Source organism: Stenotrophomonas sp. YJH_SMC_27 (assembly GCF_059369815.1).
Map to the genome: position 1 here is coordinate 54,299 of NZ_JCAFTA010000009.1, position 111,239 is coordinate 165,537.

Here is a 111,239-nt window from a genome sequence, read left to right on the forward strand (position 1 = left end):
AGATACGGCGCCTGCGATCGAGTTTGAACAGCGCATGGTCGGGCAGCGAAGTCCTGGTGGCCCGTTCCTGGTGGAAACACCGGTGGGCGTGGATCCCGGTTTCGGCTATGCCCCCGGCCGCAGTCTGGACGGTTGGCCGATCCGCAGGGGCGGGCCACAGACGCCTCCTGCACTTGGCAGCGGTATCGAGGAAGCGCTACAGGCTGCGCTGCGCCGAAATGTGCGCCTGCCGGCCGCGCCAGCAGCGCGTACCGCTGCTCAGGTGCTGGAGCGCCCCCGTGCGCTGGACGCGCTGCAGGCCGGCCTAAGCGAATGGCGCGCGGCTGCAGCAGCTGGTCGCGCGCATTCGAGCCAGTATCTCGTTGGCGCGCTCCATGTCAGTGCGGTCGATGCTCTGTCGAGCAAGGCGGCCGCACTGGGGGCGGCCGCGATCGCCGTTGAGGCCGCCGAGGTATTGGACCGGGTGCCGGCGGCATACCTTCCATCGCTGGCGAACGCGCTGCGATCGCCATTCGCTCTTCTGTATGACGCCGCGAGCAGCATCGTGCGCTTCGTGCTTCAAGGTGATCGGCGGCAGCGCCTAGTCGTTGACGTTCGGGTCCAAGGAAGCGCCGCCATGCCCAACCTGATCCAGGATGCCAGCGTGGTTTCGTCGGTGGATCTTCGTCGCCTGGTCGACCGTGGAAGCTGGCAGCTGATCCAGGGCGAGATTCCCTAATGGCCGCGCGCGTCGAGATCACCAAGGACACGGCAGGTCCTGCGCTTCGCAGCGCGGCCAAGGGCCTGCGCAACGATGCACTGCAGCCGATGCTTGAGGACATCGGCGAGTACCTCCTGCGTTCAACGCGGGACCGAGCAGCACGCCAGGTGTCACCGGACGGCGCGCCTTGGGCGCCGCTCTCCCCAGGCTATCGACGCCAGAAGGAGCGCAAGCGTCCTGGCGTTCCGATGCTCCGCTTTGATTTCCATATGCTCGGCGACCAGCTCGCGCATCAGGTGGTAGGCGACACGCTGCTGGTCGGCACCAACGCGCCCTACGGGGCTGTTCACCAGTTCGGCGCGACGATCAATCGCCCTGCGCGATCCACGCAGGTGTACTTCCGGCAGGGCCGCGACGGCGAAGTCGGTACGCAGTTCGTGAAGCGCCGACAATCCAACTTCGCTCAGTGGGTCACCCTGCCTGCGTACACCATCGGTATTCCCGCACGCCCCTGGCTCGGCCTGTCCAACGAGGACGAGCAAGAGGTCGTCCTCATTGCCTCCGATCACGTGGCAGGGTTGTTTTCCGAGTAAGCGCGACAGCGCGCCGCTGCGCCCGATGGTGCGCTGAGTGGCACGGTGGTGCATCGCTCAGGTGCCGCAAGTGTCAGACACCGCTTTCTGCGCGATCCTTTCCACATCGAACGCACCTCTGCCAGCGTGCGTATCGAAGCTGCCAAAACTCGCACGCGCGCGACGCTCGAAAAGCTGTGAACCCGTGCAAATGACCTGACGCGATCGCGACAGGAACATGGCGGCATGAACCAGCCCGCCGCAGCTCTCGAAATCTTCAAGGCAGGAACGCACGTCGCCGAGGACGGTCGCTCCTTTACGTTCAGCGAAGCCGACGTTCAGCAGATCGCGCAGACCTATAGCGTCGACCTGCATGAGGCACCGATCGTTGTCGGCCATCCCAAGGCGGATCTGCCGGCATACGGTTGGGGTAAATCCCTGGAGTGTCGCGACGGCGTGCTGTTCGCAGAGCCGCACCAGGTCGACCCCGATTTCGCCGGCATGGTCAACAAGGGTCGTTTCAAGAAGATCAGCGCATCGATCTTCCTTCCCGACACGCCTGGCAATCCGACGCCCGGCAAGTTCTACCTGCGGCACATCGGCTTCCTGGGCGCACAGCCGCCGGCAGTGAAGGGGCTGAAGTCCGCGTCCTTCTCCGAAGGCGAAGAGGCGGTCTGCTTCTCGCAGCCGCTCGCCCGCTTGGGCTGGACCCTGAGCAGCTTGCTGCAGTCGATGCGCGATTACCTCATCGACCGAGACGGGCTGGAAACAGCCGACAAGCTCATCCCGCAATGGCAGATCCGCGAGGTCACGGAAAGCACGCGTGATCCGGATGAGCGTGTGGGAGCACCCTCGACCGCTTTCGCGGAACCCACCGATGAACGAACAACGGAGATTCAAATGTCCCAGCAGAACCAGGAACAGATCGCCCAGCGCCAGCAGGAACTGGACAACCAGACTGCCGCCCTGGATGCACGTGAGAAGGCACTGGCCGCCCGTGAGGCGGTTGCGCGTCGCGAAGACGCCACCAACTTTGCCGAGGGCCTGGTCAACGACGGCAAGCTGTTGCCGCGACAGAAGGCCGGTGTCGTTGAGCTGCTGTTGGCCCTCCCTGTGGGCGGCCAGCCGCTGAATTTTGCCGAGGGCGAAACCCAGGTTTCCAAGCCCGCCGAAGCGGTCCTGCGCGAGCTGCTTTCCAGCCTACCCAAGACGATGGACTTCAGCGAGAAATCCGGCGGCGGTTTGCCCGACACGTCGGCGCCCGCCGATTTCGCCACGCCGGGTGGTGGCCTGCAGGTCGATGCCGCCGGCATGGAGCTGCACCGCAAGGCAGTCGCCTACCAGCAGACCAACCCAGGCGTGAAGTACCTGGACGCGGTGAAGGCCGTCGGCGGTCGTTGATCGCCAACGACAACCAGTCACCACCCAGACCATTCGCAGCTACAGGCGCCAGGAGCGCACGACCATGACCCAGAAGATTGCTCTGCTTTCCCTCTCCATCGCCGCCACGGCCGCACTGGCTGCCGAGCGCTTCGTCGGCGCGGGCGGCGCCTATGCCACCGCCGGCGGCAACACTTTCGGCGTGACGGCCACCGAAGCCAAGGTCGGCGAGCTGGTCAACACCGACGTGCTGGGCACGGCGGTCGCCACCGCCGGCGGTGTGATCGCGAAGAACGCCTACGTCCAGGTCGGCAGTGACGGCAAGGCGGTTACCCGTACCACTGGCGTCGCCGTCGCACAGGCGCTGCAGGGTGCCGCTGCGGATGGCGATCGCATTGAGGTGCTGCTGATCCAGAACGCCCCCAGCGCGGCCCCGGCCGGCTAAGCGGCACGCCGCAGCGCGAAGCCCATCCCTCGTCGAATTCAAGAGACCCTGTCATGACCCAGCAAACCACTGCCCAGTCCCGCGTCATCGATCCCATTCTCACCACCCATGCGCAGGGCTACCTGCGGCCGGGCAACGTGGGCCGCTTCCTGTTCCCGATCGCCACGGTGCGCTCCTACGGCGGCCAGATTCTGGAGTTCGGCAAGGAGAGCTTCCGCCGCTACAACACCAAGCGTGCCCCCGGCTCGGCGACCAAGCGCATCACCTTCGGCTACGCCGGCAAGCCCTATGCCATCACACCGGCTGGCCTGGAGGCGCTGGTGCCGGACGAAAACCAGAACGACGCTGCCCAGGTACCAGGTCTGGACTTGGCCAGTGACGCGGTCGACGTCGTCCTCGACACCCACGAACTGGCCCACGAGTACGAATGCGCCGAGCTGGCCCGCGACGCCACCAAGTACGACAACGACCACAAGATCACGCTGGTCGGCGCGGATGCCTGGACGGGCGATGGCAGTGATCCGACCCAGGATATCGGCAAGGCCAAGAACGCCGTGCGTGGCTCGATCGGCGTGCGCCCGAATACCGTCCTGCTGTCGGCGTCGTCCTTCGCCGCTCTGGAATCCAACAAGTCGATCATCGACCGGCTGAAGTACACCGGTCGCGACTCGGTCACGGCGGAGCTGCTGGCCAAGCTGTGGAACGTGCAGAACGTGTACGTGGGCGAGGCAGTGGGTGCGAGCGGCCAGGACGATGATCTCAGCGACGTCTGGGGCAATGACGTGATCGTGGCCTACGTGGCTCCGCCGACCGGTGGCAACAGTCGCAGCAACGCGCGCCCGAGCTATGGCTACACCTACTCGATCACCGGCATGCCGTTGGTCCGCAAGCCGTATCGCGACGAGAACGCCCGCTCCTGGGTGTACCCGGTGGACGCTGATCGCGTGCCGGTGATGAGCGGCATGCTCGCCGGCTACCTGATCCAGGGTGCTGGCGCCTAAAGCACAACCGGCCGCTGGCGACAGGAACGTCGCCAGCGCTGCCTACGCCACACCAAGAGCGGCGGCGGCACCAGGCGAACGCGGGCCTGGCAGTGCGGAGCACAGCGAACCATGCGTGACAGCCGGAGAGCACGGCACCACACCTATTCGGAGACCCCGTCGTGGCCAAGCCCCGCACCGCGCCGTCCAGCGCACCCAAGACCGACCAGGACAGCAAGCCGGCCGCCGCGCCGGCCGTCACTGAAGAGAAGCCCGCAGAGACCGCCACGACGCAGCTGGATACTCCAGCCAATGCCGATTCCGGTGTCGATGGCGACGCTGCCGCAGCGTCGAGCTTGGGCGCCGGTCCGGCGCTGGAGCCGGCCGAGAACGATCAGGCTCTTCACGCCGGCGGCGATGCCTCCGCATCTGCGCCGCCAGCCACCCCTGAAGCCAGTGGCGTGGTCGATGCCGCTTCTGGTCCTGGCGCCGACGTGAATTCGCACGACGACGATGCGCCGGCGCGCGTCTGTTTCGAGGTGCTGGCTCCATTCAAGTTCCGGGGCAGCGTCCTGAAGCCGCCAGCCTGGATCGAAATCTCCGAGGACGACGCGGCGATCTACCAGGCCGCCGGCGTGCTCGGCACCGATCCGGCCGAACCCTTCGACCACGTCTGAAGGCCGCCATGTCCTACTGCACGCTGCCCCTGCTGTCCGCCGCAAAACTCGCCAGGGAACTGGCCGAGGTGGCCACCCCGGAGCGCTTCCGCATCGTCGATGAGGCGCTGATGGACGCCACGCTTCTTGGTGGCGACCGCAGTGCCTACGATCCTGCAGACATTGCGATCGCCGACCAGGCAGCAGTGCACGTGCAGCGCGCCCTGGACGACGCCGACGGCGTAATCAATGGCTACCTGGCCGTGCGCAAGCCGGTACCCTACACCGTACCGCTCAACCCGGTGCCGACGATCGTCCCGACCTGGGCACGCTGGATCGCCCGCTACCTGCTGCACAAGGATCGGGTCAACACCGAGGACCGGACGGACCCGGTGGTACGCGACTACAAGGAAGCGTTGCGCTTTCTGGAGCTGACCAGGGACGGCAAGTTCTCGCTCGGCGTTGATGATCCGCTTCCGCCTCCCAGCAGCGGCTCGCCTGAGTGGTGCGCGCCGGCGCGACAGTTCACCCACGCCACGCTGGAGGACTACGGCAAGTGAGCGCCGCGCCCTTCGACGTCGAGCTGGTCCGCGAGCGGCTGGTGGCGGCCAAGCTGCTGGAGAACCAAACGCTGCGGTCTATCAAAGGCGCGGCGGACTACCACGCCGTGCAGTCGCTCCAGGACTTCCCGGTGCCGTGCGCCTACCTGGTGTTGGCCCGAGAAAAGGCGGTCTCGCAACAGCAGGGCGTCGCTCCTCCGGGTCAGCAGGTACCGAGCAGCCAAATTGCCTACGCCAGCTTTGCCGTCGTGGTCGCAGCCCGGAACTACCGCGATCAGCGCGGCGAGCAGGTCACCCAGGATCTGCAGGCAGTGCTCGCCGCCATTCGGGGAGCGTTGATTGGCTGGGTTCCGGAACTGCCGGGCGCGCGTGCCTGCCAGTTCGTCCAGGGCGACATGCAGGACTACAACGCCAGCATCGCGCTGTGGGCCGACATCTATCAAACGCAGCACATCATCAAAGGAGCAGCGCGGTGAACGAAGCACCCGTCCAGAAGCTGGTCGAGGTCACCCTCGACAAGCCCCATACCCATGCCGGCGTGCAGTACGACGCCAAGGCCAAGATCAAGGTGTCCGAAGCCGATCGCGAGTGGTTGATCGCGAATCGCGTGGTCGCCGATACGAAGGAGAAGTGACGATGTCCGGTACCGGTTCCCTTTTCTCGCTGCAGGGCTACATCCGCAGCGCCGACGTCCAGCCCGATGGCAAGATCGGCAAGCTGCGCTGGCTCGGCAACGTTCCCGAAGCCACCCTGGAACTGTCGACCAACAGCACCGACAAGACCGACTCGTTCTCCGGCAAGCGCCTGCAGCTCGGCCGGCTGGATACCGGCACGACTGCCGCGCTGAACCTGACGCTGGACTACTGGTCGTCTGCCAACCTCGCACTCGGGTTCCAGGCGACGGTTGCGGATATCGCCGCAGCCACTGTAACCGGTGAAGTGTTCCCGACAGGCTTGGTCGTCGGTGACCAGGTCCGCCTGGATCATCCGTTCGCCTCCAACCTGGTCATCACCGACAGCGCGGCCACCCCGGTCACGGTTCCTGCCGCGAACTATGAGCTGGTTGGCCACAGCAAGGGCGTGGTCGAGATCAAGACCCTCGGCAGCTTCCAGCAGCCGTTCAAGGCGGCCTATGGCTATGAAGGCGTGGAGAACACGGTCCTGTTCTCCGCACCAGGCAAGGTGCAGTTCCTGCAGTTCGACGGTATCAACACCGAGACCGGCGATGCCGTGGTCATCGAACTGTGGCGCTCGCGTTTCGCGCCGGTGCAATCGCTGGGCTTGATCAACCAGGAGTACGGCAACCTGGCATTGTCGGCCGCCATCCTGTTCGACCCGGCGCGGGCCACTGACCCGTTGCTGGGTGGTTTCGGTCGCCTGCTGCAGAAGAAGGCTGCCTGATGGCCAAGAAGGTCGAGGCCCCGGATAAGAAGGGAGCGCCCAAGACGGGCGCTCCCGACGACCTGGCCATCCTGCACCCGGAGAGCATGGCGGTGATCGGTGGGCGCGAGATCACCGTCCGTGAGTACGGCTTCGTCGAGGCCGCACGTCTGGATCGCCACATCCGTCCGCTGGTCGAGGGGCTGCACCGCGTCTTCGGCGACGCGTCCGTCATCCCGAGCATGGAAGCGGTGGCCGAGGTTTTGGCCAGCAACATCGATGACGTGCTGGTGCTGATCGCCGCAGCGACGGACCAGGACAAGGACTGGATCAGCGGCCTCAGCTACCGCGACGGCGAGCAGCTGCAGCTGCTGTGGTGGCAGGTGAATGGCCATTTTTTCATCGAACGCCTGATGCGAAAGGCAGCGGCCGAGCGGCTGGCAAGGTCATTGGCTGGGCCCGGCTCTACTCAACCCTCATCCGCGCGGGGTACGGACGAACCCCCGCCGACATCGGGCGATACACCCAGCGGCAGCTGATGCTCTTCCTGCGGGAAGAGGACAGGCGCAGCCGCAGGGAGCGCCGCGCCAGGCTGCACGACATCAACGCCGCATTCGCTGGCGGCGCCGTAGCCAAGGATCTATCCAAGCAACTGGAGTAATCACGTGAACCGCAACGCCGGCAACATGGAACTGGCCCTCAAGATCCGAGCGGACCTCGGCCAGGCCGGCAGCGCGGTCCAGGCCCTGGACAAGGATCTGGAGAAAATCGGTGGCTCGGCGCAGAAGGCGGCCGATGGCCTGGCCAAGGTCGGCAACGCCAAAGGCGTCGCCGAAACCGGCAAGGCGGCAGAGACCGCCGCCGCTGGCCTGCAGCGCCAGGGTGAAACCGCCGAGCAGGCGGCCAAGCGCATCCAGGACATGGTGCAGGCATCGCTGGACTACAAACGGGCGCTGGACGCCCAGGTGCAGTCGAGTCAGTCCAATAGCGAAGCGGCCTCCCGGCATGCCGCCGCTACCGCCGCGCAGGCACAGGCTTCCCGCGAGGCGGTTCAGGCCGCCTATGCCTCGCAGGCCACCACCACACAGCAGATCCAGTCCATCTCCGAGCTGCAGCAGCGGGTCGAGCGTGGTGCCCGTTCGTTCGAAGACCTGGCCGAAACCGAGCAGCTGCTTGATCGGGTGATGCGGTCCAATCTGATCTCCGTGGAGGAGCAGTCCGAGATCTTCGGCAAGCTGGACAAGCAGGAGAAGCAACTGCTGACCAGCAAGGAGCAGGCCGCCGCCGCCCGCGCCAAGGAAGAGCGCCAGATGCAGCAGCTGCTGCGCGTGTACGACCCGGCCCACGCTGCCCTGATTCGTCTCGATGCCGATGAAGCCAAGCTCAAGCGATCGGTCGACGCCGGCACGATCTCGCGCGAAGCCTACAACCGCGCGATGGTGGGCATCGCCAGCCAACGTGCCCACTGGCAGCAGCTGAGCGACGGTGTCGACCTTGCCGATCGGCGCATGCGCAATCTCAGCCTGTCGGCTCGCGAGGTCCGCACCAGCCTGGCCGGCGTCGGCGCCAACCTGCTGCAGGGCAATGTCTCTGGCGCCGGAAGCATGCTGCTCAACCTGGGCAGTCGCAGCGCGGCCGGCTTTGGCGCCCTCGGGGTAGCCGTCGGCGGTGCCGTGGCCACGCTGGGTCTATTCGCTGCAGCTGCGTACAGGGGCTATCAGGAGAACCGCGCCCTGGAGCTGTCCCTGATTGCCACCGGCAACGCTGCAGGCACGACGGCCGGGCACCTGGCCGAGCTGCGCAACCAGGTGGGCGGCGCCACCGGCGAGTATGGGAAAGCCCAGCAGGCCTTAAAGGGATTGGCCGGTTCCGGCCAGGTCGCCAGCGATTCGCTGGCGGAGGCAGCCCAAGCCGCTGTGGACTTGTCCACGCTCACCGGGAACAGCATTGAGGCGACGACAGCCAAGGTCATCGAGCTGGCCAAGGCCCCGTCGGCAACGCTGGCCGAACTGAACCAGCAGTACAACTTCCTGACGCTGGAGGTGTACGACCACGTTCGCGCCCTGGAGGATCAGGGGCGCCAAACCGACGCCGCACGTCTGGCCATCAGTGCCTTCGCGGAAGTCCACAAGCAGCGTGTGGAGGAGGCCCGCCAGTCGGCCGGCTTCCTGGAGCAGGCATGGGAAGGCGTCAAGGGCGCGGTGCTGCGCACCTGGCAGGCGATGAAGGACGTCGGCCGGACTGACGTGGAGGCGCGCCTCAGCTCGCTGCGTGAGGATCTGGCGTTCTTCCAGGCCTTGCGCAACAGCCCGATTCCGGGTGACGCCACCCGAGGTGCGGCGGGCGAACAGCAGACTAAGGCCCGCATCGCTGCGCTGGAATCGGAGAAGGTGGCGCTGGAGCAGCGGGCGGCGGCCGACAAGGCCAACCAGGAGGTGCAGAGCAAGGCCGTGGCTGCATCAAAGGCCATCCAGGACCAGCTCGACAGCGGCGCGCCGAAGGCGGAGAAGCTGGCAAAGGCCGTCGACGAGCTGGGCAAGAAGTTCCGCGCATTGCGTGACGGTGCGGCAGCGGGGAACACCGATCCTGGACTGCTGCGCGACGTCGTCTTCGGCGCTGATGGCAGCATCAAGGGCGGTGCCTATGACAAGGCGCTCAAACAGCTGCAGGAGCAGTACAAGGACCGCAGCCGCACGCGTAAGCCGGGCAAGACCGAGGGCGAGAAGGCCGAAACCGCTGCCCAGCGCGAGCTGGACAACTTGGCCAAGCAGGTGTCCATGCTGGGCGACCTGCAGGAAGGCGAAACCAAGGCCGGCGAAGCCGCGCGTATCCGCTATGAGATCGAGGAAGGTGCCTACAAGAACGCCAGCGAGGGCCTGAAGTCCCAGCTGGTCGACCAGGCGCAGCTGCTCGACAGTGAACGCCAACGCGTGGAGATGGCAAAGAAGATGGTTGACGTGCGCCTGCAGCTCGCCCAGCTGCAGGGCTCGGGCACCGATGCCGAGGCGGCCAAGACGGTGAAGGAGCTGGGCCGCCTGCAGCAGCAGCTGGACAACGTTGGCAAGAGTGCCGAAGCGGCCGACGTAGCCAAGCTGATGAAGCTCACCGAGGCCAGTGCCCAGCTCAAGAGCCTGCAGGAAACCTACAACCGCACGATGGGCCAGGTCGCACTGGAGCAGCAGCGGATCCAGGTCGAGCTGCAGGCCGGGCTCATCACCGAGGCTGATGCGCAGCAGCGCATCGTCAACCTGTACCAGGCAAAGCTGGTCACCCTGCGGGAACTCGTTCCGAAAATGCGGGAAGCCGCCACTGCGCTGGGCAACCCCGAGGCGCTGGCGGCGGTCGAACAGATCGAACTGAAGCTGCGGGAGATGGCGCAGACCACCGACCTGCTGCAGCAGAATGTCCGCACCACCTTCCAGAGCGCCTTCAAGGAGGCGTTCATGTCGCTGGCCAGCGGCAGCGCCTCCTTGGGTGACATGGTGCGGAGCTTCTTCGTGACGGTGTCCACTGGCCTGGCTGAGTTCGTCGCAGATCAGTGGTCGCAGGCCTTGGCCAGCAAGATTACGTCGATGGTGTTCGACAAGGGCGTGGACGTCGGCGCCGATGCAGCAGCTGCAGCCGCCACCCAGGCGTCGGCGGCGGCCCTTTCGAGTGCTGCTGCAGGCGTTACCGCCGGCGCTACTGCGGTGGCCACCAGTGCAACCGCGCTTGGCACGTCAGGTGCCGGCCTGATCAGCGGCGCGGCAGCGGTGACCGCTGCGGCCATCCAGATGCAGTCAGCAGCGGCGGCGATGGCTGCTGCAAACGCGATCGGGGCCGCAGCAAGCTACGCGGTCGGTGGCTACACCGGTCCTGGCGGCAAGTACCAGCCGGCCGGCATCGTTCACGCTGGCGAGTTCGTACATCGCCAAGAGGTTGTTCGCCAGCCGGGCGCGCTGGCCTTCCTGTCGGCCTTCAACCAGGTCGGCATGGCGGCCATTGATCGCTGGCGCGGCTATGCCGAGGGCGGTGCGGTCACGCCGATGATCGCAAGCACCCCCATCTTCACCGCCGCGTCGCCTACGCCAATGGCCGCTGCCACGCAGCTGGGCTTGCGCGTCATCAACCAGGTATCGCCGGACCTGTTCGACCAATACCTGGACGATCCGGGTAGCGACACCACTGTCATCAACAAGATCAACCGCAACTCTGCGGCGATCCGCCAAGTACTGGGACTCTGAACATGGCCTGGGCAACCGACACCGCAGCCAATATCACCGACCTCATGGCCCGCCTCCGGGATTTCCTGACCACCAACGCGGCCCTGGTGGCAGCGAACCAGCAGTGGCAGGTGGTGGGCGGCGTGGCCAGCGGCCCGATCGCGGCCAACGATTTCGTGTCACTGAAGGGCCGTGGGCTCTCCGGAGAGGATGAGATCTACGTGTCACTGCAGGCGTGGGTAGTGCCGGCCAGCAACTACTACAACATGCGCATGCGCGGCCACACGGCGTACAACCCGGATCTCCCAGGCATCCTCACGCAGCCCGGTGCGAACTCGAACTACGTGTCGATCCTGGGCGTCAATTCACCGATCAAATACTGGTTTATTGCCAACGGCCGCTGCTTCAAGGTGATCACCCGCATCAACGGGCGCTATGACGCTCTGTATGCTGGGTTCATCCTGCCGGAGCACCTGCCGGGCGACTGGAGCTACCCGCTTTTCATCGGTGGCTCTTTCTTGGGCAGTAACGGTGTAGCGTCGCTGGATACCTACGGCCACTCCAATTTCTGGAATGCGATCGCGGACGGACAGAGCAACGACTCGTTGAGTCAAGGCTATCTCTTCACGCCGATGCAGGCGTGGCTGCCCGTTCGTAATGGGTACACCACCACGTACATGGCCACGGGCCGCATCACCATGCCCTGGAACCCATATGTGGGTAACCAGAACCTCCGCAGCTGCCTGGATGGTCAGCGCTGGCTACAGCGCGGTCAGCTTATGGCGGTGGGCTGGACCTCGGGCAGCGTTGATCGCGGGTCGCGCGTCAGCGAGGTCCCGGAGGGCGGTCAGTTCTACGGCAGCTTTGATGGCGTCTTCTACACACCGGCCTTCGGTGCCACAGCTGAGCAGATCGCTACGGTCAACGGGGTTGACCATCTGCTGGTCCCCAATGTCTATCGAACAGGCGACGGGCAGTACGCCGCATTTGCTCTGGAGTAAGAGATGGCCTACGCCGAATTCACCAATGTTCCCAACGTACAGACCCTGATCGACCTGGTGGTGCAGTTCGCGCAGGCCAATGGCTGGACCGTCGAGCGCAACAACCTGGTCGGTGCCAATCGCACCGCCACGCTCCGCATTCCTGGCGTCTCCGACTACGTTCATCTTTTCAACACCGACCAGCTGAGCCTGAGGTCTCGCATCTCGATTGGCTATGACGGAAACGGAGCACCGTCCGTACAGCCGTTGGTGTCCCCGCGCGACATCTCGACATACGAACTGGCTGGCCCATTCCCCCGTTTGAAGCTGTTCGCCAACGGCAATGCGATCCACGTCGCCATCGCCCAGGCCGTTGCCGGCGAGTACCGCCATCACACCTTCGGCGTTCTTGAGAAGGCTGGCGCATACACGGGCGGCACGTACGTCGACGGGACCTATTGGGCGCGCACGGGAAGCTATAGCGGGATGGTCAGCCAGAACGGCAACAACGTCGTCTTGTTCGGCCACAACACCAGCACCACGGGGTGTGGGCATGTGCGTGCGGATTCGGCTGAAGATGGCCGCGCGAACAATTACAGCCGGATCTGCAACTACTACGGCAGCACGCTGGATGCCGAAGGTCAGGCAGGATCCGGTGTCGGATCTATCTACCAGTCGAGCACTTCCTCCAGCCTGGACAGTATGTGGTTGGGTTATGCCCTCGCAGGTGGCGACGAGAACACTTTCTCTGGCCGCAGCGTGCTTCATCCGATTCAGTTGAGCATTCGCCGCCCCGGTACCGGTGTGTACCTCTCACCGATCGGGCGAGTGCCCGGACTTCGTGCCTGCTACCTGGAAAAGCTCGAGCCCGAGCAGGAGATCACCATCGGCGAAGACACATGGATGGTGTTTCCTTGGCTGCGCAAGCTGGCCATGAGCAGCGTGACCAACGCGCCTCCGGCCAGCGGCAACTATGGCTGGGCTGTGAAGAAGTCCTGATGGCCATCATTCTCACCACGCAGAGCAGCACAGGGCCCAACTGGCGCAGTGGCAATCTGGCGATACCGCGCACCCGCATTCCTCTCCAGTTTCGCGGCGCAGCTGCACGGCTGGGTTTCTTCACCGGGTCGACCAAAGAATCGACCATCGAGGAGCCCGAACAGCGATCCAGCGGCCCCCAGCAGCGCACATCGTTCGATGACTGGTACTACCGCATCCACGTGCTGCCACTGCGCATCGACCTGGGCAATCTGGTCACCAACCAGGTGCGCTACGTCCAGGTTTGGAACTCCTACCTCCAGCAGCAGACCCTGACCTCTGCAACCCTTGAGAACGGCGAGGGCGTTCAGATGGTGGGTCCCGGAGCGCCGCCGCTGCCGTTTGCGCCCCTGCAGCTGCGCCGTTGGCAGCTGTCGGTCACGACCGAAGGCCCGCCGGTGATCGCGGCTACGCTGTCTTACGACTTCGTGGCTCTCGGGCGTCGCACCGTCACGATTACCGGCAACCGCATGTCGGCCTGGATGCTGCCGCCGGATTGGTCCCGCCCGGTGTCGGAAACCCTGGCCTGGGCGACGGACGTGCAGCAGTCGGTCGGTGGCGGCGAAGCGCGATTTCCGCTGCGTGGCTCGCCGAGGCGCTCTTGGGAGTTCAGCGTGCTGGCCGACCGGCGCGAGCGGCAGGTGCTTGAACACGCTCTGTTCGACTGGTCGGCGCGTACCTGGGCGCTGCCGGTCTGGAACGACGTATCGTGGCTGCGGTCGGGCCTTGCGCTGGGCGTGCAATCCGTTCCGGTGCAGGCCGCCACCCAGCGCGACTACCGCCCTGGCGGCCTGGCCATGCTCTGGAAGGACGTCACCACCTACGAGCTGGTCGAGGTGTCGGGTATCAACGCCGATGGCCTGCAGCTGGCGCGCCCCACGGCCAATGCCTGGGCACCTGGCACCCGTGTGCTGCCTTGCCGGACGGCTCGTATTGCCGAGACCCCCAGCCTGGAACGCGTGACCGACCAGGTCATGCGATCGACCGTCCGCCTGGCTGCGGTGGAGATCTGCGACTGGCCAGCAGTGGCACCGTCGGCGGTCTATCGCGGTCGGCCTGTGCTGGAGCAGCGCCCCGACCTCGACCAGGCGCAGACGGCCGAGTTCGGTCGACAGCTGGTGGTGATCGACGGTGATATCGGTCCGGTGGCGATCGACGACATCACCGGCAAGGCGTGGCCCCTGCAGTCCCACGCATGGCAGACCTGGGGACGCACGGAGCAGGCCAGCCTGCGCAGCTTGCTGTACTGGTTGCAAGGCAGGGCGGCCGCTCTGTGGGTGCCGTCCTGGGCCGACGACCTGGAGCTGGTCGAGCCAGCCCTGACCACCTCCAGCGGCATCGTGGTCGCCTGGGCGGGTGTGGCCCGCTTCGGGCGTGCTCAGTCCGGCCGGCGCCACCTGCGCATCGAGCTGTTTAGTGGCCAGGTGCTGTACCGGCAGCTGATAGAGGCCACAGAGCTGGATCCACAGCGGGAGTTCCTGCAGTTGGACGCGCCGCACGGCATCGCCCTGCAGCCGAGTGCCATCCGCTTGATCAGCTGGATGGTGCTGGCCCGCCTCAGTTCCGACACCGTGGAGCTGTCCCATGAAACCGATGGTGAGGGCGTCGCGCGTTGCCGCGTGTCCTTCGCCGGCATTGGCGCTGAGGAGAGCGAACCGTGAGCCTGTTCTCCCGCCATGTCGAGCTGTATGAATTTGGGCGCGGTTCCCAGCGCTGGCGCTACACGTCCAGCGATCGGATCGAGATCTACGATGCGCAGCCGTTCAGCCCCGAGGCGATCAAACGCGGTCGCCTTGGCCAGTCGGCACAGGAGGCCAGGTCCAATCTGGAGGTGACCGTACCGCTGTCCATCTCTTTGGCGTCAGTCCTGCGGCCATATCCGCCGACCGATCGCATCGTCGTTCGCTGGCGGCGGATCCGGAAGAGCGACGGCACGATCCGCGGCACCTGGAACGGCGTGCTGAGCGACTTCAGCGAGCGGCAGAATGATCTGCTCCTGACCTGTCAGAGCAATGCCGGCGCCGCTGCGACGAACGGCCTCCGCCGGTGCTGGCAGGCGCAGTGTCCGTTCGCGCTATTCGACGCCGACTGCGGTCTGAATCCGGAGCTGTTCCGGGTCGATGGCGTGTTGTCAGCCGCATCCGCTCAGACGATCACGTCCACTGCCTTCGCGGCGAAGCCGGACGGTTGGTTCGTCGGTGGATTCATCAAGTGGGTCCAGGGCACGGCCGTCGAGTACCGCTTCGTGGTGGGCCATGTTGGGCCGACCCTCACCTTGCTGACCGCAGCGCCGCTCGCAGCGGGCGCGTTGGTATCCGCCTACCCCGGCTGTGGCCACGCCCTGCAGATCTGCCACGAGAAGTTCAACAACGCACCGAACTACGGCGGCCAGCACACCATTCCGCCGAAGAACCCCTTCGGACCCGATCCCATCTTCTAAAGGAGCCTCCTATGTGGGTTCAAATCGTCGTAATGATCGTGGCGCTGATCGTCAGCTACGTGATGCGCCCGAAGCCTACGGTTCCGAAGCCGGCCGCCCTGGAGGACTTCAATGTCCCCACCGCCGAGGACGGTCGCGAATGCAGCATGATCTTCGGCACGAACTGGATCGATGATCCCAACGTGCTGTTCTACGGCGATCTGCGCACCACACCGATCAAGGTCAAGGGAGGCAAGAAGTGAGTCTCCATATCAAGCCCGTCCTCCGGCGCTACTGGTTCGGGCACCCGATCTACTTCGAGTGTCACCGTCATGGCTACGGCTATCGTCGCCGCCTGCTGTGGGTCGAATTGGTGGTGGACTACATCTATCTGGTAGATGGCAATCAGGTTTCGCTGTGGTGATGGTGACCGTCGAACATGCCCGTGCGGCCAAGTTGGGCGAGCACAGCGGCGTGCTGTGCGCTGCTGGCATCCGCACGTGGATGGACCGGCACGGACTGAATCTTCGCCAGTTCCTGGACGAAGGCCTGCCGGTGGAACAGTTCGAAGCGCTGGACGACGCCTTCGCACGGCGCCTGGCGGCGATCGCCCGCGAGGAGGCTGGCCGTGGGTAGTGGCAAGAAACAGACCGTAGGCTATCGCTACTACATGGCCCTCTATATGGGCGAATGCCTCGGCCCGGTGGACGCGCTGCGGGAGATCCGCGTAGGCGACCGCAAGGTCTGGGACGGTAGCGCGCAAACGGCGTGGACCAAGGTGCTCGGGATGAACATCCCCAGGACGGTGCCTGCCACCGGCCCGATTACAGCGTCTCGATCGATCACCATCCTGGCGCCGGAGATCTTCGGCGGCGACAAGGGCGAAGGTGGCATCGTCGGCACGCTGGAGGTGCGCATGGGCGAGCCCGCCCAGATGCCAAGCACCTATCTGCAATCGCTGGTGCCCGGCCCGTGGCCAGCCGCCCGTGGCCTGTTCACGACGGTTTTCAATGGCCAGGTGTCGGCCATGAACCCGTACATCAAGAATTGGACGAAGAAGGTCTCGCGCTGGCGCCAAGGCTGGAAGAAGGGGCTTTGGCAGGGCGACCTGGTGCAGATCGATGAAGGGATGAACCCGGCGCACATCATCTACCAGGTGCGCACAGAGGGCATGGGCCACCCGATCGACGTGATCAACGACGAAAGCTTCCGCAAGGCGGCACAGACGTTGAAGAACGAAGGGTTCGGCCTGTGCCTGAAGTGGTCCCGATCAGTTCCTGCAGGCGAGTTCATGGACATGGTGTGCGACCACATTGGTGGCATGCGCATCGAGGATCCGGTGACGGGGCTGACCGAGCTGGTGCTGGTGCGGCCGGACTATGACCCAGCCACCCTGGAAGAGATCGGCCCGGCGAACATCATCGAGCTGCTGGAGTGGCAACAGCCGATGCTGGAAGGCAGCGTCAATGAGATCACGGTCGTCTACCGGGATATCGCCACCAACAAGGACGCAGCTGTCACCTACCAGAACCTGGCCAGCGTTCAGGCGCAGGGCCGGGTCGTCAGCAGTCGCAAGAACTATCCCGGCCTGTGGAACGCAGCACTCGCGGGGCGGGTTGCGGCGCGCGAAGTAGCTGCAGTGAGCAGTTTGCCCTGCAGGGTGAAGATCCGGGTGCGTCAGGATGCCGGCCCCTTCAAGCGCGGGCAGGTGCGTGCCCTGTCGTGGCCACGGCGCGGCGTTGCCCGCATGCCCGTGCGCATCCTGGACGTCGACGACGGCACACAGACCGAGACGGCCGTGGTGTTGACCGTCGTCCAGGACGTCGCCGGCATGGCCGCTGCCAGCTACATCCAGCCTTCCGAGAATGCCTGGGTGGAGCCGGACACCAAGCCCAAGCCGGTCACCGTGCAGCGCCTGCAGGAGGCCAGCTACCGCGACCTGGCCACGACTCTCGGGGCGTCGGAGCTGTCTGCTGTGTCGCCTGACGTCGGCTACCTGACGTCGATCGGTGTACGGCCGACCTCGGTGGCGTTCGGCTACACGTTGCAGACCCGGCTGGGAAGCGCGCCGTTCGCCGAGGCGGGCGCAGCCGACTTCGCTCCCACTGGCCTGCTGATCACCGCAATGACGGCCACCACAACGGCGATCGCGCTGTCCGCCGGCGTCAGCCTGGACATGATCGAGGTCGGCACCGAGGCGCTGATCGATGACGAGCTGGTCCGGGTGGTCTCGATCGACCCGGTGGCGGCGACGCTGGCCGTGGCCCGTGGCTGCGTGGACACTGTGCCGATGCCGCATGCCGTGGGTACGCGGGTGTGGTTCACCGACGAATATGTCGGCTTCGATGGCCGTGAGTACATGGCCAACGAATCGCCCCAGGCGAAGCTGATCACCCGCACCAGCCAGGGCGAGCTGAACCCGGATCTGGCCACGACGATCGGGTTGACGCTGCAACGTCGCCAGATCCGGCCTTATCCGCCCGGCCGCTTGCGCATTCAGGGCGAGGCCTACCCGCCGGAATTGTGGACCTTCGGCACCGAACTGACGGTGCAGTGGGCGCACCGCGATCGCCTCCTGCAGGCCGACCAGCTGGTCGACACCACGCAGGGCAACATCGGCCCGGAGCCTGGCACTACCTACACCGTTCGCTGGTTCCTCGCCGGGTCACTGGTGCGGACGCAGGCCGGCATCACCGGTACGACTGACACCTACACGCCGCCCGATGGGAGCGGTGGAAAGCAGATCCGTGTCGAGGTGGAGTCCATCCGTGACGGCTATCGCAGCTGGCAGATCCTGCAGCACACCTTCCTGTACCGCGCGCAGCTGGTGACCGAGGCAGGTGATCGCCTGGTCACCGAAGCGGGCGACCCCCTGATTCTGGAGTAACGAAAATGGTCGACGTAAAGATCTCTGGCCTGCCGGCTGCCGCCGCGCTCACCGGCAATGAGGCGATTCCAGCTGTCCAAGGGGGCGGCAGCGTGAAGCTCCTGGTCAGTGCGATTCGGGCTGGTCTGGCAGCTGATGGCAACGTGGTGCATACCTCTGGTACGGAGAGTATCGGCGGGACCAAGACTTTCCAGGTCTACACCTATTTTTCGGGAGGTTTGGCTTCTGATGGAACCATCACGATTCGGGGCGATGGCACCGGAGCCGCTCGACTGATGCGAATCGGCGGTACCCGAACCGCAGACGGTCCGGCTTACTTCGACCTTGTGGCAGAGGCAAACCGCTCTGACTACAACACTCGCTTCTATCGCAGCGGTGGCGTAGATGGAGACACCAACATCAATCATCGTGGCGCCGGCGTGCTGGCATTGAACGCTGAGAACGCTGGTTCCATCGACTTGCGCATTTCCGGCACCAGCGCGATGCGCGTCAATTCCGATCGGTCAGTCACCTTCGGTGGCAATGCTGCTGCGATGGCGGCTACCCGCGTCAGCCTGGGCGCGGTTGGTCTAGTGGGAGCCGAGCAGGTGTCCGGGGTGAAGACGTTCTCGTCTGAAGTCCGAATCCAGAACGTGGCTCCCGGCTTCTGGCTTGATGAGTCGGACGGCGCAAACGGATTCTTCGCCGTTGTAGATTCAGGCGTCTATCAGCTTCAAGTAAGAGGCCCCAATTTCGGGGGGTATGTCCGGCAAATGCTGCAGGTCAGCGCATCTGGCGGCACCTTCGCAATGGGCGGGGACCTGGTTCGACCGCTGGCGGACAACGCTCAGGCCCTGGGAGCGTCCAACTACCGATTCACATCTCTATGGTCTGTGAACGGTGCGGTCCAGACTTCTGATGCTCGTCTGAAAACACCATTGGAGTGCATGACGGATGTGGAGGAGGCGGCGTTCCTGGAAATCAGCGCGCTCCCGGCGAAATGGAAGTGGAGGGCTCGCGTGGAGGAAGAGGGCGACGAAGCTCGCTGGCACGCAGGCCCTTCGGTGCAAGCCGCGATCGCTGTAATGGAGAAGCATGGCCTCAGTGCGTTTGCTTACAGCGCGTTCTGCTACGACTCGTGGCCGGCTGAGGACGAGGTATGGCGGGAGTGGCCCGCACAAGAAGCCGAAGTTGTTGAGTGGCCGGCCGTGCCGGAGACGTGGGCCGAAATTCCGGCGGAAGTTGATGAGGCCGGCGAGATTGTCATTCCTGCCCGGCGTGAGTTGGTCCACGAGGCCATGCCGGCAGGGCGCGTGGTGCTGAAGGAACCTGTCGAGGCTGGTCGCGAGCTTGTCCGGCCTGCGGTTCAGGCGGGCGACCGCTACAGCTTCCGAGTATCCGAGCTGCAGGCTTGGATTCTGGCAGCAATGGCTCGCCGTGAACGCCGCGAGCGCGAGGCGGTCGAGCAGCGCCTGGTCAGCATCGAGCAGCGCCTGGCTGTCCTTGAGACCGGGAAGTAGTTCAAGAACTGGGCGCCGGCCGATCAGCGGGAACTGATCGGCCGACGCCGCAACACACGCGACAGCCCGCGTGCAATTGGCCAAGGCCCAGCCCCCTCGCGCGGGGAGGCTCAGTCTGGCCGGGATCCATCGCAGAGGCTGAGAATGAAGACCACAACGCTGTTCCCCTGGCCGGGCGGGAAGACCCGCCTACTGCCGCACCTGCTGCCCCTGGTGGCCGAGAACCCCCACCGCACCTATGTCGAGGCGTTCGCTGGTGGCGCGGCTCTACTGTTCGCCAGGGAGCCGGCCAAGGCTGAAGTCCTGAACGACTGCCACGGCGAGCTGGTGCGGCTGTATCGGGTGGTGGCCAACCATCTGGAAGAGTTCGTTCGCCAGTTCAAATGGGCCCTGACGAGCCGCGAGATGTTCCGCTGGTGCCAGCTACAGCACCCGGACACCCTGACCGATATCCAGCGTGCCGCACGCTTCTATTACCTGCAGCGGCTGGCATGGGGTGGCAAGGCGACTGGCCAAACCCCCGGTTTCGGCCGGGGCGGCAAGGGCCTCAACCTGCTGCGCATTGAGGAGGATCTGAGCGCCGCACACCTCCGGCTTCACAAGGTCACCGTCGAGCACCTGCCCTGGCAGCAGTGCCTGGCCAAGTACGATGGAACGGACACCCTGTTCTTCCTCGATCCGCCGTACTGGGAGACCGAGGGGTACGGCGCTCCCTTTGGCATGGACCAGTACCAGGAGCTGGCCCGTCAGATGGCAGGGCTGCGTGGCGTGGCGATCCTGACGATCAATGACCACCCGGCCATGCGGGAGGTCTTCAGTCAGTTCAGAGACCGGGTGGTGCCAATCCGCTACACCATCGGCCGCCAGGCTGTTCAGCGGCGGGAGCTGATCTACACGACTTGGTAGGGGAGCCAGGGCACGGGGCGGTTTCCGCCCCGTGCAATTTCATTCCGCTGGGCGCAACATTGGCGGCCCACCGTTTATCTCACCAGCGGCTGGCGATTTATCGCGCGCCGTTACACATGAGCCCGAAATGCTAGCAGACCCAACCCCCTCCCCGCTGGCCCAGCACTGGCGGCAACGCGATCTGCAGGTGCTCTGGCACCCGTGCACGCAGATGCGCGAGCACCCGCATACCCTGCCGCTGGTGCCGATCGCCCGTGGTGAAGGCGCATGGTTGATCGACCACGACGGCAATCGCTACCTGGACGCCGTCAGCAGTTGGTGGACCAACCTGTTCGGCCATGCCGAACCGCGCATCGGTGGTGCCATTGCCGCCCAGGCCAGGCAACTGGAACAGGTGATGCTTGCCGGCTTCGGCCATGAGCCAGCCATCAGCCTGGCCGAACGCCTGCTCGCACTGGCCCCACGCCAGCCTGGCCGCGAACCACTGGCCAAGGTGTTCTTCGCCGACAACGGGTCCGCCGGCGTGGAAGTGGCGCTGAAGATGGCCTTCCAGTATTTCCAGAACCGAGGGGAACCGCAGCGCACGCGTTTCATCGCATTGGAGAACGGCTACCACGGCGAGACCCTCGGCGCGCTGGCGCTGGGAGACATTCCGCTGTATCGCCGCGTCTATGCGCCGCTGCTGGCCGAAGCGCTGTTCGCGCCCTCGCCGGATGCTTTCCTGGCTGAGCCCGGTCAGAGCCCGGCTGAGCGTGCACGGCAGGCCGCCGATGGCCTTGCCACGCTGTTCGACCAGCACCCGGGCGAGATCTGTGCGGTGATCCTGGAACCGCGCCTGCAGTGCGCCGGCGGCATGCGCATGCATGACCCGGTCTACCTGCAGCGCGTGCGCGAACTATGCGACGCCCATGGCGCGTTCATGATCGCCGACGAGATCGCCACCGGCTTCGGCCGCACCGGCACCCTGTTCGCCTGCGAGCAGGCCGGGGTGATGCCGGACCTGATGTGCCTGTCCAAGGGCCTGACCGGCGGCTTCCTGCCGCTGGCCACCGTGCTGGCCACGCAGGCGCTGTACGACGCGTTCCTCGACGACTCACGCGAGCGCGCCTTCCTGCATTCGCACAGCTATACCGGCAACCCGCTGGCCTGCGCGGCGGCATTGGCCACGCTGGACATCTTCCGCGACGACGATGTGATCGCCCGCAACCGTGGCATCGCCTCGGTGATGGGCACGCTGGCCGCACCGTTCAGCGACCATCCGCACGTGGCCGACGTGCGCCAAGCCGGCATGGTAGTTGCCTTCGAGCTGTCGCGCGACGGCAACAAGCGCACGCCCTTCGACCCGGCCATGCGGCTGGGCCTGCATGCCTACAAGGCCGCGCTGAAACGTGGCGTGGTGCTGCGTCCGCTGGGCGACGTGCTGTACTGGATGCCACCCTACTGCGTGGACGACGAACAACTGGAGCTGCTGGCACATACCACGCTGGCGGCGATTGACGAGGCGATTGCATGCGCGTGACCCGCTGCCCCATCGACCTGGCGCTGCACAGCGGCCAGACCGTGACCCTGCCGGAAGAGACGGCCAACCATCTGGTGCGGGTGATGCGCCTGCGCGAGGGTGATACCTGCGTGCTGTTCAACGGCGATGGCCACGACTACAGCGCCACGCTGACTGCCGCCGGCAAGCGCGAGGTGCAGGTGCGCATCGATGCGGTGCAGGCGGTGGACAACGAATCGCCGCTGGCGATCACCCTGCTGCAGGGCCTTGCCCGAGGCGAAAAGATGGACCTGATCCTGCAGAAGGCCACCGAACTGGGCGTGGCGGCGATCATTCCGGTGAATGCCGAGCGTACCGAGGTGAAGCTGGATGCGGCTCGGGCGGAGAAGCGCGTGTCGCACTGGAACAATGTGGTGACCTCGGCCTGCGGCCAGTCCGGGCGCGCGCGCATTCCGCAGGTGGGCCCGCCGCTGTCGCTGGCACAGGCGGCGGCGGCACTGCCGCCCGATACGCTGCGGCTCACCCTGGACCCGCTGGGTGCCCATCGCCTGTCGACGCTGGACGCGGCGCCGGCGGGCGGCATCGTGATCGCGATCGGTCCGGAAGGCGGCTGGTCGCCGCGCGACCGGGATCAGTTGGCAGCTGCAGGATTCCAGGGCCTGCAGCTGGGGCCACGCATCCTGCGTACCGAGACCGCCGGGCTGGCCGCGATTGCCGCATTGCAGGCGCGGCTGGGCGATCTGGGGTGAGGCTGATTCGTTGTAGTGCCGGCCAGCGCGTCCAGAGCGGCAGCCGAGCGTAGGCTCGGCTCTACAGGCCCGCGCAAGATTGCAGTTTCCTTTTAGAGCCGAGCCATGCTCGGCTCGGTGCCGGTCGGCAGCCGGCACTACCAGCCTGGTGGATCAAGCCGCCAGCGAATCCAGGGCGGCTTCCAGTGCGTCCAGGTTCGGCAGCAGCGCGCTCTGCTCACCCAGCAGCACGCGCATGTGCACGATCTGCGGCAGGGTTTCCTCGGAAGCATCGGCCAGCAGGCCATCGCGCGGCACCGAGATCAGCTGCGGGAAATTCTGCGTCAGCAGCGCGTAGTACGGGCGCTGCGCGTTGCCGCTGAGGGCCTTCAGCACCACCACCTTGTTGTGGCCGCCCACGGCCTCCTCGCCCAGGCCGGAAAGGCGCGCGAACGACACCAGCGGCACCTGCCAGCCGTGCCAGCCGATTTCGCCGACCAGCCAGCGCGGGGCATCGGAAACCGGCTGCACCGGCACCCGCGACATCATTTCGGCCACGGTGGCATTGGGCAGCAGCACGCGTTCGTTGCCGGCCTGGATCAGGACGCCTCGGATTTCGTCATTGCTGGCATAGCTCATGGTGCGTCTCCGTTATCGTCTTCCACGCCCCAGCGCGAGGCGATGGCCTGCGCCAGTTCCTGTGGTTCACCGGCCACCATGCCAGCGGCGACCACCGCCGTGGCCGCGGCAGGGTCATAGCAGCCCTCGCCGACCTGCCCGGCCACCCACGCACCGGCGGCGGCCAGATCCAGTGCCGGCCCCACAAGCGCAAGGTCGGCGCCGCTGAGCAGGACCAGCGCGGTGTGCTCAGCCGGCAGCGCGGCAATCGAGATCCCTTGCGCGTCGCTGACGAAATGCAGGCCGTCGCTGGCTGCCTGCACGCCGATGTCATCGGCCAGCACGTGCACTTCACCGGGTGTTGCACGCTGGCCGACTTCGGCCAGCTGCACCGGCAGCGGCGACACGCGCGCCATCTGCTTGACCAGGTTTCCGTAGCGGCCACCGTCCAAGCGCATATGCACCAGCACCGGGACGCTCAGCGATGCAGGCAGCGCGCCCAGCAGGCGACGCAGTGCATCCGGGCCGCCGATGCCGGCCAGCACCAGCAACGATCCGGCGCGTGCGCCCACGGGCGCACCAGCATCCAGATCGACCAGGCTCAGATGGCCGGTATCGAAGGAAGGCAGCGGTGCCTCCGGCGCGGCGTGTTGCGAAGCGGCTGCCGGAACGTCGGCCACGTCATCGACCAGCGACCATGCGGTGTGGTCGAAGGAGGTCGGCGGAATGGGCGGTGCTGCGGGCGCGATCTCCGCCAGCGATGGCGGTTCGGGGGCCTCCAGCGGCTCAGGCACGACCGGCTGCAGCGCCGCCAGCGCCTGTTCCAGCGCAATCGGTTCGTGCAGCTGCGCAGGCGGCGAGTACAGGCTGTCAGCGGGGACCTCGTCGGCCCAGCTCGATGCCTGGTCCAGGTGCGCCTGCAGCGCTTCTTCCTGCGGTGCCGGTGGCGGTGCCGGATGGCCCGGCGCCAGTTGCAGGCTGGGTTCTTCTTCGGCCCCCGGCGGCAACACCTGCTGATGGCCATGCAGCTTCGCGGCCAGATGACGGCCCCAGCGCTGGGCCTCCCAGCCATCACGACGTGCGGCCAGTTCGGCCTCGTCGAAGACCAGGGTCAGGCCCGGTGCGGACAACACCGTTTCCAGGCGCTCCAATGCGTCCTCAATGGCGGTCTCCAGCGCAATCACCACGACCTGAGGTCGGGCGTCGTGCAGCAGTTGCGGCTCAAGGCTGTTCGGGTCGTCTTCCAGCACCAGCTGCACATCCGCATGCGACAGTGCCTCGCGCAGGCGCTCGCGCGCCGCGCCGGGACGGGCCAGCAGGGCAACGACCGGAGCCGCCTGGGTTTCACTCACGGACACGGGCGATCCCCAACAGGTCGTACACGTTACGCATCAGGTCCAGTTCCTGGTACGGCTTGCCCAGATAACGCTGGACACCGATCTCGAAGGCGCGCTGGCGGTGCTTGTCACCGCTGCGCGAAGTGATCATCACGATCGGCACGTCCCTGTAGCGCGGGTCGGCACGCATCGCGGTAGCCAGCTCGTAGCCATCCATGCGCGGCATCTCGATGTCCAGCAGCATCAGGTCCGGTACCCGCTCTTCCAGTCGCTCCAGTGCTTCCACGCCGTCGCGCGCAACGCTGACCTCGAAGTTGTGGCGTTCGAGGATGCGGCCGGTGACCTTGCGCATGGTCAGCGAGTCGTCGACCACCATCACCAGCGGCACCTGGCGCTCCTGGCGCGGCGCGTTGGCCAGTACCGGCAGCGTCGGGTTGGCCAGGAAACGGCGCACCAGCGGCGCCACGTCCAGGATCACCACCACGCGGCCGTCGCCGGTGATGGTGGCGCCGTAGATCCCCGGCACCGACGCGATCTGCAGGCCGACCGGCTTGACCACGATTTCGCGGTTGCCCAGCACCTGGTCGATCGCGACGGCGGCGCGCAGATCACCGGCACGGACCAGCAGCAGTGGCACCTGCTCCTGGCCGTCGGCACGCGCCGGGGCCTGGCCGACCAAGCTGCCAAGGTCGTACAGCGGATAGTCTTCGCCGCTGTAGCGGTAGCTGCTGTCGGCAGCCTCGAAGCGCTCGCGCGACAGGCGGCCGATACCACTGACCGAGGCCACCGGCACTGCGAAGGTGGTTTCGCCGATCTGCACGAACACCGCCTGGGTGACCGCCAGCGTCTGCGGCAGGCGCAGGGTGAAGCGCACGCCCTGCCCACGCACTGACTGGATATCGACCGAGCCACCCAGCTGGCGCACTTCGTTGCGCACCACGTCCATGCCCACGCCACGGCCGGCCAGCTGGCTGACCTGGTCGGCGGTGGTGAAGCCTGACGCGAAGATGAGGTTGTCCAGTTCCTGCTCGTTCGGCTGCGCATCGGCGGCCAGCAGGCCGCGGTCGATTGCGCGGCGGCGGATCGCTTCGCGGTCCAGGCCAGCGCCGTCATCGGCCACTTCCAGGACGATTTCCGAGCCTTCGCGGTGCAGGCGGATGGCGATCTCGCCCTCCTCCGGCTTGCCGGCGGCGCGGCGCTGTTCCGGCGCTTCCAGGCCATGGGCCACCGAGTTGCGCAGCATGTGTTCCAGCGGCGCGACCATGCGATCGAGGACGTTGCGGTCCAGTTCGCCGTGGGTGCCTTCCAGAGTCAGGTGGACCTGCTTGCCGGTATCCATGCCGGCCTGGCGGACCACGCGGCGCAGGCGCGGCACCAGGCCATCGAACGGCACCATGCGCGCGCGCATCAGGCCATCCTGCAGCTCGGAGCTGACGCGCGACTGCTGCTGCAGCAGCGAATCGTACTGGCGCGACAGATCGTCCAGCACGCCCTGCAGGCCGCCAAGGTCGGCGGCGGACTCGTTCAGCGCACGGCTGAGCTGCTGCAGGGTGGAGAAGCGATCCAGTTCCAGCGGATCGAACTTCTGGTCGGCCTGGTCCTGCTCGCGCTGGTAGCGGGCGACGATCTGCGCCTCGGTTTCCAGGTCGAGGCGGCGCAGCTGGTCGCGCAGTCGCGCATTGGTGCGCTCCAGCTCGCCCATCGCGCCGCGGAAGGCGCCGAGCTGCTGTTCCAGCCGCGAGCGGTAGATCGCCACTTCACCGGCATGATTGACCAGGCGGTCGAGCAGGTCGGCGCGCACGCGCACCTGTTCCTGCTGCGGACGTGCCAGGGGGTCTTCATCGACCGTACCCTCGGCCGGCAGCGGTGCCGACAGCGGCGCGTCGACAATCGGCGTCAGCGTGGCCGCAGCCTGCGCCGCCACGGTCTCGGCCTCGCTGGCTGCACGCGCGGCCGTGGCGGCTGCAGCAATATCGGTGGTGGTGCGAACCTCGAAGGCCTCCACCAGATCCAGCGCCGGCTCCACCACGCGGTGGGTGCCGGTACGGGTGAGCAGCTGGTGCAGGCGGTCAAAGCCGCGTTCCAGCAGCTGCACGTCGCGGCGCTCGATTTCGGTACGGCCAGCGGCCACCGCTTCCAGCAGCGATTCGATGCTGTGGCCGAGGTCGCCGATGGCATTGATACCGGCCATGCGAGCGCCCCCTTTGAGGGTGTGCAGGTCACGCTGCAGGCCGGCCAGCACCTCGCGATCCTGCGGTGCATCACGCAGCTCGCTGATCAGGCCATCACAGTGGTCGAGCAGGTCCCTGCCTTCCTCGACAAAGATGTCGACCAGCTCGCGGTCGTACACGCTGAAGTCAAGCGCATCGGCATCGGCACCGTCTTCGGCATCCGCCGCAACAGGCGCCTGCTCAACATCCGGCGCAGGGGGCTCGATGTCGGCCGCTGCGATCTCCGTGCCGTCACCGGTGTTGATCGTGCCCTGGCCCGGCGCCTCTTCCATTTCGAAGAACCGCACCGGAGCACCACTGCCAACGCGTGCCTCTGCGCTGAACGCCTCAATCACCGTCGCCGGGGACGGCTGATCGGCGCTCTCTCCTTCACCGACCGCCGCCTCCCCGCCGACGTCCGCATCCTCGGCAAAGGCATCTGCCTCGCCCGGCGCGAGTTCGCTGGCCTGGAGGCCGATCACGGGCCATTGCCCGTCGTCGTCCAGGGTCCGCTCTTGCTCGATCACGTGCAGGCCGGCCTCGAGCGCGGCTGCCAGCGTGACCGGTTCTGCGAAACCCGGCACAGCCATTTCATCCTGCAGGCTCGACAGCTCGCTGTCGAGTGGCAATGCAGCAGCGTCGTCAATGACGCTGTCATCGCCGCTGCCCGAATCAAAGGACAAGGACGTATTCAGGTCGATCGCGTCAACTTCCGCAGACACCGGCAGCTCTTCCGCGTCGCGGTCGTCGACCGGCAGCGCACTGGCGTCGAGGTACGGCGACAGATCGTCGGCCATGGTCAGATCAGCGTCGTCGACGGTCTCGATCGTGGGCGCGGCAGCTGCGTCGGCCCCTTCGACAACAGGCGCACTCTCCACCGGCTGGATCGATTCAATCGCGCCGGTGTACGCCACTGCGGGTTCATCTTCTCCCTGCACCGACGGCCAGCCGGCATCGAAGTAACGCGAAAGATCGTCGCTGGCGGTCAACTCGCCGACTTCCAGGCCACTGTCGGCGGCGACGTCCGGCGTCCTGAGGTCGGGCGCAGATGGAACCGGTTCCAGCGCATCTTCGGCAAGCGGCTGCGGTTCGGCAATGAGATCGGGAGCCGCATCGGAAGCAACGCGCATGCTGGTTTCGCCCAGCGCGTCCAGGCCGGCCAGCGGCGCTTCGGCTTCGGATGCCTGCTCGACATCTGGCGCCGGTTCGGTGCCCTCTTCATCCTCGTCTTCCGACGCGAACAGCGGCCAGCGCGCTTCCGGCAGCTCGCCAGCCAATGCCTGCAGTCGCTGCACCAGCGCATCCTGCGGCGCAATGCGCGGGTGTTCGGCCTGCAGCGCCTCCATGGTCGCGGTGATCGCCTGCGCAGCTGCATCCAGCGCGGCGACACCCTCGTCGCCAGGTACCACATCGGCGGCCAGAGCCCGCTTGATGTAGGACTCGGCGCCGCCGGTAACGGCGGTGATTTCCGGCACTTCGGTCATCGCGAAGGCGCCGTTCATGGTGTGAACCGCACGCAGCAGTGCGTCGCTGACCGACTGCGGTGCCTGCTGTGCCGAGCGCAGCCACTCCTGCAGGGTCGCCTGGTGGACTTCGACCTCGGCCTCGAGGATCTCGCGCAGCACGCTGTCGATGTTGGCCGGGGTCCCGGCGTCTTCGGCCACCGCCGAGGCATCGGCCTGCGCCGACGCAGCGGCCTCGGCGTCCAGCAGGCGGCTGATTTCGTCTTCGCCTTCGGACTCGGCCAGTGTCGCTGCCGGTGCGGCCGCAGCCGGCAACGGCACGTAGAAGGTCTCCTCGCCGGCGCCGACCCGATCGGCGATGGCCTGCATTGCCTGCAGGTCCACGCTGATGCGCTGGCCATGGCGCAGCGCGGCATTCAACTGCGGCAGTGCGGCGTGCGCATTGTCGACCATTGCCAGCACGGCCGGCGTGGCCGGCCGGCTGCCATCGAGCACGCGGTTGAGCATGCCCTCGATCTTCCAGGCGAACTCCCCCAGGGTGCGCGCGCCGACCAGTCGGCCACTGCCCTTGAGGGTGTGGAAGATGCGGCGGATCGGCCGCAGCCGGTCCATGTTGTCCAGCTGCGTGCGCCATGCCGGCAGCAGCGTGCCAAGGTTGGCCAGTTCGTCGTCGAACTCTTCCAGGAACACCTCGCGGATGTCCTCGTCGATGTTCTCGGCATCGTCGTCGAAGCCGGCCTCGAAGCTGGCCTCGGTCCCAGCCACGACCGGGATGTCCGCAGCGGGCGGAGCCGCCATGGCCTGCGGATTGAAGTCGGCCGCCGCGGCGCTCAGCTCGGCAAAGAACTGTGCGTCGGCTTCGCTGAAATCGATCGGTGCGATGGTGTCGATATCAATCACCGACACCGCCGGTGCCGGTGCATCGGAGGCCGGCGTCAGCACCTCGGCCATCGGCGCGGCCGCGTGCTCCGGCACATCCGCCGCAACGGCGTCGACTTCGGCAACCACGGGGCTTTCGTCCAACGGCTGGGGCGTGGCGTCATCGACGGTCTCCAGCGACGGATGCAGTCCGGCGTCGTCGTCCAGCGACAGCGTCTCCATGGCGTGCAGCGACAGCACGTCGTCGGCGTTATCCAGCGCATCGGCGTCGAAACGGAACACCACGTCGTCACGGGCAGCAACCACATCGTGCTCGGCAGCCACCGGGTCGAACACCGGCGCTGCAAAGCCAGTGGTGTCAAAGGGTACCGACGCGTCGACGTCGTGCTCGACATCCGCCACTGCCACATCAGCCGATACCGGTGGTGTCGCCTCCGACAGCGTCCATTGCGGCACCGATTCCATTCCGGTTTCGGCGCGTTCGAAGCTGACCGGATCGAAACTGGCGAAGGTCGGGCTGCGTTCGTCTTCGGCACTCGCGGCCGGATCGGCGTCCGGATGGAACGGCGCGAGATCCCACTGCGGCACCTCGGGCGCAGGCGCGCTGGAGGCGGCGAAGACCAGCGCCGCCTCGCGGTCGTCATGCAGCGACAGCGGTGTGGATGCAAGGTTCCCCAGCGCACCGAACATCAGGCGGTTGTCCAGCACCTCCGGTGCAGGCGTGGCCGGTGGTGGATCAAAGGTGAAGTCCGGCAAGGGCACCGGCACAGTGCCGGCGGCGGGCGCGGCTGGCTGAAGCGGAATCTCGATGCGCTCCGGCTGCAAAGGCTCGGCCTGCAGCGCGACCGGCTCCCGGTCCACCAGCAGCGATGCGAACGGAACCGGCGCGGCGGCAACCGGTTCCACCGCGTTGCGGTCCGGCAACGGCCAATAGCGCAGCGCTTCAAGGCTGCTGCGGGTGATGTCGAGGATGTCCTCGCGGCCCGGACGGCGGTCGCGCAGGGCTTCCAGGTAGTACTCCAGGCTGGCCATGGCATCGGCCAGGGTGTCCAGCTGGCGGCCACTGGGCACGCGCTGGCGACCGATCAGCTCGGCCTCGATGTACTGCTGTACGCCACGCAGGTAGTCTGCGGCGGTGCCCAGATCGAGCATGCGCAGCGCACCGGATACATCACCCAGCAGGCGCGGCACATCCTGCAGCTCGGCATGGTTCCAGCTGGTTTCGATGAACGCGACGAAATGCTCGCGGGCGGCGGCGAAGTTGGCGATGGCTTCATGCGCCAGCACCTCCACCGTGCGGCGGTTCTCAACCGCGCTCGGATCGTCCTCGCCACTGCCGCCAGCGCCCAGATGGGCGACCTGGTCGTCCAGCGAGGCGTCCACGTAGAGCAGTGCCCCGGCGATATCCAGCAGCAGGTTCTCATCGATCTGCTGGCGCCCTTCCACCACCCCACGCAGTGCGTCACGCTGCTGCACGACCACGCTGCGGGCCACGCCCAGGCCCATCATGCCCAGCGTATCGGCCACCGCCCCGAGCTCGTTGGCCTGGGTCTGCAGCTGTTCCGGAGCACCGCCGGTGCGCAGGTGCAGGTCCAGCGCATCCTTGATGCGCAGCAGTTCTTCCTTCACCGCACTGCCGACCGTGTCCAGCAACTCGCGGTTGCGCCCGCTCAGGCTGCCGCGGGCATGGTCCAGCTCGGCCTCGGTGGCGGTGACGCTGTCCGGTGCGAATGCCAGCAGCACGCTGTCATGCACGCCTTCTTCGCCACGCGCGGCACGGATCTCGTTGAGCAGCGGCATCAGCACGATCGGGATGTCGCGGTGGCCGTTCTGCAGGCGCTCCAGGTAGTCGGGCAGCAGCACGCTGCCACGCATCAGGGTCGCGCAGGCTTCATCACGGTCGGCCACGCCGTCGGCCCCGATGGCATTGGCCAGTTGTTCCAGTTCCTCGGCCACCATCGCCGGTGCATACAGCTCGACCATGCGCAGGGTGCCCTGCACCTGGTGCAGGTAGCCGGCGCAGATGCGCATGCGGCTGGCATCGCTCGGGTCTTCGGCGTAGTACTCGACCTCGTTGCGCACCTGGCGCAGGGTCTCGTCCAGCTCGGGCTTGACCCAGCCCAGCGCTGCGTGGCTCATCGCATCGCGCAGACTGCTCATGGACGCGCTCCGTTCGCCGCCGCGCGGTGGCCGCGCGAGTTCTGGCGTGGGAAATGGAAATGCTTCATCGACTGGTTCCTTGCTCGCCGCCCTGCCCGCGTCACGCCGGCAGCTTGAAGTCGGCGACCGAACGGCGCAGGTCCGCCGCCAGCTGCGCGAGATGGCCGATCGATTCGGCGGTCTGCCCCGCACCCTGCGAGGTCTGGCCGGTGATCTGCCGGATCACGCCCATGGTGCGGGTGATGTCCGAGGCCGCGGCCGACTGCTGCTGGGCGGCGATGGAGATGTTCTTGATGAGGGTGTTCAGTGCATTGGACACGCGCTCGATCTCGGTCAGCGCGGTGCCGGCATCCTCGGCCAGGCGTGCACCGGACACCACTTCGGCGGTGGTCTGTTCCATCGAGGTGACCGCTTCGTTGGTGTCGGCCTGAATGGCCTGCACCAGGTTCTCGATGCGTCGGGTCGCGCCGGAGGTACGTTCTGCCAGGCGCTGCACTTCGTCGGCCACGACCGCGAAACCGCGACCCGCTTCACCGGCCGAGGCCGCCTGGACCGCTGCGTTCAACGCCAGGATGTTGGTCTGTTCGGAAATGTCGTTGATCAGTTCCACGATCGAGCCGATTTCCTGCGACGACTCACCCAGGCGCTTGATGCGCTTGGAGGTTTCCTGGATCTGGTCACGGATCTGGTCCATGCCCTGGATGGTCTCGCGCACCACGCCGGCACCTTCGGCGGCAATCACCACCGAGCGCTGTGCCACGTCGGCCGACTCGGCCGAGTTGCGCGACACCTGTTCGATGCTTGCCGCGATTTCGCCGATGCGGTCCGACGCCGAGGTGATCTGGTTGGCCTGGTGGCCGGCCGCCTCTGCCAGCTGCATGGCGGTGGCCTGGGTCTCCTGGGTGGACAGCGCGACCTTGGCCGAGGTGTCATTGATGGTGGTCACCAGGTGGCGCAGCTCGTCGACGGCGTAGTTGATCGCGTCGGCGATGGCACCGGTCATGTCCTCGGTCACCGAGGCCTTCACCGTCAGGTCGCCCTCACCCAGCGAGGAGATTTCGTCCAGCAGCCGCATGATCGCCTGCTGGTTGCGGCTGTTGAATTCCACCTGGGTCTGGTAGCGCAGTTCCTGCTCGCGCGAGCGGCTGCGCACGTTGGTGGAAACGAAGCCGATGATCGCGATCAGCGACAGCGCACCGGAGACCACACCGATCCAGAAGTTCGGGAACAGGCGGGTGTCAGACACCGAGCCGAACGAGGAGAACGCGTCGAACAGCTTGCGGCTGTCATCCAGCATGTGGGCCGAACCCTGGCCCAGCGCGGTGGCGGCGGACTGCGCCGCGAACAGCTGGCGCGAGCTGGCCAGGATCGCGTCAGCGTCCTGCTTCATCGCTTCCCACTTCTGCTGCGACTGTTCCAGCGCGGCCACGGCAGCGGCACCGCGCACGGCGGTGATGCCCAGTTCCTCGTTGCCATTGCGCAGGCCGTCGAGCACTTGCGAGAACACGGTGATGTCACGCGCCAGCGCATCGCCGGCCGTAGCAGCGCCGCTGCCACCGGCGCGCATTTCGGTTACGCGGCGGGCCATGGAGCCGGCCACCACGACCTGCTGCAGTGCGCTGTACACCTGCGACGAGGGCGCGCCGGCAGCGGACATCGCACGCACCAGCTCGTTCAGCTGGGCCTGCAGCCCCGGCACGGCGCCGGTGAAGTTGTTGGCGTTGCCGGCCAGGGCCAGCACCGCCGGTTCACTGGCCACCAGCTGCCCGGCCTGCTTGCCCAGCGGCGCCCAGGTCTCGCCCAGCGTGGCGATCGCACCGGACACGCCCGGCTCCTTGCCATAGCGGCCCTGCAGGGTCGACACATTCTGTTCGATCGCGTTGCGGGTGGCCTTGAAGGCAGTGAACGCCTGCGCGTTGCCGCCCACCGCGTCACGGCCCTGGTTGGCCAGCTGCTGCGACAGCACCTGCAGGTCGGCCGCCTTGGAACCGGCATCGGCCAGGCGACTGCCCTGCCAGGTAGCGACGCCGGTGTTGACGCCGAACAGGATCATCGATGCCAGCAGCAGGAACAGCCAGAGGTTGCTGCCGCCCAGCCGCAGCTTGCCGGTCTTGGTGGCGTCCGAAGCAGTACTCATCGTTCAACCTCGATCTTCAATGCAGGGGGCGATGCCCGGCCTCAGGCCGCGGCTTGCCGGAATTCAGGGGTGCGCGACAGCAGCGAAAGCGAGAATACGCCCCAGTCGTGGCCGTCGGCATGGAAGGCGCGATCGACGAAATGGCCGTAGCGCCCTTCGGCCAGCGTGCCGGCCTCGATCTGCTGGTCCAGTTCGAAGCTGCGCTGGCCGAACAGTTCATCGATGGTCAGTGCGACGTCGCCACCGGCCTGGCGCATGATCAGCACGCGCTGGCCTTCCTGCTGCACGGTACGCACGCCTTCCAGGAAGTACTTCAGGTCGACCACCGGGAACAGGTTGCCGCGCAGATTGCCCACGCCGAGCAGCCAGGGCTGCGCGCATGGCACCGGGGTCACCGGCGGCATCGGCACGATCTCCACCACTTCGCGGAAATCGGACACCAGCCGGCGCTGGCCGACGCGGTAGCCCACGCCACGCCAGAGGTCCTGGGCGAACTGCCGTTCGGGCAGCTGCACCGCGTGGGCCAGGCTGCGGCGTTCATAGGCTTCGAGGATGTCGAAAGGCGAGCGCATCAGGCCACCAGTTCGTTGATCCGCGCGATCAGTTCATCCTCGCGCGGCGGCTTGACGATGTAATCGGCCGCGCCCTGGCGCAGGCCCCAGGCCTTGTCGGTTTCCATCGCCTTGGTGCTGACGATGATCACCGGGATGTGCTTGATCGCCGCGTCACGGGCCATCGCGCGGGTGGCCTGGAAGCCGCTCATGCCGGGCAGGACCACGTCCATCAGCACCAGCTGCGGCACCTGGTCGCGGACCAGCTGCAGTCCATCCTCGGCGTTGTCCGCTTCCAGCACCTCGTGGCCGGCACGGCGCAGCCACTGGGTGAACACCGCGCGGTCGGTCGGTGAATCCTCGATCAGAACGATACGAGCCATTGTGCCTTTCCCCCCTGGTCAGGCGTTGACGTATGTGCGGATGGCACCCAGCAGTTCTTCACGCGTGAATGGCTTGGTCAGGTATTGCTCCGAGCCGACGATGCGTCCCCGCGCCTTGTCGAACAGGCCATCCTTGGACGAGAGCATGATGACCGGGGTCGCCTTGAACAGCTGGTTGCCCTTGATCAGCGCACAGGTCTGGTACCCGTCCAGGCGCGGCATCATGATGTCGACGAAGATGATCTGCGGTTGCTGGTCTGCGATCTTCGCAAGCGCTTCAAAGCCGTCGGTGGCGGTGACCACCTCGCAGCCTTCCCGCTTGAGCAGTGTTTCCGCAGTCCTGCGGATGGTCTTCGAATCATCGATGACCATCACCCGGAGTCCTGCGAGTTCCCCGCCCGCAGTCGTGTTTTCAGTCATTGCCTATCCCCAAGCGCACGGCCCGATCTCTGGCGGGGGCCGCTACGAAAGCGTATCTATATCGCACTTTCCGCGCCCGCTTCAAGGCCGCCCCATGGCGCGGGGCATGGCAGCCTCCTGAACGTGACGGGTTTCGCAATGAGTGCGCGAGCGCCGGGCGGACGCTGCGTTGCAGTATGGCAGGGAGGCGCGCGACCGGCGTTGCCGCTACCATCAACGCCTTGCCTGACAGGTGCGCCCATGCCGTTGAACGTCATCGTGGTGATGGACCCCATCGCCCACATCAAGATCGCCAAGGACACCACCTTCGCCATGCTGCTGGAAGCCCAGCGCCGCGGCCATGCCCTGCACTATGTGCGCCCGGGCGGCCTGGCCCTGGAGGGTGGCGTGGCAGTGGCCCAGACCGCGCCGCTGCAGGTGCGCGACGACCCGGCTGGCTGGTATGAGCTGGGCGCATTCAGCCGTACCGAATTCGGCCCCGGCCAGATCGTGCTGATGCGCAAGGATCCGCCGGTCGACGCCGAGTACATCTACGACACCCAGGTGCTGGACGTGGCTGCGGCCGCCGGTGCCTGCGTGGTCAACAATCCGCAGGGGCTGCGCGACTACAACGAGAAGCTGGCCGCGCTGCTGTTCCCGCAGTGCTGCCCGCCGACCCTGGTCAGCCGCGACGCCAAGGCCTTGAAGGCCTTCGCGCTGGAGCATGGCCAGGCCGTGCTGAAGCCGCTGGACGGCATGGGCGGCCGCTCGATCTTCCGCAGCGGCCAGGGCGATCCGAACCTGAACGTGATCCTGGAAACCCTGACCGACGGCGGCCGCAAACTGGCACTGGCCCAGAAGTTCATTCCCGACATCACTGCCGGCGACAAGCGCATCCTGCTGGTCGATGGCGAACCGGTCGACTACTGCCTGGCGCGCATCCCGCAGGGCGACGAGTTCCGGGGCAACCTGGCTGCCGGTGGCCGCGGCGAAGGCCGTCCGCTGAGCGAGCGCGACCGCTGGATCGCGGCCCAGGTCGGCCCGGAGATGAAGCGTCGCGGCATGCGCTTCGTCGGCCTGGACGTGATCGGCGATTACCTGACCGAGGTCAACGTGACCAGCCCGACCTGTGTACGCGAACTGGACGCACAGTTCGGCCTGAACATCGCCGGCACCCTGTTCGACGCGCTTGAGGCCGGCCTGCGCTGATGGCAACCGCACCTGCCGTCCTGCCCCCGCCACCACGCGAAGCGCAACGGCTGGGGGCGACCATCGCGCTGTCGGTGCTGGTTCACGCGCTGCTGATCCTGGGCGTGGGCTTCGCCGTCAAAGGCGATGCACCGCTGGTGCCCACGCTGGAAGTGATCTTCAGCCAGACCCGCACCGCGCTGACGCCGAAGCAGGCCGATTTTCTTGCCGCAGCCAACCAGGATGGCGGTGGCGAACACGACCGCGCACAGCGTCCGCGCGACAACCAGGCCGGCATCGTGCCGCAGGCGCAGCCCGGTTTGAGCCCGGTCCCACAGCAGCAGCAATCGGCCGCGCAAGTCCCGCCGCCACAGGCCCGGGTGGTCAGCAGCCGCAATGGCGAAGAGGCGGTCGCGCAGGCCCAGTCCCGCCCCACGCCGGATCAGCCCGAACCGGACGCCCCGCTGAGTGCGCGCGAACAGCGCGATGTGGAAATGGCCCGACTGGCCGCAGAAGTGCATCTGCGCTCGGCGCAGTACGCCAAGCGCCCGAACCGCAAGTTCGTGTCGGCCAGCACGCGCGAGTATGCCTATGCCAATTACCTGCGGGCCTGGGTTGACCGCGCCGAGCGCGTGGGCAACCTGAATTACCCGGACGAGGCCCGGCAGCGCCGGCTGGGCGGCCAGGTGGTGATCAGCGTGGGCGTGCGCCGCGATGGCAGCGTGGAGAGCAGCCGGATCCTGCGGTCGAGCGGAACGCCACTGCTGGATGAGGCGGCACTGCGGGTGGTGAAGCTGGCGCAGCCGTTCCCGCCGTTGCCGAAGACCGAGGATGAGATCGACATCCTGCAGGTCACCCGCACGTGGGTATTCCTGCCGGGTGGCGAACTGCGCGACGACCGGTAGGGTTTGTTGCCCGGGCCTGCGGCCCGGGACCCGCTGAAAGGCTAGAGCAACGGCAACAGCAACAGCGGCGGTTGGTGTACTGAAGCGTGGCGAGGCGGTGTCGGGCGGCGGGGACGCCGCAAGTACGTCCGTGTAGGCTTAGCCGCGGCATCCATGCCGCGGATACCCCGCCGCCCGACACCGCCCCGCCTCTGACAGATCGCGGCGCACCATTGCTTTGGTAGGTGTCGACCTTGGTCGATACACATCCACGCCACGCGTGGATGCAAGCGAAGCGACCCGCTTTTGATTTTGACTTTTCTTTTTTTGATCTTCCGTGGCGGACGTGCACGGAAACTGTCAGAGGCCGGGCGGGTGGGCTGCGCAGGGGCGTGAGCCGCATGGATGCGGCGACCGAGCTTACATGGACGTACTTGCAGCGCCCCCTGCGCAGCCCACCCGCCCGGCCAAACCACGGCTTTTGATCTACGCGACCAACTCCGCCACGAGGGGCTCAGCCGTTGGCCTTCGCCTTCGCCTCGCGCGCGGCCTGCTGCTCGACCAGGGTCAGTGCCACGTTGTCACGCAGGTATGCTGGTTCGACCTTCTCCGGTGCGACGGTTTCGCCGCGGGCGAACGCCGGCACCGCCAGTGCGAGCACGTCCGACGCACGCGGCAATGCCGTGGCGTCGAATCCGCGCAAACCTGTACCGAGCTGCGCGACCAGCGCACCCTCGGCTGCGGCGAACCCGGTACCGACACCGTAGGCCGACAGCCCTTCCGGCAGCGCCACCGCCGCCGGCGCGCAGACGCGCTCGGCATCGCGCGCGACCGGCAGGCCGTCCACGCGCTCGAAGCGGGCGGCGTAGAGTTCGCCCATCCGCGCATCGATCGCCGACAGGATCTGCGTTTCTTCCGCCGGTGCCCGCAGCGCCAGCACCTGCAGCGTCGAGACCGGCAGCAACGGACGATCCAGCGCCAGTGCGATGCCCTGCGCGATGGCGATCGCCAGGCGCACGCCGGTGAAAGCACCAGGACCGCGGCTGAGCGCGATACCGTCCAGCTGGCGGCGGCTGATGCCGGCTTCGGCCAGCAGCGCCTCGGCCCACGGTAGGCTCAGTTCGGCATGCCGGCGCGGGGCGATCTCGAAACGTTCCAGTACCTGTCCATCGACATGCAGGGCAACGGAACAGGCTTCGGTGGCGGTTTCAAAGGCGAGCAGTTTCATCGGATCAGGTCAGAACAGGGGGAACGTGACACCGGGCGCCGGCTCCGGGCCCGCCGCGGCGGCGGCGGTCGGAACGGCATCATCGGCCACGGGCGCCCATTGTGGCGTAAAGAAGGCCTGCACATCGGCCAGGCTACGGGTGCGCCGGAACGGCGGCAGCGACTCAAGAAAGACCCGGCCATAGCCACGGTTGAGCAGGCGCGGATCGCACAGGACCAGCACGCCCCGGTCGCTTTCGCTGCGGATCAGGCGGCCAACGCCCTGCTTCAGGGCGATCACCGCCTGCGGCAACTGTTCGTCGCGGAACGGATTGCCGCCCTGGCTGCGGATCGCCTCCAGGCGTGCCTCGTAGACCGGGTCGTCCGGGGCCGCGAACGGCAGCTTGTCGATCATCACCACGCTCAGCGCTTCGCCGACCACGTCCACGCCCTCGCGGAAGCTGGCCGAGCCCAGCAGCACCCCATTGCCCGATTCGCGGAAGCGCTGCAGCAGCGTCGCACGCGGCGCCTCACCCTGCACGAACAACGGCCATGGCCCATCGCGCAGTGCCTCGGCGGCCTCACGCAGGGCGCGATGCGAAGCGAACAGCAGGAACGCCCTGCCCTGCGAGGCCTGCAGCACCGGCCGCAGGGTCTGGATCAGCGCGGTTCCGAAACCCCGTGCGGCCGGATCGGGCAGGCCTTCAGGCAGGTAACACAGCGCCTGCTCGGGCCAATTGAACGGACTCGGCTGGACCAGCGTCTGCGGGTCGTCCAGCCCGAGGCGGGTGGCGATGTGATCGAAACCACCGCCCACGGTCAGCGTCGCCGAGGTGAAGATCCATGCGGCTCGGCTGCGTTCGCGATGCTCGCGCAATGGACCGGACACGTCCATCGGCGTGCGCTGGCAGCGGAAACCACGCGGGGTGAGCTCATACCAGAGCACATCGGTGGCATTGCCGGTGTCCGCAGGATCAGTATCGAAGTCGAGGGCGGGTTCGTCATCGCCCAGCCAGCGACCGAGCCGCGAAACCGCCTCACGCGCCCGCGCATAGCAGGCATCTAGGCCCGCCGCGGCTTCGCGCAGCGGCTGCAAGGCCTGCTCCAGCGTCACCAGCCCTGCCATCACCGTGTCGAAGCCATCGCGCACCTGCGGCATCGTCAGCGCACGCCACTGCGTGCCGCGCGGCGGCAGCCCCTCCATCGCCGAACGCAACGCCAGCAGCGCCTGCTGCAAGTGGTCGACCGGTTCCTGCAGCGCCGATTGCGCCCCCCCGACGCCGCGCGCTTCGGCCAGGCAGTCGCGGCCCAGCTCCTGCCACGGGCGCATGCCGAAGCCTTCGCCGAAGAACTGCGCGGCCAGTTCAGGCAACTGATGCGCCTCGTCGATGACGAAGGCCTGCGCCCCCGGCAGCAGCTCACCAAAGCCATCCTGCTTCAATGCTAGGTCGGCCAGCAGCAGGTGATGGTTGACCACCACTACGTCTGCCGCCTGCGCACGTTGCCGCGCACGCACCACGAAGCAGTCTTCCCAGAACGGGCAGTCGGTGCCCAGACAGTTGTCGACGGTGGAGGTGACCATCGGCAGCAGCGGCGAATCATCGGCCAAACCGTCCAGTTCGGCGATGTCGCCGAACTCCGAGCGTCCGGACCAGGCCAGGATGCGCTGGAACTGCGCCGCCTGTTCTGGGCTTGAGAAGCGCGGCTCGCCCCGCGCCTGCTGCAGGCGGTAGCGGCACAGGTAATTCGAACGTCCCTTCAGCAGCGCACTGCGCAGGCCGACACCGAGTGCCTGGCGCACACGCGGCAGGTCGCGGTGGTAGAGCTGGTCCTGCAGCGCGCGGGTGCCGGTGGAGATGATGGTGCGCAACCCGGACAGCAGCACCGGCACCAGGTAGGCGAACGTCTTGCCGGTGCCGGTACCGGCCTCGGCCAGCAGCAGGTCACGCTGCTGCAGCGCATCGGCGATGGCTTCGGTCAGGCGCAGCTGGGCCGGGCGCGGGACGAAGGCGTCCAGATGCGAGGCGAGCGCGCCGCCGTCGCTGAGGGCTTCGCGGCTGGCATGGACAAGGTCGGACATCAGAGGGAAAGGATACCCGGCCGGGCGCTGCCCGGCACCCGTTTCAAGCCAGGGCAACAGCAACAGCGGTGTCCATGGCTCTGGGTTTTTACGTGCTGGGCAGGCCGGGAGGGGCAGGCAGGACACGCCGTAAACCCATCCATGGGGGCTCGATGGCGCCATCCATGGCGCCAACGGTCCTGCCTGCCCCGCCCGCCCCACCCTCGACAGTTTCCCAGTGACGGATGCACGCGCGGCGTCGCGTCGAGCTTGCTCGACTGCCCTTTCAGAAGCGGTGGGTGGAACGGAAACAAGAAGGGGTCGGATCCGTTTTCCTGCGGAAAACGGATCCGACCCCACAACGAGTGCGCGCAGCGCGCGACCCGCTTTTGATTTTCTTTTTCTTTTCCGTGGCTGGACGCACACGGAAACTGTCAGAGGTCGGGCGGGGTGGGTTCGCGGGGGTGTCCGCGGCATGGATGCCGCGGCCAAGCCCCCAGGGACGGGTTCACGGCGTCCCCCGCGAACCCACCCCGCCCGGCCAAGCGCGGCTTTTGCTTCTGGCTTCAGCGACCAACCCACAGCCACGAGGGGCTGTGCCGTTGGCTGAAAACTCAGTACCGCTTGATCCCCGGCACCGTGCAACCTTCAATCTGCGCATGCGCCGACACCGCATTCTCCTTCTCGCCACGCGCCAGGCGTGACTGTTCGATCGTCGCCCAGTGCCGGCGGCACAGCGGCCCCGTCTTCGAGCCCAGATCCACCGCCTTGCGCGCGAACGTCTCCGCCTGTTCCCACTGCCCCTGCAGCAGCGCCAGTTCGGCACGCTCCTGCAGCACCGCCGGGTCGCTGGCCACGATTTCCAGCGCATGGTCCAAGCTGCTGGCGGCACCGGCCAGGTCGTTCGCCTGCCGCTGCGCCTGCGCGGTCACCCGCAGGTCTTCCACCTGCGAATCACGCAGCGGCTGCACCGACAGCTCCTTGTCGTCAGGACCTGCGGCCGCATCGACTGCCGCCAGGCGCTGTGCCGGCGTAGTGGTATCGACTGGCTTGACCACCGGCGGCGCGCTGGTCACACAGGCGGCCAGGGCCAGGCTGAGGCCGGTCAGGGCCAGGGGCTGCAGCAGGGATCGCATGTTCATCGGCTTCATCGGCTCGGGGGAGGAGTAGCGGCGGCGGGCGCTGCGGCAGGTTCGGCGGGCGCTTCCGGCTTGCGGTCCAGGCCGAACCAGCTACGCCAGCCACCGCCCTCCCCTTCAGCTTCGCCCGGCTCGCCCGGCGGCACTGCCGGCGCGCACGGCGCATACGCCGGTGCATAGCCCACCACGAACGGGAAGCGGCGTGCGCCCGGGCAGCCTTCATCGGTTGTGTTCAGACCCGTGGCCGCGACCGACTGCCAGTCCAGGCCTTTGTTGCTGACCCGCAATGGCGCACTCGGCAGGCGCTGGAAGATGCCCGACCAGACCCGCATCGCGCCGGTAGCGCCATACAGGCCGGCCTGCTGGTTCTGGTCGTTGCCGATCCAGATCACCGCCAGATGATCGCCGGTGTAGCCGGCATACCAGCTGTCACGGCCATCGTTGGTGGTGCCGGTCTTGCCGGCCGGCTGCAGGCGGCCGAGGCCATCGGCATTGAGCCGCTGCGCGGTACCACTGGAGACCACCTGCTGCAGGCCGACGCTGATCAGGTTGGCGGCAATTGAATCGCCTTCCTGTGCCGGCGCCGGGGTCTTGTCGTAGCGCTTGAGCAGCTTGCCCTGCGGATCGAGCACGCCACGCACCGCGTGCAGCGGCTGGATCTCACCGCCCGAGGCGAGGAACTGGTACAGCTGTGCCATCGCGTACGGGCTCTGGTCGGTCGAGCCAAGGATCACCGCCGGATTGGCCTCGGCCTTGATGCCCGCCAGCACATGGATCAGCTGGGTCACGCGCTCGGGACCGACCTGCATGCCCACGCGCACCGTGGCCTGGTTGTAGGAGTGTGCCAGCGCGTCGATCAGGCGCACCGTGCCGTGGCTGCGGTTGTCCGCATTGCCCGGGCTCCAGTTGCGGCCGCGGCCGAGCTGCACCGTCACCGGTGAATCGTCGACCCAGCTGGCCAGCGAGTAACGGTCCGGCTGCGCCAGCGCGAGCAGGTACACGAATGGCTTGAGCAGCGAACCGACCGGACGCTGCGCCTCGATCGCGCGGTTGAAGCCGACCTCGGACACTTCACGGCTGCCGATCACCGCCAGCACGTCACCGTTGTGCACGTCGGTCAGCACCATGCCGGCCTGCAGTTCGGGCCGGCGCTTGCTTTCCAGCGACTTGATGGTGCGGGTCACCGCGCCTTCGGCATAGGCCTGCGCGGACGGCGACATGCCGGTCATGACGCTCAGGCCAGCGCCCTGCAGGGCAGATTCCGGGTAGTCATGGCCGAGCTGGCGACGGACCAGGTCAACATAGGCGGGGAAGCGGTTGGCCGCCACCAGTCCCGGCGTCTTCGGCACGCCCAGCGGGGCCTTCAGTGCGCGCTGGTACTCGGCGTCGTCGATCAGCGTGGCTTCGTGCAGTTTGCCCAGCACGAAGTTGCGACGGTCCAACGCACGTTCCGGATTGCGCCGCGGGTCGTAGAAGGACGGGCCCTTGACCAGGCCGATCAGCAGCGCGATCTGCTCGGTCTCCAGCGACTGCAGGTCACGGCCGAACCAGAACTCGGCACCGGACGACATGCCATGGATCGCCTGGCTGCCGCGCTGGCCCAGGTACACCTGGTTGAGATAGGCCTCGAAGATGGTGCGCTTGTCATAGCGCGCTTCCATGATCAGGGCGTAGAGCACTTCGTTGAATTTGCGGGTGAGCGTCTGTTCCTTGCCGATGCCGAGCAGGCCGCTGCGGGCCAGCTGCTGGGTCAGCGTGGAAGCGCCCTGACGGCTCTGGCCACCGGAGCGGATGGTCACCCACACCGCGCGCGCGATACCGGACAGGTCGATGCCGTGGTGGCGGTTGAAGTCCTTGTCCTCCACTGCCTGCAGGCCGGTCACCAGCAGGTCCGGCGCCTCGTCCATGCGGATCAGGCGGCGTTCTTCCTGCTTCTGGCCGTACAGGGTGGCGATACGCGCCGGATCCAGCCGCGCCGCCTTCAGGGCCTTGCGGCTGTCGGCATCGCGCAGCGAGGCGACCGCACCATCGGCCAGCGACAACTCGAGCCGACGCGGGGCAACCCGGCCATCGACGTCGTTGTAGCCGCGGCTGGAGATGACAAAGCGCCCGCCATTCACCGCATAGGTGGCCGGCTCCTTGCCCTGGCCATCATCGCGGTAGGCGGAGGCGGCCAGCTCGGTCTTCAGCGTGGACGCATCCATCGCCTTGCCGGGAGTGAGCACCAGCGGCCGCGCATACACCCGCGTCGGGATCTGCCAGCGCAGTTCGCCGAAACGTTGGGTCACCTGCTGGTTCAGGTACAGCGTATAGGGAATGAGGAAACCCAATCCCAACGCGACCGCAGCCATGCTCCAGGTGATCAGCCGGCGCCGCCACAGCGGGCCGTTGTCCTGCTGGTCGTCGTCGTCGAAATCGTCGATGTCGTCGGAATCGTAGCGTCGGGGCACGGGAATGCGAGAATGTAGAGTCTGGCGAGTCTACCCCAGCCGCTGCGGCTGGCGAATTCTCCCGGGTTCCCCTGCTTAAGCTGGAGTTGCAACCGGATGGCGATGTCCCTGGCCGAGATCCGATACCTGATCAACCGCCTGTCGGGCCTGGCCCGCCGGAGCCTGGCCAGCCTGCGTACCCGTGGCTGGCGGGCGACCTGGCAGCGCATCCGCGTGCATGCCCAGCGCGCCGTGCCCGCGCCACGCACGCCGCTGTTCCTGCCGCCGGCACAGGAGTTCGCTCCCTTCACGGTGCCGTTCAGCGAAACACCGGAAGCGAGCATTGTCATCCCCGTCTACAACCACGTCGATCACACCCTGGCCTGCCTGCGCGCCTTGGCGGCGCATCCACCGCAGGCCACGTGCGAGATCCTGGTAGTGGATGACGGCAGCACCGACGCCACCGTGCAGTGGATGCCGCAGGTTGCCGGACTGCGCTATGAAGTGCGCGAGTACAACGGCGGCTTCATCGAGGCCTGCAACGATGGCGTATCGCGCGCACGCGGTCGCTACGTGGTGCTGCTCAACAACGATACGGTGCCGCAGCCGGGCTGGCTCGACGCGCTGCTGGACACGTTCTCCAGCACGCCCGGCGCCGGCCTGGTCGGTAGCCAGCTGCTCTACCCGGACGGCCGGCTGCAGGAATCGGGCGGGGTGATTTTCGCTGATGGCAGTGGCTGGAGTTACGGCCGTTTCGAGGCAGCGGACGACCCGCGTTTTGCCAGCCTGCGCGACGTCGACTACTGCTCCGGCGCAGCGCTGATGCTGCCGCGCGACCTCTGGCGACAGCTGGGCGGCTTCGATACCCGCTACAAGCCGGCCTACTACGAGGACACCGACCTGGCCTTCCGCGTGCGTGCGCAGGGCCTGCGCGTCCTGGTTCAGCCGGCCAGCCGGGTGGTCCATGACGAAGGCACCAGTAACGGCACCGACACCGGCAGCGGCGTGAAGGCCTACCAGGTGCGCAACCAGGCCATCTTCGCCGACCGCTGGGCCACCGAGCTGGCCCGCCGCCCGGCGGTGGGCGAAGTGCCGTCACCGGCGCTGCTGCTGCGTGGCCGGCGCCAGGTGCTGATCCTGGACGAGGCAGTGCCGCAGCCGGATCGCGATTCCGCGTCGCTGCGCCAGGTGAACCTGATCCGCCTCCTGCTGCAGGGCGGGGCCCATGTGGTGTTCGTTCCCACCCGCCGCGAACACGGCGGCGCCGCCACCGACGCGCTGCAGCGGATGGGTGTGGAAGTCTGGTATGCACCGTTCCTCGATGGCGTCGCCAGCTGGCTGCGCACGCATGGTGGACGCTTCCACGTAGCGCTGCTGGTCCGCCACCATGTTGCCCACGAGTGCCTGCCACTGCTGAAGCGCTATGCGCCGCAGGCGCGCACCGTGTTCGACACGGTGGACCTGCACTACCTGCGCGAACGTCGTGGTGCCGAAGTGGCCGGCGATGCTGGACTGCTGCGCGCTGCCGAGCGTACCCGCGCCAGCGAACTGGCGGTGATGGAGCAGTGCGACGTCACCGTGCTGGTCAGTTCCGCCGAGCGCGAGCAGCTGCAGGCCGACGCGCCAACGGTGCGGGTGGAGCTGATCTCCAACCTCCATGACATCGCCGGTGCCGGCAAACCGTTCGAGCAGCGTCATGACCTGGTGTTCGTCGGCGGCTTCCGCCACCCGCCGAACCTGGACGCGATGGAATGGTTCATCGGCGAAGTCTTCGCCGGCATCCGCGCCCGCCTGCCCGATGTGCGCCTGCACTGCATCGGCGCTGCCGCGCCGGAATCCCTGCTGGCCCTGGCCGCGCGCCAGCCCGGCGTGCAGATGCACGGCTTCGTCGAGGACATCACTCCCTACATGGATGGCGCACGCATTTCCATCGCGCCACTACGTTTCGGTGCCGGCGTGAAAGGCAAGATCAACCTGAGCATGGCCCATGGCCAGCCGGTGGTAGGTACCCCCTGCGCGGTGGAAGGGATGCACCTGCGCCCGGGCGAGGACGTGCTGGTGGCCGATGATGCGGCCGGCTTCGCCGATGCGGTGGTCCGCCTGTACCAGGATCCGCAGCTGTGGCGGCAACTGTCCGAAGCCGGCCTGGCCAACATCGCAGAGCACTTCTCCCTCGACGCTGCGCGCGCAACCGTGCAGCGGGTGTTTTTCACCTAATCAGGGAGACCGCCGGCACGGCGCAGGCGCTCTTCGAACGCCGGCAGCTCGGCCAGGTCCGGTTGCAGCAAGCGGGCTTGTTCGGCGGCATGCGCTGCGAAAGCCAGGTCGCCGCTGCCGAGTCGCTCGCTGCCGATGGCCAGCCAGCGCTGGGCCAGGCGCAGGCGTGCCGAGGGGAGCCCGGCCGCAGTCGGCGACAGGGTCTGCCACGCCTGCAGGCAGGCCCCTGCCGCCTGTACGCGGTTCTGCCGGAGGTTGTCGTCGAAGCAGCCGCGACTGGCGGGCAGCAGCCGCGCCGCAGCAGCCTTCACCCGAGCATCGCGCGGCGCCAGTGACTGCGCTTCGCGCAATGCGTCGAATGCACTGTGGCCGGGGGGACTGATCCATTGCCCGGAACGTTCGGCGCGCTCGATGCTGCGCAGGTGGTCGCGCAGTTGGCGCTCGCGCTGCGTGTTGCTGGCCGCCGGCTGCTGCAGCGCCTTCTGCGCCTGTTGTGCGCGCTGCAGGCGTTGCGCGAGCTGCTGTTGCGCGGCCGGCGAAGCGCCTAGCTCCTCCGCCAGCGCGGCATCGGCCCGCGCCGCCTCGAACCGGAAGTCGTCGGCCTGCGTCTGGCTGCGTGCCAGCACCGCCTGCAACGTCTGTTCACGGCCGCGCTGGGCGCTGGCATCATCGGCCGCCACTGCCAGAACGGCGAGAAATCCCTTTGCTGCGGACTCCAGCTGCCCGCGCTGCAGGGCGCGCTGGGCCTGGCGCAGGCGCCGCTCGACGGCCTGCGCCAATGCTTCCTGGCTGGCGGGCAGATCAGCATGGCCGGCATCGAACTGGCGCGCACGCTGCAGTAGTGCGGCGGCCTCGGCCAGCTCGCCGCGTCCCGCCAGCGCGCGCGCCTGCTGCAGCAGATCGCTCAGTGCATCTTCGCGACCTTCCAGCGCGGGCAGATTGTCCGGCTGCAGCGACAGGATGCGCTGGAACAGGGGCAGCGCGCTGCTGTCACCTTCATCCAGCCGGCCCGCAGCGAAGGCGTTGCGTGCCTGCGCCAGCAGTGCGCCGATGCCGGCACCTGCGCTGCGCCGGGCCCGCAGCTGGCGCGCCACGGCGTCCGCCTCGCCCTGTGGTACCTGCAGTTCCCGGGCCAGTGCCAGCGCCTGCGCGCTGCCGTCGAGATCGTTGGCCTGCATCTTTTCGCGGGCCTGCTGCAGGGCCGCCGCGCCGGTACGGGCCAGGCCTTCGCGGGCCTGCGGACGATCTCCATCCAGCGCCAGCACGGCCTGGTAGCGCTCGCGCGCACCACTGCCATCGGCGGCACTCAGCCGCCCGGCCGCCAGTGCGCCATCACCTTCGGCCAGCAGCTGCTCGATCCGAGGCTCATCCCAGAACCAGTCGGCCAGCGGCTTGCGCAGCAGCACCAGCAGCACAAACACCGCCAGCGCCGCGACCAGCGCCCAGCGCCACACCCGGCGCGCGTGGCGTGCCTGCAGCCACCACCAACGGCCTTCGCGGCGGACGCGGTCCAGCGCAGGAAGTTCAGCGCCATGCGGGCGATGCGGGGGCTCGCGTTCCATGCGTGCAGGGTAGCCGGGGCAGCGTGAAGCTCAGCCGAGACGACGCGCCTCGCTCACGCCGGGCAGCGCGTCCAGCTTGCCCAGCAGGGTCGACAGCTGGCCGTAGTCACTCACCTTCAGCCGCAGGCGCAGGTGGGCACGGCCACTGTTGCGCACGTTGTCACTGTGGATGTCCAGCACGTAGGCGTCTTCCTGGGCGATCAGGTTGGTGATGTCCTTCAGCAGCCAGCGGCGATCGACCGCATCGACCACGACGTCCACCTCGTAGCCGCCCCCGGCCTGGCCCCACTCCACCGGCAGGATGCGCTGCGGGCTGGTGGCCGCCAGACGGGCCAGCGCAGCGCAGTCTGCACGATGCACGGTGACACCGCGGCTACGGGTCAGGTAGCCGACGATGGGTTCGCCGGCCACCGGCTGGCAGCAGCGCGCCAGTTGTACCAGCAGGTTGCCCACGCCCTGTACGGTGAACTTGGACTTGCCCAGGTTCTCGCGGCGCGCGGTCGGCCGCGGCAGGCTCGGCGCGGGCGCCGGTTGGCTTGCTGCACGTTCGGCTTCCAGCAGGGCACGGCTGACCTGGTTCGGCCCGGTATCGCCCAGCGCCACCTGGATGTAGAGGTCGTCAACGCTGTCGGCATGGAACTTCTTCGCCGCGATGGCCAGGTCCGAGTGCTGCAGCCCCAGGCGCTTCAGCTCGCGCTCGAGCAGTTCGCGCCCGGCCTGCACGTTGCGCGCGCGGTCCAGCTTGTGGAACCAGCTGCGCACCTTCTCGCGCGAACGGTTGCTGGCCAGGAAGCCGTTGGCCGGCATCAGCCAGTCGCGGCGCGGGTCGGCCTCCTTGCCGGTCAGTATCTCGACCCGGTCGCCACTGCGCAGACGGTAAGTCAGCGGTACGATGCGGCCATTGACCTTCGCGCCACGGCAGCGGTGGCCAACCATGGTGTGCACCTGATAGGCGAAATCGAGCGGCGTGGCGCCCTGCGGCAGGTCCAGCACCTCGTCCTTCGGGCTCAGCGCATAGACCCGGTCCTCGGTCAGTTCGGCATCGAGCGCCCCGGCCAGTTCGTTGCCCTGCCCGTCCTGGGCCTGCTCCAGCAGCTGGCGCATCCAGGTGATCTTGCGGTCGAAGGACTTCTCCGCGCCCTTGCCGCCTTCCTTGTACTTCCAGTGCGCGGCCACGCCCAGCTCGGCCTGCGAATGCATCTCGTGGGTACGGATCTGCACTTCAATGGTGCGCCCTTCCGGACCAACCACGGCGGTATGCAGCGAGCGATAGTCGTTGGCCTTGGGCCGGGCGATGTAATCGTCGAACTCGCTCGGCACCGGTGCCCACAGTGCATGCACCACGCCCAGCGCGGCATAGCAGGCGGCGACATCGTCGACCATTACCCGCACCGCACGGATGTCGTACAGCTGGTCGAACGCCAGCCGCTTCTTCTGCATCTTCCGCCAGATGCTGTAGATGTGCTTCGGGCGGCCACTGACCTCGGCCTTGATGCCCTGCGCAACCAGCTCGCGCGACAGCACCTTCTTGACATTCTCGACGTAGCGCTCGCGGGCGATGCGGGTTTCGTCGACTTCCCGCGCAATGCGCCGGTAGGTCTCCGGCTCCAGGTGGCGGAACGCCAGGTCCTCCAGCTCCCACTTCAGCTGCCAGATGCCCAGGCGGTTGGCCAATGGCGCGTGGATGTCGCGTGTCAGCTGGGCCAGCGCGCGGCGCTGCTCGTCGTCCAGCTTGTCGGCCGCGCGCATCCGCGCCAGTTGCCGGGCCAGCAGGATGGGTACCACACGCAGGTCGCGGATGATGGCCAGCAGCAGCCGGCGCAGGCCCTCGCTGTTGCGCCCCGCTTCGCGACCGGCATGCAGCGCCCACACCGGGTCGGCCGCATCCTGGCCGTCAAGCAGGCCGATCACCGCGGTCTTGTGGTTACCCAGCGGCAGCTGCTCCAGGCTGGCACGCAGGCCCGGCAGGTCGAACAACAATGCGGCCACCACTGCACCTTCGTCGGCCGAGAGCATCGCCAGCGCGTCGAGGGTGTCGCCCAGCACCGACCAGGTGGCACGCATCTGGTGGTCGCATTCCGGCGCTTCCCAGTGCTCGCGCAGGGCCTGGCGCAGCGGGGCAGGCAGCACCGCTGCCGAGGGACGGTTCAACAAGGCATCCAGGCCGGGGACGGAAGCGCGGTTCACAGCATCAAGCAGGCAAGACAGAGGCCTCTACACTAGCGCCGGCGCCGTTCAGGGACAATGACCGTGGCCACCATCCCCCGGCATGAAGACATGCCGCTACACTCGCGGGCAAACCCAGGAGAATCCCGTCATGTCCCCGATCGTCCCGCGTTTCCGCCTACGGCTGCTGGCTTGTGCCGCACTGTTGCTGTCCCTGTCGGCGCCTGCGCTGGCCCAGCGTGTGGTAGAGGGTGACCTGCAGCAGCAGATGTCACCGGCCGAATTCAAGGCTGCTGGCCTGGACAAGCTCAGTGCGCAGGAACTGGCCACGCTCAACCGCTGGCTGCAGGGCAAGGTCGAGGCGGCCACGACCCAGGCAGTTGCAGCGGTACGGGAATCGGCGCGCGAGGAAGGCCGCCAGGAAGTGATCGTGAAGAATCGCGGCTTCTTCGATTTCGGCAGCAGTGAGCCGATCGTCGGCGTGCTGCAGGGTGAGTTCCGCGGGTTCGGCAAGGGCCGCGTCTACGTGCTGGACAACGGCCAGGAATGGGAGCAGATCGATGCAACCACCCTGGCAGGCGTGCGCAGGCAGTCGCCCGCCGTCAGCATCAAGCCCGGTGTGATGGGCGTCTGGTACCTGAAGGTCGACGGTGTGAACACCCAGCCGAAGGTGCGTCGTACCAAGTAACGACGCCCATCGTATAGAGCCGAGCCCACGCTCGGCTGCGATCTGCACGGGAAGATGACGAGGCATCAAAAAAGCAGCCGAGCATGGGCTCGGCTCTACGTCATCACATCATCGGAGTCACGCCTGGCGCAGTGCGGCTACCCGCTGCGCCAGCTTCTTCGCCGAGATGCCGGTCCGCGCGCCCAGCTCCTGCGCGAACAGCGACACCCGCAGCTCTTCCAGATCCCAGCGCAGCGCCTGCCATTGCGGGTGCTCGCGCAGGCCCTGCTGCTCAGCCACTTCCAGCGCTTCCAGGAACGGATGCAGTTCCAGCATGCGCGCCTGATCGCGCGGCGGATCACGCTTGGCGCGCTCGGTACGCAGGATCATCGCTTTCAGATAGCGCGGATACTGCGCCAATGCGTCGGCCGGTGTATCGCGCAGGAAGCCTGGATGGATCAGCCCGGCCAGCTGCGCCTCCATGTCGTCCAGGTTGCCGCGCGCCCAGCCCATCAGCGGCGCTTCCAGCATCGGCTTCAATTCGGCCACCAGCGCCAGGATGGTCTCGGCCAGCTTCAGCCGCGACATGGCCTCACCGAACAGCGCCTTGGCCGCATGCTCGCGGCGCTGCTCGAAGGCCGCCGCATCGCGTATGTCTTCCAGGCCTTCAGCCAGTACGGCGTTCATCGCCGCATCGACCAGGTCGCCACGAAGGCGTTCCTGCGATTCGATCGCCGCATACAGCAGGCCCGTCTTGGCACCCACCGGCAACTGCTTGCGTGCCTGCTTCATCTTCTCGGCCAGCGCGATCTCCAGCAGGCGGCGCACACCCAGCGGATGAGCCGCCTGCGCCTGCTGCCGATCAGCGAAGATGCGCAGCGCCACGCTGTCGCCCTCGTCCAGCAGCGCCGGATAGGCCGGCACGCCGGCTTCGCCGGGCACCTGCAGCGGAATCGGCGTGGCCGGGAAGGTACGCAGGCCATCAGCCGCCATTTCACGTCCGGCGCGTGCAGCAAAGGCGTCGCCCGCGCGCCCACCGAACTTCGCGCGCAATGCGTCCAGGTCGCGCGAGGTGGCCAGCACCCTGCCCTGCTCGTCGCGCAGGCGCAGGTTCATGTGCAGGTGCGGTTCGATCGAGCCGGGCTCGAAATCGAGCGCGGTCACCGTGGCGCCTGTCGCGCGTGAGAGGAAACGCGCCAGTTCGCCGGTGATGGCATCGGCACTGGGTTGCGGGAACGCCTCGTAGAACGCGCGACCAAAGTCCGGCGCCGGCACGTAGTTGCGGCGCATCGCCTTGGGCAGGCTGCGAATCAGCGCCGCAGCCTTGTCGGCAACGAAGCCGGGCGCCAGCCAGCCCAGCTGCACCGGATCCAATGCGTTGAGCAGGTGCAGCGGTACGTCAAGGGTTACGCCGTCATCCTCGGCACCCGGCTCGAAGCGGTAATGCAGCGGCAATCGTGCCTGGCCCAGCGCGAGGTACTTCGGGTAGCGCTCCTGCTCACTGCCTTCGCCCGGCAACAGGTCGGCCAGCGTCCAGTGCAGGGTCTTGCGCTGTTCCGGCGCAAGACCCTTCCACCAGGCATCCAGGCCGGAGGCCGAATGGATCTGCGGCGGCACCCGGTCCAGGTACCAGCGTGCCTGCCAGTCTTCGTCGGCAACGATGCCGGCGCGGCGCAGCTTGGCTTCTTCCTCGCGCGCGACCTCCAGCACCTTCTGGTTGTCGGCGACGAAACTGGCGCGGGTATTGATCTCGCCGGTCACCAGTGCCTGGCGCACGAAGATGTCATGCGCCTCGCCCGGCGCGATGCGGCCGTAATGGACCGGTTTCTTCGGTGCCAGCACCAGGCCGAACAGGCTGATCTGCTCAGACGCCAGCACCTGGCCCTGCGCGCGCGACCAGTGCGGGTCGAAGTGCTTGCGCAGCAGCAGGTGCGGCAGTTCGGCGATCACCCAGTCCGGCTCGATCGCGGCCAGGGTCATGCCCCATACCTTCTGCGTATCCAGCAGGTTGGCCACCAGCAGCCACGGCGGTGGCCGCTTGGCCAGCGCCGAACCGGGGAACGGCAGGAAGCGGCGCTGGCGCGGCGCCTGGAAATCGCCCTTCTCGGTGCGGTGGCCGATCTGCGTCGGCAGGCCCGCCACCAGCGCCCGGTGCAGGGTCTGGTAGGCAGCAGCGCGCACACGTTCGCTGAAACCGCCGCCAACCGGCGCCTGTTCCTTCTGCGCGCGCACGGCCACCGGCGCCGGTGCGGCCTCCGCCTTGCCTTCGCGGGCCAGGCGTGCAGCCCGGTGCAGCTGGCCCCGGGTCGCCTTCACCGCCGCCGCGTCATCGCGCGCCGGGGCCGGTGCAGTGCTGCCCGCCAGCAGCGGCGCCATCGATGCCTCGCTGGGCTCTTCCTTCCAGCCCAGTTCCTCGCACAGCAGGCGCAGCTGCCGGTGCAGCTCGCGCCATTCGCGCATGCGCAGGAAACCGAGGAAATGACGGCCACACCAGTCGCGCAGCTTGGACTGGGTCAGGTCTTCATGTGCCTGCCGGTAGGCATCCCACAGGCGCAGCACGCCGACGAACTCGGAGCGGCCGTCGGCAAACTGCGCATGCGCGCTGTCGGCCGCACCGCGCGCCTCGGGCGGGCGTTCGCGCGGATCCTGGATGCCCAGGAACGATGCGATCACCAGCATCGGCCGCAGGCAGCCGGCGGCCTGCGCGGCCACCAGCATGCGCGCCAGCTTCACGTCCACCGGCAGGCGCGCCATCTGCTTGCCGATGGTGGTCAGGCGCCGTTCGGCATCGATCGCCCCCAGTTCGGTCAGCTGCTGCCAGCCATCGGCCACCGCGCGCTCGTCCGGTGCTTCCAGGAACGGGAACTCCTCGATGCGGCCCAGGCCCAGCTGCAGCATGCGCAGGATCACCCCGGCCAGGCTGGAGCGGCGGATTTCCGGATCGGTGAACTCCGGCCGCGCCTGGAAATCGGCCTCAGCATACAGGCGGTAACAGATGCCCTCGGCGATACGGCCGCAGCGCCCCTTGCGCTGGTTGGCGCTGGCCTGCGAGATCGGCTCGATGTGCAGGCGGTCCAGCTTGTTGCGCGGGCTGTAGCGCTTGACGCGGGCAAGGCCCGGATCGACCACGTAACGGATGCGCGGCACCGTCAGCGAGGTTTCCGCCACATTGGTGGCCAGCACGATGCGCCGGTTCGGCCCGGGATTGAACACCCGGTCCTGGTCCTGGTTGGACAGCCGCGCATACAGTGGCAGTACCTCGGTGTTGCGGTACTTTCGCCGTTCCAGCGACTGGTGCGCATCGCGGATCTCGCGCTCGCCCGGCAGGAAGATCAGCACGTCGCCGCGTGCATCCAAGCGGGTAATCTCGTCGACAGCCGACACGATGGCATCGTTGACGGTACGTTCGCCCTGGTCTTCACCCTCGCCTTCCAGCGCGCGGTAGCGCACCTCCACCGGGTAGGTGCGGCCCTCAACGCTGATCACCGGCGCATTGTCGAAATGCTGGGCGAAGCGTCCGGTGTCGATGGTGGCCGAAGTGACGATCAGCTTCAGGTCGGGGCGCTTGCGCAGCAGCTGCTTCAGGTAGCCCAGCAGGAAGTCGATGTTGAGGCTGCGCTCGTGCGCCTCGTCGACGATGATCGTGTCGTAGTTCGACAACCAGCGGTCGCTGGCAATCTCCGCCAGCAGGATGCCGTCGGTCATGAACTTGATGCGGCTGTCTTCGCTGACCTTGTCGTTGAAGCGCACCTGGTAGCCCACCAGCTGGCCCAGTTCACTCTGCAGTTCCTGTGCGACACGGCTGGCTACCGCACGTGCGGCAATCCGTCGCGGCTGGGTGCAGCCGATCATGCCGGCCTGGCCACGGCCGGCGGCCAGGCACAGTTTCGGCAGCTGGGTGGTCTTGCCCGAACCGGTTTCACCAGCGATCACCACGACCTGGTGGTCGCGGATCAGCCCGATGATGGCGTCGGCTTCACGCGCAATCGGCAGCTGCGGGTCCAGAGTAATGGACGGCTGCTGCTGCGCCCGCACCTGCCGGCGCTGCACCGACGCCTGCAAGGCCTGCTCGAAGGTGGCGGCCAGTGCCGCATCCTGTGGCTTGGCCTGGCAACGCGAGAGCATCCCCAGCAAACTGCCCCGGTCGCGGCTCATGGCGCCGTCGATGGCGGCGCGCTGTTGGCGCAGGCGGGGCGATGGATTTTTATCGATAGAGTTCATCAATCGGTTCGTTCAAAACTTTGAAAGCGACCAGTCATCACGACCGGTTTATTGTGAAGGCCAACGATTCCACAAGGAGGAACCCCATGGCGAAGACCAAGAGCACGACCAAGGCCAAGACCGGCAAGCAGAAGCTTGCGGCGGCGGCACCGTCGGCGCCGAACATCGATATCGGGATCACCCAGGGCGACCGCAAGAAGATCGCCGACGGTCTGTCGCGCTTCCAGGCCGATGCGTTCACGCTCTACCTGAAGACGCACAACTTCCACTGGAACGTGACCGGGTCGATGTTCAACTCGCTGCACACCATGTTCGAGACGCAGTACACCGAGCAGTGGGCGGCACTGGACGATGTGGCCGAGCGCATCCGCGCGCTGGGCTTCAATGCCCCGGGCTCCTACCGGGAATTTGCTGCGCTGACCTCGATCGCCGAGGAACCGGGCCTGACCGACAGTGCGGACTGGCGTGAAATGGTACGCCAGTTGGTGGTCGCCAACGAAGCGGTATGCCGTACGGCCCGTGAAGTGCTGGACGTGGCGGCCAAGGGTGACGATGCCCCGACCGAGGATCTGATGACCCAGCGCCTGCAGACCCACGAGAAGTACGCCTGGATGCTGCGTTCCCTGCTCCAGTAAGGGTTTTGGGGGTCTCGGCAGGGCTACGCCCTGCACCCGCAGTGGCCGAAGCAACAGCAACTACCAGAGCAAGAGCAAGAGCTGGTTTCCTGTGGGTTGGCGGGGTGGGTCCGGTGGCAGGGGACGCCGTAAACCCGTCCTTGGGGGCTTGGCCGCGGCATCCATGCCGCGGACACCCCTGCCACCGGACCCACCCCGCCTTCGACAGATTTCCGCGATCTGCCGGCAAAGCCATTGGGGTCAGATCCGTTTTCCGCAGGAAAACGGATCTGACCCCATTTTGTTTGTCGATATCTGACAGATGTGTCGACCAAGGTCGACACCCACCAACGGCCGCGGGAAACTGTCGAAGGTGGGGCGGTGTCGGATTGCGGGGTGTCAGCCGCATGGATGCGGCTGCCAAGCCTACAGGGACGTACTTGCGGCGTCCCCGCAATCCGACACCGCCCCACCAAACCACGAATCACCCCAGAGCCGGCTGTTGCCTTTGACGTTGCACTGGCTTGCAGCGGGTGCAGGGCGCAGCCCTGCCGACTCCCCCGCCGGGGTAAACTAGCCGGATGGCTTCCCGTCCCGCGCACGACCTGCTTCAACGCGTCTTTGGTTACGACGATTTCCGTGGTCCGCAGCAGGACATCGTGGAGCATGTCGCTGCCGGTCACGATGCCCTGGTGCTGATGCCCACCGGCGGTGGCAAGTCGCTGTGCTACCAGGTGCCGGCCCTGCTGCGTGACGGATGTGGCATCGTCATCTCGCCGCTGATCGCGCTGATGCAGGACCAGGTCGAAGCCCTGCGCCAGCTCGGCGTTCGTGCCGAGTACCTGAATTCCACCCTGGATGCCGAGACCGCCGGCCGCGTCGAACGCGAGCTGCTGGCCGGCGAGCTGGACATGCTCTATGTCGCCCCCGAGCGACTGCTGACCGGCCGCTTCCTGTCGCTGCTGTCACGCAGCCAGATCGCCCTGTTCGCCATCGACGAAGCCCACTGCGTGTCGCAGTGGGGCCACGACTTCCGCCCGGAATACCGCCAGCTGACCGTGCTGCACGAGCGCTGGCCGCAGATTCCGCGGATCGCGCTCACCGCCACCGCCGACCCGCCGACCCAGCGCGAGATCGCCGAGCGTCTGGATCTGCAGGAAGCGCGCCACTTCGTCAGCTCGTTCGACCGCCCCAACATCCGCTACACCGTGGTGCAGAAGGACAACGCCCGCAAGCAGCTGATCGATTTCCTGCGCGGCCACCGTGGCGAGGCCGGCATCGTCTATTGCATGTCGCGGCGCAAGGTCGAGGAGACCGCTGAATTCCTGTGCGGCCAGGGCTTCAACGCCCTGCCCTACCACGCCGGCCTGCCGCCGGAGGTGCGCGCTAACAACCAGCGCCGCTTCCTGCGCGAGGACGGCATCGTCATGTGCGCCACCATCGCCTTCGGCATGGGCATCGACAAGCCGGACGTGCGCTTCGTGGCGCATACCGACCTGCCCAAGTCGATGGAAGGCTACTACCAGGAAACCGGCCGCGCTGGTCGTGATGGCGAAGCTGCCGAAGCCTGGCTGTGCTACGGCCTGGGCGACGTGGTACTGCTCAAGCAGATGATCGAACAATCCGAGGCGGGCGAAGAACGCAAGCAGCTGGAACGGGGCAAGCTCGACCACCTGCTGGGCTACTGCGAATCCATGCAATGCCGCCGCCAGGTGCTGCTGGCCGGTTTCGGCGAGACCTATCCCCAGCCCTGCGGCAACTGCGACAACTGCCTGACGCCGCCGGCCTCGTGGGATGCGACCATTCCGGCGCAGAAGGCGCTGAGCTGTGTCTACCGCAGTGGCCAGCGCTTCGGCGTCGGCCACCTGATCGACATTCTGCGCGGCAGCGAGAACGAGAAGGTGAAGCAGCAGGGCCACGACAAGCTCAGTACCTATGCGATCGGCCGCGACCTGGATGCGCGCACCTGGCGCAGCGTGTTCCGCCAGCTGGTGGCCGCCAGCCTGCTGGAAGTGGACAGCGAGGGCCACGGTGGCCTGCGCCTGACCGATGCCAGCCGCGACGTGCTGACCGGTCGCCGCCAGATCAGCATGCGCCGCGACCCGGCCAGCAGCGCCAGCGGGCGCGAGCGAAGCGCGCAGCGCACCGGCCTGTCTGTGCTGCCGCAGGATCTGGCGCTGTTCAACGCGCTGCGCGGTCTGCGCGCCGAACTGGCCCGCGAACAGAACGTGCCGGCCTTCGTGATCTTCCACGACAGCACCCTGCGCAACATCGCCGAGCAGCGCCCGACCAGCCTGGATGAACTGGCACGGGTCGGCGGCATCGGCGGCACCAAGCTGAGCCGCTACGGCCCGCGCCTGGTCGAGATCGTGCGCGAAGAGGGGTAGCGCCGGGCGCCTGGCCAGGCGCCTCCCCATCGCCAACCGTGCGCTCGTCCCCCTGTAGAGCCGAGCCCACGCTCGGCTGCTTCTGCGTGAACGGCAGCCGAGCGTGGGCTAGGCTCTACACTGGTGCAGGTCCAACCTTGAACCGCCCATTCAGCCGGAGGTGCATCCACGGCCGCTTGCGGCTAGATTAGCGCCATGTCCCTCGCCTCGACCCTGCTCCGTGTCGTGTTCATGCTCAGCCTGCTGCTCAACGGGCTGAACGCGGCCATGGCCAGTGGTCACGAGGAAATGGGCCGGATGGCCCACGCGGTAGCCGCCCTTGATGGCAGCGATGCCGACTGCCACCACCACGCCGCCATGCAGGCCGACGAGGCCCCACAGGCCAAGGCCCCCGCCCACGACGCCCACTGCCAGATCAAGGACTGCGTGCGCAGTTGCGCCCAGCACCCGCTGCTGGTGGTGCAGCCGTTGCCTTATCTGGCGGGCCCGGCACTGTCGCTGGCGCCGCAGCCGATGCCGGCCACTGGCCGGCCGGCGCCGCCGCTGCCGCCCATCTCACGCCCTCCCATCGGCTGATTCCACACGCACCGTGCGCCCTGCGCACCGTAGCCGGCCACCTGCCGGCGTCTTTACGTGTCTGGAGTCACCACCATGAATACCCGCATTCCCCCCGGTCCGGGCGCTGTGCCCATGCCGTCGCGCCGCCTGTTCGTGCAGGGCCTGGCCGCCGGTGGCGTGGTTGCCGGCATCGCCGCTGTCGGCGTGCCGCAGCGCGCGCTCGCCGCCGCCACGGCCGCCCCACGCCTGGCCGGCGCCCCTGCCGTGCTCAGCGACACCCGCATCGAATTGGCCATCGGCGAATCGCTGGCCAATTTCACCGGCCGCACCCGCCCGGCGATCACCGTCAACGGCTCGCTGCCGGCCCCGATCCTGCGCTGGCGCGAAGGCCAGACGGTGGATCTGTTCGTGCGCAACACGCTGGACCGCCATCCGACCTCGATCCACTGGCACGGCATTCTGCTGCCAGCCAACATGGACGGCGTGCCCGGGCTGAGCTTCAACGGCATCGGCCCCGGTGAGACCTACCACTACCACTTCGACCTCAAGCAGTCCGGCACCTACTGGTACCACAGCCACTCGATGTTCCAGGAGCAGGCCGGCCTGTACGGTGCGCTGATCATCGATCCGGCCGAACCGGCGCCGTACCACCACGACCGCGAGCACGTGATCATGCTGTCCGACTGGACCGACATGGACCCGGGCGCGCTGTTCCGCCGCATGAAGAAGCTTGCCGAGCACGACAACTACTACAAGCGCACGCTGCCCGACTTCCTGCGTGACGTGAAGCGCGACGGCTGGTCGGCCGCGCTGTCCGACCGTGGCATGTGGGGCCGGATGCGGATGACGCCCACCGACATCTCCGACATCAACGCGCACACCTACACCTACCTGATGAACGGTACGGCGCCAGCCGGCAACTGGACCGGGCTGTTCCGCAGCGGGGAAAAGGTACTGCTGCGCTTCATCAATGGCGCCTCGATGACCTACTTCGATGTGCGCATTCCCGGCCTGAAGATGACCGTGGTCGCCGCCGATGGCCAGTACATCCATCCGGTCAGCATCGATGAGTTCCGCATCGCTCCCGCCGAAACCTACGACGTGCTGGTCGAACCCACCGGCCAGGACGCCTTCACGATCTTCTGCCAGGACATGGGCCGCACCGGCTACGCCGCCGGAACACTGGCCGTTCGCCATGGCCTGCAGGCACCGATTCCCGCGCGCGACCCACGCCCGTTGTTGACGATGAGCGACATGGGGCACGACCTGGGCAGTGGTGGCCACGGTGGCCACGACATGGCCGCGATGAAGGGCATGGAAGGCGGCTGCGGCGCCAGCATGGGTCACGGCGCGCACGGCGGCGATACCGCCAGCAAGGCACCGAAGCATCCGGCCAGCGAACGCAACAACCCGCTGGTGGACATGCAGAGTTCGGCCACCGAACCGAAGCTGGACGACCCCGGCATCGGCCTGCGCGACAACGGCCGCCAGGTGCTGACCTACGGCGCCATGCGCAGCCTGTTCGAAGACCCCGATGGCCGCGAGCCCAGTCGTGAAGTCGAGCTGCACCTGACCGGCCACATGGAGAAATTCTCCTGGTCGTTCGACGGCATCCCGTTTGCCAGCGCCGAGCCGCTGCGGCTGAACTACGGCGAACGCATGCGCATCGTGCTGGTCAACGACACCATGATGCAGCACCCGATCCATCTGCACGGCGTGTGGAGCGATCTGGAAAACGCACAAGGCGAATTCCAGGTGCGCAAGCACACCATCGACATGCCACCCGGTACACGCCGCAGCTACCGCGTGCGCGCCGACGCGCTCGGCCGCTGGGCCTATCACTGCCATCTTCTGTACCACATGGAAGCGGGCATGATGCGCGAAGTGAGGATCGAAGAATGAGCCGCTCACTGCTTTCCCCCAGCCTGCTGGCCTTGGGCCTGGCCGCCGCATTGCCGGTGTTCGCGCAGTCGCACGCGGGCCATGACATGGGCGCGATGAACGCGCCTGCGAAGGCCACGAAGTCCGCGAAGACGCCTGCCGAACCGGTCGATCATTCGAAGATGGACCACTCGACCATGGATCACTCGAAGATGAACCACGCCGCGATGCAGCCGGCGACGATGGACCATTCCGCGATGGATCATTCCACGATGGATCATTCCACGATGGATCACTCCAGCATGGATCACGCGGCGATGGGTCACGGCACGCCCGCACCCACCGAACCTCTCGAACCGATCCCGGTCCCGACCGATGCCGACCGCGCCGCCGCCTTCCCGCCGATCGCACATGGCGCGATGGAACACGCGCCGGAGATCAACAGCCTGCTGCTGATTGACCGCCTCGAACACTGGGACGGCAAGAGCAGCAACGGCCAGGCCTGGGAAGCCACCGGCTGGATCGGCGGCAACATCAACCGCCTGTGGCTGCGCACCGATGGCGAACGCAGCCGTGGCCGCACCGAGTCGTCATCGCTGGAGGCCCTGTACGGCCGTAGCGTGTCGCCGTGGTGGGACGTGCTGGTCGGCGTGCGCCAGGACTTCCGCCCCGCCGACTCGCGCACCTGGGCGGCGATCGGCATCCAGGGCCTTGCGCCCTACAAGTTCGAGAGCTCGGCCACGCTGTACATGGGCTCCGGCGGCCAGATGCTGGCCAAGGCCGAAGTCGAGTACGACGTGCTGCTGACCAACCGCTTGATCCTGCAGCCGCTGCTGGAAGCCACGGTGGCAGCCAAGGATGAACCGGAGTACGGCATCGGCCGTGGCCTGAACAAGGTCGAAGCCGGGCTGCGACTGCGCTATGAGTTCAGCCGCCGCTTCGCGCCGTACATCGGCATCAGCCACGAACGCAGTTTCGGCGACACCGCCGACTATGCCGGTGACCACGCGCGCGACACACGTTGGGTCGCTGGCGTGCGCATGTGGTTCTGAGCAGCGTTACGTGAGCAGTGGCCAGCCCCGGCAACCGCCGGGGCCGGCTACACTGCGCCACGTTCCAATGCAGGTTCCATCATGCCGTTGCAGATCCGCCGCGCCACCCTGGCCGATGTCGATGCGCTGTCGGCCATCGCCATCACCACCTACAACGAAACCTGGGGCGACTCCTATCCGCCGCAGGAGCTGCACGATTTCCTGCACGCGCACTACAGCAGCGAACCGCAGCGCATCGAACTGTCCGACCCACGCAGTGCCATCTGGCTGCTGATGGACGGCGACGCCGTGGTCGGCTACCTGGCCGCCGGTGCCAACACCCTGCCGCATGCCGAGGCCCGCGAGGGCGACATCGAATTGAAGCGGTTCTACATCCTGGCCGCACACCAGAACGGCGGCCATGGTGCACGCCTGATGGACGCGTTCATGGCCTGGCTGGACCAGCCGCGCCGCCGCACCCTGTGGGTGGGCGTATGGGAAGAAAACTTCGGCGCGCAGCGCTTCTACGCGCGCTACGGTTGCAGCAAGGTCGGCGAGTACGACTTCATCGTCGGGGATACGCGCGACCGCGAGTTCATCCTGCGGCGGCCGTGATCGCGTCTCTGTAGAGACGCGCCATGCTCGACTATCGGCGGCAACATCCAGTCGAGCATGGCGCGACGCTACAAGCTAGAAATCGAACAGCTCCGACAGGAAGCTATCCTTCTTCTTTTTCTTGTAGCCATGGCCGTACTGCTGGCCACGGTTGTCGTCGTAGCGCTGGCCCAGGTGGCGGGTATCGCGATGCATCACCGGCGGCGGCGTCGCAGCGGCCGGCTGCGCCTGCACAGGTGCCGGCGGCAGCACCGCAGCGCCGGCACCGGCGCGTTCGATGATCTTGTCCAGCTCGCCACGGTCCAGCCACACGCCACGGCAGCCGGGGCAGTAATCGATCTCGATGCCATGGCGCTCGGCCATCTGCAGGGTCTGGGTCTTGCACACGGGGCACAGCATGGGCATGGCTCCTGAAGGTCTGGCAACGACTTTACCTGCCCACCGATGACTGTGCGGCAACACATGACCGATGGCACAGGGACTTCCGGCGCGTGCCAGCGTCCCCGGCCGCCTTCCACACTTCACGCTGGTTCCGCAGGGAGTGCGTGCATGACCGTCCTGTCCCGCCTGCCCAACGCCGCGCGCCTGCTGCTGGTGCTGCTCGGCGTCGGCGTTGGCCTGAATCTGCGCGATGTCGCTGCGGCCGCAGGCGCGCCGATTCCCGCCTTGCCTATGCCCTACGGCGGCAGCCTGCTGGACAACGCACTGGCCGTCCTGCTGGCGCTGCTCCTGGCCGCACTGCTGCGCCCGCGTGGGGTGGGCCTGATGGCCAGCCTGGGGCTGCACGGGAACGGCTGGCGCGGCCCATTGTGGGTGCTGCTGGCCAGCCTGCCCTGCTGGCTGGGCCTGGCGGTGCTGGGCACGCCCAACACCGCACTGACCGCACTCGATGCGACGATGCTCGCCGTGCTGTTCCCACTGGCCGAGGAAGTGCTGTTCCGCGGCCTCGGCTTCGTGCTGCTGGTGAAGCTCATGCGTGGCCCGTGGTCCCTGTTTGCGCTGCCGCAGGCGCTGCTGTTCGGTTGGGTGCACTGGCTGGGCTTCGGCGGCTTCGACGGCGGCGGCACTGCCCTGTTCGTCGGCGCGGTCATCGCACTGGGCGGCTTCATCTTCGCTTGGCTCGACCATCTGGACGGCGACACCCTGTGGTGCGGCCTGGTGCTGCACGTATCGATGAACATGGCGTGGAACGTGTTCAGCCTCGACGACGTCGTTGCGCTGGGCTGGCAGGCCACCAGCCTGCGTATCGGCACCGCGCTGCTGGCGGTGGCGGTGCTGGCCTGGCAGGTACGCCGCCAGCGCCAGCGCTCGCTGCAACGCCCACTTAGCCTGGCGTGCACGCCGGGATCACCCCCGGCTTGCGCATACTTGCGCGCCTTTTCATTGCTGCTTTCCGGAGCTGTAGCGTCATGTTGCTGTCCAAGCGCCACGTCGAACCCCGCGTCCTGCTCATCGAGGACGCCGAGGAAACCCGCGAACTGAGTCGGCTGGCGCTGGAAAGCCAGGCCTGCCACGTGGCGGGCGTGAGCTCTGCCGAAGCGGCATTGGGCCTACTGGCCGCCGGTGAGCGTTTCGATCTGCTGTTCACCGACGTCAATCTGGGTGCAATCAGTGGCATCGAAGCCGCCAACCGGGTCCGCGGCCTGTATCCCCAGCTGCCGATCCTGGTGACGTCGGGCATGGACCAGCACCAGGTGCTGCCGCAGCTGCGCGACGGCATCCATTTCCTGCCCAAGCCGTACAACATGAGCGAGCTGCTCGACGCCATCCGGCTGTGCTTCCGGCATGCCGATGTGGGCGTATTGACCGGGCCGGATTCACAGGCGGCCTGAGGCGTTCATCCACGCATGGCGTGGATCTACTGCAATGGCCCTGTAGATCCACGCCATGCGTGGATGGCGCCCATCATCAACCGCTGCTGTACGGTCCGGTACCCGGGAACACCTTCAGCAGTGCGCGGGTGATCATGTCCGGGTAGACGGTGAAGTGATCCTCGTCATCGATCACCATGTTCTCCACCTTCAATGATCGCCCGCTGCTGCGCAGCTGCTCGGCGAATTCTGCGTTGTGGCGCAGCATGTCGTTGCGGGTGAAATAACGCGGTTCGGGCTTGACCGTTTCAAAGCTGCCCACCGACAGCACCACCGTGGTCGGCTGCGCCGGCGCCTTGGCTTCGGCCTGCATGCGCGGCACCCGATGGTCGTCGAACCACAGCGATGGGCTGGACAGGATGTAGGTGCGGAACATATCCGGGCGCGTGGTCAGCACGTAGGCGCCGAACAGGCCACCATAGGAATGACCCGCATAGGCACGCCGCGCCGGATCGGTGCGGTAGCGTGCATCGACCATCGGCAGCACCTGCGCTGCCAGGAAATCGCGGTAGTGCGCGGCACCGCCGTAGGTGACGTCATCGCTGTAGTAGCCATCGACCGTATGCGCTGGATTGCTGGGCGTGTAATCGCGCGAGCGGCTCTGCTTGGAGGTCAGGCCCTCCTGCGGCGGCAGCCCGACCAGGATGAAGTTCTCGATGTTGACGCCCTGCTGCCCCACCAGGTTGCGCACGCTGCGCACCAGCGGGAAGCTGTACAACGCATCGGTCACGTACAGCACCGGGTAGTGCTTTTCCGGATGCGCCGCATAGTCGGCCGGCAGCGCCACCCAGATCGGGTAATCGCGCCCCACCGGGTCATGCACGCGCAGCGCTTCGGTATCCGGCAGCACCACGCCCGTCGCGGCCTTGGTCGCGTCGCCCTTCGCTTCAGGCTGCGTTGCCGGTGGCGCCACCGACATCGCACAGCCACTCACGGCCACGCAGGCCGCCATACTCCATCCACGCACACGCTGCATCCACACGCTCCCATTGCGGGCGGCGCACCGGATGGCGCCGCTGCCGCATCCTTGCATGCTGTGCACGCCGCTGCCAGTGCGGTCAGGGCGAGGCCGGCGGCGGCGCCGGGAACAGCGTGCGCAGCGCCTGCAAGGCGGCCGGGTGATAGATCGTGGCGTGGGTTTCCTCCGGCAGCGGCAGGTACTTCACCAGTGGCGATGGCGACGCCTGCTGCAGCAGCGTGGCCAACTGTGCGGCGGACGCAGCCAGCTCCGGCTGCCCACTGCTGGCCAGGAACACGCGCGGCTGCGCGCGCATCACGGCCGGCAACTGCTTGGCCGCGGCCGCCAGCATCGTGCCCCGGTTCCACCACAGGCTGGGGTCCAGCGCGATGTAGCTGTTGAACAGCATCGGCTCCTGCAGCAGTGTTTCCACCACGAACAGGCCGGCCAGCGACTCGCCGATCAGTGCGCGCTCGTCGGTGGTCGGGTAACGCTGGCGGACCTGCGGCATCAGTTCATCGCGCAGGAACGCGCGGTAGGCCACCGAGCCACCGATGCGCGGTGCGATCTTCTGGTCCTGCGGGTCGCTGCTGGGGCCGGTCATGTCGCGGCGGCGCTCGGTGTTCTCGATGCCGACCAGCAGGAACGGACGCATGCTGCCGTTGCCGCTGAGCACCTGCACCAGCCCGGCCACATGCAGGAAATCCTCACCGATGCCGCCGTCGGGCATGTAGAGCACCGGCAGCGGCGCTTTCGGGTCCAGGCCCCACGGCTGCGGACGGTAGACATTGATGCGGCGGGTCTCGCCCAGCGCCTTCGATTCGATGGTGAAGGTTTCGCCGATCACCAGCGGGGTTGCCGGCGATGCCTGTGCGGATGGTGCCGGTTCGGCGGCCATCAGCGGCGCGACGGAGATGGCGGACAACAACAGCGACAGCATGATCAAGCGCATGGGGTGACCCGTCCTGGGAAGAGGCCGAGCATAGCGCCCAGCGGCAGGCATTGGCGGCTTCTGCACGCTCAGCATCCCTGCCAGATGCGTGGATCCATGCCATGCGGGGATGACCTCCCCGCGCGCAACCGGGTACGGCTCGGTTTCCCATGCAAATCGCAGCCGAGCATGGCTCGGCTCTACAACACCTTGGACGTCGCAGATGCACCGATTTTTGAGTGCGTGACCCGCTGTTCCGTACCACCACGGCTGGCAAACGTGGCGCCCACTTTCCACGTACCCCATCACGGCAAACGTGCCGTCAGCGGCAGCTAACAGCATTTTGCAACGCGATCAGCCAAGCGCATGAGCACATGCGTCGCGAGCTGTCGCTTGCTGCAATAGCTGCCCCTGCGCGAGCATTCCCGCGCGCCTGGATTCCGCATCGTTCTTCGGAAAATCCTCATTGAGTTCCATGCGCAGGCGTAAACACCATGCTGCGCCACCGACAACGGGTGGCAGCGGGCCTGCAAGCCCGTAATGACATTCACGCTGTTGTTTGCGCTCACCCGCCGACACTGTCTTTGGACCGTGCCGGCGGGTGATCCGTCGGCCTTCATGGCGGGCGCTGCGTGGGGGCCTTCTGGCCCGCCGGTTACTGCGTGATGTCATTCCGGCTTGCAGCCACGCATCGCCCGCCACCCGTTCTGCGCGGTGGCACGCCCACTCCAGAGTCGAGGAAGCCGAGATGACCGATCGTCCGCCCTATGCTTCGTACACCGCCAGCACTCACTATGACGACGACAACCCTTCGCCCGAACTGAGCACGTTTCTGGGCTGCCTCAAGCGCATCCGCGCGGGCGAAGGTGCCGATGGCCAGCCCTGGCCTGAAACCAGCGTTTCCACCGGGCGCGGGGTTGCCCTGTCGCGGGTGGAACGGGCCGCCATCGGCATGCTGACCGTGGCGGAAATGCTGCATGCCGCCGACCGCTGCCGGGCAATGGCCACGCCCGACCGGCATCTGGATGCCGGCGTGGTTGAAGGGCTGTTCTTTGCCTGCCGCGGGCTGGCCGAGCTGGTGTGCCGGGATGTGAGGCCGGAGTAGCCTCACCCTGTACCGCAAACCGGGCCATACTGGGGCCGGGCCGGCCGGTACCGGGTCCCATCGAAACCTACAAGGAGGTTTGTATGTTGAATGTCGTGATCGTTGCCGCGCTGGCTGGCGGCCCCGCTGCATCCGTACCGTATGCCGATTGCCTGCTGGGCAATATCCAGCCCGGGCTGTCCGATCATGCTGTGCAACTGGTACAGCAGGCGTGTGCGGCGAAGCATCCAGACAGTTTCCTTGCCTCGCTGGAACTGGAACGCACCTACAGCGCCCAGCGGCAGGCGCGGTTCGATGCGGATCGTGCGACAGCGGAACGCTCTGCGAATGCTGCCGCCAACGCCGCAGCGGTCGCCGCGCAGGCAGCCGCCGAACGCGAGGCGGCGCGGGCGCGCGGCGCCAAGGCGAAATAGGCATTTTGCGGGCAACAACACAAAAGGCACCGCTGAGCGGTACCTTTTTGAATGACTTGGGTCATTGATTGCATTGGTGGGCCGTGAAGGATTCGAACCTTCGACCAAAAAGATCAAAAGAAGGCTTGCGACTCCTTTGAAAACAACCGGGTGCGCCGCTCTATTTTTCCGCCCGCCGAGCGTGGAACCATTGCCGATCCTAAGCTCACTCGACAATTTTTCCGCCGTCTCAAGGGATATACACGGGGTCCACGACCAAGGTTCCACCGTTTGACGCCGGTTACCGAGCCACTGGTGAACTGGTGTGCCGCGACGTGCGACCATCGTGAGCGTGCGGGCGGGAACGGCAATGAAAAAGGCGCCCAGCGGGCGCCTCCTCACAATCCAGCGGCAAATCAGGAGCGCTGCACGTTGGAATCCAGCCACGCCTGCACGCCCTGTAGCTCGGCCCCGATCTTCGCATTGAAGGTTCGCTCCACATCCCACGCAACGCCCCTCCCTTGGGCAAAGGCGGCGCGATACTTCTTTATCATGTTGCCCGGGTCGTTAGCCAGTTCCTGCATGAGCTGGGGTACGCCCCAGATCACCAGCTCGAAAGGTTCGCCGAACGCCTTCTGCAGAATATCCGGAAGGTCGCCGTAGCGGATGGTGTCACCTGCCAGATACACGATCTCGTTGCGGATCGCAGGTGTGTGGAACACGATGCGCGCTGTCATTGCGCCGATGTCATCCGGCGTGGTCAGGGTGACAGCATTGCTCGCCGAGCCCAACGCGTTCACTTTATGCCCAACCAGGTCGACCACCCCGAAGTCCGGCTCGAAGAGGTAACTGGTGAACATTCCAGTAGAGATGATCACCCAGTCCATCGCAGTCTGCGAACGCAGATACTCGCGCACGTCCAGCTGGGCATCGAACAGGTCCTGGGGACCACCGCGCCCAATGGCATCGAAATCGACACCGAACTGCCAAGGAAAGTAGCGGGGAATACCCGACTTCACCGCCGCACGCGCAACCTTCATTGGCGTATCGCGGCCTGCGGCATAGCCGGTGCATCCAATCACTGTGTCAGAATGCGCAAAGGTAGCCGCCAACGCCTCTACCGATTCAGTCACCAGATCACCAGCAACGATATTCACCCCCAAGGCGCGGATTTCATCGACCACCCGCTGCTTCTCCGGCAGTTCTGAGTCAATCGACGTCGCCCGTAGCATCACACTGATCCGTGTGCCTGGATGACTTACGGCCAAACGTGCAAGGTTCCGGATGACAGGCATTCCAAGCTCGCCTGCGCCGAGCACCAGGATCGACCGAGAGGGGGTAGTGCTGATATGAGATGACATGGAAATCGCCCTGTGTGTGTACGATGGCGGCGATTCTGCTCGCCTACTGGCCCACACGTAAGAAGGCACATCGATGATACCGACCGCACCGTTCATGAGTCCGGAAGAACTGCTAAGGCACTCTCAAGCCATATGCGACGGGATGAGCGAGGACGAAGATGGACTGCGCCGGGAGGTTTTGGCGCACGCTGGTAGCCGCTGGTCCCTGGGCGTCATCCATGCGCTTGGCGTGTATGGAACGCTGCGTCATGCCGAGGTCGCACGACGGATGAAGGGGATCACCCAGCGCATGCTTACGCGCACCCTCCGGCAATTGGAGCGTGACGGGTTGATCAGCCGGGAGGATTTCCACGAAGTACCGCCACATGTGGAGTACAGCATCACAGCGCTGGGCAAGGACCTTCTTGTACTGATGATTCCCATGTGGACATGGGTAGTGGCTCATGCGGAGGAATTCCGCCAATGTCGGCAGAATTTTGATTCTTCAGACGGGAAATGAAGATATAGGCCAGCAGCGGCGCAGGCAGGTAGCCTCCCCCACAGGCGGATGCTCCAGCGCGTCATGACGGGGGTATTCGCGTCGGTCACATCCGACGCCATGCGTTTGGCCTTGTGTGCTTGCTCTTGAGTTGACGACGATCTACTTCTGATCAATCGAGGCTCCCTAGCACGAGGAACGTTGAGCGCTAGGAAGAGATCAGACACTCAACCTGTAGCGAACGAACTCCCCGAGAAGCGATGATCGCATTGAACACCTCGATCATGGTGCGCTGCAGGGCATTCACTTGTAGGCATACATGCTTCGCGACGTCAGCTCTGTCTTGATCTGGCTCCATTGATTCCATTGTTTCCACCGACATCAAGGCCCCGGCCCTCAACGTAATAATGAGCGACAGTCGGTCACTCAAGCCGGCATCAAACACGTTCGTGGTCTCGCAAATTCGATCTATTCGCGTCGTATTGAACTGCTTCAAATAGACCAGCAGAGCTGCTTCCGCACCTGGTTTGGCACTTAGAAGTCCCAGGCCGTTCGAATAGCCGGCTATCTCGGCGTTTCCGTTAGTAAATGCACTAATTGAACGAAGCTGCGCTATCTCGAGCCCTAAATCGCCAGCAATTAGCTGTGACAGGCGGGAAGAGTCTGAACGCCTCCGGGACCAGGCTGAGGCGCGGTCATAAGCAAATACCCCTGCAGCGAGCAGGGCCGACAGTGCTGTACCCGCCGCACTGATGGTGTCTGCCGTCCAGAATGCCGACTGGCTGCTCATCGTCCCCCCAGTGGTCAAGTTCCAACCTGCGAAGGTATCAGCAAACGGCGACTGTGAAAGACGCGACCTGCCTTCGACTTCATCTGTATGGCACGCGCTACCCAGCCCAACCGAAAGGCGGCGAGATCTGCAGCTTGGCCAACCGGTTCGCCCGCACCGCCTCTCGATAGGCCTCGATCTTGGCCACATCCTCGCGCAGGCGGGTCTCGTGCCTGGTCACCCACATTTCGGCGCCGGCGCGGCCCTACTCGTAACTGCTACACCGGCGGGACGGCCCGCCGGGACCATGCCGGTGCCGGTCGAGACCGGCGATCCAGATCCCATCGTTCACCCGTTGTAGCAGTACGACCACCCACACGCCGCTGCAAGCGATGACCGTGGGGGCATCATCCGGGAGGCAGGCAGATCGCGTCGTCCAGTAGAAGTCGGGGGGCAGCGGCATGGCCGGCAGGATACGGCTGGGCGTCGCAAGCGCTGCGACAAGGGCGCGGGCTGCAGGCGTGAGCGCGTGCGGCGGCGGGGAGGCTTATGGCCCGCTTACGCGCGATAGAGCGCAATTTTTGAGGTGACCACGGGAAAGAGGTAACATAGGTAATCAGGCACCCAGATCCTAACAATTTACGTTTATTATCAATCACTTATATAGCTTAAATGAAGGTAACAATAAGGTAACCCTGGAGTGACCAGATTACCTTTTAGAGGGGTAACATCGGCAGAGTAAAAAGTCCTTATTAATCAATGACATTACTTTGTAGGAAGCAAAAAATTACCTCCCATCACTTCAAAAGGTAACCATTCTTATGCCTTTTAAATCATATACTTAGACCACGTTCGGACCCGCGTGTTACCTGGTTACCTTGTCCCCGTGGTCACATGAAAAGTCGGGCCTGCCGAGAAGAGCCATGGAACGCCCGCGTAGGGTCTCGCAGGCGCCCCTCCCGCGCAGGGAACCGCAGGTCCGACCGGCGCTTTGGAACTCCGGGGAGCGCCATACAGGGCCTGGGCTGAGGCTTGGTGCGGGCAGCGCAGAAAAAGCACCCCCTGAAGTGCGCGGCGTGGCGGGGAGACGAGTGCACACCACCGGGCGCGGGTAGGAAAAACCTGAATGAAATGTAAGCAAGGTGTCTGCATACTTGTAGACAAAAGGGGGATCTATGCTTACCAAAATCAACCACATCACAGGAACTGGGCTCTTTGAATCCGCTGGAGCATCGCCGCCGTTCACTGCAGCGACTCTGATCTTTGGCGAGAACGGCCGTGGTAAATCCACCCTCGCTTCTCTACTCCGCTCTTCGACGGGAGAGGAAGGATCAGATATCAATGCGCGCCGCACACTAGGCAACTCTCTTACGCAGACCGCCAGCATTGAGATACAAAGTGCCGGAGGTGTGGAAACCCTCAATCTGAATAGCAACACATGGTCCAGCCACTGGATGGACTTGATCGTGTTCGATGCCGAGTTCGTTAGTAAGAACGTTTACGCAGGGCACGGCGTTTCCCCGGACCAAAGAGCAGGCCTCCTGTCCTTCGCTGTTGGCGAGGCCGCCGTTCAAACGAAGAAGAGCCTCGACGATCTCACGGCTCAGGCGAATGCGGCCGCCGCAACATTCCGCGCGGTTGAGTCGGCACTCAGTCACGCCCGTGGTCCCTTCACTTTGAAACAGTACCGGGCGCTTCCCGCCGACGCAGACTTGCAGCAAAGAATTGATGCGCTGCGACTGCGGTCGAATCAAGCCAAAGACTTGGCAAAGGTAAAAGGTACGCCTGGGGCGCAGCTGATCCCAACACCGAAGCTGGACATTGAAGCGCTCTTTGCGATCTTGCGAAAGAGTGTTGCTGACGTCTCCGAGGCAGCAGCCACGCGCGTGAAAGCGCACATCGCATCGCGCAGCTCGGCAGCATTCGAGGGCTGGCTGGCTGCGGGACTGAAGTACGTGGTGGACGATAACTGTCCGTTCTGCGGGATCGCGAAAGGTGACGAGCCCCTTCTCGCTGCATACCATTCCTACTTCAATGACGAGTATCACGCGTTGAAGGAACAAGCATCCACATTGCCCGCGAACGTGGAGACGCGCGTTGGGGAACAGGTCGCAGTTATAGTCCATAGCAACGTTCAGAAGGCCCAAGCGCAGCTCAGCTATTGGAGAAGCGTACTCAGCCTACCGGCGACAGACTTTGAAGAAGAAAAGTTCAGCTCACTACTCGCAGAATTACGCGAACTGCTTGTCGGCCTCGCAAGATCGAAAAGCGAGTCCCCACTCAGACCCATCGGAGGTCAGGCTGAGCTTGAGCAAGCAGTTCAGATGTGGCAGGGCTTGATTGGTCAGCTCAATTGTTTCAATGAGAGCCTCATCACGTGCAATCAGCTGATCGATTCATATAAGCAGTCGCTCGAGACAGTGCAGCAGCAGCTGATCGAACTTGAAATAAAGAAGCTTGAGATACAAAGAGACAGGCACACCACCGCTGCGATCAATCAGCTCGCTGAATATGACAGTGCTGATCAGACTCGCAACGCACTCGCAAAGCAGAAAGAGACAGCTCGCACCACGCTCAACGGACAGATGGAGGCCATCTTCGTAACGTATGGTGAAAATATCAACAAGCTGCTGGCCGACTTTGGCGCGCAAATTGAGATTCGGTCTCTTAAGCCAGCGTTCCGTGGACAGGGGGCCATTGGTCGAACAGAGTATGAACTGATAGTTCGTGGAAATCCGGTATCCCTAACATCCACAGAGGGTGCGCACTTCGGGAATACTCTCAGTGAAGGCGATAAGCGAGCGCTGGCTTACGCCTTCTTTCTCGCAAAGGTCATCACCACTCCCAACCTGAGCGTAAAGACCGTACTAATTGATGATCCAGTCTGCAGCCTGGACTGGAACCGACGTGCCGCGACCATACGTTCACTGCTGCGTCTAGCAAGAAGTTGCAGGCAATTGATCGTCCTTGCGCATGACGCATTCTTTGTTCGCGCGCTAGGTGAAGGACTGTCAAAACTTCCTGAAACGAAGAACAAAGTCAGCTACATCAAAGTGGTCGCAACAGCAGGAAATGCGTCTGATCTGTCGTCCTTCAACGTAGAAGACGAATGTAAAGGAAGGCATCGGCGAAACATCGATATCCTTTCTGCGTATCTAGCAGATCCGTCCTCCAGCTCCGCCCACCTAGTTTCTAGAACCATCCGCCCGGTTCTTGAAGGATACATAAGAAACCGGTTTCCACTCAGCCCTCCAACCGGAAACATGCTTGGGAACCTTATCGCTTTCATCCAGAGCGCCGATCAGAACTCGCCGTACTTCGCCCTGAAGCCGTTAGTTGGTGAGTTCAATGACATCAACGACTACGCAACTCAGTTCATGCACGAAGATGGTATGCAGGAACCGCCTCTCGTCGAGGCTGAATTGAGAGCGTATTGTCAACGAGTGCTTGCACTTTTGAGCAAATAGACCTTCCGCCGGGCGACTAGTCGCCCGGCGTTTCACGTGCTCAGCCTTCTCTCGGAAGCGCTCCAGCCGCAGGCGCATGCATCCTGCCAGCTCCCGGACAGTCAAACCAAGCGAGGTGGAGACGGCTTACTCCGGCGTGTCGGTCCGTGAGCGCCGATAGTCTTAGCCAGCAGGCGAGCGCATGCGCTGTAGCCCAGGTTCCGCTGCTCCATAATCACGCAATGGGCGCCAGCTCGAACGGTTGGAAGCGAATCACCTCATCGCCGAGCCATTCATTCAGTGCCGTAAGTCGCGTCTGCAGTGGTGACAGTTCCATCGCAGTCCATACGGTTGCCGCCTCGCGGATCGAGCCAAAGCCACCGCTGTTCTGCGGCACGATGCCCAGCAGCTGCGGCGGGGTGCGCAGCGAGGCCAGCATGTCGTCTCGGGTCACGCTCTTGATGCCGGTGAATTCATCCTTCGCCGCAACCTCGCTGACGGGAATCAGCTTCAGACCGTCCTTGCTGCCGCCCGGCGAGTGCAGGAACACGATGCGGCAGCGCTACGACCATGAACTGCCGTTGGTTCAACCGCCAGGCAGGAGAAATGCACTTGAGCGTGGAACCACGTAATTTTCCCGCCAATTTTCCCGGCGGCATGAAAAAGGCGCCCGGTGGGCGCCTAAGTCGTTGATGCAATGGTGGGCCGTGAAGGATTCGAACCTTCGACCAAAAGATTAAAAGTCTGACGAAGAACCATTGCGGCACAAGGCTTTGGCCTCAAGATCCGCTCCGCAACACCATCTGCAACAGCGCCCTGAAACCCTTGTGTGGCTTGGCGCTGTTTCTCGTTGCGGAGCGCCGGAAGCGCCCTACCCCATCCACTCGAACGGCGGCTTCAGGCGGTCCTTCAGCAGGCGGTTCCCCGCGATCGCCTCCCGGTACTCTCGGATCTTGGCCAGGTCCTCGCGCAGACGGGCCTCGTGCCTGGTCACCCACAGCTCGGCGCCTACCCGGCCCTGCTCGTAGCTGCTGCACCAGCGGAATGGACCGCCTGGGCCATGCCGGTGCCGGTCCAGCGAGGCGATCCAGATCCCGTCGTTCACCCGCTGGGTCATGGCCACCACCCACACCCCTTCACAGGCAATGACGGTCGGGAGGTCATCCCGGTGGCTGGATGACCTGGTCGTCCAGTAGAAGTCGGCGGGGAGCGGCATGGCCGGAAGGATACGGCCGGCCGTCGCAGATCCTGCGAACGGGCCGGCCACCTCCCTGAACCGTTCGGGCAGAGCCGAGCCTGGCACGCCCTCGCGCGGTCAGGCGCGCACGCACTCGAACTGGAACCTGTTCTCGGTGTTCATCCCGATAGCAACCAGCTCGAGGGTATCCCCACTGTGCAACACATACTCTGTCTGGAACCGATCGCGCTGAACGCGCATGCAAAGGTTGTCGGCCCGTATGTAGGCGAAGATCAGATCGCTGTTGGCCAGCTCGGTCAATCGCTTCTCGTCGGTCCCGAGCGTCGGATAGGAGAAGGCCGGGTACTCAGTGAACACCATGGCCCCGGCCTGGCTGTCGTACCACCACAGCCAGCTCGACCCGTTCTGCACGAACGCAACGTGCACGCGCATGTTCAGGTCGAACCCGAGCGTTACCCTACTGATGCCCGGCCGGCTGAACAGGTGCACCCGGGCAACATGCTCGGCGCTGATCCAGACGTCGGTGCCGTCCGATTCCAGCGTCCACAGCTGGTACTGAAGCCCGCCGGTAGGATCCTGCAGGCCAGCGCCCCCCATTTCGTAGTCGACGAGGGGACGCATCCGGTTCCGGTTGGGTTCCACAAAATCGGCCGAGATGGGGACCACTGACAGAACGCCGTCGGGGATCATGGCGTGTACCTCTCCCAAGACCAGCGGAACGTCAGCGTCAGCCGCTTGGTAGCGTCCTTCGGGACGACCGGATCGAACTGGATCTGGAACGCACCGAACTGCGACCCGGGGACGTATGAACGTACACCGCCGGCCAAATTTCCTTGATCCAGCTGCCACGTCGAAGTGGTGTCCATGTAATAGCTTCCAGCTGGGCCTGCTGCGGTGGTGCCCCCGGCGTTGTAGACGTTGATTCCCTCAGTGCCCGAAGGCTTGCCGGTGACCGGGCCAAGAGTGCCGGTATAGACGTGGGTTCCGGCCTCGTTGGAGAAGTTGCTCTGGAACCACTGCCCTTGCAGGAAGCGGTTCGTGTATGCGTTCGAGCCCCCCAGCATCGCTCGCCGGCAAGTGGTCGCGTAGGTTACGCCGCCCAACACCACAGAGCCGGTCACGTCCGAGGTGTCTACGTAGACACGCACTTCATAGGTAACGTCCAGCACTTCGTCCGGCAAAACGGTAATGGTGGTGGGGTTGCCGCCGCTGTCGCGGATCAGTGCCCTGGAAAAGAGGGCCGAGGATGAGGCGCCGCCGGTAGCCAAGCCGACCTCCGACAGATTCCCCGAGGCCGACCCTGCATTGAAGCGATAAACCTTGCGCGCGTAGTAGTAATACGCGGGGGTCACGACCAGTCCACGAGCGTCCGAACCGTTGAGATTGTTGGTAGACGCTCGCCAGGTCTGCAGCACGGTGTCGGTGAATGCTGGCACAGCACTGCCCGTTCCCACATGGCAGTAATCACGGACGTTTGCCGCGCTGGTCTTCAGCTGCTCCATACCGCTGTTGGTAATGAGGTTCGACTGCCAAGGCGCGAGATTTCGGCGCCCCAGCTCTTCTCCATCAGCATCGAGCCTCACAGCGTCGATCTTGAAGAAGCCACCAACCTGGCCGGTCATTTCGATAACGGAATTGTTCATACGAGCGTTCCTTGGATAAGCGCGCCAGTGACGCGGAGGTTTTCGGGCAAAGAGGTGGTTTGGATGAGGATCTGCTTAAGGTCGCCGGATTGAAGCGAGCCAGTAACCAGCACGTCCTCCCGGACGTTGGTTTCCTTCAGCGGCGCGCGAAGGTCGCCCGCGACCAGTTGGCCGTTGACGCGCAACGGCTCGAAGCCCTGATCCAGCGCCACGAACGGCATTCGCAAATCGCCGCCGACCAGCGCACCGGCTACCAGGACGATCTCGGCAGGCTGGCTGAAGTCCGGCGCAGTTCGGATCGTTCCCGCAACGGCGTCCCCCCTTACCAGGAAGTCGTCCACTGCCACGAGCGGATAGGGCTTGCTGGTGAAGTAGATCGGGCGATCTCCGATCACTCCCTTCCAAATCGCTGAGCGCCCCGCGGAATCACTGACCTGAAGGGTCAGGCGAAACTCTTCCTGGTGATCCAAACCGACCGCAGCGACGGTGTGATCCCATTCGAAGTCGTCGACGAACAGGATCTTGTTTTCGCGATACCGGATCCCGTTGCCGGCGATGTTGATCGTGGCGGCGCCGGCAGGCGCGATGCCGACCACGTTGGAGTCGTACACCCGGTTCTTGCTGGCTGACATGACCCGGTTGCCCTCGACCCTGCCGACCACCTGGCCGTCCTGGTCCCGGTACTCGAGCAGGACCGAGGCGCCGGCGTTGCCCTCGGCCGACGCACCCTGGCGCACCTTGCACTTCGCCGTGGTGCGCTGCCCTGGATAGACCTCATACCGCGACGTGCTGGAGATGATCGACTCGCCCCGGTTGTTGTTGTAGCCGGCGGCCCACTGCCCGGTGGGCGGATTCTCCGTTGCGATCACCCAGCCCGCGCCGGTGTCCCAGCCGGTCGGGCCGCTCTCGAAACCAGGGTTGGCGATCGGCGCGGCGCCGGCCTGGTACGCCGGCCAGGTCAGTACCACCTGCTTTGTGGCCTGGTCCACGTACAGCTGGTGGCCCGGCGGCAGCCGGTCGCCGTCGATCTGGCGCACCGTGCAGCCGCCCACGGCGTTGTAGATCTGCAGGCGCCCCTCGTAGGCCACAAACGGGAGCGCCTTCGGCAGGTCGCCGACTACCAGCAGCGGCAGCAGCCGACTGCGTTGGTCGAGATCCGGACGGTCGTAGATGCGCGCCGACATGTCAGCTGGACCTCTGGCCGACCAGGTAGACCTGCAGACCCTTGGCGCCGGCAGTGCCCACCTGCTGCACATCGAAGGTGATTTCGTCTCCTGCGGCCAGCACGTCGCCGCCAGGCGCCAGCGTGGGCGGCAGTGCAGCCGTCAGCGTGGAACGCTCGCCGTTGTCGAACGTCAGTTTCACGTTGAGGATGCTCGTGCCATTCCGCTTCACGTCAACCGTGAGCGGGGTGCCGCTGGGCTGGGCCTCGGACAGGCTGGCGTAGATGCCGCGCTGGTTCACCGCCGACAGGACCATGCCATACGGCAGCACCAGCGACCCCTTGGTGGTGCCGGTGGTGACGTTGGTGCCGATCAGCGCTGAACGATCGGGCAGCACGAAGCACTGCAGGTCGGGATTGGACGCCGCGCGCAGCAGGTCGCCGGCAGCAGTCCAGGCGTCGGCATCGGGAGCGGTACAGGTCGCGCTGAAGATGCTCCCGATTGCCCGGCTCTTGGCCTGGAACGACTCCGGCACGGTGAGCGCGCCACCGCCCTGCACCGCGAGGGTGACCTGGCCCGTGCCGACCTGCTGCACGGAGAAGAACTGTCCCTCCTTCCAGTCAGCGCTGCCGCCGGTGTTCGCGCGGATGGTGATGGTGATCGGGTTCGGCGAGTTGGCCAGGATCAGGGTGTTGTGCATGTCCCCGCCCAGCGTCACGTTGCCGGTGACGCTGATGATCCGGGGGGCAACGGTGTAGATCGGCTGCTGTCCGATCCACGGCCGCGCGTAGCCGCGTAGGGTGGTGAAGCCCCGGACGCCGTCCCCGAGGGGCTGCAGGAACCGGATAGCCGGCGGCGCTCCGCTGACGCCTGGCACGATCAGGAACTCGCCTACGCCGTTGGCGTCGACCGGACGGGATACCTTGTAATTGCCCGCGTTGGCGGCCAGCTCCACCGCCGTGTCGTAGAACAGCGGGTCCGTTACGTCAGCGCCGGCCAGCGGGAAGTCTGTCACCTCGCCGTCGCCGACGAAGGTCCACAGCCGGGGAGAAACCCCCACCGTGCCGCCGCCGTTCTGCACCTGCTCGATCAGCACCAGCGCGGTGCGCTTGTTCAGGGCGTCCATGTCCTGGGTGGCATCGCCCACATGGATGATGCGCGAGCCCTTGGCATCCCACACCATGTCGCCGCTGCCTTCGGGGTCTGGCACCAGCAGCATGGAGTCGGCCATGAGCTGTTGAATCATCATCACCGGCGCGTCTTGATCCTCGTTGAGGGTCTGCGCCAGCAGGTCGCCCAGGTTCTCGTAGTTGATGACTCGGACGATCGGCATTGCCCGGTGCAGCACCACCTTGGCATTGGCTGCCGGCGGCGCCACGAACACGACATTGCCGCCGGCTGGATTGCCCACGCCTTCGACGGTGTAGTGCGTGCCGAGGATGCGGACGAGGCCGTTGACGGTGACCCGAATGTGGGCCGCGTCGAGGATGCGGAAGCTGTAGGGGAACACCGTCGTGACGCCGTTGGCGATAGAGGTGTTGGGGCCGGTGTAGGCGGGGACGGTCATGGCGGCACCTGCGGGAGACTGCAGCAGATGGTCGGCCTGGCCCCGCTTCGGGTTCCCGACTATTTCCCCCGGTGTTCGTCCAGGCACTCGGCGGTGTAGGCGCGCTTGTTCTCGCTGTCCTCATAGGCGCCGACCGCGCCCACATAGGCCGCGGACCACTTCACCCAATCACGGTCTGTCGGCGGTGCCGGCGGCCGCAGGGCAATCGCTCGTTCGCTGCACCCGGCAGGCGGCACGTATGGCGCGGTCGTGCGCCTCCCGAGCAATGCGCAGGACGTCAGCAGCAGCGGCAGGATCAGGATCGGAAGAAGTCGCATGGATGGCCTCCACCGCCTTGGCGGTGCGTTCGCGGGTTTCGTGGGCTTCCAGGTCGACGGCGGCGGAGGTGTCGCGGCTGATCTGGACGCTGGTGCTTGTGGCCCGAACTTGGGCTTTCAGCGCTTTGTTGTCGGCTGAGGTGGCGGCGTCCGTTCGCCCCTTCAGGTAGTAGCAGCCGCCGATCGATAGCAGCACCACCACCACGGCCATGGTGATTGCCTGTCGCGGGGTCATTACAGGGTTCCTCTGCAGGTGGCCATTTCCCACTGCCGGCGGTCGATGATGCCGCCGCACTTCGAACGCCACTGCGGCAGCGCGCAGTCGCGCTTGGCGCCGTCGATGGTGACGAAGCGCCACTTCCAGATTTCATCGCAGGCGGTGGTGCGCTCGCCGGCATTCAGGCGCTTGGCCGCGGTGCTGCTGCAGAAGCCGTTGGTGCCCACGTTGTAGGCGAAATGGCCCCAGGCCTTCACCTCGTGGAATTCGAACTCCCCGCGAACGCAGCGACCCATGTTGTGCAGCATGGCCTGCACATAGTCCTGCTCGAGCTTCCCGCACTCGGCTGGGGTGTAGCGCCGACCGGGCACAACAGACGGCCCGGTGATGCCGGCGCACACGGTCCAGATGCCGCCCGAGTCTCGATAGGGCACGTACTTCCTGCCCTCGTGCGCGGAATTGTCCTGGCCGAGGGCTGCGACCAGCGCAAGGATCAGCGCGGCCGGCGCGGCAGCAAACCCGAACTTGCGGCCCTTGCCGCTCGGTGCTTGGTCAGCCACGGCGGGCCACCTTGGCGATCACCCGGCGGACGGTGGCCCATCGGGCCATCCACCATGCGCTCCAATCGCCCCAGTTCTTCACCACGACAGTGAAGGTCTGCGCCAAGGTGAAGACGATGGTGCAGACCACGGCCACGTCGCTGAGCGTGTACCCGGGGTTGTACGTGCCGACCGTGACGCCAGCGGCCGGGGCAATCTTCGCCGCGGCCACGGCAAGGTCTTGGGTGATCTGCTCTTTCATCGAGGCTCCGAACGGGTGGACGTTCAGCGCTCGAACACGACCTCATGCTCCCCTGCGCTGTGGCGCCAATCGTCCCGCGCGGTGATGTTCGGATTCCCGACTATCTGCCCGACTCGTTCAGGTGTATCGGTCAGCGCGCCCGCGCCGGCGTCCAGGTAGTCGTCCTTCTGGTTCGGTGCCGTGGGGATCCACTCCTTCATTTGATCCCACAGCGGACCCCGTAGCACGCTCACGTGCGCCCACAGCTGGCCGCCCGATTCCAGTAGCGGCTCCCAAGCCTCGAGGATGCGGCGGCTCTTGTTGGCCACGGCCTGCTCGACGGCAACACCGCAGCGCAGCTTCCTCTGTTTCAGCGCGGCCTTCAGCACGGCCGGCGCGAAGGCGCCGATACCGTTGGTTTCCACCACCACGCGCGGGAGGTTCAGCGTCTCGATCAGGTCGCACAGCTGCCACACCTGGCCGCCGGTAATGACCTTTCCGGTGTCGTCGAACTCCGCCACCTCGCCGGTCAACTGCTCCATGCGGTGCAGGTAGCGCCGGCCGATCAAGTCCTGCAGCACCACAGCGACGGCCGACACGTCGGAGTTGATCTTGCCGCTGGCCGGATCCCAGCGCACCGACGCCATGGCGATCTGCACGCCGCCCAGGAACATGGCAGCCGTACCGTTGGCCTTTCTGATGACCGCCTCGACGGCGTAGGGGGTGATCCGCTCCGGGTCCAGGCGGATCTCTTCGATGGGCTTGGCTTCGAGCATGTACTGGCTGTCCCATGCGTTGAGGGTGCGCGTCTCCTTCCGGCGCAGCTCGATCTCGTTCCGGTTGAACCGCTCCGGCCAGGCGCAGCCGCTGTAGATATCCAGCACGGCACCGGGCGGCTTGGCGAACACCACTTCGCCGCGGTCCACGTGGTAGTCGGTGCCCTCGACCAGCACCCGGGCGTGCTTGTGGATGCCGACCACCACATACAGCCCGTCCTCGGCCGGCGCGAACTTTATCGGGTATCGAGTTTTGCTGGCCGTCTTTTTGTATCGGGTCGCGTGGGCGAACAGCGGGATGATCAGCGTAGACGCGCCGGCGGCGATGCGCTCCGGGTAGATGCTGTCGTGCGTGTGCGGCGTGCCGATGAAGGTCTTTTGCGCGCCAGGCACCGCAATGTGGGTCGATTCGCTGATGCGCTGCCGCAGCTTCAGCCGTGCCTCTGGCGTCTCAATGTTGCCGGGCACCTCGATATCGTCGAAGTCCACATCGTCCGCACGCGCGCCGGTCGCGTTCGAGGTCACGCCGTTCGCGCGCATGCTGGGGTTGCGGGCGTCTCGAGATCCCAGCACAGAGAAGCGTTTTGCGCCGGGCTTGCGGGGCAGCATACCGATGCACAGCGGGTGGTTGCGCAACACGTTGATCGTGTCGGCGGTCAGCATGCCGGCCGTGTCGTTGTCTGCCGACCACACCAGGGACCGGTGCGCGCGGTTGCGGTACAGCTTCCAGGCCTTGTAGACCGCGTAGATGGTCGACTTGGCCGCGCCACGGAACACCATCAGCACCCGCTCGGGGTCGACGCAGGTTTCCAACCACGTGCAGATACGCACATGCAACAGGGGCACGTCCCATCCCTGGACCCGTGCCCACATCATGAAGAACGTCAGGAACGAGACGTCACGGCTTGCCATGGATCTTCGCCACTCCGGCTGCGCGGCGCTGCTGCTTCATCACCTGGTCCAGCAGCCGCTTGCCCTCCTTCTCCGCCGCTGCTACCTCGGCTTCCAGTCCGCCGTCGCCGTCCTGATCGTCCGCGGCTCCCACCTCACCGGCACCGCCGTTGCCGCTGCTGTCGCGCTGGATCATCGACACCAGCGACCCGACGCGCAGCAGCAGCCCACCAGTGGCCGCCGCATTGCGCTTGCACCAGTAGCGATCGCCGCGCTCCGCCTTGTCCATCTCGCTGGGGGCCTTGCCGGCGCCGGTCCACGTGGCCGGGTCGGCTTCCTCGATGAAGGCCTCGGCCAGTTTCTCGCTGAGGGCCTGAAGGCGCAGGTATTGGTCTTCGCGCATGTCACTCTCCCGCTGCAGCTGCGACGTTGGGCGCACGCTCTGGCACGGCCTCGCCCGGTTCCCACCAGTATTGCTGGTTCCAATCCTTCTGCGCGCGCTTACGCATACGCCGCAGATATCCCGGGCTCAGCTGCTCCTGCAGGTCATGGAACACCATGTGGTCGGTGGCGCCGCGGAGATACCACAGGTTGATGAAGGGGGTGTTCCCCTTTGCGAACCGCAGCGCCTCGGCGCCCAGGTCGTCCAGCTTGTCGTCGGCCTTGTTCTCGTCGGCGATCGCCCAGCCGGCGCCCTTGCGCGCGATGGTGAACCCATCCATCACGGTGCCGAACACCGGGCCAAGCATCGAGGTCCAGTTGGCCTGGCCACCGCGGTTATCTCCGCCCATGCCGGTGTAGAGAATGTCGCCGAAGATGCCCAGCCCGCCGCCCTGCGCAGCCGCCGCCAGCCAGAATTTCCCGGTCGTCATGTCGCGCGGATCTTTGCCGTCGCGCAGATCCTTCAGCTGCAGCGCCACCGCACCGAACAGCTGCAGGCTGGTGAGCATCGCCGCGCTGTACGCGACCTTGCCCTGTGTGGTCGGGATGTTGCGCAGCCTGCGCAGGTGCTTGTCCACGATCGCCAGCGGGAACGATTTGAACAGCATCAGCGAGCGCAGCACCTCGCCGCCCCACGTGCCGGCCTTGGTGCCCTGCTGCAGGCTCGCGCGCGTGGTCAGGTCCGGCGCCAGGATCGCGGTGCGGGCCTCGCTGTCCAGATAACCCAGCAGGCGAGCCGTTGCGCGGTTCAGATCTGCCTCGCTGGCGTCGACGGACCGGATACCGTCCTTCGTCAGCATGCCGTCCTGGGCCGGCGCCTGCTGCCAGATCTTCCAGTCCGCTTCGGTGACGCCGGCCGACTCCATCCTGCGGCGGCCCGCCTCATCGAGTGCGTTCCAGTCCGTGCCGCGGTGACGTTCGAGGGCGCGGGACAGGGTCAACGCGTAGCCGCGGCGCAGGCTGTTGGTCCACCCTTCCACGAGCGTCAGCTTCATAGTGCTGTTCGCCAGCTTCGCCGACCAGCCCTGTGCGAGGTTGTCCTGGTGCCAGCGGGTCATTTCGCCGGCGATCTCGTCCATGCCGATGGCCAGGTCGTGCGCCAGCTCGCGCTTGCCCTTGCCGAAGCCACGGAACACCGACTTCATGGCCTCCCCCATGGGCACGCCGGCCGAGCGCGCGACCAGCACCTGCAGCGGCGCGTCCGTGATCGAGGACAGCATCACGCTCTGCAGCTTGGCCGCCACGGTGAAGTTGCGCACGCCCTGGAAGAACTGCGCCATCGCCGGGCTCACCGGCTGCGCGGTGGTGCCGCTGAGCGTGTCCCAGGTCATGTCCAGGGTGGCGAACTCGTGCCAGGCCGCGCGGGCGCCGGTCACGTTGTCGGCCTTCTCGGCGGTGTCCTTCAGCAGTCGATAGGTGCTGTTGGGATTGGCGCCAAACTCTTCCATCAGTCCGATGTTCTTGGCCATGCCGCCCACGTGGCCCAGGATCGCGTCCATCATCGAGCCCCGGCCGAAGTCGGCCAGATAGTCCAGATGGCTGTCGGCGTCCTTGAAGTGCAGCACGCGGTGAGCGTCGTCGAATCGGCTGGCGCGCGAGCCCTGCCCTGCAGCACCCAGCACGCGCTTGTTGCGGCCCTCGGTAGCGATCGTGTCGTATGCCTGGCGCAGCAAGATCCGCACCTCAGCATCGCCCATGGCCTCGCCGTCCTCGCGCAGGTACTGCTCGCGGCGCAGGCGCGGGAACACGTAATCCACCCACGCGTCTTTGCCGGCATTGGCAATGCGCCCCACGTCGTGCGGTTGCGGCAGATAGCCGTAGTCGAGGCGGCCAATGTCAGTGCCGGCAGCGTTCGAGCGCAGGCGCATGTCCTCGAGCGCGGCAATGTAGGTGGCGGCGGCCTTGGCCATCTTCGGGTCGCTGGTATCGCCGTCCACCACCGCGCGGGCGAATGCTCGAACTGAATCAGGGTCGTGCATCAGGCCCAGGAACTTCGGTTCCACAGCCTGTACGGCGTCGACCAGCTCCGACAGGTACTCGTTGCGCACGCCCGAAATGTAGTCGTCGGCCTGGCGCATGCGCTCGAACAGCGCGGAGTGATGCGGGTTCTTCACTCCCTGCGCGGCCAGTTGCGCCGCACGCGCGGCCTGACGCTCAGTTTCCCGAACCTGCGCCGTCAGCCGCGAAGCCCGGCGGAACGCGGCCTTCTCAGCATCTGCGATGGCCTCAGCCTGCGCGGCTTCCGCTGCACGCTGCAGGCGCTGCTCGTGCGACAACGTGCGCCACTGGTCATCGGTGCGCGCCAGCTGGCGCATGTGCCTGGCCAGATCCGTCTCGATCCGGGCCACTTCGGTGGTGGTGGGCTCGCGGCCAATGGCGGCGGCCACTTCTTGAACGCATGCAGGCTGCATCATCCCCTCCGCAGGAAGCAGTTGACGGCCGCCTGGAAGGCGGTGGCATCGGTGGTTGCTCGGGCCAGATCGGCCTCGATATCGGCGACCTCGTCAGCAACAGTGCGGTGCACGTTGCCGCCGTCGGCATCGGCGCCGACTACGATCGAGGCATCAGGGTTTTGCGCCGCCAGCTGACGGGCGGCATCGAGGGGCGTTTCGGGAGCGGGGGTTACTTCGCCGCGGCTGCCGGCTTCGCGGCCAGGCGTGCCTTGCGCGCCGCCTTGGCGTCGGCCATTTCCTGCCAGATCTCGCCCCAGCGCTGCTGGTGCGCCGCGTCCAGGGCCGCTGAATCCTCGGTAGAGGTCTTCTGCGAGTCCGCCGGCACGGGCTTGGTCGAGGGCGTCTTGGAGGCTGCCATGGAGACTATCTTCCTCCACTCGGGGGAGGCTTGCAAGATCGGCCATTTTCTGCTGACCCTTGCCGCCGCTGTTGTCGATGACGTCGATGTTGACCCGGGGGTCATCCGCATAACGGACGGCCAGGGCCTCGATGGTCGGTCGCACCCCAGCGTGCGTGCGGGCATGCTCCCGCAGCGGCACAGTGCGGCCGGTGCCGAAGCGCTCGACCTGGCGCTGGGCGCGCGGGATTGCGCCATTGGTCAGCGCATCTACCGGATCCCGGTACACATAGACGATATCGACGTCCCGGCCTGCGGCCAGTGCCTGCTCGATCTTGTCCACGGCCGAACTGAGGGTGTTCATGTTCGTGTCGTAGATGATCTCTGGCCGGCCACCTACCTCGCCGCGGGCCTTCAGCGCCGACGTTTTGCCTGCCCCGGTGCCGCCGGCGGTGAACAACACCGTCGAATCGAAGCCCTCCGGGGTGGGCTGGGCCAGCCTCTGCTCGTACAGCAGCTTGATGGTGTCGCTGGCCGCCTCGTGCACGTCCGCGCTGCGGGTGCGGTCGGCCAGGTATTCCGGCGACAGCTCGCGCGCAGTGTCGGTGTTCAGCACCCGGCCGCCGTCGGAGTCTTCGAGCGCCGCATAGTCGCGCAGCAGCTTGTCCGGGTCCGTCACCAAGCGCTCGCGCAGGGCCTGCCCTGCGGGATCGGTATCGACCAAGCCCCCATCCGGCAGCACGCCGGCGCGCTTGGCGCGCTGGTTCCAGTTGGCAACCGCTTCATCCTTCGTCAGGCCCCGCAGGTAGGGATTGGCCTCGAGCTGGCCGCGGCTCAGGATCCGCTCCATCGGCGTAGCGCCGTCCGACAGGGCGAAGCGCCGGCCGCCGGCGAGGCCGAAGTGATGCGCGGCATACAGGGTGTAGGCATCAACCGGCAGGCCCTCAGCACGCAGCCCTGCGGCGTTCTCAGCGTCCAGCGCGGCAACCATTTCCGTTGATCGCGCCGGATCGGCTCGCAGCGCCAGCAGCTGCGCGTCGTCCAGTCCCTGCGCCCATTCCGGCTTGGTCTTGGCCACCATTCGGCGCCAGGTGCCGGCGGTGAACTGGTCGATCCCCAGGGCGCTGGATTCCGGATTACGGGCATCGGCCCGGCCACCGGACTCGAGCGCGCGGCGGAACGCCTGATACCCGCCCAGCGCGGCGGCTGCCGGTGCCGGCGTCTGATCTGCCACGGGCAGCAGGAAGTCCGACGGCCGGATGGTGTCGACCACGTTCACTGGCTCGCCGCGCGCCAGCTGCTCGAGGGCGTCCTGCAGCGCGTCCTGGCCACGGATGGCCGCACCCTCATCGGCCACCAGCGGTGCGGTGGCGGTGCGCTGGAAGCGGTCAGCATTGCGCGCGGTCAGCAGCGCATCGCGCTGTTCCAGGGGCACGCGCGGCGCGGTGGCATGCGCCAGCGCACCGAAGGCGAGGCCGGTCAGCGCGTCAACGGCGCGGGCTTCCACGTCCAGCGGATCGAAGGCCTTGGCCTGCTCAGCGCTGCCACCAGCCTGCAGTGCCGCGTACTGCGCGCCAGAGACACCGGCACCCAGCAGCAGGTTGCCCGCGGCGCCGGTGGCCAGCCGTTGAGTGAGGGTGGATCCGAATGCGGCCGGCAGCTTGAACCCGGCCAGCGTACCAACGGAGCCGGCCAGGCCAACCGCCTGCGCGGTGCCAGCGCCGACACCCTGCTTGACCAGCGAGGCCGGCCGCTCGATGCCCTCAGTTGCTGCCAGCAGTGCTGGATTGCCGCCCGCTGCAGCAAGCGGCAACACGATCTCGGCCAGGCCACCCAGCACACGCCCGGCGGTGCCCGTTTCCGTGGGGTCCGGCGTCCAGGCGTCGACCGCCCGCTGACCGATCCCCTCCACCACGTCCGCGAAGTAGGCATCCTGTCCGGCGGTGGTGGTGCCGCGCGTCGGATTGGCTACACCCTGCGCCTGCAGGAAGTCCGCCACGTCGTCCGTCATAAATGACGAGAGGTAATCGTCACGCGCCGCAACCGGAACCACACCGGCGGTCAGTACGGCGGTACCGGCTCGCGCACCGCCCCGCATGGTGCCGCTGAAAATCGACGAGCCCAGGCCTTCGAAGAACCCGGGCTTCACCTTCGACAGGTCCAGCGGATGGGCCACTGCCTGCTCGTCGAGCTGCTTGCGGCCCTGCTCGTCCAGATCGAAAACGCTCATCGGCCGCTCCCGGTGATGGTGATGGTCAGGGGCTTGCCGTCCTTGGTGGTCAGGAACTCGCGCCCGCGGGTCACGTAGTAGGTGCGCTCGCTCTGCTGCCGCAGGCCGTACTTGCTGAAGCTGCCCACCACGGTGTCGGGCAGGCCCGCTGCCCTCGCGGACTCGGTGAATGCCTGCTCCGCCTGATCCTCGAACGTGTCCGAGCCCATGCCCCAAGGCGCCAGCACCTCACCCCGTCCGTTGACGTCGACCACCTCGCCGAGCGCCGCGGCGATGGCTTCTTCGACCCGCGCTGTATCGACGTCCCCGGAGTGGTCACCGACCGCAGCCGACTGGCCGGTGTAGTACGCGCGCACCGCCTGCATGGCGACGTCGGCAGCCCCCGGACGGCCAGCGAACAACTTCCCCGTCTTGCTCTCGAAGGTGGTTCGAAACTCTTTTTCAGGAGGCAGCGGAAACTTGGTATCGCCTTTGCCCTGCAGCAATCGGTTGCCTTCCAGCATGGTGGCCGCAACGTCCCTGCCATTGGCAGTCACGTCCGCCTTGAACGTGTATTTCTGAGTGGTCACCTGCGCCCGCTCACGGGCGGCCAGCATGCCGGCGTAGGCGACCACCGGCTGCTCGGGCGCGAGCTGCTTCATGGCCGCGTTGAACACCTGGTCATCCATGGTCGCCGTGCGCAGCTGGGCCAGCATCTGCGCCTGCTGCGTGCTGGTTCCCTGCTTCAGCTGCTCGCTGAGCGCCTGCACTTCCTGCGGCAGCAGCACGGCCATCTGGACCTGCGAGCCGTAGCGCTTGCGCATGCCGTCGATGGTGGCCGCGCGGTTCTGCAGCTGCGCACCCACCTCCCAAGCGTCGGCCGGGCTGGCCAGCGCGGCCAGGTTCAGTGGCTCAACCTCGCCACCTTCGCGCGAGGCGTTGAACAGCAGCGGCGTCTCGTCCAGCTGCTTCTGCGCCGCCTCGATCGCCGAGCGCGTGCGAGCCAGGTTTTCCTTGCGCTGCACGGTGCCACCGGCGGTGGCCAGCTCTGCCTCGGCCTTCTGCAGGTAGGTCTGCTGCTGTGCTGTCGGCATGCGCAGCACCTTCTGGACTTCCTTTTCCTCGGCCACGCGCTGGTCGAACTCGGCACGCACGTCCGGGCTGGCGCCCTTCATCGAATCGGCCCAAGCCGTCCACATTTCCGGCGTTGCCGGTACGGCGCTGGCGATCTGCCGATCGATCTGGCCCAGCACGCGCTGCGCCTTCGCGTCGATGCGATCGGCCGCCCGTTCGGCTCGATCCTGCAGGGTCTGCTGCCGGGTCATCACCTGCGACAGCAGCGCGTTGCGCTTCTCGGGATCCAGCTTGTCGGCATAGAAGCCATCGCTACTGGACAGGTCCGTTTCCAGCGTCTTCAGCGCCGCGGGGTCCTCGCGGGCGAAGATCGCCCGTTGGGTGGCCTGCGACGTCCAGGTGCGGTCATAGAAGTCCTGCAGGGCCTTACTCACTGCCGCATCGCTCAGGCCGGCCTGCTTGGCCAGCGGCGCGAAGGCCTGCGCCCGCTGGTTGACCGCGGCGATATCGGCGCCAGGCATGCCGGCGATCTTGCCCAGCTTGTCCAGGGCAGCGTCGAACTGCCCGCGGAAGTCGGCGCGTTTGGCCGTGCGCGCCACCCGATCGACGCCGAGCTGCCCGGCAGTAACGGTGCGCTGCAGCCCGCGATCGTAGGCCAACTGCAAATCGGGAGTGAGGCCTGCAACGGCCGGTTTCTCGATCTTGCCGACAGCTTCCTGGTAGCGACTCGCCGCCTCGGCATACGGCACGTTGCCGGTGGCCACGTCGTCCTCGAGCTTGCGCTGGACGTCGCCCACCTGCAGCTCGTAGTCGAGCTGGGCATTGGCCGCCTTCGCGCGCGCCAGGCCCTCAGCCTCCCGCGCTTCCTCGGCAGCCATTGAGTTGCCGATTTGCGTGGCCACACCGCCCAGCTGCCCCACAGCCTGCGCCACGTCCCCTACCCCGGCGCCACTGACCCGGGATCGCACCAGCGGCGCGGTGCCGCCACCCTGGCCGAACTGGCCGATATCGATGCGTGCCATATCAGCGGCCCCCGCTCAGGTTGCTGGTGCGCTTCCAGCCTCGGGCGATGCTCGAGCCAGTGCTGAGCAGCGACGTCCCCGCGTTGATGTAGCCGCTGGTCCGCGCCTGCTGGCCGGCATAGCGCGCGCCGGCAGCCTCGGCGTTGAGCCGTGCTGCGCGGTCGTTGCCGCCGGTCAGAGTCAGGAACGCGTCTTCCGAGGCGCCGCGGGAGATCTCTTCGTCGATCTTCAGCGCCGTGGAGCTGTTCACGTCGACGCCGGACGCGGCCAGCGCGGCCACCGCTTCGCTGCGCTGCCGCTTCGACGCCTTCAGGATGCGCTCGGCTTCCACCTGCGCGGCCCCGCGCTCGGCGCGCGAGTCGGCCTCTGCCTGCGCTGCCAGATAGTTGTTGTACTTGCTCTGTTGCTCGCCCTGGTAGACGGCGGCGCCAGCACTGAGCGCCAGGGCGCCCCACTGGATGATAGGGATCGCGGCAACACCCATGGGTCAGTCTCCTTCGTACTCAAACACAACGCCGGTGCGGCGGAAGCCAAGCCGTTCGTACAGCTGGGCCGTGCGGTCAGTGGTCACGCCGGTGGTGACGCCCACCTGGATCAAGTCGGCGCCCTGCTCCGTTGCCCAGGCGCAGAACGCGCGCACCAGCCCAGCGGCCAGCGCAGCGCCACGGGCGCCGGGCTCGACGAACACGCCGTATTCGCCAGCCACCTTCGCGGGGGTGAACCAGCTTTCTTCGCAGTAGCCAGCCATCACACCGACCACTCGGCCGGCCTGCTCGGCGACCAGCACCACCCCCTGCCCGTCCATCAACGCCTGAAACAGTCGCGCCATCTTGTCGATGGCGAAGGGGAATCGGCGGTAGTCGGACTCGGCGTGCATCTGCTCGGCCAGCATCAGCATTGCGCCCATGTCATCGTCGGTCGCGTGGCGGATCATTTGTTCACCGTCATGGTTGTAATCACTGCCTGCAGGTGGAAGGGATACGGCTGCGGCTGGGTGATCTCCATGCGGAAGTCGCCCATCTCCCAGCCCAGCTGTTCGACCCGTTCATCGCCGGTCAGCAGCGGCGGCGGCTGGTCCAACACGCCGAGGCCGGTTTTCCGCGCGAACATCACCTGGCCGTTGACCAGCAGGCCGGTGGAATTGAGAACGCGCACCACGACCTCGGAAACGCGGATGTTGCTGCTCTGCGCAGATCCCGAATCGCTGTACATTTCCGGCCTCAGCAGCTTCACGCGCGGCGAGTAGCCCAGCCCGATTTCGATCTGCTTGGCGGCCCGCTCGATGGTGATCTGGCCGCCAGCCACAACACGGTCGTTCAGCGCCACGCCGTCTGCCTTGACCTTGACCGTCTTCCCCTCGAGGTGGCCGAGGCCCAGCCAGGTGGTGTCGCCTGCAACGCTGGTGGCGGTGACACAGGCGTCAGTCATCACGTCGCGGTCGAAGCGCTCCACATAGCGCTGCTGCACCCCGTTCACAGTGCGGCTGACGATCGCCCAGGTTTGATCGCTGTCCGTGCGCGGCAGCGTGGCCACCGAGATAAACAGGCCGTCTGTCACCTGCCTGGACCAGCCAACAACCTCTTGGTCGCGATCGAGGGCGCAGGTCGCCAGCTGGCCGTCCGTGCGCACGCAATGCAGTAGCGAGTCGGGCTCGGCCTCGTAGGCGCTGCCGGTGATGCCGCCCGCTGTCATGTGGTCGGCCAACACGGTCAGTTCCGGTGCCCCGTACTGCGCGGTGTCGATGCGGTCGGCAGACAGGGCGCGCAGCTTGCGGTTGGCACGCTGGGTAAACACCAGCTCCCGGCCCACTCGCTCCGGCGAGACGTCGCCGCAGCCAAAGCTGGATTGGTTGCGGATCTGCACGTTGGTGGGCGTGATCGGCTTGTCCAGGCTGCCCTGCAGGGTGAACTCGCCGCCGTTGGTCAGCGCCACGAGGGCGTTTACCTGGGTCAGGTGCCGGATGAGGTTCTGGCGATCGCTGGCCAGGTCGAACGACACCGCATCGTCGTCGTTGGTGCCCAGCTCGAAGTTGAGGTATTCGCCGATGCGCGAACCCCACACGGTCTGTGGGAACGCGCGCGAGCCAGCCAGCCACAGGCGCTGCTCGAAGAACGTTCCCGTGCCCGGGTAGCCGTTGCGGCCGCCCCACACCGTACCCTTCAGCACCCAGGCCAAGGCAGGTACTGCCACCAACGCCGTGAGCGCGCGCCGGACAGTCGCCGTGGCCACCGTCGACGAGCTGACAGCATCGATCTGCACAAGCCCGGCGTTCAGCTCTACCCACTTGCCCACGTCCACCGAGCGCCAGCCAGGCGCGTCCAGGGTCAGCGTCACCGAGGCGCCAACCGGCGGCAGATCGTTCGCCCCACCGCCCGGGTAGGTGGGGGTCAGCACGGCCAACGGGCTGCCGGTGATCACCCACTGCCCAGCCGCGGTGGTCAGCGCAGGGAAAGGCGTCTGCGTGTCGACCGTCGCGGTGGTCGGGCTGGTAACCGCCGTGATGACCGCCAGGCCGCCCAGGGCCTCAATCTCGCGGCCAACGTCCGCAGCGAGGAACGCATCCCCGCTGGTGGTGATGGTTCGCCCAGGGCCGAGCGCCAGGCTGTCCAGCGTCATGGTCACCGGCGGGGCATAGCCCACCTCGCCGAAGGGCTCTTCCACCCACGGCACTGCCTCGAGGATCCACGAGGCATCGCCGAAACGACGCAGGCGGCGGGTCACGTAGTCCGGGTGGAACAGGAACATTGTGTCCCCGCTCTGGACGTAGTCGATCGCGGCCACGTCCGCCTCGGCATAGTCGGTGACGATCTCGAAGGGGGCGAACACGCCCGGGCTCGACTCCACCAGCACCTGTGCGCCGTTCTCGAGGAACACCCGGATATAGGCGTCGCCGACCTCGAGCATGTAGGCCTGTGATCGGCTGAAGACGTAGGGGACCAACGCCGCGTACTTGTCCTGGTGCTTGGCCTGCGCGCAGTAGCGCAGGCCTGGCCGGCGCTGCACGCCGCCCTGCACCATGATGATGACGTTCTCGAGGATCTCCGCCGCGTTGCGGTACCGGTCGATATCGCTGCGCCCGTAGAGCTTCGGGCTGATTTCGCCGGCGGTGAAGTTGGTTTGAGCGGGGGTCAGGCGCATGGTCAGCCCCTCATCCGGCTCTGCAGCAGCGGGAAGTCGCCGAACGTCTCCGGCGGATCGTCCTGGCCGTCGGTGGCCCTGGCTTCGCGCAGCAGGTCGCGTAGCTCGATCTTCTTGGCTTCCTCCACGCTGGTGCTGGCGGTGATCGGGTACGCCAGACGCGCAGCCACAGCGACAGTCATCACGTCCACCAGCAGGGTGTCCCACTGATCTTCGGGAACGTCGGCGCCGTAGAGCAGCGGCATGATCGGCTCGTCGCACAGCAGGTAGCGCCCCTCGGTGCGGTAATCGAGACGTCCCCGGGTGTTGCGATCGCCCACGCCCCAGGTGCGCAGCCAGTCGCCGGGCAGGCGGAAGCGGTAGGCATAGCCGAAGGCCGGCTTCTGCTCGTCTGGCGACAGCAGCACGCGGCGCGCGCAGGTGTTCCAGTAGTGGCCACGCAGGATGGCCAGCCGCAGGCCGGGGTACAGAGCGGCGCAGAGCTTGGCTCGGTCGAGGTTCGAGCCCGCGCCTTCGGACTCGCTAAAGCTGGCGATCGGCTTGGCGCCGAGCATCATCAGCGCGTTGGAGCAGATCGTGATGGGGTCAGTCATGGTGCGCGGCCCTCAAAAAAAGCCGGGCGCACTCGGCGCCCGGATGGTGTCCCTGTTGCTATCCGGGTTGAAAACCTGGATCAGTTGCCGTCGATGAAGTGTCCCTTCAGGGCGATGCTGCCGGCGGCGGTCGCGCCCGCAGTCAGCGTTGCGGCCACGTCGTAGTACAGGCCGGGGTCAGCAGCCAGACCCAGCACGCGCCACAGCGGCCATTCCAGCTTGTCCGGGGTGACGGTGCCCGACTCGATCAGGACGTTCGTGCCGTTCTGCGCGGTGGCCAGGTCAGCGGCCGAGGCGAACAGATCGGCATCCACGACTGCGCCGGCATTGCGGGTCGGCAGGTCGTACAGGCCGATATCGGCTGCGGCGCCGGTGATCGCGGTGCAGGACAGCAGGAGCGCGCTCACGCGCCAGCTGGAATGCACCGAGAACAGGCGCAGCACGCTGGCCGCGCTGTCGCCGTTGGCCACGGCGATCACGCCGATGGATTCCTTGACGCGGCCGGTGGCCAGCTTGGTCGGCGCGGCATTGCTGTTGAGCTGGGAGGGCACGCCATCGCGCTGGGCGAGTGCGGCGGAGAGCTTGTTGACGACTGCCATGGTGGCTACCTCGTATGCGAATGGGTTGGGTGGAGCAGCGGCCGAAGCCGCTGCGCCGGATGGATCAGGCTTCCTGGCAGGCGATCTCGACGACCTTCACTTCCTCGGAGCGCACCGCACCGATGGCCTGCTTGCCGTACACGCGGGTGTTGAAGCCCTTGCCCGGGTCCTTGCCGACTTCGGTGGTGGTGTCCTTGCCGATGCCGAGGGTGATGCCGGACTTGGCCCACGCCAGGCCGTAGCGAGTGGTACCGACCTTGTCCAGGCGCTCGGTCGGGATCCAGTTGAAGCCCATCCACTTACCCTTCAGCGAGCCGTTCTGCAGCATCTGCACGGCCAGGAAGTCGGCAGACGTCAGGGTGGTGTCGCTCAGGACGTCCTGCAGCATCTGAGCGGTATAGGCCATGTACAGCTCTTCGCCGTTCTCTTCGTCCGCCTCGTTGCGGCGGAACATGCCCTTCGCCTGGATGATCTTGGCCTTGGTCAGGCCGGCGCCGCCTACTGCGATCTTCTGCGTGGCCGGCAGGATGATGTTGCCGGCGGTTGCGCGCGAGTTGCCGCGGGCAGCGGCAATGATCACGTCGTCCTTGGAGCGGTTGAAGGCCGACACCATGGCCTTGACATAGTCGCTGGTCGGGTCGACCAGCATGCGGACCTTGTCCAGGTCGTCGATCATGTCGCCGTCTTCCCAGTCGTACAGGTCGACGAAACGGGTACCGTGCTGCTGGTCGTTGATCGGGGTGTCGCCGTGACGCACCAGGCGGCGCTGTGCGGTGCGCTGGCCGAGGAAGTTGATGGACTTGGACATGCCGACGATGCCCGACTCGATGGTCACACAGGACTCGAGGCGGGACGGCATCTGCTGGGCCACGTGGCGGAAGTTGTCCGCGAACTGCTGCACGAAGGCTTCGGTAATCTGCTGGCTCATATAGGGCTCCGAAGGGTTTGAAGGGGGCTCGTGCCTGCCCGGGTGTCCCTTGCGGGGCCGTGCGGTTCGCGTGGCAACGTCGCGGGCTTTCGCGGGTATCCGGGTGCCACCCCGGGCCGATGGCTGGCAGGATGGCCGTGCGGCCCATTCGGAATCCCGACTATTTGCATGGGCACAAAAAAGCCCCGCGCTGGGCGGGGCTCTTGCGGGACGTGTTGCGATCAGCGAACGGCTGATGCGCCGAGCTGGCGCTGCTGGGTGCCGTAGCGCTTCTGATACATGTCGCTCACCTGCCGCACGACGCTGGCGTGCTGCGGATGGCTCTTGTCCATGTAGGCCGGGTTGGCCTTCAGGGCATCCACCTGATCCTGCCAGTCAGCTGCAGCCACCGGGTCCGAACTGATCGGCTTGTCCTCGCCCATTTCCTTCCCGATGCTGGCCATCAGCGCCAGGAAGTCGGGATCGTTGCCGAACTTCTGCATCACGTTGTCGTAGTTGCCCGGCTGGCCGGCAGGAGCTGCAAAGCCCTGGGCGGCACGGGCGGCGCTCGCCAGGCCCGCCTTCATGGCTGCGTCGTCCTTCCACACTGCCGACAGGGTCTGTCGGGCCTCATCGGCGCCCAGCTGCAGGTTGGCCTCGAACAACTGCGGTGCCATCTGCAGGTACTCGCCGACGAAGAAATTCATCTGCTCGTTGCTGATGCCGGCGGCGTGGGCCTTCGTGGCCAGGGCCTTGTACATCGGGTCGGCCATGAACTCCTGCAGGTCGACGCCTTCGACCAGCGGCTTGCCCTCGGAGTCGGTCGGCACGGTCAGCTGGTAGCTGTCGGGGTTCTCCGGCACTGTGCCGGTGGCGCCGCTGCCCAGCTTCGCCTCGAGTGCCTTGTAACCCTCACCCAGCTTGCGGGCCGACGCCTGGAAGTCGATTTCGTCCTTGCCGTCGACCTTTACACGGTACTTCTCCGGCAGCCACGCGGCTTCCTCTCCCGCGCCTTGTTGGAGTAGCGAGGCAGCGTCTCCCGCGCCCGCCGCGCCGGCAGCTGCTGCTGCGGCATCGGTACCGCCTGCGCCCGCGGCCGAGGTGTCTTCATGGTTGCTGCTCATGTTCATCGGGTTCTGCTCCGTTCGCTCGGTTGATCTGATTGAGGATGAAGGTGGGGACCGACAGCGCCCCCGCGTTGAAATCCGTCTGTCGCTGGCCGTCCAGACCGCCGCGGACCCAGGGGTTACCGCCAAAGCGCCGCACCAGGTCCTCGAGGATCAGTGCCCCCTCGGCGTGGTTCTCGAACACCCTGGCGTACATTTCCGGCGTCACTCGTTCGCGCTGGTCGGTCATGCGGCGGCCTGCTGGCCAACGGCCTGCTGTGCTGCGCCCATGGCCACCTGTTCAACGGCCGCTGCCTGCCGCTGCTCGTCCGCTGCCTGCTGCTTGGCCTGTTGGACTTCCAGCACTTCGTCCTGGCTGTGCAGCACCTCCGGTGGAACGCCCAACCCCTCGGCGGTGATGCGGACGGCTGCGGCTGTATCCAGCTGATCGAACACGCTGGAATCGCCAGTGGCTTGTGCCAGCGCACCCATGTTCAGCACCAGGCGCTCGATCGCGGTCACTTCCTCGAGGCGCTGCGCGCGGGCCAGCGGCGAGACGTACTTCACCGTGTACTCGCGGTCTGCCAGGGACTCCGGCGGTTGACCCAGCACGCCGGCGCGGGCGGCGATGCCGAAGCAGCGGGTAACCATGGGGCGCAGGTACTCAGCCTGCAGGCGGCCATAGATCGGGCCCAGCAGCTGGCGGATCAGCTCCACCCGCACGTGCACCTCGGTGGCCGTCATGGCTGGGCCGTCCTGCGGCTGCAGCTGGTCGGCCATGAAGATCTTGCGGATCGCCGCCTGCAGGTGGGTCACCATGTACTCGGCCAGCTGGAAGTCGCTTCCGGTCTTCAGCTCCTTCATCGAGTCGACCGAGTTGGCCACGATGACCTTGCGCGGGCCGACCTTGACCGTGCGCGGGTTCAGGACACCGTCGTCCTCGGCGATCCACATGCCGGCGATGGCGATATCCGCCGCGGCCAGCTGCATGGCCTTCAGTTCGTTGAGCATGCGCATGTCGGGCAGCGCGTCGAAGGCCGGGCCCACGCCGTATGCGCTGTTCGGCAGGCGCATCCAGCGCGGCACAACACAGGGGAACTCGTGGTAGCCCGACTCGCGCACCAGGTGCTTTGTGTTGGCCTCGACCACACAGGACGCGAAGGGCAGGTTCCTGGCCAGGCGCGCGCCGACCACGTGCATGGGCCGCGGCTCGATGCAGGTGATGAAGCTCACCAGTTCCAGCGGCTTGTCCTTGACCAGCTTCTGCAGCTGCTCGCTCAGGTTCTCGGCCCCGAACTGCGCGGCGGCAGCCTCGGCCGAAAGCCTGTGTTCCCGATAGATGGTGTCGACCAGGCCATCGGCGCGGGTGCTGGCCACGTAGCAGGTGGCGATCGGCCACTGCTGGAAGCTGAAACCACCGTCCGGCGCCTCGTCGATGTAGAGGACGAACCAGCCCGCGGCGACCGCGTCCAGGCACCCCTCGTAGCCTTCGGCGTCGAAGTTGGATTGATGGATGTTGGTCCAGACGGTGTCGGCAGCCTCGCCGAGCCATTCCTTCTCGTCGTCGGTGGCCTGCTCCACGTCCAGCTCGAACCAACGCGAGTTGGCCGGGGTCAGGCCCGACATGATCCCCGAGGCCAGGATGCGGCAGCCGTCGGTGCCGGTGCTGTCCAGGATCTCGCCGCGCTTGCGCATGCCCTGCTGGGCGTCCAGCTGCTGGCCATCGAAGCCATCGGCGCGCAGCGGGTACGTCATTTCGAAGCAGTGGCGCCACACCTGCTCATGGGGTTGCCGGCGCGACTTCAGCTCACCGAGGCGCTTGTGGATGCGGGCACCGGCGCTCATCAGGCACCGCCCAGGGTGGACTTGCCAACGGCGCTGGCCAGCAGCGAGCGGCCACCGCCGCCACCGGCCAGGCCCTGCGCCCCCAGCGTCAGCAGCGACGACTCGCGGCGGCGGCGGCGGCGCGATGCCAGCTCGAGGTTGGATTGGGTCGTGGCCTGCGCCTCAGCGGCGCGCTGTTCGGCCACGGGGTCGCGTTCGACGACCTTGGGTGCCTTGGGTTTCCCACACATGGGGTCAGCCTCCTGCAGAGCCCAGCAGACTTACGGCGAAGGAACTGCGCCGCTTCAGTCGCTGGTTGAGGGTGGATTCCGTGGACTGCGCTGCCAGGCGGCGGGCATCGGCCAGGGCGTTCGGCAGGACGTTCTTGGCGTCCTCTTGGGCCTTGCGGTCGGCCGCCTCCTGAGCGGCGATGCGCTGGCGCTCTTTCCGAAGGTCGCCGGTGGGATCGCCGATGGCCGTCTTGGTGATGCCGAGCGGATCCGCGTACTTGGCGTTCTTGCCGGTGAGCAGGCCGGCCGGGTCCATGATCTTGGCCTTGTTGCCGCACATGGCTCAGGCCTTCGGCTGCGGCTCGGGGACGACCCAGCCGTCGGGGGTCAGCACGGCCTGGCCGGCGGTGCGCGGCGCATTCACTTCCGCTTTCGGCAGTTCTGCGACCGGAATCGGGGGTTGTGCTGCCGCTTCGACCAGATCCACACCCAGCTCGCGCCAGCCACCCACGGCAGCCTCATCGAGCGACAGGCCACGGGTAGCGGCCCATTCCTCGATCGCTTCGACGGCCGCGCCAGCTTCCTCGGATGCGCCCAGGGCGATGACCTTGTCGCGCGTGGTGAGGAAGCCGGCGAAGTCGAACAGTGCGCCGGCGATGACCACGCACAGGTCGGCAGGCAGTGGGTCGGCTGGGGCAATCGGGTCAGTAGAGCCCAGCTCGGCACGGCGCTTGTCCTCGGCCTCGATGGCTGCCAGGACGCCCTTGCGGTTGTCGCCGGCCACCTCGAGGTCGCGCAGGGCAATCAGGTCGCCAGCCACCAGGCCGGGCAGCGCCTCGGTGATGACCGCAACGGTCTGCTTGGACAGGGTCAGGACGGCGGCCAGACGCTCGTCCGGCGGCGTGGTGCTGGTGGTGCCGGCTGCGGCGGCGCTGGTGTCGGCGGTTTCGCCGGGGACTTTCACGGTCAGTTCGGGCGCGGGCATGTGCTGCTCCTGTGGGCTGCATGGGTGGCGAACAGCCCGGAGTGTTCGCCACCCACCCATGCGGATTCCCGACTATTTCCCCATGCGGGGCAGTTGCTCGATGGGGCGATCAGTCAGGCCCAGCCACAACGCCACCAGCCGCTCGCCGTCTGCGAACTTCGGTTCCGCGCCCTGCTTCCACCCCAGGATGGTCGACTGCGGCACGCCGATGGCTGACGACACGGCCAGCACCGGCACGCCCTTCCGGCTCAGGTCGGTGAGGACCTGGAACCAGTCGACGCGATCAGGGTCTGTCGCCAGCCGCCGCATGCTCAGGCCGCCGCGTCGTCGCAAACGCGCGCGCGCACGCGAGGCGCAGCAGGGGCAGTTTCCCCCTCCCCTCCCAGCAGATGGCTTCCGAGCTGGGTGTTCTCGTGCCACAGACCGATGAGCAGAGCATCGGCTCGGCCGTTGTCCTTCTTCCTGCTCATGGTCTTGGCTGCCGCTGGGAATCGGGCACAGGCCAAGAGGCGGCCAGCGTCCTTGGGTTGCTTCAGGAGGCCGAAGGTTCGCTTCCACACAGCCGGGATCGCCCGAGTGGTCGGGATGCCCAGCACCTCGAGGATGGCCTGCAGCTTCCCCGTGCCCTGGCCGAAGCGGAATGCGCTGGTGCCGCCGTCACCGGGGCGTGCGCCCACCTTCTCGATGCAGGCGGACACGTAGGCCCCAGGGTGGTTGGCGCGCTGTTCGCGGATGAACACCGTCACCGCGCGGGCGTCGATCTCGCCCCAGCCGTCCACGTCCATGGTGGGCATGTCCAGCACCGGGCCGGGCTCGCCGTCGATCAAGGTGGCGATCGCGCCGGACAGGCCGGGGTCGATGCCGAAGGTCAGTCGCATGGTCACAGGTGTCCCCTTTTCATCAGCAGCAGCACGTTGCGGATCGTCACGTTCAGTGCGTCCAGTTCGTTCATCTTCATCACCAGCCACATGTGCTTTTCCCCGTGCCAGCCATTGAAACTGCCGCGGTGGCAATCGGTGCACAGCGCCACGGTCGTGAAGTGGTCGCCCTGCTGCATGTGGTGGGCCTCGCTCGGCCCCGGCCTGCCGCACACGCTGCAGGGGCAGAGCTTCACGAGGCGGACGTGGTCCTCTTCCTGCCGGGTGAAAGCCTTGGCGTTCTTCGTCCTCATGCCACCGCCTGCTCGGCCAGGCGCTGGTCGCGGCGCGGCGCCACGTCCCGCAGCAGCACGTCGTTCTCCACGGCCCAGCTCTGCGCGAAGGTGATCAGGTCGGCCATGTCAGCCACCGTCATGCGCCGGGTCTGGATCGACAGGTTGACGATGCTGGCGCCGTCCAGGGACGGGACAACGTCGCCCTGCTGCCGGTTGGACTCCCGCGCCCAGGCATCGACGAGCAGCCGCTTCCAGCCCTCGTCGTCGATGTAGCGGCCGGCCCATTTCTTCCTCTTGGCGAGCTCGCCACAGATGGCGTGGAACATGGCGTTTTGCTCGAGGCTGCGGCACGGCTTGTGTTCCTCGACCGTGACGCGGACGGCGCGCCCTACCTGCAGGTACTCGCAGGCGAACAGCCACGCGGCTTTCATCGCGTCCCTGGCGTTCTCGATCCGCAGGATGAAGGTGTTGTTCTTCACGCTCAGTCCTCCTGTTGGCGGGCAGCGGCAACGCCGGCAAAGCCGCGTTTCTGCCTGGGTGCGGTGCCGGCGGCGGGTGCGCTGGCGCTGGTCTGCTTGGGCTGCCAGTACTCAGGCAGCGGCGAGAACCGGAAGTACTCGGGCTGGTACAGCTGCCGGACCACGCCGGGCGCACCGTTGCGCTGGATGGCCACGATCAGCTCGGCGGTGCCCGCCCAGGAGCTGCCAGGGTTATAGATCTCGTCGCGGTAAATGAAGATCACCGCGTCCGCGTCCTGTTCGATTGAGCCCGAATCGCGCAGATCGGCGACGATTGGCCGCTTGTCCGTCCGCTTTTCCAGCTCGCGGTTGAGCTGGCTCAGCAGCAGGAACGGCACCCCAAGCTCGCTGGCTGTGAGCTTCAGCGTCCGGGTGATATCGCCGATGCCGGCCGCGCGGTTGTCGCCCTTCACTTCCATGAGCTGCAGGTAATCGATGACCACCAGGCCCAGCGGATCACGCGCGTGCATGCGGCGGATCTGCGCGCACACGTGTTCGACCCTGGCACGCTTCGGGCGGCTCACGAAGATGGGAGCCTGCGACAGCCTGCGGGTCGCCTCGGATGCGTTGGCCCAATCGACGTCGTCCAGCTTGCCCGTGCGGATCCGGGTGCCGTTGATGCCTGCCTGGTTGGCCAGCATGCGATCACCCAGCTCTTCGGGCTGCATTTCGAAGGTGAACACCGCTACCGGCTTACGCAGGCGCAGCGCCACATGCTCGGCGACATTGATTGCCTTGGTGGTCTTGCCCATCTTGGGGCGTGCGGCCAGGACGTACAGGCCACCGGGCTGCAGGCCTCCAAGCAGCTCGTCCAGGTCGTGGTCGCCGGTGGTCAGGCCACTGATGCCGCCCTCGTTGTTCGCCCTCTCGCCCAGCCGGTGGAAGACACGCTCCATCACCGGCGCCACCGATTCCAGGTCGCAGGGTTCGCTGTCCAGCAGGCCACCGATGCGGGTCTGCGCGGAGCCAATCAGGTCCAGAGCGCTGCGACCTTCCGGGCTGTACGCGGCGTCGATCAGCTCCTGCCCTGCATCGATCAGGGCGCGGCGCTTGGCCGTCTCGGCCACGATCTCCGCATATCCACGGATGTTGGCCGTCGACGGCGTGGTGGCCGACAGCTCGATCAGGTAGGCGCCGTCGCTAACCAGCTCCAGCTTGCCGCGCGATTCGAACCACTCGCCGATGGTGACCGGGTCGGCCTCGCGGCCCTTCTTCAGCACGTCCTCGATGGCCTGCCAGATCAGCTGGTGATCGCGGCGGTAGAACTGCTGCGCGGTCAGCACGTCCTGCACGTCCATCCAGGCCTGCGGCCGCAGCATCAGCCCGCCCAGCACCGCCTGCTCGGCCTCGATCGCCTGCGGCAGCATGCGCAGCCCTTCGTCGCGGTAGTAGTCCGGCAGCGCGTTCACTGGGCCACCTCGGACAGCGCACGGTCGGCCAGCTTGGCGATCACCGTTTCGCGCAGCAGGTACTCGAAGTCCGGCTTCCAATTCTCGTGACCAGGACCACCGGGCAGCCGGCCAGCATGGAAGTCATCGGCCGCTGCCGTCTCGAAGTAGGCCTTCCAGAAATCGGGGGTAACCCGCTCGCTGCCGAACAGCTGCATGCACAGCTGGCGCACGGTCGGCAGCGCCTTTTCCACGGCCTTGATGCGCGGTTTGTTCAGCACGGTGCACGCCGGCAGCTCGCCATGCGGCTTGGCCATGATCGCGTTGTATGCGTCCTTGGCCTCGTTGGCGATCACGGTGATTCGGATCTGCTTGCGGTCCTGCTGCTCGGTCTTCTCACCCTGCCCTGCGCTGCCACCGTCCAGGGTCAGCGTCGAAGACGCGGACGAATCCGAGCGAAGCGAGGATTGTTCTTTCTCCTTTCCCTTCCCTTCCCTTCCATTCCCTTCCGGGGGTGAGGACTCGTCGAGGCCTCGTCGATCATCTTCAGAATAGGCCGGATGTTTGAAGGTGGGACGGTCGATTTTCTGATGCTTCTTCCATCCAGTGACGTGCAGATAGTCCTTGTCGCCCTTGGTATAGAAGGCGATCAGGGAATTCGACGAAAGCTCGTCGAGCATTCGCTGCACGTCCGACGAGGAAATATCGTCAGCGGGGAAGATTTCGGCCTTTACGGTCTTCGCACTGGCAACGTGGTTGCCGGCGTCGTCGCAGAAATTCCACAGGCCGATGAACAGCAGTCGAGCCATCGGCGAGCATTCCATCACCTGCTCGCTGGACCAAAACTCAGGCTTCACGGTACGGATTCGGGCCATCACGCACCCCGCAGCATGTGCAGGTACGCGGCGGTGTGCCACAACACGCGTACAGCCAGCAGCGCCTTTTCAGTGGCGTCCATCAGGCGGACCTCAGCATCCCCGCCAGGCGCGCAATCTCCGAGCGCGGGTCGGGCTGTTCCAGGGCCGCCTGCAGATCCATGTACTGGCGGATGAGATTCGAGCCGGTGGCAGCGCACAGCGACAGCACCAGGCGGGCCGGGATCGGCCGTTCACCGGTGCGCATGCGCGACACGTAGCTCTCCGACTTGCCAATGGCCGCGGCGATCATCGCCAGCTTGTGGCCACCGGCCTGCATCGATACCGCCAGGGCCTGAGCGGCCGATTCGATCTGGCGGAGCAGCTTCTGAGGGGCATCCTTCGGCGCGCTGTGCACACCGAATACAAGGCGGAGGTTGTCCTGTTGCTTGCCAATGCTTTCCATGATTTGCCTTTATTTGCCAAGGGTTTGCGGGCGAAAAAGAAGGCCTCTCAAATGGAAGCCTTGAATGCCCAGGTCAGTTCGTAAGCCGCGATCCAACGTCGTGGATCTGAAATTCCAGTGGATCAGCGGGAAGTGCTTCGCCCTGATCCGTCAGGGTCGAAGGGTCGATGTGCGCCCATACCCCCGTAGGCGCCGTGAGCCACCGCTGCCCGGCACAGGCACCGTGGTGCCCTTCCCCGCCAAGGCGCGGTGAGGTGGTCACGTCAGCCTGCAGTCGCCGGCCGGGCGCCGGTGGCGTAGAGGTGGTGGAGCTGCACAGCGGCCATGCCGCCCGGCTCCTTCGTCCGGCCCTGCTTGAGGTCGCTGACGGTCTGCGGCGACTTGCCGATGGCCCGGCCGATCTCGGTAAGGGACCAGCCGCGCTCTTCGAGCGCCTTGATTCGGTCTGCCCAGGTGATTTCCATGTGCCGTTTCCTGTTGGGTGGCACCAGCCTATGGGATGCCATAGGTCGCTGTCAACGGCATCCCATAATGGTTTTCCGTAATGCTCACCTCCATGAACACCGTAGGTGACCGGATCAAGGAAGCACGGAAGGCTCGGGGCATGTCTCGCCCCCAGCTGGCCGAGGCTGCGCGCGTGAAATACCCCACCCTCGCCGGCATTGAGAACAACGACCAGGCAGGGACAACGCAGCTACCGCAGATCGCGGAGGCGCTTGGGGTATCCCCGAAGTGGTTGCAAACCGGCCGGGGGCCCATGGAAGGAACTGCAGCAAGCAACGACGACAGCGACTGGGCGGATATCAGCGGATACGCCCAGGCCATCGGCCTTGGCGGCGGCCCTGAGGCTCAGGAGTACGCCGAAACCCACAAGCTGAAATTCAGGGCCGAATCACTGGCCCGCAAGCGCCTGCGCCCCAACGCCCTCGCAGTGATGTACGGCAAGGGCGACAGCATGGAACCGCGCATCCACAGCGGTGACGCCATCCTGTTCGACACCAGCGACACCATTCCTCGCGACGGCCAGATGTACGTGATCATGGTCGATGGCGGTGGTGCTGCGAAGGAGTACCACGTGAAGCGCTGCGAGGTGATCGACGACCTGGTGTTCTTCAAGGCCGACAACCCCCGGGGCGATCACAACTGGCGGAAGCCGAAGCGGCTGGACAGCCCCCGGCACCCGATCCAGATCGTCGGCCGGGTGCGCTGGATCGGAAGTTGGGAGGGGTGATGAAGGGGATTTCAGCGGCTATCGTGTGCTTGCTTCTACTGGCGTCGAGCCCTGCACAGGCGCTCGACGTCAACAACTACCGCAAGTTCAGAGAGAAAGCAGAAGGCTCGCCAGATCGATCGGAGCGTGACCTATACAAAATGGTCCTTGACTCCTATTTCCAAGGAATCTCAGAGGTCTACGTGATTCAGAGGGACATGGATACTGGCAAGGTAAACGTCCGGGAACCCTTCAGCTTCTGTCCGCCCAAAAAGGTCAAAATCACGATCGATTTGATCCGCACGGCCACTGACAGCGAGATCAAAGAGAACGCAGAGACGCATGCCAAGGTGTCGAAGAATTGGGAGTCGATGAACGTCGCCATCTTCACCACCATTGGGATGAGCCGCATGTTCCCCTGCTCGGCCAGCGGAACCACTGGCGCACGCTGATGGCCAGCATCCGGACTGTTCTCATGCTGATCACCTGGGCGATAGCATTCGCCTGGGGATTCGGCTGGATCACCTGGCCCTGGCTGGCGGCCTGCTTCCTGATGGGCTGGGCGCGAGGGGTACTGTTCGCCGGGGAGCGCATCCCCCAGGGTGACTTCCAGCAGCAGTCAGATCCCGAATTTCGACAGTCCTCCCGGCTGGTCTGGATGAGCACCCTGCTCACAATCCTTCCCATCGCCATATGGGGCGGCATTGGCAAGGGCCTGTCCCTGCTGATCCACTGAAAACGCTGGCGGCCGTTGAGCCGCCATTTTTTTTGCGTCAGATCTATGGGATCCCATTGACACAAGTCTATGGAATGCCATAGATTGACCCCGTCGGCCCATCCGGGCCATCTGAAACGGGGTCCGAAATGTTCGAGAACCTGCCACGCAGCACCACCCGGCTTGGCTATGCCACCGTCCGCGACCACCAGCGCTGCTGCGAGCTGTCCCGCGAGGAACGGGGCCTTCCGCTGCACCCGGCCAATGACTTCATCGCCTGCCCGGACTGTGACGGCACCGGCGAACACGTCCGCAACGACAGCGCCAGCGGCGATCCGCAGTGCGAGTACGGCGTGGCCTGCGGCCGCTGCGGCGGCGAAGGCGAGATTGCCGACGGCCTGATCGACCCGCTGCTGCTGGTGGCGAAGTACCGCAAGGGCCGCTTCGGCTGGGCGATGAGCGAGCGCCGGGCGGCTGGCCGCCGGCACTCCTACAGCCTGTACCGGATGCGCGCCATGCGCCCCTGCAGCGGTCTGGCTGCGGTCGACATGCTGGCCCGGGCACAGATGTGCGCCAACGACATGGCCCGCGCACTGCAGCAGGTGGCGGCATGAGCGGCTACGAGATCAAGGTTTCGATCACCCCGCTTTGCCCCTGCTGCGGCAAGGAAAGCCAGTCGAGCGGCTTTGTGGCCGAGAGCCGCGCACCGCAGGGCGTGTTTGATCGCGACAACCCGTACGAACGTACAGACCAGCGTGTGTTCTTCTCGCCCTGCCCTGAGTGCTTCGTCTTTCGAGGGTACGTGGTCGAGCTGATCGATGCGGCCCAGGCCGTCGAGAACAGCTGCGTGCGACATGACGCCAACGATGCAGATCTGTTCCGCCGTCTGGATGCGGCAATCGCCCGCGTCAAAGGCGGTGCCGCATGACCGCCGCCGACCGAGCCCTGCACCTCCAGGCGCTGAAGCTGGCTTCGGGCTACCTGCTGGCCTTCTGCCTCGGCGTGGTCTTCACCGTGACGGTACAGGCGGTGCTGTCGTGAGCCGGGTCGACGTACTGGCGGTGATGGACGAGCTGATTGATTTCGAGGAAAGGCACGCGGAGTACGAGCCACGGCAGAACCATGAAGCGCGCGAAGCCCGCGCGGCAGTAGCCGAAGTCTTCGCAGCCGCCCACGCCTCCCTCGCAGCCCGCGACTTGGCCGACCAAATGGCCGCCGACGACCGCCTGCGTGCCGCTCTGGCGGCCTGCGAATCGGGGGCCACATGCGTTTTCTGACCGCCATCGGCTGCCGCAGCTGGCGCGATTTCGCCGCCTGCCTCGCCTGCTACGCCATCACCGCCGCGCTCGCAGCCGCCATGTGCTGGCCGCTGGCGTGGTCCTGGTCCTGACTTCCCGCCGGCGCGGCCGGCCTTCCTGAGAGGCACCACCGATGTTCGAACTGATCGACGCGACCGCCAAGGTCTCCAACTACAACCCCCGCGCCGAGAAGCATGGCGGCGAAAACAAGATGGCCGGCGACCTGAAGCTGCTCGCTACCACCGGCAGCAGTGTGCTGGATTTCTTCAGCAAGGATCTGCGCAAGGCCCTGTACCGCAAGCCAGGCCAGGGTGAGCAGCAGGACCTGATCGAAGGCGCCGACGGGCTCACCGCCGTGAAGTTCCCGAGGCTGGGCGCCCTGCCCTGGGACGAGGAATACCCGGGCTATGAACTGGTGATCGCCGGCGGCCTGGGCCTCACCGAGCCGATGGTGCTGTCCGGCGTGACGCTGAAGAACTTCAAGTTCGAAGCGCTCGACGGCGGCAGCCTGCAGGTCACCGTAAGCGCCCTGTTCCACCCGACCACCGAGCAGGCCGGCGCCCTGTGCGCGCTGATCCAGGAAGACGTGCAGATCACCCTGATCCCGCCGACCAAGCAGGCCAAGGGCAGCAAGCCGCAGCAGGAAGACCTGGCCGCGTAACGCATTCCCCCGCCCTCACGGGCCCCGCGCCGGCCGGGATTCCACGACGCCGGCATTCATCCCAAGAGACCAAGGACAGACCAATGAAGATCAAGATCACCATCGGCGGCAACGACCGCACCGCAATCATCCTGCCCAGCGAATGCGCCGGGCTGGCCGCTGAACTGATGGCGCGCGCAGTCATCTTTGAACGCGACGGCTACCACAGCACAAGCGGTTGGAAGCGGACCGAAGAAGGGGTCCGTATCGAATACACCGAAGGCGGCGAGCTGGAACCGACCCATCCCCTGGTCGAGAAGGCACAGAAGGAAGCGTCCGAGAAAAACAGCCAGTGGTACGCGGAGTACACGAAGAACCAGAAGCTCACAAAGGAACTGGACGAGCTGAAGGCCCAGCTGGCCGGCATCCAGTCAGTGACCAGCTGCAAGGTAACCCCCGTCCTGAACGACGCCGAGGCCGCCAGCGAAGAATCCACCGCCGCGGCCGCCGAGGAAATTCTGTTCTGACCCCGCAGGGAAGCACCCGCCAGCCCGGCGGCGGCTCCGAGAGCCGGGCACCTCATTTCATGTCGAGAAAATGCCCATGAATCAGATCGTCACCACCGAAGCCAGCGAGCAGCCTGGCACCGGCCTTGCCGTGGCGCTGCAGCAGGCAATGATGCTGCCCGACCAGGGCGTGGAGCGCCTGCAGAAGCTGTGGGAAATGCAGAAGGACATGCAGGACCGCGACGCGGCCCGTGCCTACGCAGACGCCATGAAGGCCTGCCAGAAGGAAATGCCGGCGATCCAAAAGCGCGGCAAGAACAAGCAGACCAACAGCCGGTATGCGCTGCTCGAGGATATCAACCGGCTGATCACCCCGATCTACACCCGCCACGGCTTCTCCCTGTCGTTCGGCACCGACCGCTCGGAACTGGCCGACCACGTGGGGATCGTCTGCGACGTGATGCACGACGGTGGGTATTCGAAGACCTACACCTACGACGCCCCGATCGACAACGTCGGCATCAAGGGCGAGAAGAACAAGACCACCACGCACGGGCGCGGCTCGGCCATCAGCTACGGCCGGCGCTACCTGGTGATGATGATCTTCAACCTGACGATCGGCGACGACGACGACGGCAACGCTGCCGGCGAGAACGAGCAGCAGCGGATCGCGCGCGAAACCGCCCAAGAGTGGGTGACGCTGGCCAACGGCCTGACCACCTATGAGGACTACACGAACCGCAAGGCTGAGGTGTTGCGAGCCTATGGTGGCAAGCCGGCCAACTTGCCGCCGGAAGTGCGCGAGGCATTCAACCGCGCCGCCGCAGCGACCAAGCCGAAGGACTGACCCATGGCGCAGATCCTGACCTTCGAACAGCGATCGCCGGAATGGTACGCCGCCCGCCGCGGCGTGCCGACCGCCAGCGAGTTCGGCAGCATCATCACCCCCAAGAAGGGCGAGTACGCGGCTGCCGCTGACACCTACATCAACCAGCTGATCGACGAGGTTGTGCGCCCGGACGCCGGCCAGTCCTTCACCGGCAACCGGCACACAGAGCGCGGGGAATTCCTCGAGGACGACGCCCGCGAGCTGTACGCCTTCGAGCGCGAGGTGGTGCCGCAGCAGGTCGGGTTCATCCTCAACGATGCCGGCACCCTCGGCTGCAGCCCGGACAGCTTGATCCAGCTGGACGGCGGGCTGGAAATCAAATGCCCGGACGGCCCCACCCACGTGAAGTGGCTGCGCGCCGGCGGCGTGCCGGACGAACACAAGCCCCAGGTGCACGGCGGCCTGATCATCACCGAACGCGAGTGGTGGGATTTCATGTCGTACTGCCCCGGCTACGACGCCCTGATCGTGCGCGTCTACCGCGACGGCTTCACCGAGAAGCTGCAGGGCCACCTCGACCGCTTCCTGCGCGAGTACCACGCAGCGCGCCAGGCCTTCGGCCTGAAGGTGGCGGCATGAGGGGCCTCAACTACGACTATCCCCACGTCGGCACGAAGCGCGGCGGCAACAACCGCGCACGCCAGTTCGACCACGTGATCGACGGCAAGCGCGTCACGACCATGGAAGTGGCCGAGGCGCTGGGCCTGTCCAAGAAGATGGCCGCCGCGCGGCTGAAGCTGGGCCCGTTCCCGCTCACCTGGGAAGGCCTGCGCGGAGATCCGCCGGCATGAAGACCTGCACGAAGTGCGCGGCCCGGCTGCCGCTGCGGTTCTTCCCCCTGATCAACGGCAAGGCCACCGCCGCGTGCGCGCCCTGCCGGAACACCGAGCGCCGCCTGCACGACCCGCTGCGCCCCCTGCGCCGCGACCCGCTGCAGGTGCGCCTGAACAACCTGACCAACCTGTGGCACGGGCCAGTGCGCCGCGTGCCGCTTCGGAGCCACGCATGAGCGCTGTTCGACGTCCCTGCCCAGTCTGCAACTGCGAGGCAAAGCTGGTCACCGGCCGCGAGGTCTACCCGCACCGGCCGGACCTTTACGGAAAGAAGTTTTGGGCATGCCTGCCGCATGGCGCGTGGGTTGGGTGCCACCCAGGCAGCGAGCGACGCATGGGGCGCCTTGCGACCGCGGAGACCAGGCGCCTGAAGATGGCCGCACATGCCGCGTTCGACCCCCTCTGGAAGACCGGGCGCATGAAGCGCACCAAGGCGTATGCCTGGCTGCGGGAACAGACCGGCCTGTCCGAGCGGGATTGCCACATGGGTTGGATGAGCGACGACAACCTGCGCCGCGTGATCGAAATCTGCGAAGGAGCCACGGCATGACCCACCACCGCTACGACCGCCGGCTGCCGAAGCGCACCGAGGGCTTCGCCTGGGGCCGGTCCATCGACAAGGTGCTGGGCGGCCACGTCCTCACCTACCGCCTGTTCCGCCGCGACCTGTCCGGAAAGCTGCACATCGAGACGCGGACGTTCCAGCTCAACGACCACCGCCGGCACATCGCGCTGCAGCTGCTGATCGCACGCCGCCAGCTGCGCGAACGCGTCGAGGCCATCGGCTATGCCCTGATCGAGGCCGAACAGGCCTCCCAACTGCAGGAGGTTGCATGAACACCGACAACAAGACCCTGGCTGTCGATGTGCTGGCGGTGATGGACGAGCTAATTGACTTCGAGGAGAGGCATGCGGAGTACGAGCCACGGCAGAACCACAAAGCGCGAGAAGCCCGCACCGCATTCGCCGAGCTGATCCAGATCGCGACGGAGTTCAGCGACTACGTGGCAGTAGACCATAACGATACGTCGCTGATGGACCGATCAGATATGTGGGATCGGCTTGGTTTTGCCGTATCCCGCGTCAAAGGAGAATCAGCATGAGCAACAACAACAAGACCCTGGCGGACGTGCAGCCCGGTGGGATGGTGAGGCTGGGGGATCAGCGTTCCGACCTAGTTCCGGGCATCGTGCGCTGTGCGAAATGCTCTTTCCAACTTCACCGCACGAACCTGTATCTGCAAAGCGGGGCTGTCGGTGCTGGTGACAGCAAGACGGAGCCGTGCCCGAATGGCTGCGGCCCGCTCTGGCCCGTAACGTGGGAAACGTGGGCGCGCGAAGGCTGGGCCGAGGCCGAACGACTGCACCTGGAGAATGCCGCCCTCTCCGCCCAGCCCTCCCCGGGTGGTCAGGGGGATGCGCCGTTGCGAGTGTTTTCGGCGGGTCGGTGGACATATGACGGCACCGGGCAGTCATTCAGCCACGAGGACATGGATGCAGCCGCCTTTGTGGTCTACCGCGACGCCGCCGTCGCCGCCCGCCAGCCGGTGGGGGCGCAGCGTGCAGCGCTGTGGGTTCAGTTCGCCGAGAACGGAAACATCAGGTTCTGGACCAGGGACCAGGATCGCGCACTGGAAGAGTCGTTCCTGCACGCCCGCCCGCTGACGGCCTTCTACGCGTCACCGCAGCAGCCCGCGCAGGCCGTGGACCTTTCGATGTTGATTGCAAAGATCGATCAGGCATTGGGCTACCTGTCGACCGCGCTGGACGATCTGGATTCCAGCCCCGACCGCAGGCCGAGCGTCATGGTCGACGAAGCGATGGGATGCCTGCGCCAGGCTCTCACCGGGGTGCCCAATGGCTGACCAGCTGCTCACCGCTGCAATGGTCCACGTGTTCGCCCTGGCCGGGTTCCTGGCCGGCATCGCCACCCTGTGGGCGATCAGCCGCGCATGCCGCGCCGCGCGCGCAGGGCTGCGCTGGTGCTGGCGGAGGTGCGCACATGGGTGACCAACTCTTCCCCCGCGAACCGCGCCGCATGAAGCAGCCGGCCAAGGACGTGCTGCGCGAGCAGCTGGTGGTCGCGGCGAACCGAATCATCGAGCAGGCGGAGGAAATCCAGCGCCTGCGCGAGGCAGCAACCCAGGCCACCGAGAAGCTCCGCGCTGCGCTGGCCACGAACTGAAGGAGGACAACAT

The 111,239-nt window shown here is 66.3% G+C and carries 112 protein-coding genes and 2 pseudogenes (2 of these 114 running past the window's edge); 60 read left to right on the forward strand and 54 right to left on the reverse strand.

Annotated elements, in window-relative coordinates; all coding sequences use genetic code 11:
• The 24 genes from AC5P7R_RS14210 to AC5P7R_RS14325 all read left to right on the forward strand — a co-directional run.
• Positions 1–718, forward strand: the 3' portion of a protein-coding gene (locus AC5P7R_RS14210) for a phage head morphogenesis protein (protein ID WP_125430077.1). 557 nt of this gene lie to the left of the window's left edge; 718 of the gene's 1,275 nt are visible here — the last part of the coding sequence; the start codon falls outside the window, past its left edge; it ends in the stop codon at positions 716–718.
• The gene (locus tag AC5P7R_RS14215) at positions 718–1,293 is read left to right on the forward strand and encodes a phage virion morphogenesis protein (protein ID WP_125430080.1); all 576 of its coding nucleotides are present in this window, start codon (positions 718–720) and stop codon (positions 1,291–1,293) included. The genes AC5P7R_RS14210 and AC5P7R_RS14215 overlap by 1 nt, the downstream gene beginning before the upstream one ends.
• Before the next feature lie 225 nt (positions 1,294–1,518).
• Positions 1,519–2,673 carry a peptidase gene (locus AC5P7R_RS14220; protein WP_125430083.1) on the forward strand — a complete coding sequence of 385 codons (1,155 nt, stop codon included), beginning with the start codon at positions 1,519–1,521 and terminating at the stop codon, positions 2,671–2,673.
• Between the two features lie 64 nt (positions 2,674–2,737).
• A complete protein-coding gene (locus AC5P7R_RS14225) occupies positions 2,738–3,097 on the forward strand; it encodes a capsid cement protein (RefSeq protein ID WP_125430086.1) in 360 nt (119 codons plus the stop codon).
• A 53-nt stretch (positions 3,098–3,150) separates the two neighbouring features.
• Entirely contained in the window at positions 3,151–4,098 is a 948-nt protein-coding gene (locus AC5P7R_RS14230; RefSeq protein ID WP_125430089.1) for a major capsid protein, read from the forward strand.
• 161 nt (positions 4,099–4,259) lie between these two features.
• Complete coding sequence (locus tag AC5P7R_RS14235; RefSeq protein ID WP_125430092.1) at positions 4,260–4,754, forward strand: hypothetical protein; 495 nt, start codon at positions 4,260–4,262, stop codon at positions 4,752–4,754.
• A gap of 8 nt (positions 4,755–4,762) precedes the next feature.
• A complete protein-coding gene (locus tag AC5P7R_RS14240; RefSeq protein WP_125430095.1) occupies positions 4,763–5,293 on the forward strand; it encodes a gp436 family protein in 531 nt (176 codons plus the stop codon).
• Positions 5,290–5,769: a phage tail terminator protein gene (locus AC5P7R_RS14245; protein ID WP_125430098.1), complete on the forward strand. Its 480-nt coding sequence runs from the start codon at positions 5,290–5,292 to the stop codon at positions 5,767–5,769. Before AC5P7R_RS14240 ends, AC5P7R_RS14245 begins: the two co-directional genes overlap by 4 nt.
• Positions 5,766–5,927, forward strand: a complete 162-nt coding sequence (locus AC5P7R_RS14250) for a DUF7210 family protein (RefSeq protein WP_155029304.1) — start codon at positions 5,766–5,768, stop codon at positions 5,925–5,927. The genes AC5P7R_RS14245 and AC5P7R_RS14250 overlap by 4 nt, the downstream gene beginning before the upstream one ends.
• A gap of 2 nt (positions 5,928–5,929) precedes the next feature.
• Complete coding sequence (locus AC5P7R_RS14255) at positions 5,930–6,694, forward strand: phage tail tube protein (RefSeq protein ID WP_125430101.1); 765 nt, start codon at positions 5,930–5,932, stop codon at positions 6,692–6,694.
• Positions 6,694–7,212, forward strand: coding sequence for a DUF6631 family protein (locus AC5P7R_RS14260; RefSeq protein ID WP_125430104.1), 519 nt, complete (start codon positions 6,694–6,696; stop codon positions 7,210–7,212). The genes AC5P7R_RS14255 and AC5P7R_RS14260 overlap by 1 nt, the downstream gene beginning before the upstream one ends.
• A gap of 126 nt (positions 7,213–7,338) precedes the next feature.
• On the forward strand, positions 7,339–10,896 hold the full coding sequence (locus AC5P7R_RS14265) for a phage tail length tape measure family protein (protein WP_260465462.1): 3,558 nt from the start codon (positions 7,339–7,341) through the stop codon (positions 10,894–10,896).
• A 2-nt stretch (positions 10,897–10,898) separates the two neighbouring features.
• Positions 10,899–11,876 (forward strand): hypothetical protein, encoded by a 978-nt coding sequence (locus AC5P7R_RS14270; protein ID WP_236509559.1) that lies wholly within the window; start codon positions 10,899–10,901, stop codon positions 11,874–11,876.
• 3 nt (positions 11,877–11,879) lie between these two features.
• Complete coding sequence (locus AC5P7R_RS14275) at positions 11,880–12,854, forward strand: hypothetical protein (protein WP_125432875.1); 975 nt, start codon at positions 11,880–11,882, stop codon at positions 12,852–12,854.
• The gene (locus tag AC5P7R_RS14280) at positions 12,854–14,554 is read left to right on the forward strand and encodes a hypothetical protein (protein WP_125432873.1); all 1,701 of its coding nucleotides are present in this window, start codon (positions 12,854–12,856) and stop codon (positions 14,552–14,554) included. Before AC5P7R_RS14275 ends, AC5P7R_RS14280 begins: the two co-directional genes overlap by 1 nt.
• The gene (locus AC5P7R_RS14285) at positions 14,551–15,333 is read left to right on the forward strand and encodes a phage BR0599 family protein (protein WP_125432871.1); all 783 of its coding nucleotides are present in this window, start codon (positions 14,551–14,553) and stop codon (positions 15,331–15,333) included. Before AC5P7R_RS14280 ends, AC5P7R_RS14285 begins: the two co-directional genes overlap by 4 nt.
• Before the next feature lie 11 nt (positions 15,334–15,344).
• On the forward strand, positions 15,345–15,575 hold the full coding sequence (locus tag AC5P7R_RS14290) for a hypothetical protein (protein WP_125432869.1): 231 nt from the start codon (positions 15,345–15,347) through the stop codon (positions 15,573–15,575).
• The gene (locus tag AC5P7R_RS14295; RefSeq protein WP_185752955.1) at positions 15,572–15,736 is read left to right on the forward strand and encodes a hypothetical protein; all 165 of its coding nucleotides are present in this window, start codon (positions 15,572–15,574) and stop codon (positions 15,734–15,736) included. Before AC5P7R_RS14290 ends, AC5P7R_RS14295 begins: the two co-directional genes overlap by 4 nt.
• Positions 15,736–15,948: a hypothetical protein gene (locus AC5P7R_RS14300; protein WP_125432877.1), complete on the forward strand. Its 213-nt coding sequence runs from the start codon at positions 15,736–15,738 to the stop codon at positions 15,946–15,948. Before AC5P7R_RS14295 ends, AC5P7R_RS14300 begins: the two co-directional genes overlap by 1 nt.
• On the forward strand, positions 15,941–18,199 hold the full coding sequence (locus tag AC5P7R_RS14305; RefSeq protein ID WP_495213952.1) for a hypothetical protein: 2,259 nt from the start codon (positions 15,941–15,943) through the stop codon (positions 18,197–18,199). Before AC5P7R_RS14300 ends, AC5P7R_RS14305 begins: the two co-directional genes overlap by 8 nt.
• A 5-nt stretch (positions 18,200–18,204) precedes the next feature.
• Complete coding sequence (locus AC5P7R_RS14310) at positions 18,205–19,698, forward strand: tail fiber domain-containing protein (protein WP_125432500.1); 1,494 nt, start codon at positions 18,205–18,207, stop codon at positions 19,696–19,698.
• A 144-nt stretch (positions 19,699–19,842) separates the two neighbouring features.
• Entirely contained in the window at positions 19,843–20,604 is a 762-nt protein-coding gene (locus AC5P7R_RS14315; protein ID WP_125432498.1) for a DNA adenine methylase, read from the forward strand.
• A gap of 127 nt (positions 20,605–20,731) precedes the next feature.
• The gene (gene bioA / locus AC5P7R_RS14320; RefSeq protein ID WP_021203307.1) at positions 20,732–22,123 is read left to right on the forward strand and encodes an adenosylmethionine--8-amino-7-oxononanoate transaminase; all 1,392 of its coding nucleotides are present in this window, start codon (positions 20,732–20,734) and stop codon (positions 22,121–22,123) included.
• The gene (locus AC5P7R_RS14325; RefSeq protein ID WP_207049964.1) at positions 22,114–22,851 is read left to right on the forward strand and encodes a 16S rRNA (uracil(1498)-N(3))-methyltransferase; all 738 of its coding nucleotides are present in this window, start codon (positions 22,114–22,116) and stop codon (positions 22,849–22,851) included. Before bioA ends, AC5P7R_RS14325 begins: the two co-directional genes overlap by 10 nt.
• A 153-nt stretch (positions 22,852–23,004) precedes the next feature.
• On the opposite strand, the gene AC5P7R_RS14330 is transcribed toward AC5P7R_RS14325, so the two are convergent.
• From AC5P7R_RS14330 to pilG, 7 genes are all read right to left on the reverse strand, one after another.
• A complete protein-coding gene (locus tag AC5P7R_RS14330) occupies positions 23,005–23,469 on the reverse strand; it encodes a chemotaxis protein CheW (RefSeq protein WP_005410712.1) in 465 nt (154 codons plus the stop codon).
• Entirely contained in the window at positions 23,466–24,806 is a 1,341-nt protein-coding gene (locus AC5P7R_RS14335) for a chemotaxis protein CheB (protein WP_260808416.1), read from the reverse strand. The genes AC5P7R_RS14330 and AC5P7R_RS14335 overlap by 4 nt, the downstream gene beginning before the upstream one ends.
• Positions 24,793–31,497 (reverse strand): Hpt domain-containing protein, encoded by a 6,705-nt coding sequence (locus AC5P7R_RS14340; protein ID WP_495213953.1) that lies wholly within the window; start codon positions 31,495–31,497, stop codon positions 24,793–24,795. The genes AC5P7R_RS14335 and AC5P7R_RS14340 overlap by 14 nt, the downstream gene beginning before the upstream one ends.
• Before the next feature lie 100 nt (positions 31,498–31,597).
• On the reverse strand, positions 31,598–33,634 hold the full coding sequence (locus AC5P7R_RS14345; RefSeq protein ID WP_019660096.1) for a methyl-accepting chemotaxis protein: 2,037 nt from the start codon (positions 33,632–33,634) through the stop codon (positions 31,598–31,600).
• A gap of 41 nt (positions 33,635–33,675) precedes the next feature.
• Positions 33,676–34,206 carry a chemotaxis protein CheW gene (locus AC5P7R_RS14350; protein ID WP_111102087.1) on the reverse strand — a complete coding sequence of 177 codons (531 nt, stop codon included), beginning with the start codon at positions 34,204–34,206 and terminating at the stop codon, positions 33,676–33,678.
• On the reverse strand, positions 34,206–34,568 hold the full coding sequence (locus AC5P7R_RS14355; RefSeq protein WP_005410717.1) for a response regulator: 363 nt from the start codon (positions 34,566–34,568) through the stop codon (positions 34,206–34,208). Before AC5P7R_RS14355 ends, AC5P7R_RS14350 begins: the two co-directional genes overlap by 1 nt.
• Before the next feature lie 18 nt (positions 34,569–34,586).
• Positions 34,587–34,988: a twitching motility response regulator PilG gene (gene pilG, locus AC5P7R_RS14360; RefSeq protein ID WP_005418455.1), complete on the reverse strand. Its 402-nt coding sequence runs from the start codon at positions 34,986–34,988 to the stop codon at positions 34,587–34,589.
• A 240-nt stretch (positions 34,989–35,228) separates the two neighbouring features.
• On the opposite strand from pilG, the gene gshB reads away from it, so the two are divergent.
• Positions 35,229–36,176: a glutathione synthase gene (gene gshB / locus AC5P7R_RS14365; protein WP_019660098.1), complete on the forward strand. Its 948-nt coding sequence runs from the start codon at positions 35,229–35,231 to the stop codon at positions 36,174–36,176.
• Entirely contained in the window at positions 36,176–37,060 is an 885-nt protein-coding gene (locus tag AC5P7R_RS14370) for an energy transducer TonB family protein (protein WP_478418831.1), read from the forward strand. Before gshB ends, AC5P7R_RS14370 begins: the two co-directional genes overlap by 1 nt.
• A 493-nt stretch (positions 37,061–37,553) precedes the next feature.
• Here the strand turns inward: AC5P7R_RS14370 and tsaB are convergent, their stop codons facing one another.
• From tsaB to mrcB, 4 genes are all read right to left on the reverse strand, one after another.
• A complete protein-coding gene (gene tsaB / locus AC5P7R_RS14375; RefSeq protein ID WP_478435953.1) occupies positions 37,554–38,267 on the reverse strand; it encodes a tRNA (adenosine(37)-N6)-threonylcarbamoyltransferase complex dimerization subunit type 1 TsaB in 714 nt (237 codons plus the stop codon).
• Positions 38,268–38,276: 9 nt separating this feature from the next.
• Positions 38,277–40,325, reverse strand: coding sequence for a DNA repair helicase YoaA (yoaA, locus tag AC5P7R_RS14380; RefSeq protein WP_478435954.1), 2,049 nt, complete (start codon positions 40,323–40,325; stop codon positions 38,277–38,279).
• 593 nt (positions 40,326–40,918) lie between these two features.
• On the reverse strand, positions 40,919–41,455 hold the full coding sequence (locus AC5P7R_RS14385) for a hypothetical protein (protein ID WP_019660102.1): 537 nt from the start codon (positions 41,453–41,455) through the stop codon (positions 40,919–40,921).
• Complete coding sequence (mrcB, locus tag AC5P7R_RS14390; RefSeq protein ID WP_021203724.1) at positions 41,452–43,893, reverse strand: penicillin-binding protein 1B; 2,442 nt, start codon at positions 43,891–43,893, stop codon at positions 41,452–41,454. The genes AC5P7R_RS14385 and mrcB overlap by 4 nt, the downstream gene beginning before the upstream one ends.
• A 96-nt stretch (positions 43,894–43,989) precedes the next feature.
• Between mrcB and AC5P7R_RS14395 the strand changes: the two genes are divergently transcribed.
• The gene (locus AC5P7R_RS14395) at positions 43,990–46,089 is read left to right on the forward strand and encodes a glycosyltransferase (RefSeq protein WP_021203723.1); all 2,100 of its coding nucleotides are present in this window, start codon (positions 43,990–43,992) and stop codon (positions 46,087–46,089) included.
• Here AC5P7R_RS14395 and AC5P7R_RS14400 read toward each other — a convergent pair.
• Positions 46,086–47,651: a hypothetical protein gene (locus tag AC5P7R_RS14400; protein ID WP_134731868.1), complete on the reverse strand. Its 1,566-nt coding sequence runs from the start codon at positions 47,649–47,651 to the stop codon at positions 46,086–46,088. The two genes, AC5P7R_RS14395 and AC5P7R_RS14400, sit on opposite strands and share 4 nt — an antisense overlap.
• A gap of 30 nt (positions 47,652–47,681) precedes the next feature.
• On the reverse strand, positions 47,682–49,838 hold the full coding sequence (locus AC5P7R_RS14405; protein WP_058982213.1) for a RelA/SpoT family protein: 2,157 nt from the start codon (positions 49,836–49,838) through the stop codon (positions 47,682–47,684).
• A gap of 130 nt (positions 49,839–49,968) precedes the next feature.
• On the opposite strand from AC5P7R_RS14405, the gene AC5P7R_RS14410 reads away from it, so the two are divergent.
• Positions 49,969–50,505, forward strand: a complete 537-nt coding sequence (locus AC5P7R_RS14410) for a hypothetical protein (RefSeq protein ID WP_019660107.1) — start codon at positions 49,969–49,971, stop codon at positions 50,503–50,505.
• A 117-nt stretch (positions 50,506–50,622) separates the two neighbouring features.
• On the opposite strand, the gene hrpA is transcribed toward AC5P7R_RS14410, so the two are convergent.
• Positions 50,623–54,705, reverse strand: coding sequence for an ATP-dependent RNA helicase HrpA (gene hrpA / locus AC5P7R_RS14415; RefSeq protein ID WP_478435955.1), 4,083 nt, complete (start codon positions 54,703–54,705; stop codon positions 50,623–50,625).
• Between the two features lie 86 nt (positions 54,706–54,791).
• Between hrpA and AC5P7R_RS14420 the strand changes: the two genes are divergently transcribed.
• The 6 genes from AC5P7R_RS14420 to AC5P7R_RS14445 all read left to right on the forward strand — a co-directional run bounded on the left by AC5P7R_RS14420 (position 54,792) and on the right by AC5P7R_RS14445 (position 61,791).
• Positions 54,792–55,340 (forward strand): Dps family protein, encoded by a 549-nt coding sequence (locus AC5P7R_RS14420; RefSeq protein ID WP_006439098.1) that lies wholly within the window; start codon positions 54,792–54,794, stop codon positions 55,338–55,340.
• A gap of 560 nt (positions 55,341–55,900) precedes the next feature.
• Positions 55,901–57,706, forward strand: coding sequence for a DNA helicase RecQ (recQ, locus tag AC5P7R_RS14425; RefSeq protein ID WP_111102128.1), 1,806 nt, complete (start codon positions 55,901–55,903; stop codon positions 57,704–57,706).
• Positions 57,707–57,901: 195 nt separating this feature from the next.
• Positions 57,902–58,282, forward strand: coding sequence for a CopL family metal-binding regulatory protein (locus AC5P7R_RS14430; protein ID WP_478435956.1), 381 nt, complete (start codon positions 57,902–57,904; stop codon positions 58,280–58,282).
• A 75-nt stretch (positions 58,283–58,357) separates the two neighbouring features.
• Positions 58,358–60,166, forward strand: coding sequence for a copper resistance system multicopper oxidase (locus AC5P7R_RS14435; protein ID WP_478435957.1), 1,809 nt, complete (start codon positions 58,358–58,360; stop codon positions 60,164–60,166).
• The gene (locus AC5P7R_RS14440) at positions 60,163–61,197 is read left to right on the forward strand and encodes a copper resistance protein B (protein WP_495213955.1); all 1,035 of its coding nucleotides are present in this window, start codon (positions 60,163–60,165) and stop codon (positions 61,195–61,197) included. The genes AC5P7R_RS14435 and AC5P7R_RS14440 overlap by 4 nt, the downstream gene beginning before the upstream one ends.
• An 81-nt stretch (positions 61,198–61,278) precedes the next feature.
• A complete protein-coding gene (locus tag AC5P7R_RS14445) occupies positions 61,279–61,791 on the forward strand; it encodes a GNAT family N-acetyltransferase (RefSeq protein WP_188250394.1) in 513 nt (170 codons plus the stop codon).
• A 75-nt stretch (positions 61,792–61,866) separates the two neighbouring features.
• Here AC5P7R_RS14445 and AC5P7R_RS14450 read toward each other — a convergent pair whose 3' ends face one another.
• Complete coding sequence (locus AC5P7R_RS14450) at positions 61,867–62,190, reverse strand: TFIIB-type zinc ribbon-containing protein (protein WP_188250395.1); 324 nt, start codon at positions 62,188–62,190, stop codon at positions 61,867–61,869.
• 150 nt (positions 62,191–62,340) lie between these two features.
• Here AC5P7R_RS14450 and AC5P7R_RS14455 point away from each other — a divergent pair.
• Together AC5P7R_RS14455 and AC5P7R_RS14460 are read left to right on the forward strand one after the other, a co-directional pair.
• Positions 62,341–63,105 (forward strand): annotated as a pseudogene (locus AC5P7R_RS14455) (CPBP family glutamic-type intramembrane protease); the annotation flags it as partial.
• Between the two features lie 95 nt (positions 63,106–63,200).
• On the forward strand, positions 63,201–63,623 hold the full coding sequence (locus tag AC5P7R_RS14460; protein ID WP_111098889.1) for a response regulator: 423 nt from the start codon (positions 63,201–63,203) through the stop codon (positions 63,621–63,623).
• Between the two features lie 76 nt (positions 63,624–63,699).
• Here the strand turns inward: AC5P7R_RS14460 and AC5P7R_RS14465 are convergent, their stop codons facing one another.
• Positions 63,700–64,638 carry an alpha/beta hydrolase gene (locus AC5P7R_RS14465; protein WP_478435960.1) on the reverse strand — a complete coding sequence of 313 codons (939 nt, stop codon included), beginning with the start codon at positions 64,636–64,638 and terminating at the stop codon, positions 63,700–63,702.
• 82 nt (positions 64,639–64,720) lie between these two features.
• Positions 64,721–65,572 carry an alpha/beta hydrolase-fold protein gene (locus tag AC5P7R_RS14470; protein WP_188250398.1) on the reverse strand — a complete coding sequence of 284 codons (852 nt, stop codon included), beginning with the start codon at positions 65,570–65,572 and terminating at the stop codon, positions 64,721–64,723.
• Positions 65,573–66,299: 727 nt separating this feature from the next.
• Here AC5P7R_RS14470 and AC5P7R_RS14475 point away from each other — a divergent pair.
• Both AC5P7R_RS14475 and AC5P7R_RS14480 read left to right on the forward strand, forming a co-directional pair.
• Complete coding sequence (locus AC5P7R_RS14475; protein ID WP_188250399.1) at positions 66,300–66,656, forward strand: hypothetical protein; 357 nt, start codon at positions 66,300–66,302, stop codon at positions 66,654–66,656.
• Between the two features lie 83 nt (positions 66,657–66,739).
• On the forward strand, positions 66,740–67,069 hold the full coding sequence (locus AC5P7R_RS14480) for a hypothetical protein (RefSeq protein WP_188250400.1): 330 nt from the start codon (positions 66,740–66,742) through the stop codon (positions 67,067–67,069).
• A gap of 395 nt (positions 67,070–67,464) precedes the next feature.
• Here the strand turns inward: AC5P7R_RS14480 and AC5P7R_RS14485 are convergent, their stop codons facing one another.
• Entirely contained in the window at positions 67,465–68,409 is a 945-nt protein-coding gene (locus tag AC5P7R_RS14485) for an aromatic alcohol reductase (protein WP_495213958.1), read from the reverse strand.
• 142 nt (positions 68,410–68,551) lie between these two features.
• On the opposite strand from AC5P7R_RS14485, the gene AC5P7R_RS14490 reads away from it, so the two are divergent.
• A complete protein-coding gene (locus AC5P7R_RS14490) occupies positions 68,552–68,908 on the forward strand; it encodes a winged helix-turn-helix transcriptional regulator (protein ID WP_242015255.1) in 357 nt (118 codons plus the stop codon).
• A 187-nt stretch (positions 68,909–69,095) separates the two neighbouring features.
• Here the strand turns inward: AC5P7R_RS14490 and AC5P7R_RS14495 are convergent, their stop codons facing one another.
• Positions 69,096–69,677 (reverse strand): hypothetical protein, encoded by a 582-nt coding sequence (locus AC5P7R_RS14495; RefSeq protein WP_188250402.1) that lies wholly within the window; start codon positions 69,675–69,677, stop codon positions 69,096–69,098.
• Positions 69,678–69,774: 97 nt separating this feature from the next.
• Complete coding sequence (locus AC5P7R_RS14500) at positions 69,775–69,903, reverse strand: hypothetical protein (protein WP_265354712.1); 129 nt, start codon at positions 69,901–69,903, stop codon at positions 69,775–69,777.
• A 928-nt stretch (positions 69,904–70,831) separates the two neighbouring features.
• Between AC5P7R_RS14500 and AC5P7R_RS14505 the strand changes: the two genes are divergently transcribed.
• Complete coding sequence (locus AC5P7R_RS14505; RefSeq protein ID WP_188250403.1) at positions 70,832–73,123, forward strand: AAA family ATPase; 2,292 nt, start codon at positions 70,832–70,834, stop codon at positions 73,121–73,123.
• 214 nt (positions 73,124–73,337) lie between these two features.
• On the opposite strand, the pseudogene AC5P7R_RS14510 reads toward AC5P7R_RS14505, so the two are convergent.
• The 34 genes and pseudogenes from AC5P7R_RS14510 to AC5P7R_RS14675 all read right to left on the reverse strand — a co-directional run.
• Positions 73,338–73,658, reverse strand: a pseudogene (locus AC5P7R_RS14510) (phage portal protein); the annotation flags it as partial.
• A 315-nt stretch (positions 73,659–73,973) separates the two neighbouring features.
• Positions 73,974–74,219 (reverse strand): hypothetical protein, encoded by a 246-nt coding sequence (locus AC5P7R_RS14515; RefSeq protein WP_495213959.1) that lies wholly within the window; start codon positions 74,217–74,219, stop codon positions 73,974–73,976.
• A gap of 198 nt (positions 74,220–74,417) precedes the next feature.
• Entirely contained in the window at positions 74,418–74,990 is a 573-nt protein-coding gene (locus tag AC5P7R_RS14520) for a hypothetical protein (RefSeq protein WP_165710823.1), read from the reverse strand.
• A complete protein-coding gene (locus AC5P7R_RS14525) occupies positions 74,987–75,943 on the reverse strand; it encodes a hypothetical protein (RefSeq protein ID WP_495213960.1) in 957 nt (318 codons plus the stop codon). The genes AC5P7R_RS14520 and AC5P7R_RS14525 overlap by 4 nt, the downstream gene beginning before the upstream one ends.
• Complete coding sequence (locus AC5P7R_RS14530; RefSeq protein WP_495213962.1) at positions 75,940–77,127, reverse strand: hypothetical protein; 1,188 nt, start codon at positions 77,125–77,127, stop codon at positions 75,940–75,942. The genes AC5P7R_RS14525 and AC5P7R_RS14530 overlap by 4 nt, the downstream gene beginning before the upstream one ends.
• Before the next feature lies 1 nt (position 77,128).
• Entirely contained in the window at positions 77,129–78,673 is a 1,545-nt protein-coding gene (locus AC5P7R_RS14535; RefSeq protein ID WP_495213963.1) for a hypothetical protein, read from the reverse strand.
• A 168-nt stretch (positions 78,674–78,841) separates the two neighbouring features.
• Positions 78,842–79,225: a hypothetical protein gene (locus AC5P7R_RS14540; RefSeq protein ID WP_165710831.1), complete on the reverse strand. Its 384-nt coding sequence runs from the start codon at positions 79,223–79,225 to the stop codon at positions 78,842–78,844.
• Positions 79,225–79,767, reverse strand: coding sequence for a lysozyme (locus AC5P7R_RS14545; RefSeq protein ID WP_495213965.1), 543 nt, complete (start codon positions 79,765–79,767; stop codon positions 79,225–79,227). The genes AC5P7R_RS14540 and AC5P7R_RS14545 overlap by 1 nt, the downstream gene beginning before the upstream one ends.
• Positions 79,760–80,008, reverse strand: coding sequence for a hypothetical protein (locus AC5P7R_RS14550; RefSeq protein ID WP_111202718.1), 249 nt, complete (start codon positions 80,006–80,008; stop codon positions 79,760–79,762). Before AC5P7R_RS14550 ends, AC5P7R_RS14545 begins: the two co-directional genes overlap by 8 nt.
• Before the next feature lie 23 nt (positions 80,009–80,031).
• On the reverse strand, positions 80,032–81,675 hold the full coding sequence (gene terL, locus AC5P7R_RS14555; RefSeq protein WP_495213966.1) for a phage terminase large subunit: 1,644 nt from the start codon (positions 81,673–81,675) through the stop codon (positions 80,032–80,034).
• On the reverse strand, positions 81,662–82,057 hold the full coding sequence (locus tag AC5P7R_RS14560) for a hypothetical protein (RefSeq protein WP_414615978.1): 396 nt from the start codon (positions 82,055–82,057) through the stop codon (positions 81,662–81,664). The genes terL and AC5P7R_RS14560 overlap by 14 nt, the downstream gene beginning before the upstream one ends.
• Before the next feature lies 1 nt (position 82,058).
• Entirely contained in the window at positions 82,059–84,506 is a 2,448-nt protein-coding gene (locus AC5P7R_RS14565) for a hypothetical protein (protein WP_495213968.1), read from the reverse strand.
• The gene (locus AC5P7R_RS14570) at positions 84,506–87,115 is read right to left on the reverse strand and encodes a zeta toxin family protein (RefSeq protein WP_495213969.1); all 2,610 of its coding nucleotides are present in this window, start codon (positions 87,113–87,115) and stop codon (positions 84,506–84,508) included. Before AC5P7R_RS14570 ends, AC5P7R_RS14565 begins: the two co-directional genes overlap by 1 nt.
• Positions 87,112–89,190 carry a hypothetical protein gene (locus tag AC5P7R_RS14575; protein ID WP_495213970.1) on the reverse strand — a complete coding sequence of 693 codons (2,079 nt, stop codon included), beginning with the start codon at positions 89,188–89,190 and terminating at the stop codon, positions 87,112–87,114. Before AC5P7R_RS14575 ends, AC5P7R_RS14570 begins: the two co-directional genes overlap by 4 nt.
• A gap of 1 nt (position 89,191) precedes the next feature.
• Positions 89,192–89,674: a hypothetical protein gene (locus tag AC5P7R_RS14580; protein WP_414488084.1), complete on the reverse strand. Its 483-nt coding sequence runs from the start codon at positions 89,672–89,674 to the stop codon at positions 89,192–89,194.
• A 3-nt stretch (positions 89,675–89,677) separates the two neighbouring features.
• The gene (locus AC5P7R_RS14585; protein ID WP_495213972.1) at positions 89,678–90,124 is read right to left on the reverse strand and encodes a GNAT family N-acetyltransferase; all 447 of its coding nucleotides are present in this window, start codon (positions 90,122–90,124) and stop codon (positions 89,678–89,680) included.
• Complete coding sequence (locus AC5P7R_RS14590; protein ID WP_495213973.1) at positions 90,121–92,328, reverse strand: phage tail protein; 2,208 nt, start codon at positions 92,326–92,328, stop codon at positions 90,121–90,123. The genes AC5P7R_RS14585 and AC5P7R_RS14590 overlap by 4 nt, the downstream gene beginning before the upstream one ends.
• A gap of 2 nt (positions 92,329–92,330) precedes the next feature.
• A complete protein-coding gene (locus AC5P7R_RS14595; protein ID WP_495213974.1) occupies positions 92,331–92,921 on the reverse strand; it encodes a hypothetical protein in 591 nt (196 codons plus the stop codon).
• Positions 92,922–93,001: 80 nt separating this feature from the next.
• A complete protein-coding gene (locus tag AC5P7R_RS14600) occupies positions 93,002–93,520 on the reverse strand; it encodes a hypothetical protein (RefSeq protein ID WP_495213975.1) in 519 nt (172 codons plus the stop codon).
• A gap of 64 nt (positions 93,521–93,584) precedes the next feature.
• On the reverse strand, positions 93,585–94,448 hold the full coding sequence (locus tag AC5P7R_RS14605) for a phage capsid protein (RefSeq protein WP_165710852.1): 864 nt from the start codon (positions 94,446–94,448) through the stop codon (positions 93,585–93,587).
• Between the two features lie 221 nt (positions 94,449–94,669).
• Positions 94,670–95,551, reverse strand: coding sequence for a hypothetical protein (locus AC5P7R_RS14610; RefSeq protein ID WP_495213976.1), 882 nt, complete (start codon positions 95,549–95,551; stop codon positions 94,670–94,672).
• Positions 95,535–95,783 (reverse strand): Bbp19 family protein, encoded by a 249-nt coding sequence (locus AC5P7R_RS14615; RefSeq protein ID WP_495213977.1) that lies wholly within the window; start codon positions 95,781–95,783, stop codon positions 95,535–95,537. Before AC5P7R_RS14615 ends, AC5P7R_RS14610 begins: the two co-directional genes overlap by 17 nt.
• Positions 95,780–97,378: a portal protein gene (locus tag AC5P7R_RS14620; RefSeq protein ID WP_495213979.1), complete on the reverse strand. Its 1,599-nt coding sequence runs from the start codon at positions 97,376–97,378 to the stop codon at positions 95,780–95,782. Before AC5P7R_RS14620 ends, AC5P7R_RS14615 begins: the two co-directional genes overlap by 4 nt.
• Positions 97,378–97,608, reverse strand: a complete 231-nt coding sequence (locus AC5P7R_RS14625; protein ID WP_180895399.1) for a hypothetical protein — start codon at positions 97,606–97,608, stop codon at positions 97,378–97,380. Before AC5P7R_RS14625 ends, AC5P7R_RS14620 begins: the two co-directional genes overlap by 1 nt.
• Before the next feature lie 4 nt (positions 97,609–97,612).
• The gene (locus AC5P7R_RS14630) at positions 97,613–97,927 is read right to left on the reverse strand and encodes a hypothetical protein (protein ID WP_032962289.1); all 315 of its coding nucleotides are present in this window, start codon (positions 97,925–97,927) and stop codon (positions 97,613–97,615) included.
• A gap of 3 nt (positions 97,928–97,930) precedes the next feature.
• Positions 97,931–98,572 carry a hypothetical protein gene (locus AC5P7R_RS14635; protein ID WP_495213980.1) on the reverse strand — a complete coding sequence of 214 codons (642 nt, stop codon included), beginning with the start codon at positions 98,570–98,572 and terminating at the stop codon, positions 97,931–97,933.
• Between the two features lie 72 nt (positions 98,573–98,644).
• Positions 98,645–98,881, reverse strand: a complete 237-nt coding sequence (locus AC5P7R_RS14640; protein ID WP_050483592.1) for a hypothetical protein — start codon at positions 98,879–98,881, stop codon at positions 98,645–98,647.
• A 2-nt stretch (positions 98,882–98,883) separates the two neighbouring features.
• Positions 98,884–99,450, reverse strand: a complete 567-nt coding sequence (locus AC5P7R_RS14645) for a hypothetical protein (protein WP_495213982.1) — start codon at positions 99,448–99,450, stop codon at positions 98,884–98,886.
• A 2-nt stretch (positions 99,451–99,452) separates the two neighbouring features.
• A complete protein-coding gene (locus AC5P7R_RS14650; protein WP_495213983.1) occupies positions 99,453–99,743 on the reverse strand; it encodes a hypothetical protein in 291 nt (96 codons plus the stop codon).
• Positions 99,740–100,204, reverse strand: coding sequence for a recombination protein NinB (locus AC5P7R_RS14655; RefSeq protein WP_495213984.1), 465 nt, complete (start codon positions 100,202–100,204; stop codon positions 99,740–99,742). The genes AC5P7R_RS14650 and AC5P7R_RS14655 overlap by 4 nt, the downstream gene beginning before the upstream one ends.
• A 2-nt stretch (positions 100,205–100,206) precedes the next feature.
• Positions 100,207–101,652, reverse strand: a complete 1,446-nt coding sequence (gene dnaB, locus AC5P7R_RS14660; protein WP_495213985.1) for a replicative DNA helicase — start codon at positions 101,650–101,652, stop codon at positions 100,207–100,209.
• Positions 101,649–102,440 carry a hypothetical protein gene (locus tag AC5P7R_RS14665; protein WP_495213986.1) on the reverse strand — a complete coding sequence of 264 codons (792 nt, stop codon included), beginning with the start codon at positions 102,438–102,440 and terminating at the stop codon, positions 101,649–101,651. Before AC5P7R_RS14665 ends, dnaB begins: the two co-directional genes overlap by 4 nt.
• 148 nt (positions 102,441–102,588) lie before the next feature.
• Positions 102,589–102,951, reverse strand: a complete 363-nt coding sequence (locus tag AC5P7R_RS14670) for a hypothetical protein (protein ID WP_495213987.1) — start codon at positions 102,949–102,951, stop codon at positions 102,589–102,591.
• A gap of 263 nt (positions 102,952–103,214) precedes the next feature.
• Positions 103,215–103,415, reverse strand: coding sequence for a helix-turn-helix domain-containing protein (locus AC5P7R_RS14675; protein WP_180895392.1), 201 nt, complete (start codon positions 103,413–103,415; stop codon positions 103,215–103,217).
• Between the two features lie 80 nt (positions 103,416–103,495).
• On the opposite strand from AC5P7R_RS14675, the gene AC5P7R_RS14680 reads away from it, so the two are divergent.
• The 20 genes from AC5P7R_RS14680 to AC5P7R_RS14775 form a co-directional block, all read left to right on the forward strand.
• Positions 103,496–104,182: an XRE family transcriptional regulator gene (locus AC5P7R_RS14680; protein WP_495213989.1), complete on the forward strand. Its 687-nt coding sequence runs from the start codon at positions 103,496–103,498 to the stop codon at positions 104,180–104,182.
• Positions 104,182–104,613: a hypothetical protein gene (locus tag AC5P7R_RS14685; RefSeq protein WP_495213991.1), complete on the forward strand. Its 432-nt coding sequence runs from the start codon at positions 104,182–104,184 to the stop codon at positions 104,611–104,613. The genes AC5P7R_RS14680 and AC5P7R_RS14685 overlap by 1 nt, the downstream gene beginning before the upstream one ends.
• Before the next feature lie 23 nt (positions 104,614–104,636).
• Complete coding sequence (locus AC5P7R_RS14690) at positions 104,637–104,897, forward strand: hypothetical protein (RefSeq protein ID WP_495213993.1); 261 nt, start codon at positions 104,637–104,639, stop codon at positions 104,895–104,897.
• A gap of 128 nt (positions 104,898–105,025) precedes the next feature.
• The gene (locus AC5P7R_RS14695; RefSeq protein WP_495213995.1) at positions 105,026–105,490 is read left to right on the forward strand and encodes a hypothetical protein; all 465 of its coding nucleotides are present in this window, start codon (positions 105,026–105,028) and stop codon (positions 105,488–105,490) included.
• Entirely contained in the window at positions 105,487–105,804 is a 318-nt protein-coding gene (locus tag AC5P7R_RS14700; protein ID WP_495213996.1) for a hypothetical protein, read from the forward strand. The genes AC5P7R_RS14695 and AC5P7R_RS14700 overlap by 4 nt, the downstream gene beginning before the upstream one ends.
• A 109-nt stretch (positions 105,805–105,913) precedes the next feature.
• A complete protein-coding gene (locus tag AC5P7R_RS14705; RefSeq protein ID WP_495213997.1) occupies positions 105,914–106,153 on the forward strand; it encodes a hypothetical protein in 240 nt (79 codons plus the stop codon).
• A complete protein-coding gene (locus tag AC5P7R_RS14710) occupies positions 106,141–106,266 on the forward strand; it encodes a hypothetical protein (protein WP_495213998.1) in 126 nt (41 codons plus the stop codon). The genes AC5P7R_RS14705 and AC5P7R_RS14710 overlap by 13 nt, the downstream gene beginning before the upstream one ends.
• A 41-nt stretch (positions 106,267–106,307) precedes the next feature.
• Positions 106,308–106,835 carry a hypothetical protein gene (locus AC5P7R_RS14715; protein ID WP_032962310.1) on the forward strand — a complete coding sequence of 176 codons (528 nt, stop codon included), beginning with the start codon at positions 106,308–106,310 and terminating at the stop codon, positions 106,833–106,835.
• 83 nt (positions 106,836–106,918) lie between these two features.
• Positions 106,919–107,341, forward strand: a complete 423-nt coding sequence (locus AC5P7R_RS14720) for a hypothetical protein (RefSeq protein ID WP_495213999.1) — start codon at positions 106,919–106,921, stop codon at positions 107,339–107,341.
• Positions 107,342–107,417: 76 nt separating this feature from the next.
• A complete protein-coding gene (locus AC5P7R_RS14725) occupies positions 107,418–108,167 on the forward strand; it encodes an ERF family protein (RefSeq protein ID WP_495214000.1) in 750 nt (249 codons plus the stop codon).
• A 3-nt stretch (positions 108,168–108,170) separates the two neighbouring features.
• Positions 108,171–108,788: a lambda exonuclease family protein gene (locus tag AC5P7R_RS14730; protein WP_495214002.1), complete on the forward strand. Its 618-nt coding sequence runs from the start codon at positions 108,171–108,173 to the stop codon at positions 108,786–108,788.
• Positions 108,785–109,000, forward strand: a complete 216-nt coding sequence (locus AC5P7R_RS14735; protein ID WP_459018029.1) for a hypothetical protein — start codon at positions 108,785–108,787, stop codon at positions 108,998–109,000. The genes AC5P7R_RS14730 and AC5P7R_RS14735 overlap by 4 nt, the downstream gene beginning before the upstream one ends.
• A complete protein-coding gene (locus AC5P7R_RS14740) occupies positions 108,997–109,218 on the forward strand; it encodes a hypothetical protein (protein WP_032962321.1) in 222 nt (73 codons plus the stop codon). The genes AC5P7R_RS14735 and AC5P7R_RS14740 overlap by 4 nt, the downstream gene beginning before the upstream one ends.
• Positions 109,215–109,592 (forward strand): zinc-finger-containing protein, encoded by a 378-nt coding sequence (locus AC5P7R_RS14745; protein ID WP_495214004.1) that lies wholly within the window; start codon positions 109,215–109,217, stop codon positions 109,590–109,592. The genes AC5P7R_RS14740 and AC5P7R_RS14745 overlap by 4 nt, the downstream gene beginning before the upstream one ends.
• Positions 109,589–109,879, forward strand: coding sequence for a hypothetical protein (locus AC5P7R_RS14750; RefSeq protein ID WP_495214005.1), 291 nt, complete (start codon positions 109,589–109,591; stop codon positions 109,877–109,879). The genes AC5P7R_RS14745 and AC5P7R_RS14750 overlap by 4 nt, the downstream gene beginning before the upstream one ends.
• Entirely contained in the window at positions 109,876–110,145 is a 270-nt protein-coding gene (locus tag AC5P7R_RS14755) for a hypothetical protein (protein ID WP_495214006.1), read from the forward strand. Before AC5P7R_RS14750 ends, AC5P7R_RS14755 begins: the two co-directional genes overlap by 4 nt.
• On the forward strand, positions 110,142–110,906 hold the full coding sequence (locus AC5P7R_RS14760) for a hypothetical protein (protein ID WP_495214008.1): 765 nt from the start codon (positions 110,142–110,144) through the stop codon (positions 110,904–110,906). The genes AC5P7R_RS14755 and AC5P7R_RS14760 overlap by 4 nt, the downstream gene beginning before the upstream one ends.
• The gene (locus AC5P7R_RS14765; protein ID WP_171968308.1) at positions 110,899–111,051 is read left to right on the forward strand and encodes a hypothetical protein; all 153 of its coding nucleotides are present in this window, start codon (positions 110,899–110,901) and stop codon (positions 111,049–111,051) included. The genes AC5P7R_RS14760 and AC5P7R_RS14765 overlap by 8 nt, the downstream gene beginning before the upstream one ends.
• Complete coding sequence (locus AC5P7R_RS14770) at positions 111,044–111,226, forward strand: hypothetical protein (RefSeq protein WP_495214009.1); 183 nt, start codon at positions 111,044–111,046, stop codon at positions 111,224–111,226. The genes AC5P7R_RS14765 and AC5P7R_RS14770 overlap by 8 nt, the downstream gene beginning before the upstream one ends.
• Positions 111,227–111,237: 11 nt before the next feature.
• Positions 111,238–111,239: a 2-nt sliver of a DUF4224 domain-containing protein gene (locus AC5P7R_RS14775; protein WP_087786648.1), read on the forward strand. 211 nt of this gene lie beyond the right edge of the window; only 2 of the gene's 213 nt are visible here; the start codon is cut by the window's right edge — 2 of its three bases fall inside, at positions 111,238–111,239; its stop codon lies beyond the right edge, outside the window.

What these genes read in the sequence shown, in the direction of transcription:
- AC5P7R_RS14215 (WP_125430080.1), top strand. Translation starts at nt 718, where the DNA reads ATGGCCGCGCGCGTCGAGATCACCAAGGACACGGCAGGTCCTGCGCTT.
- AC5P7R_RS14220 (WP_125430083.1), top strand. Translation starts at nt 1,519, where the DNA reads ATGAACCAGCCCGCCGCAGCTCTCGAAATCTTCAAGGCAGGAACGCAC.
- AC5P7R_RS14225 (WP_125430086.1), top strand. Translation starts at nt 2,738, where the DNA reads ATGACCCAGAAGATTGCTCTGCTTTCCCTCTCCATCGCCGCCACGGCC.
- AC5P7R_RS14230 (WP_125430089.1), top strand. Translation starts at nt 3,151, where the DNA reads ATGACCCAGCAAACCACTGCCCAGTCCCGCGTCATCGATCCCATTCTC.
- AC5P7R_RS14240 (WP_125430095.1), top strand. Translation starts at nt 4,763, where the DNA reads ATGTCCTACTGCACGCTGCCCCTGCTGTCCGCCGCAAAACTCGCCAGG.
- AC5P7R_RS14255 (WP_125430101.1), top strand. Translation starts at nt 5,930, where the DNA reads ATGTCCGGTACCGGTTCCCTTTTCTCGCTGCAGGGCTACATCCGCAGC.
- AC5P7R_RS14260 (WP_125430104.1), top strand. Translation starts at nt 6,694, where the DNA reads ATGGCCAAGAAGGTCGAGGCCCCGGATAAGAAGGGAGCGCCCAAGACG.
- AC5P7R_RS14270 (WP_236509559.1), top strand. Translation starts at nt 10,899, where the DNA reads ATGGCCTGGGCAACCGACACCGCAGCCAATATCACCGACCTCATGGCC.
- AC5P7R_RS14275 (WP_125432875.1), top strand. Translation starts at nt 11,880, where the DNA reads ATGGCCTACGCCGAATTCACCAATGTTCCCAACGTACAGACCCTGATC.
- AC5P7R_RS14280 (WP_125432873.1), top strand. Translation starts at nt 12,854, where the DNA reads ATGGCCATCATTCTCACCACGCAGAGCAGCACAGGGCCCAACTGGCGC.
- AC5P7R_RS14290 (WP_125432869.1), top strand. Translation starts at nt 15,345, where the DNA reads ATGTGGGTTCAAATCGTCGTAATGATCGTGGCGCTGATCGTCAGCTAC.
- AC5P7R_RS14300 (WP_125432877.1), top strand. Translation starts at nt 15,736, where the DNA reads ATGGTGACCGTCGAACATGCCCGTGCGGCCAAGTTGGGCGAGCACAGC.
- AC5P7R_RS14310 (WP_125432500.1), top strand. Translation starts at nt 18,205, where the DNA reads ATGGTCGACGTAAAGATCTCTGGCCTGCCGGCTGCCGCCGCGCTCACC.
- AC5P7R_RS14315 (WP_125432498.1), top strand. Translation starts at nt 19,843, where the DNA reads ATGAAGACCACAACGCTGTTCCCCTGGCCGGGCGGGAAGACCCGCCTA.
- bioA (WP_021203307.1), top strand. Translation starts at nt 20,732, where the DNA reads ATGCTAGCAGACCCAACCCCCTCCCCGCTGGCCCAGCACTGGCGGCAA.
- AC5P7R_RS14325 (WP_207049964.1), top strand. Translation starts at nt 22,114, where the DNA reads ATGCGCGTGACCCGCTGCCCCATCGACCTGGCGCTGCACAGCGGCCAG.
- AC5P7R_RS14330 (WP_005410712.1), bottom strand. Translation starts at nt 23,469, where the DNA reads ATGAGCTATGCCAGCAATGACGAAATCCGAGGCGTCCTGATCCAGGCC.
- AC5P7R_RS14340 (WP_495213953.1), bottom strand. Translation starts at nt 31,497, where the DNA reads ATGAGCAGTCTGCGCGATGCGATGAGCCACGCAGCGCTGGGCTGGGTC.
- AC5P7R_RS14345 (WP_019660096.1), bottom strand. Translation starts at nt 33,634, where the DNA reads ATGAGTACTGCTTCGGACGCCACCAAGACCGGCAAGCTGCGGCTGGGC.
- AC5P7R_RS14350 (WP_111102087.1), bottom strand. Translation starts at nt 34,206, where the DNA reads ATGCGCTCGCCTTTCGACATCCTCGAAGCCTATGAACGCCGCAGCCTG.
- AC5P7R_RS14355 (WP_005410717.1), bottom strand. Translation starts at nt 34,568, where the DNA reads ATGGCTCGTATCGTTCTGATCGAGGATTCACCGACCGACCGCGCGGTG.
- pilG (WP_005418455.1), bottom strand. Translation starts at nt 34,988, where the DNA reads ATGACTGAAAACACGACTGCGGGCGGGGAACTCGCAGGACTCCGGGTG.
- gshB (WP_019660098.1), top strand. Translation starts at nt 35,229, where the DNA reads ATGCCGTTGAACGTCATCGTGGTGATGGACCCCATCGCCCACATCAAG.
- AC5P7R_RS14370 (WP_478418831.1), top strand. Translation starts at nt 36,176, where the DNA reads ATGGCAACCGCACCTGCCGTCCTGCCCCCGCCACCACGCGAAGCGCAA.
- tsaB (WP_478435953.1), bottom strand. Translation starts at nt 38,267, where the DNA reads ATGAAACTGCTCGCCTTTGAAACCGCCACCGAAGCCTGTTCCGTTGCC.
- yoaA (WP_478435954.1), bottom strand. Translation starts at nt 40,325, where the DNA reads ATGTCCGACCTTGTCCATGCCAGCCGCGAAGCCCTCAGCGACGGCGGC.
- AC5P7R_RS14385 (WP_019660102.1), bottom strand. Translation starts at nt 41,455, where the DNA reads ATGAAGCCGATGAACATGCGATCCCTGCTGCAGCCCCTGGCCCTGACC.
- AC5P7R_RS14395 (WP_021203723.1), top strand. Translation starts at nt 43,990, where the DNA reads ATGGCGATGTCCCTGGCCGAGATCCGATACCTGATCAACCGCCTGTCG.
- AC5P7R_RS14400 (WP_134731868.1), bottom strand. Translation starts at nt 47,651, where the DNA reads ATGGAACGCGAGCCCCCGCATCGCCCGCATGGCGCTGAACTTCCTGCG.
- AC5P7R_RS14410 (WP_019660107.1), top strand. Translation starts at nt 49,969, where the DNA reads ATGTCCCCGATCGTCCCGCGTTTCCGCCTACGGCTGCTGGCTTGTGCC.
- hrpA (WP_478435955.1), bottom strand. Translation starts at nt 54,705, where the DNA reads ATGAACTCTATCGATAAAAATCCATCGCCCCGCCTGCGCCAACAGCGC.
- AC5P7R_RS14420 (WP_006439098.1), top strand. Translation starts at nt 54,792, where the DNA reads ATGGCGAAGACCAAGAGCACGACCAAGGCCAAGACCGGCAAGCAGAAG.
- recQ (WP_111102128.1), top strand. Translation starts at nt 55,901, where the DNA reads ATGGCTTCCCGTCCCGCGCACGACCTGCTTCAACGCGTCTTTGGTTAC.
- AC5P7R_RS14430 (WP_478435956.1), top strand. Translation starts at nt 57,902, where the DNA reads ATGTCCCTCGCCTCGACCCTGCTCCGTGTCGTGTTCATGCTCAGCCTG.
- AC5P7R_RS14435 (WP_478435957.1), top strand. Translation starts at nt 58,358, where the DNA reads ATGAATACCCGCATTCCCCCCGGTCCGGGCGCTGTGCCCATGCCGTCG.
- AC5P7R_RS14440 (WP_495213955.1), top strand. Translation starts at nt 60,163, where the DNA reads ATGAGCCGCTCACTGCTTTCCCCCAGCCTGCTGGCCTTGGGCCTGGCC.
- AC5P7R_RS14445 (WP_188250394.1), top strand. Translation starts at nt 61,279, where the DNA reads ATGCCGTTGCAGATCCGCCGCGCCACCCTGGCCGATGTCGATGCGCTG.
- AC5P7R_RS14450 (WP_188250395.1), bottom strand. Translation starts at nt 62,190, where the DNA reads ATGCTGTGCCCCGTGTGCAAGACCCAGACCCTGCAGATGGCCGAGCGC.
- AC5P7R_RS14460 (WP_111098889.1), top strand. Translation starts at nt 63,201, where the DNA reads ATGTTGCTGTCCAAGCGCCACGTCGAACCCCGCGTCCTGCTCATCGAG.
- AC5P7R_RS14465 (WP_478435960.1), bottom strand. Translation starts at nt 64,638, where the DNA reads ATGCAGCGTGTGCGTGGATGGAGTATGGCGGCCTGCGTGGCCGTGAGT.
- AC5P7R_RS14470 (WP_188250398.1), bottom strand. Translation starts at nt 65,572, where the DNA reads ATGCGCTTGATCATGCTGTCGCTGTTGTTGTCCGCCATCTCCGTCGCG.
- AC5P7R_RS14475 (WP_188250399.1), top strand. Translation starts at nt 66,300, where the DNA reads ATGACCGATCGTCCGCCCTATGCTTCGTACACCGCCAGCACTCACTAT.
- AC5P7R_RS14480 (WP_188250400.1), top strand. Translation starts at nt 66,740, where the DNA reads ATGTTGAATGTCGTGATCGTTGCCGCGCTGGCTGGCGGCCCCGCTGCA.
- AC5P7R_RS14485 (WP_495213958.1), bottom strand. Translation starts at nt 68,409, where the DNA reads ATGTCATCTCATATCAGCACTACCCCCTCTCGGTCGATCCTGGTGCTC.
- AC5P7R_RS14490 (WP_242015255.1), top strand. Translation starts at nt 68,552, where the DNA reads ATGAGCGAGGACGAAGATGGACTGCGCCGGGAGGTTTTGGCGCACGCT.
- AC5P7R_RS14495 (WP_188250402.1), bottom strand. Translation starts at nt 69,677, where the DNA reads ATGAGCAGCCAGTCGGCATTCTGGACGGCAGACACCATCAGTGCGGCG.
- AC5P7R_RS14500 (WP_265354712.1), bottom strand. Translation starts at nt 69,903, where the DNA reads ATGTGGGTGACCAGGCACGAGACCCGCCTGCGCGAGGATGTGGCCAAG.
- AC5P7R_RS14505 (WP_188250403.1), top strand. Translation starts at nt 70,832, where the DNA reads ATGCTTACCAAAATCAACCACATCACAGGAACTGGGCTCTTTGAATCC.
- AC5P7R_RS14515 (WP_495213959.1), bottom strand. Translation starts at nt 74,219, where the DNA reads ATGACCCAGCGGGTGAACGACGGGATCTGGATCGCCTCGCTGGACCGG.
- AC5P7R_RS14520 (WP_165710823.1), bottom strand. Translation starts at nt 74,990, where the DNA reads ATGATCCCCGACGGCGTTCTGTCAGTGGTCCCCATCTCGGCCGATTTT.
- AC5P7R_RS14525 (WP_495213960.1), bottom strand. Translation starts at nt 75,943, where the DNA reads ATGAACAATTCCGTTATCGAAATGACCGGCCAGGTTGGTGGCTTCTTC.
- AC5P7R_RS14530 (WP_495213962.1), bottom strand. Translation starts at nt 77,127, where the DNA reads ATGTCGGCGCGCATCTACGACCGTCCGGATCTCGACCAACGCAGTCGG.
- AC5P7R_RS14535 (WP_495213963.1), bottom strand. Translation starts at nt 78,673, where the DNA reads ATGACCGTCCCCGCCTACACCGGCCCCAACACCTCTATCGCCAACGGC.
- AC5P7R_RS14540 (WP_165710831.1), bottom strand. Translation starts at nt 79,225, where the DNA reads ATGACCCCGCGACAGGCAATCACCATGGCCGTGGTGGTGGTGCTGCTA.
- AC5P7R_RS14550 (WP_111202718.1), bottom strand. Translation starts at nt 80,008, where the DNA reads ATGAAAGAGCAGATCACCCAAGACCTTGCCGTGGCCGCGGCGAAGATT.
- terL (WP_495213966.1), bottom strand. Translation starts at nt 81,675, where the DNA reads ATGGCAAGCCGTGACGTCTCGTTCCTGACGTTCTTCATGATGTGGGCA.
- AC5P7R_RS14560 (WP_414615978.1), bottom strand. Translation starts at nt 82,057, where the DNA reads ATGCGCGAAGACCAATACCTGCGCCTTCAGGCCCTCAGCGAGAAACTG.
- AC5P7R_RS14565 (WP_495213968.1), bottom strand. Translation starts at nt 84,506, where the DNA reads ATGCAGCCTGCATGCGTTCAAGAAGTGGCCGCCGCCATTGGCCGCGAG.
- AC5P7R_RS14570 (WP_495213969.1), bottom strand. Translation starts at nt 87,115, where the DNA reads ATGAGCGTTTTCGATCTGGACGAGCAGGGCCGCAAGCAGCTCGACGAG.
- AC5P7R_RS14575 (WP_495213970.1), bottom strand. Translation starts at nt 89,190, where the DNA reads ATGGCACGCATCGATATCGGCCAGTTCGGCCAGGGTGGCGGCACCGCG.
- AC5P7R_RS14580 (WP_414488084.1), bottom strand. Translation starts at nt 89,674, where the DNA reads ATGGGTGTTGCCGCGATCCCTATCATCCAGTGGGGCGCCCTGGCGCTC.
- AC5P7R_RS14585 (WP_495213972.1), bottom strand. Translation starts at nt 90,124, where the DNA reads ATGATCCGCCACGCGACCGACGATGACATGGGCGCAATGCTGATGCTG.
- AC5P7R_RS14590 (WP_495213973.1), bottom strand. Translation starts at nt 92,328, where the DNA reads ATGCGCCTGACCCCCGCTCAAACCAACTTCACCGCCGGCGAAATCAGC.
- AC5P7R_RS14595 (WP_495213974.1), bottom strand. Translation starts at nt 92,921, where the DNA reads ATGACTGACCCCATCACGATCTGCTCCAACGCGCTGATGATGCTCGGC.
- AC5P7R_RS14600 (WP_495213975.1), bottom strand. Translation starts at nt 93,520, where the DNA reads ATGGCAGTCGTCAACAAGCTCTCCGCCGCACTCGCCCAGCGCGATGGC.
- AC5P7R_RS14605 (WP_165710852.1), bottom strand. Translation starts at nt 94,448, where the DNA reads ATGAGCCAGCAGATTACCGAAGCCTTCGTGCAGCAGTTCGCGGACAAC.
- AC5P7R_RS14610 (WP_495213976.1), bottom strand. Translation starts at nt 95,551, where the DNA reads ATGAGCAGCAACCATGAAGACACCTCGGCCGCGGGCGCAGGCGGTACC.
- AC5P7R_RS14615 (WP_495213977.1), bottom strand. Translation starts at nt 95,783, where the DNA reads ATGACCGACCAGCGCGAACGAGTGACGCCGGAAATGTACGCCAGGGTG.
- AC5P7R_RS14620 (WP_495213979.1), bottom strand. Translation starts at nt 97,378, where the DNA reads ATGAGCGCCGGTGCCCGCATCCACAAGCGCCTCGGTGAGCTGAAGTCG.
- AC5P7R_RS14625 (WP_180895399.1), bottom strand. Translation starts at nt 97,608, where the DNA reads ATGTGTGGGAAACCCAAGGCACCCAAGGTCGTCGAACGCGACCCCGTG.
- AC5P7R_RS14630 (WP_032962289.1), bottom strand. Translation starts at nt 97,927, where the DNA reads ATGTGCGGCAACAAGGCCAAGATCATGGACCCGGCCGGCCTGCTCACC.
- AC5P7R_RS14635 (WP_495213980.1), bottom strand. Translation starts at nt 98,572, where the DNA reads ATGCCCGCGCCCGAACTGACCGTGAAAGTCCCCGGCGAAACCGCCGAC.
- AC5P7R_RS14640 (WP_050483592.1), bottom strand. Translation starts at nt 98,881, where the DNA reads ATGCGGCGGCTGGCGACAGACCCTGATCGCGTCGACTGGTTCCAGGTC.
- AC5P7R_RS14645 (WP_495213982.1), bottom strand. Translation starts at nt 99,450, where the DNA reads ATGCGACTGACCTTCGGCATCGACCCCGGCCTGTCCGGCGCGATCGCC.
- AC5P7R_RS14650 (WP_495213983.1), bottom strand. Translation starts at nt 99,743, where the DNA reads ATGAGGACGAAGAACGCCAAGGCTTTCACCCGGCAGGAAGAGGACCAC.
- AC5P7R_RS14665 (WP_495213986.1), bottom strand. Translation starts at nt 102,440, where the DNA reads ATGGCTCGACTGCTGTTCATCGGCCTGTGGAATTTCTGCGACGACGCC.
- AC5P7R_RS14670 (WP_495213987.1), bottom strand. Translation starts at nt 102,951, where the DNA reads ATGGAAAGCATTGGCAAGCAACAGGACAACCTCCGCCTTGTATTCGGT.
- AC5P7R_RS14675 (WP_180895392.1), bottom strand. Translation starts at nt 103,415, where the DNA reads ATGGAAATCACCTGGGCAGACCGAATCAAGGCGCTCGAAGAGCGCGGC.
- AC5P7R_RS14680 (WP_495213989.1), top strand. Translation starts at nt 103,496, where the DNA reads ATGCTCACCTCCATGAACACCGTAGGTGACCGGATCAAGGAAGCACGG.
- AC5P7R_RS14685 (WP_495213991.1), top strand. Translation starts at nt 104,182, where the DNA reads ATGAAGGGGATTTCAGCGGCTATCGTGTGCTTGCTTCTACTGGCGTCG.
- AC5P7R_RS14690 (WP_495213993.1), top strand. Translation starts at nt 104,637, where the DNA reads ATGCTGATCACCTGGGCGATAGCATTCGCCTGGGGATTCGGCTGGATC.
- AC5P7R_RS14695 (WP_495213995.1), top strand. Translation starts at nt 105,026, where the DNA reads ATGTTCGAGAACCTGCCACGCAGCACCACCCGGCTTGGCTATGCCACC.
- AC5P7R_RS14700 (WP_495213996.1), top strand. Translation starts at nt 105,487, where the DNA reads ATGAGCGGCTACGAGATCAAGGTTTCGATCACCCCGCTTTGCCCCTGC.
- AC5P7R_RS14710 (WP_495213998.1), top strand. Translation starts at nt 106,141, where the DNA reads ATGCGTTTTCTGACCGCCATCGGCTGCCGCAGCTGGCGCGATTTCGCC.
- AC5P7R_RS14715 (WP_032962310.1), top strand. Translation starts at nt 106,308, where the DNA reads ATGTTCGAACTGATCGACGCGACCGCCAAGGTCTCCAACTACAACCCC.
- AC5P7R_RS14720 (WP_495213999.1), top strand. Translation starts at nt 106,919, where the DNA reads ATGAAGATCAAGATCACCATCGGCGGCAACGACCGCACCGCAATCATC.
- AC5P7R_RS14725 (WP_495214000.1), top strand. Translation starts at nt 107,418, where the DNA reads ATGAATCAGATCGTCACCACCGAAGCCAGCGAGCAGCCTGGCACCGGC.
- AC5P7R_RS14730 (WP_495214002.1), top strand. Translation starts at nt 108,171, where the DNA reads ATGGCGCAGATCCTGACCTTCGAACAGCGATCGCCGGAATGGTACGCC.
- AC5P7R_RS14735 (WP_459018029.1), top strand. Translation starts at nt 108,785, where the DNA reads ATGAGGGGCCTCAACTACGACTATCCCCACGTCGGCACGAAGCGCGGC.
- AC5P7R_RS14740 (WP_032962321.1), top strand. Translation starts at nt 108,997, where the DNA reads ATGAAGACCTGCACGAAGTGCGCGGCCCGGCTGCCGCTGCGGTTCTTC.
- AC5P7R_RS14745 (WP_495214004.1), top strand. Translation starts at nt 109,215, where the DNA reads ATGAGCGCTGTTCGACGTCCCTGCCCAGTCTGCAACTGCGAGGCAAAG.
- AC5P7R_RS14750 (WP_495214005.1), top strand. Translation starts at nt 109,589, where the DNA reads ATGACCCACCACCGCTACGACCGCCGGCTGCCGAAGCGCACCGAGGGC.
- AC5P7R_RS14755 (WP_495214006.1), top strand. Translation starts at nt 109,876, where the DNA reads ATGAACACCGACAACAAGACCCTGGCTGTCGATGTGCTGGCGGTGATG.
- AC5P7R_RS14760 (WP_495214008.1), top strand. Translation starts at nt 110,142, where the DNA reads ATGAGCAACAACAACAAGACCCTGGCGGACGTGCAGCCCGGTGGGATG.
- AC5P7R_RS14765 (WP_171968308.1), top strand. Translation starts at nt 110,899, where the DNA reads ATGGCTGACCAGCTGCTCACCGCTGCAATGGTCCACGTGTTCGCCCTG.
- AC5P7R_RS14770 (WP_495214009.1), top strand. Translation starts at nt 111,044, where the DNA reads ATGGGTGACCAACTCTTCCCCCGCGAACCGCGCCGCATGAAGCAGCCG.